Source organism: Paenibacillus sp. Y568, from assembly GCF_059445545.1.
Window position 1 is genome coordinate 115,343 of sequence record NZ_JCAIUM010000005.1, and the last position, 115,343, is coordinate 230,685.

The 115,343-nt window shown below is 40.1% G+C and carries 103 protein-coding genes and 3 pseudogenes (2 of these 106 running past the window's edge); 34 read left to right on the forward strand and 72 right to left on the reverse strand.

Annotation, left to right across the window (positions count from 1 at the left end; translation table 11 throughout):
- From AC1D7X_RS09090 to AC1D7X_RS09100, 3 genes are all read right to left on the reverse strand, one after another.
- On the reverse strand, window positions 1-180 hold the beginning of the coding sequence (locus tag AC1D7X_RS09090) for a GyrI-like domain-containing protein (RefSeq protein WP_495456476.1). Its footprint begins 300 nt before the window's first position; only the first 180 of its 480 coding nucleotides appear in the window; it begins with the start codon at window positions 178-180; its stop codon lies off the left edge, out of view.
- A 64-nt stretch (window positions 181-244) separates the two neighbouring features.
- Window positions 245-1,183, reverse strand: a complete 939-nt coding sequence (locus AC1D7X_RS09095) for a helix-turn-helix transcriptional regulator (protein WP_495475060.1) — start codon at window positions 1,181-1,183, stop codon at window positions 245-247.
- Window positions 1,184-1,351: 168 nt separating this feature from the next.
- Complete coding sequence (locus AC1D7X_RS09100) at window positions 1,352-2,293, reverse strand: aldo/keto reductase (protein ID WP_495475127.1); 942 nt, start codon at window positions 2,291-2,293, stop codon at window positions 1,352-1,354.
- 297 nt (window positions 2,294-2,590) lie between these two features.
- On the opposite strand from AC1D7X_RS09100, the gene AC1D7X_RS09105 reads away from it, so the two are divergent.
- A complete protein-coding gene (locus tag AC1D7X_RS09105) occupies window positions 2,591-3,148 on the forward strand; it encodes a TetR/AcrR family transcriptional regulator (protein WP_495475061.1) in 558 nt (185 codons plus the stop codon).
- Between the two features lie 269 nt (window positions 3,149-3,417).
- Here the strand turns inward: AC1D7X_RS09105 and AC1D7X_RS09110 are convergent, their stop codons facing one another.
- The 4 genes from AC1D7X_RS09110 to AC1D7X_RS09125 all read right to left on the reverse strand — a co-directional run bounded on the left by AC1D7X_RS09110 (window position 3,418) and on the right by AC1D7X_RS09125 (window position 6,709).
- Window positions 3,418-3,852 (reverse strand): MarR family winged helix-turn-helix transcriptional regulator, encoded by a 435-nt coding sequence (locus tag AC1D7X_RS09110; RefSeq protein WP_495456479.1) that lies wholly within the window; start codon window positions 3,850-3,852, stop codon window positions 3,418-3,420.
- Window positions 3,853-3,885: 33 nt separating this feature from the next.
- The gene (locus tag AC1D7X_RS09115) at window positions 3,886-4,641 is read right to left on the reverse strand and encodes an SDR family NAD(P)-dependent oxidoreductase (protein ID WP_495456480.1); all 756 of its coding nucleotides are present in this window, start codon (window positions 4,639-4,641) and stop codon (window positions 3,886-3,888) included.
- 338 nt (window positions 4,642-4,979) lie between these two features.
- Window positions 4,980-5,450, reverse strand: coding sequence for a hypothetical protein (locus AC1D7X_RS09120; RefSeq protein ID WP_495475062.1), 471 nt, complete (start codon window positions 5,448-5,450; stop codon window positions 4,980-4,982).
- Between the two features lie 281 nt (window positions 5,451-5,731).
- On the reverse strand, window positions 5,732-6,709 hold the full coding sequence (locus tag AC1D7X_RS09125) for an NAD(P)H-dependent flavin oxidoreductase (RefSeq protein WP_495475063.1): 978 nt from the start codon (window positions 6,707-6,709) through the stop codon (window positions 5,732-5,734).
- A gap of 233 nt (window positions 6,710-6,942) precedes the next feature.
- Here AC1D7X_RS09125 and AC1D7X_RS09130 point away from each other — a divergent pair, with 233 nt between their 5' ends.
- On the forward strand, window positions 6,943-7,620 hold the full coding sequence (locus AC1D7X_RS09130) for a lysoplasmalogenase (protein WP_495456483.1): 678 nt from the start codon (window positions 6,943-6,945) through the stop codon (window positions 7,618-7,620).
- Between the two features lie 64 nt (window positions 7,621-7,684).
- Here the strand turns inward: AC1D7X_RS09130 and AC1D7X_RS09135 are convergent, their stop codons facing one another.
- The 5 genes from AC1D7X_RS09135 to AC1D7X_RS09155 all read right to left on the reverse strand — a co-directional run bounded on the left by AC1D7X_RS09135 (window position 7,685) and on the right by AC1D7X_RS09155 (window position 14,710).
- The gene (locus AC1D7X_RS09135) at window positions 7,685-8,701 is read right to left on the reverse strand and encodes a DUF2804 domain-containing protein (RefSeq protein WP_495456484.1); all 1,017 of its coding nucleotides are present in this window, start codon (window positions 8,699-8,701) and stop codon (window positions 7,685-7,687) included.
- Between the two features lie 35 nt (window positions 8,702-8,736).
- Window positions 8,737-10,020, reverse strand: a complete 1,284-nt coding sequence (locus AC1D7X_RS09140; protein ID WP_495456485.1) for an MFS transporter — start codon at window positions 10,018-10,020, stop codon at window positions 8,737-8,739.
- Window positions 10,013-11,836 (reverse strand): glycoside hydrolase family 2 protein, encoded by a 1,824-nt coding sequence (locus AC1D7X_RS09145; protein ID WP_495456486.1) that lies wholly within the window; start codon window positions 11,834-11,836, stop codon window positions 10,013-10,015. The genes AC1D7X_RS09140 and AC1D7X_RS09145 overlap by 8 nt, the downstream gene beginning before the upstream one ends.
- Before the next feature lie 131 nt (window positions 11,837-11,967).
- Window positions 11,968-13,155: a nitric oxide synthase oxygenase gene (locus AC1D7X_RS09150; RefSeq protein ID WP_495456487.1), complete on the reverse strand. Its 1,188-nt coding sequence runs from the start codon at window positions 13,153-13,155 to the stop codon at window positions 11,968-11,970.
- A gap of 322 nt (window positions 13,156-13,477) precedes the next feature.
- The gene (locus tag AC1D7X_RS09155; RefSeq protein ID WP_495475064.1) at window positions 13,478-14,710 is read right to left on the reverse strand and encodes a GHKL domain-containing protein; all 1,233 of its coding nucleotides are present in this window, start codon (window positions 14,708-14,710) and stop codon (window positions 13,478-13,480) included.
- Between the two features lie 450 nt (window positions 14,711-15,160).
- On the opposite strand from AC1D7X_RS09155, the gene AC1D7X_RS09160 reads away from it, so the two are divergent.
- Window positions 15,161-16,267: a PdaC/SigV domain-containing protein gene (locus AC1D7X_RS09160; RefSeq protein WP_495475065.1), complete on the forward strand. Its 1,107-nt coding sequence runs from the start codon at window positions 15,161-15,163 to the stop codon at window positions 16,265-16,267.
- Between the two features lie 107 nt (window positions 16,268-16,374).
- Here the strand turns inward: AC1D7X_RS09160 and AC1D7X_RS09165 are convergent, their stop codons facing one another.
- Window positions 16,375-17,883, reverse strand: coding sequence for a DHA2 family efflux MFS transporter permease subunit (locus tag AC1D7X_RS09165; RefSeq protein ID WP_495456490.1), 1,509 nt, complete (start codon window positions 17,881-17,883; stop codon window positions 16,375-16,377).
- A gap of 266 nt (window positions 17,884-18,149) precedes the next feature.
- Between AC1D7X_RS09165 and AC1D7X_RS09170 the strand changes: the two genes are divergently transcribed.
- Window positions 18,150-19,037 (forward strand): TetR/AcrR family transcriptional regulator, encoded by an 888-nt coding sequence (locus AC1D7X_RS09170; protein ID WP_495475066.1) that lies wholly within the window; start codon window positions 18,150-18,152, stop codon window positions 19,035-19,037.
- Between the two features lie 147 nt (window positions 19,038-19,184).
- On the opposite strand, the gene aguB is transcribed toward AC1D7X_RS09170, so the two are convergent.
- Together aguB and AC1D7X_RS09180 are read right to left on the reverse strand one after the other, a co-directional pair.
- Window positions 19,185-20,063 (reverse strand): N-carbamoylputrescine amidase, encoded by an 879-nt coding sequence (aguB, locus tag AC1D7X_RS09175; RefSeq protein ID WP_495475067.1) that lies wholly within the window; start codon window positions 20,061-20,063, stop codon window positions 19,185-19,187.
- Between the two features lie 19 nt (window positions 20,064-20,082).
- The gene (locus AC1D7X_RS09180) at window positions 20,083-21,114 is read right to left on the reverse strand and encodes an agmatine deiminase family protein (RefSeq protein WP_495475068.1); all 1,032 of its coding nucleotides are present in this window, start codon (window positions 21,112-21,114) and stop codon (window positions 20,083-20,085) included.
- A gap of 533 nt (window positions 21,115-21,647) precedes the next feature.
- Between AC1D7X_RS09180 and AC1D7X_RS09185 the strand changes: the two genes are divergently transcribed.
- Complete coding sequence (locus AC1D7X_RS09185) at window positions 21,648-21,998, forward strand: RidA family protein (protein WP_495456494.1); 351 nt, start codon at window positions 21,648-21,650, stop codon at window positions 21,996-21,998.
- Between the two features lie 111 nt (window positions 21,999-22,109).
- Here the strand turns inward: AC1D7X_RS09185 and AC1D7X_RS09190 are convergent, their stop codons facing one another.
- Window positions 22,110-23,051 carry a MerR family transcriptional regulator gene (locus tag AC1D7X_RS09190; protein ID WP_495475069.1) on the reverse strand — a complete coding sequence of 314 codons (942 nt, stop codon included), beginning with the start codon at window positions 23,049-23,051 and terminating at the stop codon, window positions 22,110-22,112.
- A gap of 189 nt (window positions 23,052-23,240) precedes the next feature.
- Here AC1D7X_RS09190 and AC1D7X_RS09195 point away from each other — a divergent pair, with 189 nt between their 5' ends.
- A complete protein-coding gene (locus AC1D7X_RS09195; protein ID WP_495475070.1) occupies window positions 23,241-24,287 on the forward strand; it encodes a bifunctional transcriptional activator/DNA repair enzyme AdaA in 1,047 nt (348 codons plus the stop codon).
- Between the two features lie 101 nt (window positions 24,288-24,388).
- On the opposite strand, the gene AC1D7X_RS09200 is transcribed toward AC1D7X_RS09195, so the two are convergent.
- From AC1D7X_RS09200 to AC1D7X_RS09215, 4 genes are all read right to left on the reverse strand, one after another.
- Window positions 24,389-25,414, reverse strand: coding sequence for an HAAS signaling domain-containing protein (locus tag AC1D7X_RS09200; protein WP_495475071.1), 1,026 nt, complete (start codon window positions 25,412-25,414; stop codon window positions 24,389-24,391).
- A gap of 4 nt (window positions 25,415-25,418) precedes the next feature.
- Window positions 25,419-25,766: a PadR family transcriptional regulator gene (locus AC1D7X_RS09205; protein ID WP_495456498.1), complete on the reverse strand. Its 348-nt coding sequence runs from the start codon at window positions 25,764-25,766 to the stop codon at window positions 25,419-25,421.
- 180 nt (window positions 25,767-25,946) lie between these two features.
- A complete protein-coding gene (locus AC1D7X_RS09210) occupies window positions 25,947-26,450 on the reverse strand; it encodes a DUF2798 domain-containing protein (protein ID WP_495456499.1) in 504 nt (167 codons plus the stop codon).
- A gap of 169 nt (window positions 26,451-26,619) precedes the next feature.
- Window positions 26,620-27,654 carry a C40 family peptidase gene (locus tag AC1D7X_RS09215; RefSeq protein ID WP_495475072.1) on the reverse strand — a complete coding sequence of 345 codons (1,035 nt, stop codon included), beginning with the start codon at window positions 27,652-27,654 and terminating at the stop codon, window positions 26,620-26,622.
- 190 nt (window positions 27,655-27,844) lie between these two features.
- Between AC1D7X_RS09215 and AC1D7X_RS09220 the strand changes: the two genes are divergently transcribed.
- From AC1D7X_RS09220 to AC1D7X_RS09240, 5 genes are all read left to right on the forward strand, one after another.
- Window positions 27,845-28,540, forward strand: coding sequence for a response regulator transcription factor (locus AC1D7X_RS09220; RefSeq protein ID WP_495456500.1), 696 nt, complete (start codon window positions 27,845-27,847; stop codon window positions 28,538-28,540).
- The gene (locus AC1D7X_RS09225; protein WP_495456501.1) at window positions 28,533-29,537 is read left to right on the forward strand and encodes a sensor histidine kinase; all 1,005 of its coding nucleotides are present in this window, start codon (window positions 28,533-28,535) and stop codon (window positions 29,535-29,537) included. The genes AC1D7X_RS09220 and AC1D7X_RS09225 overlap by 8 nt, the downstream gene beginning before the upstream one ends.
- A gap of 100 nt (window positions 29,538-29,637) precedes the next feature.
- Window positions 29,638-30,399, forward strand: a complete 762-nt coding sequence (locus AC1D7X_RS09230) for an ABC transporter ATP-binding protein (RefSeq protein ID WP_495456502.1) — start codon at window positions 29,638-29,640, stop codon at window positions 30,397-30,399.
- On the forward strand, window positions 30,389-32,335 hold the full coding sequence (locus tag AC1D7X_RS09235) for an FtsX-like permease family protein (RefSeq protein ID WP_495456503.1): 1,947 nt from the start codon (window positions 30,389-30,391) through the stop codon (window positions 32,333-32,335). Before AC1D7X_RS09230 ends, AC1D7X_RS09235 begins: the two co-directional genes overlap by 11 nt.
- A gap of 202 nt (window positions 32,336-32,537) precedes the next feature.
- On the forward strand, window positions 32,538-34,931 hold the full coding sequence (locus AC1D7X_RS09240; RefSeq protein WP_495456504.1) for a nitric-oxide reductase large subunit: 2,394 nt from the start codon (window positions 32,538-32,540) through the stop codon (window positions 34,929-34,931).
- Window positions 34,932-35,076: 145 nt separating this feature from the next.
- Here the strand turns inward: AC1D7X_RS09240 and AC1D7X_RS09245 are convergent, their stop codons facing one another.
- A complete protein-coding gene (locus AC1D7X_RS09245; protein WP_495475073.1) occupies window positions 35,077-35,400 on the reverse strand; it encodes an integrase core domain-containing protein in 324 nt (107 codons plus the stop codon).
- A 25-nt stretch (window positions 35,401-35,425) separates the two neighbouring features.
- On the opposite strand from AC1D7X_RS09245, the pseudogene AC1D7X_RS09250 reads away from it, so the two are divergent.
- Window positions 35,426-36,097, forward strand: a pseudogene (locus AC1D7X_RS09250) (bacitracin ABC transporter permease); the annotation flags it as partial.
- Between the two features lie 124 nt (window positions 36,098-36,221).
- On the opposite strand, the gene AC1D7X_RS09255 reads toward AC1D7X_RS09250, so the two are convergent.
- From AC1D7X_RS09255 to AC1D7X_RS09265, 3 genes are read right to left on the reverse strand one after another with little or no spacing between them, the layout of a single operon-like run.
- Window positions 36,222-36,647 carry a hypothetical protein gene (locus AC1D7X_RS09255; protein ID WP_495456506.1) on the reverse strand — a complete coding sequence of 142 codons (426 nt, stop codon included), beginning with the start codon at window positions 36,645-36,647 and terminating at the stop codon, window positions 36,222-36,224.
- A gap of 48 nt (window positions 36,648-36,695) precedes the next feature.
- Complete coding sequence (locus tag AC1D7X_RS09260; protein ID WP_495475074.1) at window positions 36,696-37,412, reverse strand: DUF2705 family protein; 717 nt, start codon at window positions 37,410-37,412, stop codon at window positions 36,696-36,698.
- A 13-nt stretch (window positions 37,413-37,425) separates the two neighbouring features.
- Window positions 37,426-38,364: an ABC transporter ATP-binding protein gene (locus tag AC1D7X_RS09265; RefSeq protein WP_495456508.1), complete on the reverse strand. Its 939-nt coding sequence runs from the start codon at window positions 38,362-38,364 to the stop codon at window positions 37,426-37,428.
- Window positions 38,365-39,031: 667 nt separating this feature from the next.
- Between AC1D7X_RS09265 and AC1D7X_RS09270 the strand changes: the two genes are divergently transcribed.
- Entirely contained in the window at window positions 39,032-39,445 is a 414-nt protein-coding gene (locus AC1D7X_RS09270; protein ID WP_495475075.1) for a metallophosphoesterase, read from the forward strand.
- A 459-nt stretch (window positions 39,446-39,904) separates the two neighbouring features.
- Here the strand turns inward: AC1D7X_RS09270 and AC1D7X_RS09275 are convergent.
- The 8 genes and pseudogenes from AC1D7X_RS09275 to AC1D7X_RS09310 all read right to left on the reverse strand — a co-directional run.
- Window positions 39,905-40,118: pseudogene (locus tag AC1D7X_RS09275) on the reverse strand (NAD(P)H-dependent oxidoreductase); the annotation flags it as partial.
- A 253-nt stretch (window positions 40,119-40,371) separates the two neighbouring features.
- Complete coding sequence (locus tag AC1D7X_RS09280; protein WP_495456510.1) at window positions 40,372-41,388, reverse strand: extracellular solute-binding protein; 1,017 nt, start codon at window positions 41,386-41,388, stop codon at window positions 40,372-40,374.
- A 114-nt stretch (window positions 41,389-41,502) separates the two neighbouring features.
- Window positions 41,503-42,585, reverse strand: coding sequence for an ABC transporter ATP-binding protein (locus AC1D7X_RS09285; RefSeq protein WP_495456511.1), 1,083 nt, complete (start codon window positions 42,583-42,585; stop codon window positions 41,503-41,505).
- 23 nt (window positions 42,586-42,608) lie between these two features.
- Window positions 42,609-44,264 carry an ABC transporter permease gene (locus AC1D7X_RS09290; RefSeq protein ID WP_495456512.1) on the reverse strand — a complete coding sequence of 552 codons (1,656 nt, stop codon included), beginning with the start codon at window positions 44,262-44,264 and terminating at the stop codon, window positions 42,609-42,611.
- An 86-nt stretch (window positions 44,265-44,350) separates the two neighbouring features.
- Window positions 44,351-45,388, reverse strand: a complete 1,038-nt coding sequence (locus AC1D7X_RS09295; protein WP_495456513.1) for an ABC transporter substrate-binding protein — start codon at window positions 45,386-45,388, stop codon at window positions 44,351-44,353.
- Window positions 45,389-45,410: 22 nt separating this feature from the next.
- Window positions 45,411-46,199 (reverse strand): DUF3919 family protein, encoded by a 789-nt coding sequence (locus AC1D7X_RS09300; RefSeq protein ID WP_495456514.1) that lies wholly within the window; start codon window positions 46,197-46,199, stop codon window positions 45,411-45,413.
- Between the two features lie 70 nt (window positions 46,200-46,269).
- The gene (locus AC1D7X_RS09305; protein ID WP_495475076.1) at window positions 46,270-47,676 is read right to left on the reverse strand and encodes a sensor histidine kinase; all 1,407 of its coding nucleotides are present in this window, start codon (window positions 47,674-47,676) and stop codon (window positions 46,270-46,272) included.
- A gap of 2 nt (window positions 47,677-47,678) precedes the next feature.
- Window positions 47,679-48,344 carry a response regulator transcription factor gene (locus AC1D7X_RS09310; RefSeq protein ID WP_495456516.1) on the reverse strand — a complete coding sequence of 222 codons (666 nt, stop codon included), beginning with the start codon at window positions 48,342-48,344 and terminating at the stop codon, window positions 47,679-47,681.
- 275 nt (window positions 48,345-48,619) lie between these two features.
- On the opposite strand from AC1D7X_RS09310, the gene AC1D7X_RS09315 reads away from it, so the two are divergent.
- The gene (locus AC1D7X_RS09315) at window positions 48,620-50,077 is read left to right on the forward strand and encodes a methyl-accepting chemotaxis protein (RefSeq protein WP_495475077.1); all 1,458 of its coding nucleotides are present in this window, start codon (window positions 48,620-48,622) and stop codon (window positions 50,075-50,077) included.
- Between the two features lie 143 nt (window positions 50,078-50,220).
- On the opposite strand, the gene AC1D7X_RS09320 is transcribed toward AC1D7X_RS09315, so the two are convergent.
- From AC1D7X_RS09320 to AC1D7X_RS09350, 7 genes are all read right to left on the reverse strand, one after another.
- The gene (locus AC1D7X_RS09320) at window positions 50,221-52,764 is read right to left on the reverse strand and encodes an ABC transporter permease (RefSeq protein WP_495475078.1); all 2,544 of its coding nucleotides are present in this window, start codon (window positions 52,762-52,764) and stop codon (window positions 50,221-50,223) included.
- A 1-nt stretch (window position 52,765) separates the two neighbouring features.
- A complete protein-coding gene (locus AC1D7X_RS09325) occupies window positions 52,766-53,437 on the reverse strand; it encodes an ABC transporter ATP-binding protein (RefSeq protein ID WP_495456519.1) in 672 nt (223 codons plus the stop codon).
- A 136-nt stretch (window positions 53,438-53,573) separates the two neighbouring features.
- Entirely contained in the window at window positions 53,574-54,497 is a 924-nt protein-coding gene (locus AC1D7X_RS09330) for a sensor histidine kinase (RefSeq protein WP_495475079.1), read from the reverse strand.
- A gap of 40 nt (window positions 54,498-54,537) precedes the next feature.
- Complete coding sequence (locus AC1D7X_RS09335) at window positions 54,538-55,182, reverse strand: response regulator transcription factor (protein ID WP_495475080.1); 645 nt, start codon at window positions 55,180-55,182, stop codon at window positions 54,538-54,540.
- Window positions 55,183-55,394: 212 nt separating this feature from the next.
- Window positions 55,395-56,090: a hypothetical protein gene (locus AC1D7X_RS09340; RefSeq protein WP_495475081.1), complete on the reverse strand. Its 696-nt coding sequence runs from the start codon at window positions 56,088-56,090 to the stop codon at window positions 55,395-55,397.
- Between the two features lie 241 nt (window positions 56,091-56,331).
- Window positions 56,332-58,092 carry a dihydroxyacetone kinase subunit DhaK gene (gene dhaK, locus AC1D7X_RS09345; RefSeq protein ID WP_495475082.1) on the reverse strand — a complete coding sequence of 587 codons (1,761 nt, stop codon included), beginning with the start codon at window positions 58,090-58,092 and terminating at the stop codon, window positions 56,332-56,334.
- A gap of 1 nt (window position 58,093) precedes the next feature.
- Window positions 58,094-59,230, reverse strand: a complete 1,137-nt coding sequence (locus AC1D7X_RS09350; protein ID WP_495456524.1) for a glycerol dehydrogenase — start codon at window positions 59,228-59,230, stop codon at window positions 58,094-58,096.
- Between the two features lie 301 nt (window positions 59,231-59,531).
- Here AC1D7X_RS09350 and AC1D7X_RS09355 point away from each other — a divergent pair, with 301 nt between their 5' ends.
- The 3 genes from AC1D7X_RS09355 (at window position 59,532) to AC1D7X_RS09365 (ending at window position 62,557) form a co-directional block, all read left to right on the forward strand.
- Window positions 59,532-60,572, forward strand: a complete 1,041-nt coding sequence (locus AC1D7X_RS09355; protein ID WP_495475083.1) for a PocR ligand-binding domain-containing protein — start codon at window positions 59,532-59,534, stop codon at window positions 60,570-60,572.
- A 98-nt stretch (window positions 60,573-60,670) separates the two neighbouring features.
- Window positions 60,671-61,192: a DUF1036 domain-containing protein gene (locus tag AC1D7X_RS09360; RefSeq protein ID WP_495456526.1), complete on the forward strand. Its 522-nt coding sequence runs from the start codon at window positions 60,671-60,673 to the stop codon at window positions 61,190-61,192.
- A 180-nt stretch (window positions 61,193-61,372) separates the two neighbouring features.
- Complete coding sequence (locus tag AC1D7X_RS09365) at window positions 61,373-62,557, forward strand: MalY/PatB family protein (RefSeq protein ID WP_495456527.1); 1,185 nt, start codon at window positions 61,373-61,375, stop codon at window positions 62,555-62,557.
- Window positions 62,558-62,633: 76 nt separating this feature from the next.
- Here AC1D7X_RS09365 and AC1D7X_RS09370 read toward each other — a convergent pair whose 3' ends face one another.
- Both AC1D7X_RS09370 and AC1D7X_RS09375 read right to left on the reverse strand, forming a co-directional pair.
- Window positions 62,634-62,975, reverse strand: a complete 342-nt coding sequence (locus AC1D7X_RS09370; RefSeq protein ID WP_495475084.1) for a zinc ribbon domain-containing protein YjdM — start codon at window positions 62,973-62,975, stop codon at window positions 62,634-62,636.
- 76 nt (window positions 62,976-63,051) lie between these two features.
- A complete protein-coding gene (locus tag AC1D7X_RS09375; RefSeq protein ID WP_495475085.1) occupies window positions 63,052-64,113 on the reverse strand; it encodes an endonuclease/exonuclease/phosphatase family protein in 1,062 nt (353 codons plus the stop codon).
- Between the two features lie 242 nt (window positions 64,114-64,355).
- Between AC1D7X_RS09375 and AC1D7X_RS09380 the strand changes: the two genes are divergently transcribed.
- From AC1D7X_RS09380 to AC1D7X_RS09410, 7 genes are all read left to right on the forward strand, one after another.
- The gene (locus tag AC1D7X_RS09380) at window positions 64,356-65,828 is read left to right on the forward strand and encodes an MBOAT family O-acyltransferase (RefSeq protein WP_495475086.1); all 1,473 of its coding nucleotides are present in this window, start codon (window positions 64,356-64,358) and stop codon (window positions 65,826-65,828) included.
- 9 nt (window positions 65,829-65,837) lie between these two features.
- Window positions 65,838-66,926: a hypothetical protein gene (locus tag AC1D7X_RS09385; protein ID WP_495456531.1), complete on the forward strand. Its 1,089-nt coding sequence runs from the start codon at window positions 65,838-65,840 to the stop codon at window positions 66,924-66,926.
- Between the two features lie 250 nt (window positions 66,927-67,176).
- Window positions 67,177-67,515: a DUF4234 domain-containing protein gene (locus AC1D7X_RS09390; protein ID WP_495456532.1), complete on the forward strand. Its 339-nt coding sequence runs from the start codon at window positions 67,177-67,179 to the stop codon at window positions 67,513-67,515.
- On the forward strand, window positions 67,496-67,906 hold the full coding sequence (locus tag AC1D7X_RS09395) for a DUF2752 domain-containing protein (RefSeq protein ID WP_495475128.1): 411 nt from the start codon (window positions 67,496-67,498) through the stop codon (window positions 67,904-67,906). The genes AC1D7X_RS09390 and AC1D7X_RS09395 overlap by 20 nt, the downstream gene beginning before the upstream one ends.
- A gap of 340 nt (window positions 67,907-68,246) precedes the next feature.
- Window positions 68,247-69,140 carry an N-acetylmuramic acid 6-phosphate etherase gene (murQ, locus tag AC1D7X_RS09400; RefSeq protein ID WP_495456534.1) on the forward strand — a complete coding sequence of 298 codons (894 nt, stop codon included), beginning with the start codon at window positions 68,247-68,249 and terminating at the stop codon, window positions 69,138-69,140.
- 37 nt (window positions 69,141-69,177) lie between these two features.
- Window positions 69,178-70,617 carry a PTS transporter subunit EIIC gene (locus AC1D7X_RS09405; RefSeq protein WP_495456535.1) on the forward strand — a complete coding sequence of 480 codons (1,440 nt, stop codon included), beginning with the start codon at window positions 69,178-69,180 and terminating at the stop codon, window positions 70,615-70,617.
- 202 nt (window positions 70,618-70,819) lie between these two features.
- Window positions 70,820-71,665, forward strand: a complete 846-nt coding sequence (locus AC1D7X_RS09410; RefSeq protein WP_495475087.1) for a MurR/RpiR family transcriptional regulator — start codon at window positions 70,820-70,822, stop codon at window positions 71,663-71,665.
- Window positions 71,666-71,697: 32 nt separating this feature from the next.
- On the opposite strand, the gene AC1D7X_RS09415 is transcribed toward AC1D7X_RS09410, so the two are convergent.
- Window positions 71,698-72,252 (reverse strand): hypothetical protein, encoded by a 555-nt coding sequence (locus AC1D7X_RS09415; protein ID WP_495456537.1) that lies wholly within the window; start codon window positions 72,250-72,252, stop codon window positions 71,698-71,700.
- Between the two features lie 97 nt (window positions 72,253-72,349).
- Here AC1D7X_RS09415 and AC1D7X_RS09420 point away from each other — a divergent pair, with 97 nt between their 5' ends.
- The 4 genes from AC1D7X_RS09420 to AC1D7X_RS09435 all read left to right on the forward strand — a co-directional run bounded on the left by AC1D7X_RS09420 (window position 72,350) and on the right by AC1D7X_RS09435 (window position 76,238).
- Window positions 72,350-73,264 (forward strand): phosphatidate cytidylyltransferase, encoded by a 915-nt coding sequence (locus AC1D7X_RS09420; RefSeq protein ID WP_495456538.1) that lies wholly within the window; start codon window positions 72,350-72,352, stop codon window positions 73,262-73,264.
- Between the two features lie 433 nt (window positions 73,265-73,697).
- The gene (locus AC1D7X_RS09425) at window positions 73,698-74,297 is read left to right on the forward strand and encodes a glycosyltransferase family 2 protein (RefSeq protein WP_495456539.1); all 600 of its coding nucleotides are present in this window, start codon (window positions 73,698-73,700) and stop codon (window positions 74,295-74,297) included.
- 64 nt (window positions 74,298-74,361) lie between these two features.
- Window positions 74,362-75,390, forward strand: a complete 1,029-nt coding sequence (locus tag AC1D7X_RS09430) for a polysaccharide biosynthesis protein (RefSeq protein ID WP_495456540.1) — start codon at window positions 74,362-74,364, stop codon at window positions 75,388-75,390.
- Complete coding sequence (locus tag AC1D7X_RS09435) at window positions 75,387-76,238, forward strand: SDR family oxidoreductase (protein WP_495475088.1); 852 nt, start codon at window positions 75,387-75,389, stop codon at window positions 76,236-76,238. The genes AC1D7X_RS09430 and AC1D7X_RS09435 overlap by 4 nt, the downstream gene beginning before the upstream one ends.
- Window positions 76,239-76,338: 100 nt before the next feature.
- On the opposite strand, the gene AC1D7X_RS09440 is transcribed toward AC1D7X_RS09435, so the two are convergent.
- Window positions 76,339-76,869 (reverse strand): class I SAM-dependent methyltransferase, encoded by a 531-nt coding sequence (locus AC1D7X_RS09440; protein ID WP_495475089.1) that lies wholly within the window; start codon window positions 76,867-76,869, stop codon window positions 76,339-76,341.
- Window positions 76,870-77,157: 288 nt separating this feature from the next.
- Here AC1D7X_RS09440 and AC1D7X_RS09445 point away from each other — a divergent pair, with 288 nt between their 5' ends.
- A complete protein-coding gene (locus tag AC1D7X_RS09445) occupies window positions 77,158-77,280 on the forward strand; it encodes a hypothetical protein (protein ID WP_495475129.1) in 123 nt (40 codons plus the stop codon).
- Between the two features lie 298 nt (window positions 77,281-77,578).
- On the opposite strand, the gene AC1D7X_RS09450 is transcribed toward AC1D7X_RS09445, so the two are convergent.
- The 7 genes from AC1D7X_RS09450 to AC1D7X_RS09480 form a co-directional block, all read right to left on the reverse strand.
- Entirely contained in the window at window positions 77,579-78,073 is a 495-nt protein-coding gene (locus tag AC1D7X_RS09450) for a CAP domain-containing protein (RefSeq protein WP_495456543.1), read from the reverse strand.
- Between the two features lie 319 nt (window positions 78,074-78,392).
- Window positions 78,393-79,139, reverse strand: coding sequence for a hypothetical protein (locus AC1D7X_RS09455; RefSeq protein WP_495475090.1), 747 nt, complete (start codon window positions 79,137-79,139; stop codon window positions 78,393-78,395).
- Between the two features lie 64 nt (window positions 79,140-79,203).
- Complete coding sequence (locus AC1D7X_RS09460; protein ID WP_495456545.1) at window positions 79,204-80,052, reverse strand: MBL fold metallo-hydrolase; 849 nt, start codon at window positions 80,050-80,052, stop codon at window positions 79,204-79,206.
- Between the two features lie 168 nt (window positions 80,053-80,220).
- Complete coding sequence (locus tag AC1D7X_RS09465; RefSeq protein WP_495456651.1) at window positions 80,221-81,696, reverse strand: protein adenylyltransferase SelO; 1,476 nt, start codon at window positions 81,694-81,696, stop codon at window positions 80,221-80,223.
- Between the two features lie 181 nt (window positions 81,697-81,877).
- Entirely contained in the window at window positions 81,878-82,996 is a 1,119-nt protein-coding gene (locus AC1D7X_RS09470; protein WP_495475091.1) for an acyltransferase, read from the reverse strand.
- 216 nt (window positions 82,997-83,212) lie between these two features.
- Complete coding sequence (locus AC1D7X_RS09475) at window positions 83,213-85,594, reverse strand: phosphoketolase family protein (protein WP_495456548.1); 2,382 nt, start codon at window positions 85,592-85,594, stop codon at window positions 83,213-83,215.
- Between the two features lie 226 nt (window positions 85,595-85,820).
- On the reverse strand, window positions 85,821-86,546 hold the full coding sequence (locus AC1D7X_RS09480; RefSeq protein WP_495456549.1) for a GntR family transcriptional regulator: 726 nt from the start codon (window positions 86,544-86,546) through the stop codon (window positions 85,821-85,823).
- Window positions 86,547-86,694: 148 nt separating this feature from the next.
- Here AC1D7X_RS09480 and AC1D7X_RS09485 point away from each other — a divergent pair, with 148 nt between their 5' ends.
- Window positions 86,695-87,564, forward strand: coding sequence for an aldose epimerase family protein (locus AC1D7X_RS09485; RefSeq protein ID WP_495456550.1), 870 nt, complete (start codon window positions 86,695-86,697; stop codon window positions 87,562-87,564).
- A 135-nt stretch (window positions 87,565-87,699) separates the two neighbouring features.
- On the opposite strand, the gene AC1D7X_RS09490 is transcribed toward AC1D7X_RS09485, so the two are convergent.
- Window positions 87,700-88,254 carry a TetR/AcrR family transcriptional regulator gene (locus AC1D7X_RS09490; RefSeq protein ID WP_495456551.1) on the reverse strand — a complete coding sequence of 185 codons (555 nt, stop codon included), beginning with the start codon at window positions 88,252-88,254 and terminating at the stop codon, window positions 87,700-87,702.
- A 169-nt stretch (window positions 88,255-88,423) separates the two neighbouring features.
- On the opposite strand from AC1D7X_RS09490, the gene AC1D7X_RS09495 reads away from it, so the two are divergent.
- Complete coding sequence (locus AC1D7X_RS09495; protein ID WP_495456552.1) at window positions 88,424-89,869, forward strand: DHA2 family efflux MFS transporter permease subunit; 1,446 nt, start codon at window positions 88,424-88,426, stop codon at window positions 89,867-89,869.
- A gap of 101 nt (window positions 89,870-89,970) precedes the next feature.
- Here the strand turns inward: AC1D7X_RS09495 and AC1D7X_RS09500 are convergent, their stop codons facing one another.
- The 6 genes and pseudogenes from AC1D7X_RS09500 to AC1D7X_RS09525 form a co-directional block, all read right to left on the reverse strand.
- A complete protein-coding gene (locus AC1D7X_RS09500) occupies window positions 89,971-90,507 on the reverse strand; it encodes a DinB family protein (RefSeq protein ID WP_495456652.1) in 537 nt (178 codons plus the stop codon).
- Between the two features lie 67 nt (window positions 90,508-90,574).
- Window positions 90,575-91,521: pseudogene (locus tag AC1D7X_RS09505) on the reverse strand (helix-turn-helix transcriptional regulator).
- Window positions 91,522-91,662: 141 nt separating this feature from the next.
- Window positions 91,663-92,277 (reverse strand): hypothetical protein, encoded by a 615-nt coding sequence (locus AC1D7X_RS09510; protein ID WP_495456554.1) that lies wholly within the window; start codon window positions 92,275-92,277, stop codon window positions 91,663-91,665.
- Window positions 92,267-94,024, reverse strand: coding sequence for a HAMP domain-containing sensor histidine kinase (locus AC1D7X_RS09515; RefSeq protein WP_495475092.1), 1,758 nt, complete (start codon window positions 94,022-94,024; stop codon window positions 92,267-92,269). Before AC1D7X_RS09515 ends, AC1D7X_RS09510 begins: the two co-directional genes overlap by 11 nt.
- Entirely contained in the window at window positions 94,021-94,701 is a 681-nt protein-coding gene (locus tag AC1D7X_RS09520; protein ID WP_495475093.1) for a response regulator transcription factor, read from the reverse strand. The genes AC1D7X_RS09515 and AC1D7X_RS09520 overlap by 4 nt, the downstream gene beginning before the upstream one ends.
- Before the next feature lie 280 nt (window positions 94,702-94,981).
- Window positions 94,982-96,259, reverse strand: a complete 1,278-nt coding sequence (locus tag AC1D7X_RS09525) for an amidohydrolase family protein (RefSeq protein WP_495475094.1) — start codon at window positions 96,257-96,259, stop codon at window positions 94,982-94,984.
- A gap of 177 nt (window positions 96,260-96,436) precedes the next feature.
- On the opposite strand from AC1D7X_RS09525, the gene AC1D7X_RS09530 reads away from it, so the two are divergent.
- Entirely contained in the window at window positions 96,437-96,868 is a 432-nt protein-coding gene (locus AC1D7X_RS09530; protein ID WP_495456558.1) for a MarR family winged helix-turn-helix transcriptional regulator, read from the forward strand.
- A gap of 68 nt (window positions 96,869-96,936) precedes the next feature.
- Here the strand turns inward: AC1D7X_RS09530 and AC1D7X_RS09535 are convergent, their stop codons facing one another.
- Window positions 96,937-98,562, reverse strand: coding sequence for an MFS transporter (locus AC1D7X_RS09535; RefSeq protein ID WP_495456559.1), 1,626 nt, complete (start codon window positions 98,560-98,562; stop codon window positions 96,937-96,939).
- A gap of 201 nt (window positions 98,563-98,763) precedes the next feature.
- Here AC1D7X_RS09535 and AC1D7X_RS09540 point away from each other — a divergent pair, with 201 nt between their 5' ends.
- Window positions 98,764-99,798 carry a CdaR family transcriptional regulator gene (locus AC1D7X_RS09540; RefSeq protein ID WP_495456560.1) on the forward strand — a complete coding sequence of 345 codons (1,035 nt, stop codon included), beginning with the start codon at window positions 98,764-98,766 and terminating at the stop codon, window positions 99,796-99,798.
- An 88-nt stretch (window positions 99,799-99,886) separates the two neighbouring features.
- Here AC1D7X_RS09540 and AC1D7X_RS09545 read toward each other — a convergent pair whose 3' ends face one another.
- The 12 genes from AC1D7X_RS09545 to AC1D7X_RS09600 all read right to left on the reverse strand — a co-directional run bounded on the left by AC1D7X_RS09545 (window position 99,887) and on the right by AC1D7X_RS09600 (window position 111,850).
- Window positions 99,887-101,026, reverse strand: a complete 1,140-nt coding sequence (locus AC1D7X_RS09545; protein ID WP_495456561.1) for a glycerate kinase family protein — start codon at window positions 101,024-101,026, stop codon at window positions 99,887-99,889.
- An 18-nt stretch (window positions 101,027-101,044) separates the two neighbouring features.
- The gene (locus AC1D7X_RS09550) at window positions 101,045-102,340 is read right to left on the reverse strand and encodes a GntP family permease (protein ID WP_495456562.1); all 1,296 of its coding nucleotides are present in this window, start codon (window positions 102,338-102,340) and stop codon (window positions 101,045-101,047) included.
- Window positions 102,341-102,836: 496 nt separating this feature from the next.
- Window positions 102,837-103,337: a CarD family transcriptional regulator gene (locus AC1D7X_RS09555; RefSeq protein WP_495475095.1), complete on the reverse strand. Its 501-nt coding sequence runs from the start codon at window positions 103,335-103,337 to the stop codon at window positions 102,837-102,839.
- Between the two features lie 73 nt (window positions 103,338-103,410).
- Window positions 103,411-104,502: a GerAB/ArcD/ProY family transporter gene (locus AC1D7X_RS09560; RefSeq protein ID WP_495456564.1), complete on the reverse strand. Its 1,092-nt coding sequence runs from the start codon at window positions 104,500-104,502 to the stop codon at window positions 103,411-103,413.
- Between the two features lie 12 nt (window positions 104,503-104,514).
- Window positions 104,515-104,742, reverse strand: coding sequence for a hypothetical protein (locus AC1D7X_RS09565; RefSeq protein WP_495456565.1), 228 nt, complete (start codon window positions 104,740-104,742; stop codon window positions 104,515-104,517).
- A gap of 6 nt (window positions 104,743-104,748) precedes the next feature.
- Entirely contained in the window at window positions 104,749-105,954 is a 1,206-nt protein-coding gene (locus AC1D7X_RS09570; protein WP_495456566.1) for a Ger(x)C family spore germination protein, read from the reverse strand.
- Window positions 105,955-105,968: 14 nt separating this feature from the next.
- On the reverse strand, window positions 105,969-107,402 hold the full coding sequence (locus AC1D7X_RS09575) for a spore germination protein (RefSeq protein ID WP_495456567.1): 1,434 nt from the start codon (window positions 107,400-107,402) through the stop codon (window positions 105,969-105,971).
- A 298-nt stretch (window positions 107,403-107,700) separates the two neighbouring features.
- On the reverse strand, window positions 107,701-108,066 hold the full coding sequence (locus AC1D7X_RS09580; RefSeq protein WP_495456568.1) for a GntR family transcriptional regulator: 366 nt from the start codon (window positions 108,064-108,066) through the stop codon (window positions 107,701-107,703).
- Window position 108,067: 1 nt separating this feature from the next.
- A complete protein-coding gene (locus AC1D7X_RS09585; RefSeq protein WP_495456569.1) occupies window positions 108,068-108,724 on the reverse strand; it encodes an ABC-2 transporter permease in 657 nt (218 codons plus the stop codon).
- Window positions 108,717-109,571, reverse strand: a complete 855-nt coding sequence (locus AC1D7X_RS09590; protein WP_495456570.1) for an ABC transporter ATP-binding protein — start codon at window positions 109,569-109,571, stop codon at window positions 108,717-108,719. The genes AC1D7X_RS09585 and AC1D7X_RS09590 overlap by 8 nt, the downstream gene beginning before the upstream one ends.
- A gap of 229 nt (window positions 109,572-109,800) precedes the next feature.
- Window positions 109,801-111,201 carry a sensor histidine kinase gene (locus AC1D7X_RS09595; protein ID WP_495475096.1) on the reverse strand — a complete coding sequence of 467 codons (1,401 nt, stop codon included), beginning with the start codon at window positions 111,199-111,201 and terminating at the stop codon, window positions 109,801-109,803.
- A 1-nt stretch (window position 111,202) separates the two neighbouring features.
- Entirely contained in the window at window positions 111,203-111,850 is a 648-nt protein-coding gene (locus tag AC1D7X_RS09600; RefSeq protein WP_495456572.1) for a response regulator transcription factor, read from the reverse strand.
- A gap of 237 nt (window positions 111,851-112,087) precedes the next feature.
- Here AC1D7X_RS09600 and AC1D7X_RS09605 point away from each other — a divergent pair, with 237 nt between their 5' ends.
- Window positions 112,088-112,897, forward strand: a complete 810-nt coding sequence (locus AC1D7X_RS09605; RefSeq protein WP_495456573.1) for a hypothetical protein — start codon at window positions 112,088-112,090, stop codon at window positions 112,895-112,897.
- 444 nt (window positions 112,898-113,341) lie between these two features.
- Here the strand turns inward: AC1D7X_RS09605 and AC1D7X_RS09610 are convergent, their stop codons facing one another.
- Together AC1D7X_RS09610 and AC1D7X_RS09615 are read right to left on the reverse strand one after the other, a co-directional pair.
- Window positions 113,342-114,073: a Crp/Fnr family transcriptional regulator gene (locus AC1D7X_RS09610; RefSeq protein ID WP_495456575.1), complete on the reverse strand. Its 732-nt coding sequence runs from the start codon at window positions 114,071-114,073 to the stop codon at window positions 113,342-113,344.
- Window positions 114,045-115,343: the 3' portion of a heavy metal translocating P-type ATPase gene (locus AC1D7X_RS09615; RefSeq protein WP_495475097.1), read on the reverse strand. Its footprint extends 618 nt past the window's final position; 1,299 of the gene's 1,917 nt are visible here — the last part of the coding sequence; its start codon lies beyond the right edge, outside the window; it ends in the stop codon at window positions 114,045-114,047. The genes AC1D7X_RS09610 and AC1D7X_RS09615 overlap by 29 nt, the downstream gene beginning before the upstream one ends.

Below are 115,343 nucleotides of genomic sequence, written 5' to 3' on the forward strand. Positions count from 1 at the left end.
TGTGTATAAGGCATAGATAAATTGCTTGTTGGTCCCTTTCTCTAACGCCATATCACGCTGAAAATAGCTTTCCCAAAGCTTCGATAATCGCCCATTTGGACCCATTTCTTCGGCATTTGTCGTACGTACGCTAACACCTGTCAGTGTGATTTCTGGTTTTTGAACGGTATAGGTGTTCATGAAAATCCCTCTTTTCCTGTGATATACATTAAGTATACACGGGACAAGTGGACACCTATCTGTCTTAGTTAACATACCGCTCTATAATTTTTTGTGCGCGTCGTACGACTTCCTCCGCCACACTCACTGGCTCCTCCACTTTCACATGCTGCCCATAACTTAAGAGCATCCCATATAACCATTCATCTTCCGTGAAATCTGCCTTCAGTCGCATGTTGCCATCCTCCAACACGGTAACCGACTCAGGATCGAATGAATCTGCGACTCGATGACGAACCTCGCGTTGAAAGGTTAGAATGATCTCGCGCTTGATCTCCTTAGACCACTCGGTGTCCCATTCGTAACGATCTAAGGATGGTTTCTCACGGTGTTCAGCCTGTTCCATCAACGTCTGTAACTCCATGACACGAGATAACCGAAACACCCTCCAATCCTGTCGTAACGTGCAGTAGGCATGAAGATACCATACATATCCTTTAAGGATCAAAGATGATGGCTCAATGACTCGTTCACTTTCTGTGCCATTCATGTTCATATATTCAATTCTCACCTTACGTGTTTCAGCTATCGCCTGCCTTAATCTATTCACTTTATCTCGTGCGGAAGAACTCTGTCCCCAAGGGTTGAAATCAAAGATAATTCCCGTCTTAGATTGATCCACGAGGTTGGTGTCTGCTTTATTAAGTAGTCCCTTCACCTTCTCAAGCAGGGTGGAGAACATACCGTCATCCACTACTGTGTTGATCCCTTTGACTACGGATACCATCGTATTAATTTCGTTAAGCGTCAGAAATTGGCGACCAATCGTGTATTGCTCCATAATCTCAAATCCCCCTGAGGTTCCTTGGTATGCCACAATAGGAATACCCGATTGTCCTAATGTCTCCATATCTCTGTAAATCGTCTTGGTTGAAACCTCAAAACGATCAGCTAACTCCTTGGCACTCACTCGTTCACGATTGAGTAGCAGCAGCGTCATCGCTAACAAGCGATCAATTTTCATAGTTTCTCCCCTAGCTATATATGTAGTGGCTTTATTTCCATTATAACGGTTTTCACGAATGAAAAAGGATATGGCGACTCATCCTGAACGTGTTGGTAATAATCAAAAAAACTCCTATATAGGAGTTTTCTGATAAGCCATGTTAATGTGTGAGTGCTACTGTAAAACTTAGAACCGTCCCCCGGCAGCGAAGCCCTTTGGAGAGATACGTTCAATTTCTTCGAAATCCGCTGGAGTAAGTTGAACCTGCAGAGCGCCAAGATTCTCCTTCACCCGGTCTATTCGCGTTGTACCAGGGATGGGCACAATAAAGTCTCCTTGGGCGAGCAGCCATGCCAATGCAAGTTGAGCAGATGTACACATTTTTTTTGAAGCCATCTCTTCAATCAGCGCTGCGACTTCCACATTTTTAATGAAGTTATCGCCTTGGAACCGTTCATAATTTCGTCTATAATCATCCTCTGCCAAATCCTCGAACTTTTTAATTTGTCCTGTCAGGAATCCCCGTCCCAGCGGACTATAAGGTACAAAACCAATTCCCAATTCTTTGAGAACCGGAAGTACTTCATCTTCCACTTCTCTGCTCCACAAAGAATACTCTGTTTCCACTGCCGTAATGGGATGAACGGCGTGGGCACGACGGATGATATCAGCAGGTGCTTCGGATAGACCGATAAAACGAATTTTCCCCTCTTTGACTAAGTCGGCCATCGTTCCAATGGTTTCTTCAATAGGGGTATTCGGATCGTAACGGTGTTGATAATAAAGGTCAATGTAATCCAATCCGAGATGGTACAGACTAGCATCTACGGATTTTTTGATATACGCCCGATCACCTTTAGGCCCCTGGGTATGCGTTACACCAAATTTCGTGGCAATCACCGCTTTATCCCGTCTAGACTTAAGCGCTCGCCCTACCAACTTCTCGTTTTCTCCAAACCGCGCTTGCGCAAATTCACCATAAATATCCGCTGTATCAAACATCGTGACGCCGATATCCAGCGCCTCATGAATGACGCGAACAGATTCCTCGTTATTTGGCATCAACATAGTTCCAAGTCCTAGTGCTGAAACTTCTAATCCCTCACGTCCAAGGGTTCTTTTAGTTATGTCTTCGGATCTCATTTAATTTTCCTCCTAGAAATAATATTGATGGAACACGACCGGTAAGTTTCTCTGTTGCTTATCCCCTCCATTAGAATATTTATTCTACTTCACTATAGGAATTAAATATAAAAAAGTCAATAAAATCAGAAAATATATTCTAAATTTATATTTTTTGTACGTTAAATAGCTATTATTAAAGAAAAAATCGCTATTAATATGGAATATTCATTCCTTGAATTGACACAGCATTAATCAAATTGTATAATTAATTAGAATAATTATTCCATGACGAGGTGCGAAATGAGTAAACGTGAAGACATTTTGGTTGCAACCCTTGATTTAATTACCGAAGAGGGCTTGCAGTCCGTTACCTTTTCAAAAATTTTTAAGAGGGCAAATGTGGGTTCTAGCACCTTTTATAATTATTATAAAAGCAAAGAGGAATTGGTTAGTGAGCTCTTTATGAATGCTCGTACTCATATGGGAGAAGAAGTTATGATGGGGAATGATCCCAGTCTGACTGTCTATGAAAGAATAAAAGGTATGCTAAAAAGCACGATGGACTATGCACTCAGCTACCCCAAGGAGCTTTCGTTTATTGAGAATTATTGCGAGTCACCCTATATCTCCGAAGAATTGAGGAATAAGCTAGATCCGTCGGCCATTGAAATTTTTTCAATTATTGAACAGGGACAAAAAGAGGGCGTTATTCGGGAAATGGACATCATATTATGTTGCCAACTCTTCACTGGAATGATCAATTCTGTCATAAAAGGTTATTTGGCAGGTAAATATTCTTTAGACGAATATCAGATTCAGCAGACTCTTGAAGCTTGCTGGAAAGCCATTAAGGTTTAGTGAAAGAGCTTGTGACCCCTATTATGCGGAAATTCCAGACCAAGTGGTTCAGCGCCAGATTTTCCTACTGAAAATCACCAGTTGCTTGTCAAGAAAACTGATGCACACAAAAAACAGGTCAAGATGGTTTATCCATGACCTGTTTTTTGTGTGCAATCAGACTTCAATAGACCTAACTTCTTCTACAAAAAAACAAATGGGGTGCCCCCAGTCATTTTCATGACTTATGGGACAGCCCCTTATAGAATTTAGATTCATCCATCCGAAGCCTATTCGTCGGTTTTATCAAAGTTCTTTAATAGCTTTTCATGAATACTTATAAACTGTTGTACTTCTTCTTCACTAAGCACCTTGAACAATTCAATTCGAAGTTCTTTGCCCTTGTTATGGGCTTCCCTCTGAACCTCTAAACCCTTGTCTGTAATTGAAAGGAATACATTCCGCCGGTCATCCTCACTATATTTACGCTCCGCAAGACCTAGCTTAATTAAGCGATTCGCAATATTAGTCATTGCACCAGGGCTATATCCTAGTTTCTTTGCTAACACGGTATGTTTTTGAATCCCTTTATATTTCAATTCAGTCAAGACAAGAATAGGTGAAATCCCTATATTATGTTCAAAGGAATTCATCCATTGAAGAATCACTTCATTTGTGAATAATTCCACCGTGTGTATCAATTTAAAAATATCGGTTTGCTCCAAAATGGTCTCCTTTTTATCGACGGAAAGATTATACTATCTAAGTTTGATGGAACCGCCATCAACCATAATTGTCTGTCCTGTGATATAGTCTGAATCCTCACTAGCTAAGAAGACTGCTACCCGACCGATATCATCTTCAAGTTCTCCAAGGCGTCCTAGTGGAATTTTGGACAACATAGCTTGGTAATATTCAGGTTCTGCCTTCGCCCACTGCTGTACCCCAGGAGAATTCGCAATAGGTGAAATGATGTTGACATTAATCCCAAATGGGCCGAATTCATTCGCCGCAACACGTGTAATCCCACGGATTGCTTCCTTCGCTGCCGCATAAGCACCCTGAGTAGCATCTCCATTTATTCCTGCACCAGAGGCAAAGTTAATAATTTTCCCCTTGGACTCTTTCAAGTAAGGTAACGCTGCTTGCATAAGATAGAGGGTTGGATAGAACCCTGTATTAAATGACAAGTCAAAATCTGCTTGTGTAAGTTGTTCCAATGGTGCTCTGTTTGACGCATGAGCGTTGTTAACTAATATATCTAACTTACCGAACTTTTCGATTACTTTAGTCACAATGGATTGAAGTTTATCGTGCTCTGCAAGGTTTGCTTGAATGAACAAGGAATCTGGTTGAATCTCCTGTAGCTCTTTAACAGTCTGTTGACCTACTTCTTCATTGAGATCGACAATAACCACTTTTGCTCCTTCTTTTACAAAGCTCATAGCCATTCCTTTACCTATACCTGAAGCTCCACCTGTTATAAGTGCAATTTTTCCTTCTAATCGATTCATTCTTAAAAACCTCCTTTTTTTGTAATCATTATTTTAACATTAAACTATTTAATAGTAAAATACCTAGCTTTTTAATATCAAAATATAACGTATCTATTATAATACCACAAATGAAAAAACTCCAACCATACAATATCCGTTCGATTCTTCGCTTATTATTTCAAATTAGAGTGCTTTAATGCATATAAATTGGCCTTAAATCTCGCTTAAAGGGATGTTGTTTGTTGTTTTTTATTTACCGTTTACAATTACATTATTATTTAAGAGACTGTTATCTCAAAAAAAAAACCGCTGCAGCACGCTGCAACGGCAAATATAACTTAAATTATTGTAGACTTTTAATCGTAACCGGGCCTTCTTTCATGAGGTAGGTTACAATTTCCACCTCTTCCGATTGTTGCCCCTCGCCCTGTAGAACGGCTTGATACTTGATAAAAGGATGCCTGATCCCCATTCTTCATTTCATCATACATTCCGTTATCCTGAATCTGTGAAAATTCTATACCTTCGATACCTGTTGCAGATGGTTCATTATGGTCATACTGAATCGTTAGTAATCTTCGTCTATAGTCATCGTCATCTTTCGGATAGCTAAAATTCAGCTTAAGTGTCAAAAATGCCCCGCTCGCCTTAAATGATCCTGGGAGTAGTTGTGGAAATTTCGGTGTAAATCCAATAATCTTCTTCGCGTGCTGTATATCCCCTGTATCGTAAATATTCGCAATCATCATATGGTCATTATTCACATAACGATCTAGTAACCGCTGATTAGGATACCTCATAGAAGCAATCACATCTTGTAATGCCATATCATTTATATTTCCGGTATAGTACTCGTTGATCTGATACCTTATCCCTTTGTCCAGCCAAAGTTAATATTAGCGGTCCTTGTTCCACTTGGAAGTAAGGGTTAGCTTAAGCACATCATGACCATTCAGACGAAGTGATTCTTTCTCGATATGGAAGTTGGCAGGGTCCTCTGTTCTACCTAGGTTTTCCCATACCCTACAAACAAGGAAAAACCAATCATCGGTCTCCCGAGATTGGTTCACACTGATCCTTGAGTCACATTGATCCTTGAATAACTTCGTTACTGTACTTCCTTGCATTCATTCATAAGCTTGTCAATGATTTGTTGAACGGTTCTAATCTCTTTGATCTCATGCACCCTCGAACCAGCAAAAACCAACCCGTTCTGAACGTCTCCTGCAAGGGATTTATTTAGACTTTCCATTGTGCAAAACCGAAACGAGCACACTTTCAGGCACTTATGGCATTTCTCTATGCGTAGTTTCGTATTCTCATTACTTATCAGATCTGTTAATCGATTCTTTATCGCTCTTCCATGTAATCCCACCGTCGTCTTAACCAATATCGTATCACCCTGCTGTGCATCCACATACATCTGTTTGAAAGCTAGTGGAGCATCACATTCATGGCTAGCCACAAACCGCGTTCCAATCTGAACACCAGATGCGCCTAGTTGCATAGCCTTAGCGATATCCCCCCCTGTCATAATGCCTCCAGCTGCAATAACCGGAATTTTGACGGCTTCCACAACTTCTGGAAGGATATCAAATAACGCCCGGTCTGTACCCAAATGGCCTCCCGCTTCATGCCCTTCCACAACCACAGCAGAAGCACCTAATCTCTCAGATAGTCTTGCTACTTTTGCAGATGAAACGATAGAAATGACAGGCGTATTATGCGCTTTACCCCATGCATACATATCTCTTGAAATACCGGCACCAGATATGATGAAATCCACTTTTTCTTCCAAGGCAGCTTGCATTTTTTCCGCGAAATCCTTTACAGCAAATAAGACATTAACTCCGATATATCCCATTCTTTCCTTGGATTCTTCCCGCGCCTTGCGAATATGTAATCTTAATTCTTCTATAGATATGCCTGTTCCTGAAATGGTTCCAATCCCACCTGCATTAGCTACAGCAGCCGCCAGACCACTTAGGGAGATTCCGACTCCCATACCCCCCTGCATAATGGGTACTCTTGATTTAATATGGCCAAATTGTAATATCGGAAGCTCCAATATGAACACCTCTTTCATGATATGTAAACCGGTTCTTGAGATATTTCAATTTTTGTATTACATTTTACAGTACTATATCTGGAAATATGATCATATGATTCAACTCACAGTCTGACGATAGGGTATGGCATGTGATTGTACAATTCCACTTAAATCATATCCTAATCAAAAAAACCTAACTTTAAAAAAAGTTAGATAAATTATGGTATATTTAGTGTTAACCTTCATTTGAACGACAAAGGAGCAATTTCTTGAAGAAATTACGATTACCTGTACTTATTTTACTCATGAGCCTGCTCTACATTTTTCTGATTCCATCTGATCCTCATATCGTCAAAATTCTATTCAAACTCATTCCGATGTGGCTCATTATCGCGTATGCATACGCTCGAATGCCCACCCCTAGAAGGCGTTATCATTGGTTACTGTTAACCGGATTATTCTTTTGTATGATCGGTGATGGTATACTACGTTGGTTTGTCATTGGATTATCTGCATTTCTCATCGGACACCTGTTTTATATGATAGGCTTTCTCAGTAATTGGCGCTTCTCGAAGCTTCGATTCATCTCGATTGTCCCACTTGCCATATATGCCTCAATCATGGGTTGGGAGATTGTTCATGCATTGATACTAGACCATAATGAATCCTTAATCGTGCCTGTTCTTCTCTATATTAGCGTGATTTCATTGATGACATGGTCTGCTATTATGACCGGTCACACATGGGCGATCATCGGAAGTGTATTATTTACGATCTCCGATTCTATTTTATCGTGGAACCTCTTTGTGTCTCCTGTTGCCCACTCCGGTGTGCTCATTATGACAACCTATTATGCCGCTCAATTCTTTATGGCCTACAGTATTCGATCATTTGCAGACCATAAGAATAAAGAGACAGTCATAACTGAAGAGGTGGTCGTGTCCTAAGCATTACGGTTACGGTTACGGTTACGGTTACGGTTACGGTTGCGGTTGCGGTTGCGGTTGCGGGTCACCAATTATTAATGGCATGCTCGGTGAACGCAACCATATCTTTAACTTCAATAACCCTGCCATCATCCAGAATCGCTTGCCCTGTAAACGTCCCAAACACCTGATGACACTTATTATCTACGAACAATATTTTGGTTTGGGTAATCTGATCGTAGATCGGAGTAAATTCCATTTCAAATCTTCCATCATCGCTACTAAATGTCTTCTTCGACATATAGCCACCCGCTGACAAGTCAAAGTACACATGCCCAATCTTATGAGCCGTACCCTCGTAGAACAACATGTTCTCTGTTGCTGATGAGGTGTTCCCGAAACCATGACCAATATTAAACCCGAATCGTTTGCCATCCACGTAAGTGCTACCATTTCCCCAATACCAATTCTGTGAAAAGGGCCATACTCCCCTGCCCCAATCAATCAGACCAAAAGAACTATCCGGTTCAAAGCGATATTCCTGATCTCCAACCCTGGCCACGCCACTTGCTGGCATGCAGTTTATTTTATGATTGTAATAGAAATAAGCAGGATCTTCGTCAAAGGGTGTAGCTATTACCAGTGATGTTAAGTCCGGTTGGGACAATTGGATATCAAGATCTATGGTAGGAGAATTCTTTCCCGAAGCTTTACATATTAGTCTGCGTCCGCCCTCCCACACCTGAAACTGCATAAACATATTTTTATCCTTATACGTCAAATCTCCTTGTTCAGCTGATGCAGGCATATGTAAACGATTGAAGGGCAGAGCCAATATCTTTGAAATTTCATAATGTTTACCTGTCGCGAATTCAAACAACTTAACTGATATATTACCCGCGTAAGATACGTGTCCGATCGTCATCTGCAAGCAATAGTCGTCGTTCGAGACCTGATAGAAGTCCCACTCTTTAATCCGCCAGGGCGGCGCGTTAATATGTTTCCGGTTATACGTTAACTGGGCTTGCGTAGAATATCCCCTCTGTAGAAGAGAGCCATCACTTCCGAGTAGTGGGCCATTAGATTGAATATGATTCTGCATTACTACACCTCCATATGATTGGATTATTTATTGTATTATGCCTTGCGCATACGTTTCTTCGCTTCTTTACTCGCCGGAATGAGTGGCAACAATGTAAAGAGGGTTATAAATGCGGAGACGAGAAAAAGGACTTCGGTTGGTACCATGCCTGCTATCCCATCTATCTCCATATGAACGCCATAATGTTGGATAATAATATTCGAAATCGAAGGTCCAATGACCATCGGTAAGCATACCGCAAACACCATCTTAACGCCCTCGAACTGTCCCCTCTGATCCTCTGGAAATAGATTCTTCACCCATGCGGTGATCGTCTGAATGACCAAAACATACCCAATCCCGGCACAAAAGGTGGCGATCAACAGCATACCTATTTGCGAAGATAAGCTAAAAAGGATGAGACCCAGGAAATTAGCAATGACGGCAAATAAGATAATACGCGCTATCTTTCCTTTATGAATCATTTTGGCTGCGGGTATGGTCAACATAATAGCAGATACAAGTCCAATCGCTTGTATGCCACCCGATAAGGTATAACTCATATTCAAATAGTTATTGAAATAAATCGTGATATACGGAAAGTAAACATTAAATGATATGAAATACACGCAATTGATGACAAACACCCAGAATAGTTCTTTGTTCTTCATCACGGTTCTAACGTGGAATACCTCGGCAAATTGATGCCAATATCCCTCACGATTCCTTCTGGATTTCAGACCGGGATAATCCTTAAGTGAGAATAATGTAAATATACCGGTCAGGGTAACGACGCTACCCATAATAATAAAGAACGGAAAGAAGCCAAGGTGATCCACAATCATACCAGAGACAACCGCACCGAAAATGGTAGCCATCACGGGCATAGCTGCAAATGCAGCGCCGAGTTTCCCACGATTATGTTCGCTCGAGATATCCGTTGTCCACGGATTGTACGCGGCATCATAACCGGTAGAACCGAAGAAACTCATGATGGCATCTGCCGCTACAATGAAGACAATGGCAACGTAAAGGGGATTCTTCGGAAGGAATTCCGTTGCTCCAAAAGCAATGGTGAATACCCCCCAACAGATATAACCGATAGCGATAAATGGTTTTCTCTTACCTACGCGATCACTCCATGTTCCAATCAAGAACGTTGTCATGGTAGATACGATAGCGCTCACCGCTACCATCCACGTAATAATCGAAGGGTCCTTCGCAATTTTGTCATATACAAAGGTGTTAAACCAGGAGTTCTCAATATTCCAACAGATTTGTCCTGCCATTCCGAGAATCCATATGAGTACCCAGTTCTTCCTGGAAATTCGATTATTCATGATTGGCTTTAGCTCCCCAGTCTTTATGTATTTCGTTCAACACATGCTGATCCACTTTTACGATTTCCCTATCATAGGTCATCATCCCATTAATCTCTGTCTCAACATCTGTTAACTGGGTATATACTGCCGCCGACACCCCCTTGGGAATGAGCGGTTTTAACTGGTCATTAATTAACGTACTGTAAGCATCCACCAATCCTTTTCTCGACTTACACTTCTTATATCCGAACTGTTTATTCTCATGCCATACATGCCCCTTCTCAAGTAGGCCATACCCACCGTATTCCGAGATCACGACGGCTCGACTGTTGATTTTCTTCGGCATTTTCAGTTTGCGGAAGTAGATATGGACACTTTTAAGGTCACCCACCTCCTGATCGTGCCAGCCACTAGCGTGATCCACAGGACGAGTAGGGTCATAAGACTTCACCCATGCTGCTGTCTCTGCAGCGTCGAATTGTCCCCATGCCTCATTGAATGGTACCCACATTCCAATACAAGGCGTGTTATATAACGTATCGATCATTTCTTTGAGTTCTTTCTTGTATTGCTCGCGATTGGATTCATCCTCTCGACCTAACGCCTTGTACTTTTTATCATTAACTTTGTATCCGCTTACAAAATTAGGAAGAATAATATGATGGAAATTGTTCCAACCTCCCCCACCGTTAATCATGTCTTGCCAGACGATCAGACCTAACTTATCACAGTGATAGTACCAGCGTGCAGGCTCAACCTTGATGTGTTTCCGATTCATATTAAATCCTAACTTCTTCGTCATGATCACATCATATGCAAGGGCTTCATCCGTTGGAGCCGTGTATAACCCATCGGGCCAGTACCCCTGATCCAGCACACCATGTTGAAATAATGGCTCATGATTTAGACATAACCGCTTCATACCTTTATTGTCTTGCTCAACACTAAATTGTCTCATGCCACAATAACTATCAACGGTATCCACCGATTCCCCATTTTCTATTAATCGGATCTTGATCTCATAGAGGAAGGGTGAGTCTGGGCTCCACAATCTTGGATTGGTAATGTTCAGTTTCAGAACATCTCCATATTTACAAATTCCTGAAGCTATTTCTGTTCCTTCTTCATAGGCTGTCGCCTCAAATGATATCTTCTGATGTCCTTCTGTAGAAGATTGAATATGTACTGTAATGTCATTTGCATCAATGTCAGGTGTTAATCTAAAGGATTGAATATAGGAATGTGGAACAGGCTCGATCCAGACCGTCTGCCATATACCCGATACAGCCGTATAGAATAATCCTTTGGGTGTTAATGTCTGTTTACCTCTCTCTTGTCCATAGGTATTTGTAGGATCCCAAACGATAACAACCATCTCATTATCACCATCGATCAGGTATTCAGAAATATCATACGTAAATGGACAATATCCCCCGATGTGCTCTCCAACCTTATGCTGATTAATCCATACCTCTGTTTTCCAATCTACAGCTCCGAAATGCAATAACAACCTTTGATCCTTCCATGCCTCTGATACGGTAAAAGTCCTTCTATACCACAGTCTCTCATCAGGGAGTAACGGCTTCTGTACACCCGACAATGCCGATTCAATCGCAAATGGTACTAGAATATGACCCTCATATTCGTCAACCTGTAGGGCTTCTAGCGGGCGTATCGCGTACTCCCATAGACCATTAAGATTCATCCATTGATCTCTAACCATCTGGGGTCGAGGATATTCGGGCAGAACCCTTTGTGGATCTACTTCTCTTGCCCATCTTGTCATCAAGCTACCCTCAACAGGTTGCCAGACCTTATCTTGCGTTCTTTCCATGATCAACCTCCTAAGAACATTCGTATTATCGATATGTATCATAGATAAATATATTCTCATTTTAACCTATTTTATGGATTTTTTGTGGTTAAAAGGACACGCCATTTCCACCGCTGGGTCTACAGAGAGTATTATGCTGTCATTATCATCATTAGTAATGGAGGAATGGCCACGAACCCTCCGTTAGGCGCACCATCTAGCGCTTCAAGGAAGTCAGCATAAGCCGCCTTTTGGTACAAATAACGCGGACTAAGGTCAAGCTCCTTCAAGGATTGATCATGCCAGATTGGAGTGGCCGATGGAGACATCGGCGGAATAAGCCACGACCAACGACTGGATACCTCACGTCCTCGTTCCTTCTCTTGTTGTTGAAATTTAACAAATTGATCAGCTGCCGTATGATGATCAACAATACTGACACCTGCCTCCTTGAAGGAGTGAAGCACCGCACGGTTTAATTCAAGAAGTGCTCGGTCTTTCCACAACGTCGTGTTAGTAGAACGATCCAGACCCATCAAGTCTGCAACAGCTGGGAGTAGGTTGTATCGCCCGGTATCACCCAGATTACGTGAACCAATCTCCGTCTCCATATACCAACCATTAAAGGGAGCTGCTGTGTACAGAATTCCACCGATCTCAAGCTGCATGTCTGAAATAATAGGTACGGAATACCAGCGTAATTGAAGATCAGGAAATTGCTCAATTTCGTGATGACTTAGGCGCACTTCCTGAATCAGGTGTTGAGGAATAGGAAACAACCGTGGTTCTGCATCACCAATACCAATAACTAACGGGAGCACATCATAATGTCCACCTGATCCCTGCCAACCTAACTGTTGACATACACGCGTGAACTCATCAGATGCCGGATCACCAGAACGATCATGCCCCTCACTGCCGGGGTAACCAGCATAACGAATTAATTGATGGTTCCATATACGAATGCGCCGATCAGCGTCCACACTACTTCGAAACACCGTGATTATAGGACGAATACGCCCTCCATTATTTGCCCTTTCTATGTGTTGTAACAGAGCCTTTGCAATCTGCTCCCCATTCTCTGCTTGGCGAGCATCAATAACTTCAAGCTTGTGCCAGAACAGGCGACCTATGCAGCGACTATTGTGACGCCATGCCATTCGTGCCCCGTGCATCAGTTCTTCCTCTGTATGAACGTATGTACCCGTTGTATTTATTTCCTCACGCACCGTTAGGAGGCGATTCTCCGTCTCCGCTTCAGACTTGTCCAGTTCTGTATACATCAGACGAATGAATATCTCCGCCTTTTGACTAAGCTCTTTGATGTTCGTGTTATTCACGCTACTCACTCCTTGATCTCGATCCGTCTTACCAGAATTATTTCGTTCATTATACCATTTGAGTTACATTTGCTTCATCTTATAGCCGCTCCATACCCTATCCAATCTGTAAGATGTGTCCATTTAAACAACGTTCACATTCAAAAACACCAAGAAACCCCATTCCATAACGGAATGGGGTTCCCCATGCTGAGTGCATCTTCTACCCTGATGGGTGTCTCTAAACACTAAAAATTCTCACATGATATCTACTAGTTTTTTGGCTTGAGTATCAAGTTGAAGTGCAGCCTGCCCTATGCCTGTAAATTGATCAACCGCCTGTCTATATCGTAATCTGTATAAAGACTTTATCATTTTCATATTCAAAATAAATATCACCCTTATATATTTCTACCGTTCTTTTAATAATTTTCAACCCATTACCACTAAGTTCATCACCATTTTCCTTTGTTGTGTACCCATTTTGAAATAGACTCTTTTCTTGTTTAGCAGTAAGTCTAGCCGTGTTCTCCACGGTGAAAATATACTTCTCGCCAATCGTTTTACATGTAACATTGATCTGTTTAGTCTGGTCACCCATGTAAGCTTCTGTTGCTTCTATCGCATTATCCAATAGATTAGAATAAATTCTTGCCAGATCCATCGAATTCAATCTACAATACTCATTCCGATCCGTATCAAAATACATCTGTATATTTTTAGATTGGGCAAACTCCCATTTACTTTGAAATATAATCATAAGAATTGGGTTTTTAATCAGTAATGACATTTCTACTATTTTGGATTCCACGCTCATCTGTTTGAGATAATCGTTCGCTTTATCATACAACTGCATATCCATTAGACCGACGAGAACCTGAAGATGATTAAGCATGTCATGTCTGCTCGACTTAATGGCATCGATGACTCTTCTAAGTTCTGAGATATACATATCCTCCGACTCTTTCAAATCTTGTTTTAGCCCATTTTTGTACCACTGGTTTAAGCTAAAAGCAACAACCAATAATATAACAGCAAACAAAATATCAATCAAAAAGATAAAAATACTACTTTTAAGAACTTGGTCACTTACCTTCGTCAGTTCATCCGCATCAATATCAATAGCTATAACACCAAGTATCTCTCCATGATTATCGTAAAAGGGGACCCCAACAGATAAATAAGATCCGTTATGTCTATCCTTTATAATATCCGTATAGTAGTTTTGGCCATCTTTTGCTTGCTTTATTTGATGAGCTGGAACGGTGCAAGGTTCTCCTATGGCGAAATCTTTTGTTCCTGAGGGAACAGCAGACACCATCACCTTAGATACATCCGTTTCATCCAGCATTAAAACATATATATATAACGCTTTTATTCGACTGTAATATTGTTCTAGATAATTTTTTATTTGTTTACGATTCTCATCATCCTTTGAGGTTGATAGAAACTGTTGATATACCTCTTTATCTAATCCTGCTGCAATATCTTTAGCTATTTCTATATACTGCTTCGCTATAGTGACTTCCGCTGATTTACCAATTGAATAATAAGATATAAACAGTTTAGCTCCCATAAGGATACTCAGCACTATGCAAGAAACAACAATAAAAGATATGATTTTCTTTTTAGAATATATGTTTTTGAACATTATTATTTAGTCCTTTGGTTATATTGTGACGTGATCTTAGTACATTATGACTACTACAAATGCGACATTTCATTTAGTTACCCATCGCAACACAAGCCACTAGGTTCACACCAAATAGTACAACTTGATGCACCCTTTTACAATGGATATTCCAATATTCCAGCCTTATATCACATCATATTTCGCTAAAATAACAAATTACCGGATGACTCACTCCGATGAGCCACATCTCGAATGATCCATTATGCAACAATACTGTAACCACATTTGTAAACAAATCCACAATCCACTCCATGTAATATAGGTAGTAGAGTTATTTCGGTAAAGTATCTCATCATATCCATATGTGACCACCCGCGAGAGGAGAAATTTAATATGAATAAAGGTATGAAATGGAGCGTAGCCCTATTGTCTGCTGGAATAGTACTAGGAGGTTCCATGCTGACGGGAGAGGCTTCTGTAAGTGCCGCTAGCACTAACAATCAGGTTATTAACAAAAGCGTACAGAAGACCCATGTTGTACTTAAATATAATAGTGAGGTGTCAACACAACAGGGGAAATCTATAAACGGGAATACCATGATTCCATTAACATTTCTACGTGATGCTCTTGGGCTTCCGCTAAGCTATACACCAAGCACAAAAACTTCAACCGTAGATATTGGATCTAAAAAGCTTAATATGGAAACCTCGGAATATGGTGTTTATACGAACCTCAACGGATACTATATTTACAGTTATACTAATAAATATGAAGTGAAAAATGTGGACGGACACTTGTATGTTCCATTCAAGTTATTAAGTGATTACTTAGGTTTCCAAGGGGAGTATAACCCTTCCTTGAAATCACTAGATATCAGTAAGCGAGTGATGAACGATATCAGTATTTCATCTGAGACATTAGATAAAAGTAATAAGAATGCAGCTATTCAAATTCAATATCCACAAATCAGTGGGCTGACAGACGAAGCTCAACAAGCGATCAATACCGTGTTCATGCAGAAGACTGACGCTTTCGTAACGGCAAGTGAACAACAGGCAAGTATAAGAGACGGCTCTATCGAACGTAAATATGAATTCATTCAAAACTTTATAGTGTCCTTCAATCGTGAGGATGTGCTCAGTATTATTGTCGATCAAAGCTCTTACTTAGGTGGAGCCCATGGAAGCACTATACGTGAAGGTCTTACCTTCTCACTTAATACTGGGAAACAGCTGGAACTAGGTGACCTCATGAAGGCAGCTCCAGATTACAAACAAAACCTAGACAAGATGCTGAAGGAAAGAACAAAGGAGGTGTCCTTCGCAGACGTGTCGCCTGGATTGAATGCTAAGCCTGAATTCTACGTTAAAGAAGGTGGAATTGCTATCCTATATCAACAATACGAAATTGCTCCTTATGCTGCTGGCATACCTACGTACGAGTTTAATTATTCGGAATTACTTCCAAAGGGTACAGACCCTTTTGCTTCTTTTAAGTAAGCCATAGAATAGTATTCTGTAAAATAATAATATTTAAAAAGGCATATAAAAAAGGCACTCCATCCTTAGGATGGAGTGCCTTTTTGAACATTCCTTCTAATAAAGTTTTATTGAGTTGCTTCTTTCTTCATAGCTGCTTCATTTCTTTTGGGATCCTCCGCAGGTCTTGTTCTTCTAATAAAGAATGCCAGAATTAATGCAATTGCAGCAATTCCTGCGGACACTAAGAATGCATCATTTATGCCTTCAATGGTAGCCTTCGAAATAAACTGTTGTTGTATTTCTAATAAGGTGCTCTCTGAAGGTGGCGTAGTTAGCTTACTAACAGCCGCCCCCACCATTTCTCTCACATGTGTTGTTGTCCGAGTCGACATGATGGTGACAAGTAATGCTCCACCAATAGCTCCGGATACTTGTTGAATCGTACTATTCATAGCTGTACCATGTGGCGTATATCTTGCCGGTAACTGGTTTAGTCCGTTGGTCATGACAGGCATCATAACCATAGCAATACCGAACATTCTCATCGTGTACATCATCATCAAGGTCCTATATTCTGTAGTATCTGTCAACTGACTGAAGAAGTACGTCGTCACAATCACGATAGCTAGACCAATAATGGCTAATACTTTTGCTCCAAATTTATCAAATATTTTACCTGTGATCGGAGACATGACTGCCATGGCTAGAGCTCCAGGTAACATGAGTAATCCAGAGTCTAGAGGTGAAATACCTCTTATATTCTGTAGATAGATTGGCATCAACATCATAGCAGAGAACATCGCCATATTTAATGTAATTGAAATCGCAGAAGATAAAGCGAACATGGGGAACTTATATACTCTGAAGTCAAGCATAGGTTGCTTCATCTTCAATTGTTGTACAATAAACGTCGTTAAAGAAATGACCCCAATAATGAGTGAGGATACCACAATCGGAGAATCCCATCCTTTATTTCCAGCAGAACTAAAACCGTATAATATTCCACCGAACCCAATAGCGGATAGAACAATAGAAGGAACATTAATCTTAAGATCAATTTTTTCCTTGGTATCATGTAATTTAATGAAGGCTAGGATGAACACCAAGATGGCGATAGGTGCAATGATAAAGAATAGTACTGGCCATTCATAATGCTGAATAATCCAACCAGACAATGTAGGTCCAATCGCAGGTGCAAAGATCATGACTAATCCGAACATGCCCATAGCTGACCCACGCTTCTCAGGTGGAAATGTGGTAAATAATACATTCATTAATAATGGCATGATAATCGCTGCCCCAGAAGCTTGGACCATTCGAGCTATCAATAACACACTGAAACTTGGTGCGAATCCCCCAATTAATGTACCTATAGAGAACAAGGCCATAGCGATTAGAAACAACCGTCTCGCCGTAAACTTTTGAATCAAAAAGGCCGTGGATGGAATCATAATCCCATTGACCAACATATACCCCGTAGATAGCCACTGTACCGTTGAGGCCGTGATATCGAAATCCCTCATAATCGATGGTAATGCTATATTAAGTAATGTATTACTCAGCAGAGCCACAAACGCACCAATCATAAGAATGGCTAGAATGCCGAATGACGCCTTATTTTCTTTTGCTTTCATTACGAAATTCTCTCCTTCTCTTCATTTAAAGTAACTGTATGATTGTATAAGCAACATCAAATAATACCGACAGTCCAATTTTGAACTTATGTTACAATGTATCATATACTACTCCTTTATTATTCCTTTTTCAAGTTGGCGTTCATTCAAATATCCAGATTTACCCTACCCCATTTTCTTTCTCAGCAATCCATTTGATTCAATTGTAATATGCATTAAAATGAGCTAGTCTATTCTAGAACAAGTCCAGTTAAAGGGGCATCGCTATGAATAAACGTAAAGAACATGTCGTCCATAAGGCACATGAGCTATTTATTGAAAAGGGATATCATGCTACATCTATTCAGGATATTTTGAATCACAGTGGTATTTCAAAAGGATCCTTTTATAATTATTTCGCCTCTAAGGGGGAGCTATTTAAAGCTGTATTCACGTCCATTCAGAGCCAGCTTGAGGAAGAGCGAAATGCCTTGCTCATTGGGGAAGACCTCGATGATATACATATATTCTCCCAACAAATTCTTCTGAGCATGACGCTAAACAGAAAGAATAAAATGTTACAGCTCATAGAAGATGCACTGGTCTCAGACGATACCGAATTAATCCTATTTATCAAGCAGTCTAGATTTTTATTTTTAAAATGGATCCATGACCGTTTCGTAAATATATTCTCTGAGGATAAGAGACCTTATCTTTTTGATTGTGCCATCGTATTTACAGGACTCCTTCAAAATATGCTTCAAACATCTACTGCCATGAATGAGACAGTTACTTTAAAAGAACTTATTGATTATTGCATGGACCGCATCCAAATCATGATAGAAGATGTAAGTAGCAAAAAAATTCAAATTTTCTCACCTGACAAAATACATATTCTATTGCCTAACTCAGACAACATCGACTTTTTTAATAATGAATTTTCTTTTGCAACACTCAGTTTAAAAAAAATGATTGAAAAAGTATTCGCAACGGATGATATCAACCGATCTACCTATCATAAATTGTTGTGTTTTATCCAAGAGGAATTCATGAACCCTAAAGAACCGAGAGTGTTCTTAATTGAAAGTGCTTTGTTGTCTTTGAAGATGTGTCCTCAAATTCATGAAACAAAAGTATTCGAACATTATTATAAAATAGTACACAAGATGATTTGAAATCCCGTATTACAACAATGAAATAAGGAATAAAAGTATCCAGTGAAAATCATTAAGAATGCAAAAAAAGGTCACTTCGTGGAAGTGACCTTTTTTGCTTATTCATATTCATATTCATAGTAGAACCTAAGCAGCATTCTATTAGCATTAGTCTACACGTAGTTCGCCATCAGAGGACGTGATGATTCGGTAAAGTTCCGGACGGCGATCGCGGAATATCCCCCACTCAAGACGTTGAGCTTCCAGCTGATCTAGATCAAATTCGGCTATCAGTACTGCTTCCTCTGTTCGGTTAGCTTCCACAATTTTGTTGCCTTGTGGTCCTGCGATGAATGAAGCACCGTAGAATGTAATACTAGAATCGTCATCTGACTCCAAGCCTATCCGATTGGAGGCAATGACCGGAACGAGATTCGAGGCCGCATGCCCCAACATGCAAGTCTGCCAATGGTCCTTAGAATCAATGGATCCATCCTGCGGCTCTGAACCAATTGCCGTCGGGTAGAACAGTATCTCCGCACCCATCAATGCCATGCAACGTGCTGCTTCAGGGAACCATTGATCCCAGCATATACCGACCCCAATCTTAGCATAACGCGTCTTCCAAACCTTGAAGCCTGTATCTCCTGGATTGAAGTAAAATTTCTCTTCGTACCCTGGACCATCCGGGATATGGCTCTTTCGGTACTTGCCGAGCACTTCACCATCCGCATCAATGATGGCAACCGAATTATAGAGGGCATTGTTCCGTTTCTCATAGAAACTGATCGGTAGTACAACCTCTAGCTCCTTAGCGATCTTCTGGAAATGTCTGATCGCATCGTTCTCCGCAAGCTCCGTCGCGTAGCTATAATAATCAGCCTTTTCCTTTTGACAGAAATACGGCGTTTCAAATAACTCCTGTAGCAGGATAATCTGCGCTCCTTGCTGCGCCGCTTCTCTCACCAGCACTTCCGCGTTGCGGATATTCACTTCTTTATTGCTTGAGCAGCTCATCTGTGTGGCTGCCACCTTCACGTTTCTCATATGTCTAACCTCCTCTATATTACGACTGCCCTACAGCCATTTGTTGCGTTGTACAGTGGACATTACCACCCTCGCGGATGATTGCCATACCATTCACAGTGCGAATTCTGCGCTCTGGGAACGTCTCGCTCAGCACTTGCTGTGCCTTACGGTCCGTTTCCTCCGCATCGCCACCAAATACCGGTAAAATAATACCCCCATTTACGAAATAAAAGTTCAAGTAACTTAAGGTTAGCCGTTGATCCTCAAAGAAAGCTTGTGGTGGTTGCTGAATCTGAATAATCTCAAGCTTTCGACCTTGGGCATCCACCACTTCATGTAATGTTTTAAGATTCTCTTGCGTAATTGCATAATTCTCATCTTCTGGATCATCGCATACCTGAATAATCACCTTACCAGGAGCCGCGAAGCAGGCAATGTTATCTACATGACCGTCTGTCTCGTCACCGCTTAGTCCTCTTTTTAACCAGATAATCTGATCTACATTGACGAAGTTCTTCACGTGCGCTTCGATCTCATCCTTGCTCATATGTGCGTTACGATTCTTGTTCAATAGGCATTCTTCCGTTGTCAGCAACGTACCCTCACCGTCCGTGTGAACAGAACCACCTTCCATTACAAGGGGTGCGTCAAACTGCTTCACACCAACATGCTTCAGGATTTGTGGAGCTACCTCATTATCTAGATCCCACGGTGAATACTTGCCACCCCAAGCGTTAAATCCCCAGTTCACACCCGCTAACTCCCCTTTATCATTAACCACAAAGGTCGGTCCGTTATCTCGAAGCCATGCATCATTATGCTCGATAGGTAAACATTCAATCCGATCATTAATAAATAAACCACTTACTTTCTCCAGGTCATCTGGATTGACGACAACCGTAATCGGTTCGAATTCAGCTATGGCTGTAATAATATCAGCATACCCTCGACATACGTCTTCATATTGATCTGGGTAGCACATGGAATCCTGAACAGGCCAGGAGATAAAAGTTCGTGTGTGTTGCGCCCATTCCGCAGGCATTCTATAGTTTAAGTCTTTAGGATTCATAATTCCCTCCATATCGCCATCATTGGTTTAATTTAGGCATATAAGCATCTTTTTATCATCCTATCATATAACAAAAAATAATAGGTCACAATGGAAGTCACATGCAAGAAATAGGATGCTAAAAGAGTGCCGTTATGGGAACTCCCTCATCATATGAATCTATTAATTTATTAATTTATCTTAATTCTCCGTTACTGATTTCTATATATCAGACTTCTCTAGTGGATGATATATTAAATATCGACACTCCAAGGGAAGCCAAGAAAATAAAGATTTCCATAACTAAATCACACCTTCTAATTAAATTAAGATGAATTATAATATGTAAATTAATGTATTTTATATAATGCATACTATATCACAATTACTAGGAGGATTTATACAAGATGGGCTTAATTCTTGCCGTCTTCCCCACACCCAGCATTCCATATTTATTTCCGTTGGAAAAAACTTGTATATAAAGAACGTATGTTCTATAATTTACTTGTTACAGGGGATACCCTTGTAAAACTAAATGACAAGGAGCGGATTAAATGGTACATAGAATTACAACCCCATTCAGCTATTCTTCGGCAGTTGTAGCAGGGGATTATGTATTTATCGGTTTGCATCGGGGACATGGAGAAAGTTTCACTCAGCAGATACACGAAACCTTTGCACATTTAAAAGAGACACTTCAACAATGCAATACCACATTGGATAAAGTCGTTAAAGTGAATGTATATCTTAAACATATTGAGCACTTACCTGAAATGGAAAAAGTATTCCTAGATTACTTTGAAACAGATCAATTTCCTGCAAGAATGACATCAACAACTGAATTTATTGATTCAGATTGCCTAATGATGATCGATGGAGTCGCATACAACCCAACCTCTCTTTAGAACCAGCAATAACTCATACTTAATTCTACTTACAGATATCAATAGGCCCACGATTTCACCGACACCAAGTTAAAAAGGTCATCTATTATGGATGACCTTTCCTTTGAATGCTTAGCTTGAGATGGGATGGTATAAGTCCAGTTGGAATGTCTCGTTAACAAACATCTCTCCATTGAATAGGAAATGTTCCTCCAGGCATTGATGCGAACCCGAGTTGTATTGACTCTTGTGGATCCATTCATTTAATCTGTTCCAAGCGATGGGAATATCATATCCCAATAGACTTGATACGGCGTATAAACCTCCACTTACTTGTTTTATTCCGATTTTGCCCGATGGTTCAACATCATCCGATACTGTGGCCCACATCTCATACCCATGCTCTCTGTTCTGCCCTAATGAATCGAAGCCGAAATACCGGGTGGTGGATCGTTGTTCTAATCCTTGCGCCTTGACCCAAGCATATAACACCTGCCAAGCATCATCTTCCGGTTGACCAAGACTGCTCGTTGAGTGATAATATGCGACCTTCATAGGTTTTAACTCAATAAAACGCACCTCATGATCCTGAAGCCTTGAGGGTTCTTGATTCCCTTTAAAGTCATCCTCCATAGGGTCCTTCACCTGTCCTTTATCCAATATAATAGGAGTATCCAATTCGGAAATATTCAATAACTGCTGAATGATATTGTTCTTCGAATACCCTCTCGTTTGCAGAAAAGACAACATATGCTCAACTCTATTTTTCACCATCATCATGTCAGTCATATCTTTATTGATTTCGCTAAGCTTGTTACTGAAGACTTCTACGACAGTTCGTAGATCATCTGACGATAATACAATGGAGATATCCTTAACAGAGAACTGATGTTTCTTCAACAACAAAATCAGCTCCAACCTTAATAACATCTCTGGACTATAATAGCGCTTGGAATAATTCGTCTCCCTCACACTTGCTAACAATCCAATTTCTTCATAATACCTAAGTGTTCGACTTGAAATTCCATACCGTGAAGATATATCCCCAATATGACTCAGCTGAGTTTTGATCATTGTCCCTCCCTCTTATATATTTAATGAAGACTTCATAAATCAATCGTATCGGTTTACGTGCACGTTAAGTCAATATGTATTTCAGATATTTTCTCATAAAAATAAAAAAATAGATGCCTGATTTTCGGCTACGCCTTCCTGCGAGAGGGCCTATAATAAGGTCATAATCCAAGTTTAGGGGCCACGAGAATGATACCTACCGAACGTTACGAAGAATATTACACCGCTTTATTAGAAAAAAGAACGGAATATGAAGGTGTGTTTTATGTAGGTGTTAAGACAACGGGTGTATTCTGCCGCCCGACTTGCCCTGCACGAAAGCCAAAGTTTGAAAATTGCGAATTTTACGAGAATGCACAGCAAGCGCTACTCGCTTCTTTTCGTCCATGTCAACGATGTCGCCCCTTATCTCATCCGAATCATGTCTCAGATATTGTTCGTGTACTTGTGGAGGCCGTGGAGAACAACCCTGAGAAACGGTGGAAAGAACAGGACTTCAAGGATCTCTCAGTAGATGAATCAACAGCACGCCGTCAATTCAAAAAACGATTCGGTATGACATTTGTTGAATACGCACGAGCACGTCGTATGGGACTTGCCATGAAGAATATTAGATCTGGACGAACCATCATTGATACGCAACTATCGACTGGGTATGAATCCAGTAGTGGGTTCAGAGATGCATTTTCTCGAATCATGGGTGCTGCGCCTACTTTGTTAGACAATAGTAAGGTGCTGAAATCGTCTTGGATTGATACACCCCTGGGACCCATGATTGCCATTGGGGATGAGCATGCGATTTATCTCTTAGAATTTGTTGATCGACGAGGACTAGAACGCGAGGTAGAACGGCTTAGACAAAAGACGAAATCAGCGATTATCCCTGGTGTTACGGAATCGATTCGATCGATTGAAGGCGAATTGACTGAATATTTCGAGGGTAAACTGACTACATTTACAACCCCCATATCCTTACTGGGTTCTCCTTTTCAAAAAAGCGTATGGGAGCAGTTAATGGCAATTCCACCTGGTGAGACTCGCTCCTATTCCGACATTGCCGTGTCATTAGGTAAACCAACCGCCTTTCGTGCGGTGGCTCAAGCCAATGGCGCTAACCAGCTTGCCATAATGATTCCTTGTCACCGCGTCATTAATTCGAATGGCGATTTAGGCGGCTACGGCGGGGGTCTATCACGTAAAGCATGGCTATTACGTCATGAAAAGGCAGGAGTATAAAATCATATCTCGTCTTAAATTAAAAGAAGTCGCTGTATAGGCGACTTTCTTCAACGAAGATTTCAATAACTCTTCTATTTATTCTTATATTTTTTACTTGCTCATACAGAGGTTTTTGCACGATACAACTTATACGCTTCGGATACGATGTCGATTAATGCGACCAATGCAATGATACTAATGAACCCAGAAGACAATCGATTCCATATCGATACAACGGTGTCATATCCTTCTCCACCTACAGTTATGAGTCCTGCTGATTCCACCTGTGTGATGAAATGAGGATTCCATATGGCTGTATTGGCAAAGATGGCGCACACTAATATGGTGGATGCCACCGATATAATGATGTGAAACGTTAGCATTTTACCTGTTCTCTCGCGCATGATGATTCTGATACTTTCTTTTAAGATGCCAAGTGCAGCAATAATCCATATCATCGGTAAATAGTTGTGGAATACGTCTGGATTCAAAAATGGAATCGATATTCGCTCTCCGTCATTTAACCTCCATATGCCGAGCAGATCACTGAAGTTTACACATAACACTGTAAACAATACAGTAAAGATGATGCCTGTAATCGGTTCTGACATTTTAATTTGTTTCCTAATATCAGGTATTTGTGGTAAATCAGATGGGTTCCATGTGTCCCACCCTTTACTGTTGTTGTTTGGAACAGCGGCATTCTTCTGGTGGTGGTTATCAATCAATGCGAATATAATGGTGACCCAGAAGAAACCTTGGGCCACTATCATGAACAGTGATTCCAGATAACTTGTGAAATGTGCAACAATTCCTAGAGGTTCCATGATCATATCAATCCCAAACAAGGCTGTCATAGAAATAACTATTGAGATAAGGGAGATCTTGAGCGTTGTCATATATGGAGAGAACAACATCGGACCGATCAAGTACTGATCATATCCACGATACTTTGCAGCTAGTGCATTTGGGGGACCAAGTTCAAGTAGTACACTTTCTACATCCTTTTGCGACGCTTCACTAGCCAGACTCCGTTCCTCCAACATATCTTCGATCAACCCAAGCAGTTCTTGTTTAATATCCGCCCTCTGCTGTTCAGGTAAGCGTTGCGTTACCGCATAAATATAACGATCAATCATCTCCATCTTCTTATCCCCCTTTATTGTCACCAATGATGTCTTCCATGCTGATTATTAATTTACGCCATTCCCGACATAGTCCATCATAAACTTCTCTTCCAAAAGAGCTAAGTAAGTAATATTTCCGTGGGCGTGCCTCATTCGTGTCCCATTTGCTCTCTAACAGTCCCTGCTTCTCCAACCTTCTTAGCAATGGATACAACGTGCTAGGATCAACAGGTATCCCTTTCTCCGCTAATACCGGAACAAGAGAGTATCCATACTGGGGTTGGGATAATTGACTGAGCACACTGATGACAATTGTTCCGCGCCTCAATTCGCTTAACAACCCGTTAATTGCTTCATTTACATCAGTCATTTGATCAACTCCTGTTTTTATTATACTGTACGTCACACACTATTGTGAATATAATATTAATAAATATTTACAATTATATTTCTTTTTGAGTCGGGTACGTATCCTCCGAATGTGCAAAAAAGGAACGCCCGCTATGGACGTCCCTTAAATTATTTTATTACTTTACAGCGTTCCGGTTAGTTACGCATTCACAGTTTCTGTTTTACGATCCTGTCTTGCATGTAATGTTTTCATTACAAATCTTGCGATTGGCTGCGCAACCAACAATTCAATCCAAAATGCTATACCAAAGTTCCTTGGCCAGATGTGGAGGTAGTTTTTAAATGGTTCTAGGCTTACTTCCTTCGTTCCAACCCAAGTACCGATAATCGACAATAAAATAGATAATACTGTGACATTCAATAATGTGTTCAATAGAACCCTAGCATTAAATCCATCGGTTTTCCCCACGAATTTCGGCATTACTTTCCCAACAAGCGGTCCTGCAACTAATTTCACCAATAAAACTACGATGATCCACATGAACGGAATAATCTTTAGTGTATCTAAGTACACTTCCTTACTGAAGCCACGTTCCAATCCTACTATAATAGGTGCGATCGTGTTTACTGAAATGATTGAAATAATCAGTAAAAATAATAACCCTTCTTTTGCGTTTCTAGGCAGTCTTGTTTCTCCGTGCATGTTTGTCATCTCTCCGTAAATCATATTTCAGATGGCAGACGTATCAAAGAGACATATATTTTTGGTTCATAAGCGGACCAATATCTCTACACACTGATCTATTCATTATAGCATTTCATTCAAATGAATGTCAGTGTTGTAGGTAAAATTTGTTAACTATCGTGCCAACTTAAAATAGTCTACGAGCCGTTACAAATCGCTTCATCCACTTGGCATCTAAAGTCTCAACATGAACGCCAAGTTCCTTCGAATACGTATGTAATATTCGATTGTTACCCGCATAGATGGCCACATGACCGATATCGAGCCCTCGAGCGCTAAAGAACAACAAATCTCCCTTACGCAGATCATTAATCCCAACTTCCTTACCTTCTTTGGCTTGATTGTAAGATACACGTGGGAGATCAATCGACAGCTTGTCCTTAAAGAGATGTGCAACGAAAGAAGAACAGTCAAACGTAAGCGTCTGATCCGTTGAAGCACCGAATTCATATGTTGTGCCTAGATACTTCTCTCCATATGCAAGTAGCTCATCCGCTTGCCGTTCAACGAGAGACGCACTGGTATAATTACTATACTTAGGTTTAGCCGAGATGTATCCCTTCTTGTTGTCCTTAGTCAGCACTTCCAGCCAGGAAGCGCCGACTTCCTGAATGACATGAACTTTCTCGCCTGTAGGTAGCATTTCACGAATCACGGAATCCTTTGTGGAATCGGGCAAGCTTCGCAAGTTAACACCATAAAGAACCGTTGTGTCGTAATTGATCGCGGAAGAGATCCGGACCGTACGAGTGTTAGCATCCCACTTCACATTACTTCCCAGTGCTTCACTGACGAATCGTAGCGGCATCATCGTATACCCAGCACTAATTTGACCCGGTACGTTCAAGCTGAGCGATTGGCCATTCTTAGAAGCTGTGCGATCCCCAATATGATAGGTTAGTACCATATCCCCCTTGGTTGCCTTCACTGTTCGGGTACCGCTATTCCAGGATATCTTAGCTCCTTGAGCTTCAAATAACTTACGCATGGGAATAAGCACTGTATTGTTTACCAGCATTGGTTGAACTTTAAGTTGAAGCTCACTGTCGTCCAGATAGATAGCCTTAACCGGAGTTGATGGCGTCGTTGCCGCATGAACTGGAGCTGAATAGAGCATAGATGTAAGTAGTAACAGAAGCATAGCATTCCCTTTTATCGTCATGATGTCGTCCTCTCGTTGATTGATATGTTCCATGTATTGGTACGAAATCATGGTTGATTAGTTTTGTTTCAATTATTGGATTATTTGTAAATAAGCAAGAGGAAGTCCTGACAATGACCTCTCTATGGCATCCACACAGGTTTTCCTATACAATCATTTGTAAAAGAACTTAAAAGTGTGGTGAGCTCATTTGTTTAAACTCTTATTGATTGAAGATGACGCAACGTTATTTCATGAGGTCAAAGATAGATTGTCGCAATGGTCCTATGATGTGTATGGGATTACCGATTTCAGTAAAGTGCTTCAGGAATTCACGGATATCAAACCTGACTTAGTCGTGATTGACATTCAATTGCCTAAATTCGATGGGTTTCATTGGTGCAGAATGATTCGAGCCCACTCTAACATTCCGATCATATTCCTATCCTCTCGCGATCACCCAACGGATATTGTCATGGCTATGCAGCTTGGAGCGGATGATTATATTCAGAAGCCCTTTCATTTCGATGTGCTGATTGCCAAAGTTCAGGCGATTCTTCGACGTGTATATAACTACAATACAGACATTATCGAACTCAAAACATGGTGTGGAGCAACGGTGGACTATGAGAGAAATACCGTTACCCATGATGCAGGATCGATTGAACTGACCAAGAATGAAATATATATATTAAAAATGCTCATCGAGCAGAAGAATAAGATCGTAACCCGAGAGCAATTGATAAATAGCTTATGGGATGACAAGCGTTTTATTAGTGATAATACCCTCACAGTCAACGTCAATCGTCTACGAAAAAGGCTAGAAGAGATTGGTCTGGGTACCTTTATTGAAACAAAAGTCGGACAAGGTTATATGGCTGTGGAAGAGACTGCTCTATATGATTAGAAAATATATCATTGAACGTCGCAGCTGGATCATGTTATTTATGCTTCAGCAACTACTGATCATCTTTGTCGCTTTTATTGACTCAGCAATCCCACTCCAATCGATCCTCTATCTTGTGTTTTTATCGATGATCCTTTTTACGATCTTCTTGGTCTTTCGCTACAATAAGGAGACTCGATTCTACAAAAGCTTAGAAGAACGGGACGATAATCTGGATTTAACGAGTATGTCCAGTTCAGAAAGTCCTTTTGAAGTGATTATCGAGAACAGTATGACCAATCAAACGGAACGGCTCAAAAACACAGCATCGATTAATCTGATAAACCTGGAGCAAGAGAAAGATGACTTACTATCTTGGATTCATGAAGTGAAAACACCGCTAACAGCGATGCATTTAATGATCGACCGTATAGAGGATGAAGCTATGAAGACTCATTTAACCTATGAATGGCTGCGAATTCATCTCTTACTCGATCAACAACTGCATCAACGGCGTATCCCGTTTATTGAGAATGATCTATATATTAAGGAATCGGATATAGAAACGATTATTTTTGATGAGATCAAAACCTTAAAGTCCTGGTGTATTCAAAAGGGTATTGGCTTTGACATCAATCTAGAAGTGGCCGAGGTCTTAAGTGATGCCAAATGGCTTGCCTTTATCCTTAGACAACTCTTAACCAACGCCGTGAAATATAGCCAAACTTCTGACATCATGATTAGCAGTTATCAGTCAGCTGAACACACCATTCTTGAGGTGAAGGATAGTGGGCGTGGCATTGACCCCAGAGATCTCCCTCGCATATTTGACAAAGGTTTCACATCCACGACCATGCATCAGGATAATGCTGCCACTGGCATGGGGTTATATTTAGCCAAAAAAGCAGCGAAGTCATTACTCATCCAAATCCATGTGACATCAGCCATTGGCATCGGTACGACCGTTACGTTAACTTTTCCACAAAAAAATGAATTCGTACGGATCACAAGCGTGTGACAACAATGTCACATGCTTTATTCATTTGTTCGGCTAATCGAAGGATAAGAAAGTTAAACCCTTTTATACTAAAGATATTGAGAAAAGGGAGTGTGTTGATATGGTTATATTAGAAGCAACAAAAATTCATAAGAGTTATGGTAGTAAATTTAACAAACAATCCGTGTTAAGTGGTCTAGATATTAGCATTGAACAAGGGGAATTCGTAAGTATTATGGGTGCGTCCGGTTCAGGAAAGACGACGTTGCTCAACGTGCTCTCATCTATTGATAAGATCAGCAACGGCACCATTAAGATTGAGGGAACCGAAATTTCAGGTATGAAGGAAAAACAGTTAGCTGAATTCCGAAAAAATCATTTAGGGTTTATTTTTCAGGAATACAATCTATTAGATACGCTGACTGTGAAAGAAAACATTCTATTACCGCTATCCATTACAAAAACTCCGAAAAAAGAGGCTGAACAACGATTCCAAGCACTTGCAACGCAACTAGGGATTGCTGATCTGAAGAATAAGTATCCAAATGAAATTTCAGGGGGTCAAAAACAACGTACCTCTGCAGCTAGAGCTTTCATTCATGAACCAAGTATTATTTTTGCGGATGAGCCCACTGGTGCACTTGATTCCAAATCGGCGTCAGACCTCCTAAACAAGTTGAGTGAACTTAATCAGAAGCGAAAAGCAACGATCATTATGGTTACTCACGATCCCGTAGCGGCAAGTTATTGTAGTCGAGTGATCTTCATAAAAGATGGGCAAATCTATACACAGTTAAATAAAGGGGAAGAAACAAGACAAACCTTCTTTAAGGACATCATGCAAACCCAAAGTGTGTTAGGCGGGGTGCAGAATGAGTATTAATCAACTCATGTTTCGCAATTTGCGGAAAAATCTCAAGAATTATTACCTTTATGTCTTTGCCTTAATCTTTAGCGCCGCCCTTTACTTTGCATTTGTCACGCTACAATATGACCCAGCCTTGGATGCGACATCAGGGTCTGTCAAAGGGGTCGCAGCGATTAAAGCCGCATCCGTTCTCCTTGTGGCTATTGTGTCCATTTTTCTGTTGTACGCGAATACCATCTTTATTAAACGACGCAGTAAAGAAATTGGTCTATTTCAACTCATAGGCATGACCAAAAACAGAATATTCCGTATCCTTACAGCTGAGAACTTAATCCTTTATTTCGGATCACTAGTGCTAGGGATCTTTGTCGGATTTGCCGTTTCCAAACTGATTATTATGGTTCTATTTAAAACGATCGGTGTTGATGCGATAGCAACGCTACATTTTTCTTATAAGGCGCTCATCCAGACACTGATTGTATTCTTCGTGATCTATCTCTTGATCATGATGATGAATTATTTGTTTATCAAAAGACAGAGTATTCTATCCTTGTTTAGAGTGACGTCCATGACTGAAGGCAAAGTGAAGAAAGTGTCCTTCCTTGAAATGATCATTGGGATCATTGGAGTGATATTCATCGCTCTTGGCTACTATATTTCATCCAAATTATTCACTGGAGACTTCGCCACAGTAAATGAACTTTTCACTGCGATGGTCGTTATTCTAGCATCTGTCATCATCGGGACATATTTATTTTATAAAGGATCTGTCCGTTTCATATTTAATATCATTCGAAAAAAGAAAAATGGCTACCTCAATATTAATGAAGTATTGTCGCTGTCATCCATTATGTTTCGAATGAAATCGAATGCCGTATTGTTAACCATTATTACGGCGGTATCTGGACTTGCGATTGGTTTATTATCCTTAAGTTATATCTCATACTACTCCGCGGAAAAGACTGCCGAGAACTATGTCCCGCAAGACTTTTCAATTACGGATATCCAGGATGCAGAGCAATTTAAAGCGGCATTAACCGCGAACAACATATCGTATATGGATAGAACCATGGATGTCATTCAGGTAAATGTGAATGTAGAGAACATCATGGATGCCAATACAGAAGGATTGGACTTTGACACGAGTCTTATGACTATGCCTGTGATTAGTGAGCAAGCCATCAAAGATATCCATTTATCCGCAGACGAGACCCTTTTTACCGGATCTAGTGGAATACTACAGAAATTTATGTCGATGAAAAAGACCGGACCTATTGATTTGAAGGGTCTCCATGACGTTATTCCGCAACAGTATAAAGGAATAGATATGAACTCACCCGTTTCAGGATTTTTCACTAGTGGTGGTCTGCCTGTTGCTATCGTAGACGAAACGATATTTAATCGCTTGAAAAAAGACATAGACCCAGATATTCAGAAAAAGTCTTCTGTCTATATCGGCATTGATATCAATGAGCAAGGTCAACTTAAAGAGGCTAATGACGTCTTTAAGGAACTTGGATTCGGCGATACACTTGCATACGATTCACAACTAGAAATGAGTAACAACCAGAAACGGAGTATGGGACTCATCATGTTTATCGTGGGATTCCTAGGTCTAACCTTTCTGATCACATCCGGATGTATTCTTTATTTTAAACAAATGGATGAGAGTGAAGATGAAAAGGCCAGTTATACCATTCTAAGAAAACTAGGATTCACACAAGGAGATTTGTTAAAAGGAATTCAAAGGAAGCAACTCTTTAATTTTGGTATCCCTTTAGTCGTTGGTCTACTCCATAGTTATTTTGCAGTCCAATCCGGTTGGTTCTTATTTGGAACAGAGCTGTGGGCACCAATGGTCATTGTGATGGTATTATACACCGCTCTATATTCCGTATTCGGCATTCTATCCGTGTTCCATTATAAGAAAGTAATTAAAGAATCTCTTTAATTAGATAATTCGACAGCTCCAGGCTACCCATGCTCTGGAGCTGTATTTTTTAAGAGTACTTTGTGAAAAATTTCTTGTTTATCTCTAAATTACAGAAAAATTGATCTAAATCAATTTTCATTGATAATCATTACCATATAATGGAGATGAAATAAAGAGATGATCCGGTTTGAGATATAAAAATTTGAAGGGAGTGTTTGAAGTGAAATTTAAGAAGTCTGGTAGTAACCAAGTGGATAAGCCAGTAAAGACAGCCTACAGTCTTATTAAATCGATTTGTATTGCTACCATAATAGTCGTCTTCACCGTTCTATTAGTTGGAGGGTATTGGATATTTAAAACAGAAGCACCGCGACCTGTTGTAACCGATACTGCTGGTAAAGTTATTATGACAAAGGATACCATTCAAGGGGGGCAAGCCGTTTTCCAAAAATATGCCTTAATGGATTACGGAACAGTACTAGGGAACGGCTCGTATATGGGCCCAGACTATACTGCTGAAGCCTTGAAAGTCTACACTGAGGGAATGCAAGAATTCTATGCTATGCAAGAAGGAATGAACTCATTTGCTGAACTAACTGTAGACAAACAAGCAGTCATTCGTGATAAGGTAACCACTGAGTTGCGAGAGAATCGCTATAATGATGATAAAGACACCCTCGTCTTAACCGATGCTCAAGTGTATGGTGTCGAACAAGTTAGAGCCTTTTATCGAATCGTATTTACGGAGGGTGATGGCTGGGCACTACCCGCCAACCTTATTCAAGAAGATCATATGCCTGAAACTGATCGTAAATGGGTAGCTGAAGGCGATCAAATTACTCAAATATCTGATTTCTTCTTCTGGACAGCTTGGTTATCAAGTACCGAACGTCCGGGTGAAACATTCTCATACACGAATAACTGGCCTTACTATGAAGATGCTGGTAACGTGATGACTTACTCCTCTGTTCTTTGGAGTGGTGTTAGTATTACATTGTTATCTTTGGTTATGGCAATAGTATTCTTTTTATTTCGTAAGTATCATTTGGAGATGAAAGAGTCTTATACAGCTGATAATTTCCCGAGGATTAATTTGAATGCTATACCTGTCACGACATCGCAGGTAAAATCAGTGAAGTTTTTCGTAGTCGTAGCGCTACTATTCTTTATTCAAGTAATGTTCGGAGCATTTTTAGCTCATTATTATACCGAACCAACTAGCTTCTTCGGAATGGAATGGATTGTTGATTTATTACCATTTAGCTTCGCTAAGGGTGCCCATCTTCAATTGGCCATCTTCTGGATTGCGACCGCTTGGTTAGGTGTCGGTATCTATATCACTCCAATCGCTGGTGGACGTGAGCCTAAACACCAAGGACGTCTAGTTGACATTCTATTCTGGGCATTAGTAGTCGTTGTGTTCGGAAGTCTGATCGGTGAATGGTTGGGTATCAACGGTTATTTAGGAAACCTCTGGTTCCTACTTGGTCACCAAGGATGGGAATACCTAGAATTAGGACGCTTCTGGCAGTATTTACTTGCCGCTGGTATGCTACTTTGGTTATTCATTATCTTCAGAGGAATTAAGAGTTCGTTGAAACGTGAACCCGATCGGGGTGGACTTATTCACCTTGTATTCTATGCTGCAATTGGTGTTCCGTTATTCTACTTCGCCGCTTTCTTTATTAATCCCGGTTCTAGCTACACAATGGCGGATTACTGGCGTTGGTGGATTGTCCATCTATGGGTTGAAGGTATTTTCGAAGTATTCGCGGTTGTCTTGATTGGTTTCTTATTAGTACAAATGAAACTTGTAACGAAGTCTTCAACGATTAAAGCGCTGTACTTCCAAATTATCCTTATATTAGGTGCGGGTGTACTCGGAATTGGACATCATTATTACTATAATGGTTCTGCAGAAGTATGGATTGCTCTCGGTGCTGTCTTCTCAGCCCTAGAAATTATACCGTTAACTTTATTGATTCTTGATGCGTATCAACAATATAAAATGTTACGCGATGGTGGTGTTGACTTCCCATACAAATCAACCTTCTGGTTCCTTATTTCTACTGCACTTTGGAATCTAGTGGGTGCCGGTGTATTAGGATTCTTAATCAACCTGCCTGCGGTCAACTATTTCGAACATGGTCAGCAGTTAACACCTGCACACGCGCATGCTGCCATGATGGGTGTATATGGAATGTTCGCGATTGCTTTACTTCTATACGCCTTAAGAAATGTCGTTAATCCAAAAGCTTGGAGTGATAAGCTCCTGAAATTTATATGTTGGATGTTAAATATAGGATTAGCCGGAATGGTATTCATTACTTTGTTACCTATAGGATTCATCCAATTCAAAATGGCATATGATGATGGTTATTGGTCATCACGTGATCCACTAACATATTTCAATAATGAGACAGTTCACAATTTCTTATTATTCCGATCCATTCCAGATACCATCTTCTTAATTGGTGTTGTCGCATTCGTATTCTTCATCGTTAAAGTATTCTTCAATCTACGGAAGCCAACACATGGCGAGAATGAGCCCTTACCTGTTGAGGATTTAACATTAGATGATGAGAATGAAGTGAATCTTCCTTCACATGAATAGTCAATTAAGCTTGATATATTAGGTTATTCAATAATATTAAAGAAGCCTTAGTCCTATATAGTGAACTGTGACCGTATTTGTGGAAAGTTTGAAAAAGATGACCTTTAAGAGGCAGTTAATAGGTGACTCCTAAATTCATCGGGAGTCATTTTTTTAATGCCCATTGATATCGTTCGGAGTTATAGTAGGCGATATAATCGCCAACCCTTGTTCGCAACTCAATGAGGTTCATACATGACTTGTACTCCAAATCATCCTTCATATGGCCAAAAAAACTCTCCATGGAGGCATTATCCCAGCAGTTTCCTTTCCGTGACATGGACTGGATAAACCCAGCTTTGTGTACGAGAAGTCGGAATTTAGGATGAGTATAGTGCATTCCTTGATCCGAGTGCAAAAGCGCCTCTGGATGAATATTACCGTCCAGTCGCTCGAGTAGTTTCTCCAGTGTTCGTTCTACAATTGGCATTGCCAATGATGAAGAGAGGTGGTGATTGAAGGGTCTCCATGACGTTATTCCGCAACAATATAAAGGAATAGATATGAACTCGCCCGTTTCAGGATTCTTCACAAGTGGTGGTCTGCCTGTTGCTATCGTAGACGAAACGGTATTTGATCGCTTGAAAAAAGGCATAGACCCAGCTATCCAGAAAAAGTCTTCCGTATATATCGGCATTGCTATCAATGATCACGATCATCTTAAAGAAGCTAATGACATCTTTAAGGAACTCGGATTTGGCGATACACTTGCATACGATTCACAACTAGGAATGAGTAACAACCAGAAACAAACTATGGGACTCATCGTGTTTATCGTGGGATTCCTAGGTCTAACTTTTCTGATTACATCCGGATGTATTCTTTATTTCAAACAAATGGATGAGAGTGAAGATGAAAAGGCCAGTTATACCATTCTAAGAAAGCTCGGATTCACACAAGGAGATTTGTTAACAGGAATTCAAAGAAAACAACTCTTTAATTTCGGAATCCCCTTAATCGTAGGTTTACTCCATAGCTATTTTGCAGTCCAATCAGGCTGGTTCTTATTTGGAACAGAGCTGTGGACACCGATGATTATGGTCATGTTACTTTATACAGCATTGTATTCAATTTTCGGAATCCTCTCCGTATTTTATTACAAGAAGGTCATTAAAGAGGCGCTATGATAGATTAAGTGAGCACAAGCTCCAGTACTCAGAGGTACTGGAGCTTGTGCTTACTTATTTATGACTCTGACTGGCTACTGCATAATAGACTGATTAATGCAGAAAGGATTCATTCTGTACCATTTTAAGCCACCTTATTCTTCCTTAACCCAACATTTGCAATCACATAGTGTGAGACGATAGTCATTACTAATAGTATAACTAAGCCAAACCAAGGGGAATTACTTACTGAAACATTCAATTGGTCAGATTGATATCTTTGACTCGAAGCAAAAATTCCATCTATGTTTTCACTGATCAAATAAGAGGAAATCGACAGGTAAACTATATTTGGAATGCTATATATCAGACCCCTATTTTTAACATGAGTAGGATCCTTCTTCTTGTCTATTTGCTGTCCCCACAAACAAATAACTAAACTAACAAGTGAAGGAATAAGAATAAACCCAAAAACCCAAAAAACGTCAACACGATCTTCTAGAAGAATTATTAGAATTAACGCTACTATATGTACTATACAGGAAGTAAGAAATATCCCTTTACTCTTCAAAATAATAACCCCCTCATAAATTCATTACGTTGTAACTAGGTTTCAATACTACAGATCTCTCCTTTCAAATCTTTTAATTCCAACAAAATTACAAAGAATGAAGTATATTAAAGAAACTCCTACATTAATAGAGAAAATTGTAAATATTTTAGATGTATCAGATAAATCTATAGTACTAAGTTGTTCCGTGTAATACTGGAGCGAAATATACTTGATTCCAGGGAATTTGGAGATAAAAATAAATACAATAAACAAGATACTAAAAATAATCACAGAAGTATTTGTCTTGAAAAAGGTACTAAGCATAACACTCAAATTAATCGTAAATATATATACCAATACAATAGATATGAAAAATAAAATCATACCAACAATTTCTTCCTTCTTGATAAATTGGCTTGAAATAATATCTTCACGTTGAACTGCAAAAATATAAAACATTACCATTGTTACTAAGAAAAATATAATGCATATCAAACTAACCATAGCGATTAAAGACCAGACCTTTGCTTGATATATCTTCCGCCGATTATTGATTCTTTGCGTATATAATAAGATGCTTTTATTCTCAATTTCCCCACCCAGTGATCTAGAAGCAATTAAAGATAGTATGAAAAAGTAGATGAAAATGGAGTCAACGAAAAAAAACATGTTTAAAAAGAAACCCATAGCATATTCTTTACCTTCTCCGTTGAAGACGATAGCAGAGGAATTAAGAAATACTCCAATACTATAAAGTGCTGGGATTCCAAACATTGTGAGCATAATCCACATATCCTTACGATGTAAGAGTTTCCTGAATTCGATGTTCCATATTGCCTTGTTGCTCAACATTGTTAATATCTCCTTTAAACAACCTAATAAGTGACCCTTCCATAATTTCAAAATCCGTAATAGCAATTTCCTGATAGACGAGTACTTTTAGAATCTTATTCAAATCATTTAGTTTCTGCATAGTAATGACATTATTATGGATGACCAAATCGTTGTTACATGCAGCGAATATGATGGATTTGAAATTCTCACTTATTCTATCTACAGTGATAACATATTTTCTAGCATCATCAAAAACTCCGTCATACATTTTAACTCCATCTTCGATATATATAATTCGATCGCATACATCCTTAACCTCAGTTAAGTTATGATCAGAAAAAATAATAGCCTTTCCTTCTTTTTTAGCTTTGTCTACAATAATTTTCTTTACAAATTCCCTTCCCATCACATCTAGACCCACTAAAGGTTCATCTAAGATAAGTAATTCTTTGTTATTCAAAAGAGCTTGAGCTAAACCGAGTCTTTGTTTCATCCCAAAAGAATAAGTCTTTACATATTCTTTTTTTCTCTCGTGCAGTCCCACTAATTCTAATACTTCAAGTAACTCCTTATGAATTGAACTGATATTTGTAACACCGTCAGCCATCATAAGTAATTTCAAATTATCATACGCATTTAAATAGTCTAAAAAACTACTTTCAATCAAAACACCAAAATCGGAAATTAAATGCTTATTTTGGAGAAGGTTCTCATCATTTATAAAAATCTCTCCGGAAGAGATATGAATATGATTAACAATGCAGTTTAACAGTGTCGTTTTACCCGAGCCATTCTTCCCAATTAAACCGATCACCTCGCCTGAATTTATCGTCATTGAAAAGTCACTTAGTGCCAAGTGGTTTCCATAATACTTCGTAATATTTCTTACTTCTAGTTTCATGTGATTTCTCCTAATACAAATTTAAAAGGGTAGCGTTGAAATACTCTCACAATGCTACCCACTCCTAACTACCAGCTCTTAGCATAACTCACACATAAAAAAGTACGTATAAGTTCGGTGTCTCTTAATCGTTCAACAAGGTTTCGTCCCTTATCATCTAATCCAATAATAGAGCCATTGCTTAAATTCCCAATCATATCTAACCCTTCTATTTCGAAATGCCTGACTCGATTATGTAAATTAAACTTTTTCCATTTATCAAATTCATATATATCCTCCTCATCAATTCTTAAAATTTACTAAACCATTATAGAAGTGAAATCGAGTTGTCAGAATACTATTGAGCAAATAGTATAGTATTTTACATAAGAAGAAACATTTAACACTAGTATATTTTATTACTTTTTTATTAAATATAAACATAATAAACATTTTTTCCTAATACCTATAATATTTCATTTAGTAGGGTTTAAAATATGATTACTATCACTTTAAATCATTTTTTATATTAGTCTATTATTATTTATTAAGGAATAATAGTAAGAAAAACGAACTCCAGACTATAAGGTCTGGAGTTCGTTCATTTCTTTCCACCCAAGAGACTCCACTCCATTCTGAATATACATATAGGTATATCAGTTAATGAGGATGGAAAGGGTGACCTCTATTGAAATTGAAGTTAAAGAAGAAGATAACCACAACGATACGCAAGTCGGCTACGCAGAGGGTCAACTTTGCAGTTATGGGTGATAGTCATGTTGGTTACTTGAATAGTCTGAACATATTTAGAGGCCTTCTACCTAAAGCCGTCGCATCGGGTAACAAGAAGTTTGTTATCCTCGGAGGGGATAATAAGCACGGATTTGTGGGGACTGTAGCGGAAGCCGATTATAAAGCATTCAAAGATACCGTCACAAGAAATTTGGGACCCAAAAACATCCCCTATAAAGCATCTATAGGGAATTGGGAAGATAACACTAGAGTCTTATTCAACAAATATTTGGGGGCTGTTTATGGACAAATGAACTTCCCAGGTACAAAGGGTAAGGTGAAATATGTTTGGTTTGATAGATTGAACTAAAGGCGAACCGCAAACTTTAGTTCATTCTATCTTGATAATGCACCAGGGAAATTTAGCTATGATAGTATAAGTCTGCTCAAAACGTTGAGCCCTAATTATTACTACATTATCGATTGCCATTGGCCACTGCGGGTTAGTGGAATTACAGTAGACCCCTCCCACGTCCTAAGTCAGCAAGAAACGGATCATTTCTTTAGAGCGATCCCTTCCAATGTGAGGAACAAGATCCTCGGTATTTTCTAGCATCATTCCCATACGTTTTATGAAAATCTAAACAATATTTATCCTGGTTTTACGAAGACCAAATTTTATGTATGCGGATGCTCAGGTGCTTACAAATGTAAATGTAATTCCGCTAGTTGTGGTCGGGGTTACTATGATGCAACCTTGACCATCAACAATAATCAAGTCGATCTTGCGGTCAAGACAGTAAAATCTTAAAAAGTTGACTCTTATCTTTTTCATGCTGGAGATACAAATCACTGACTTCCCTTTTAACAGTCCCTCCGGCAAAACTTTACCTGTATCCTTATACGCGCATCCCGATGCAAATATCTGGTCGATATAGCCCATAACATAGCTGGAGGACGTCCCCACCAAATCGGATATATCAAACTGCCCACATCAGCTGATCCCTGTATAGAGCTAAATCTGGATCGGAATGCAATTCTTGAATACATTGCTGTCAGTCAGCCAGTTACGCTAAGTGAAATCAGCGAATGAATGCAGAAGTCCATGCGAACACGAGCCGCGAACTCAGAAAACTAACTGAAGGACAATTATGTGAAAAGATAACCGATGACGAAGACCGGCGTAATAGCGTATCAAGTGAATCCATTTCGGGTCAAGTTTTTCAGTATTTCTCCTTACTTACCATTCGAGCCTCTATATTCAATCATTCTAGTGTTTACATGTACAATTGAACTCTAATGTTCACCCACCACACGCCATCTTAAGAGTAGGGATTCCCGGTGCTCCGCAGCAATGTCGAAACGATATGTCGTCAGCAACTTTCCTAACTTAACAGAAGATAGTAACGGATGGACCTTAATGTCCGGAAGTACAGGTAAAGAGAAAGCTGAATTCATGTAATCTGTCTGTGCGTCGCTCGATAGTACGAAATCTATGAATTGCTTCGCAGCGGTCTTATTATTTCCACTCTTCAAAATGGATACCGCCCCAATCTCCCATCCTGCCTGCGGAGGAATAGAGGAAGAAATAGCATATCCTGAGTTTGTGAAGCGAAGCTGATCCCCCATGAAGCTAACGACTGCGGCAACATCTCCTACAGCAAGTCGCTGTGCAGAGCTAATTCCGGAGAATGTCGTCGAAGAACTTTGCATCTTCAGTGCATTCATAAGTTCCACTGCCTTCTTCTCACCACGTTCCTGTGCAAGCGAAGCCAGTAATGTATATCCCGTTCCAGATGTTTCAGGATCAGGAATTTCTATTTTCCCTTTAAGCTCTGGCCTTAGTAAATCTTCATATCGTTCTGGGAGCGCTAAATCCGCAAGCAGTGGATCCTGCTTCCATACTTGCTCATTCACGCCAATAGCCAAGGCACCCATATACATCCCGGTCCAGAAACCGTCCTTATCTTTGTATATTTCGGGTATCTTATCAACCATACGTGACGTATAACGAATTAATTTGCCATTCTTCTTAAGCTGTTCATGAAGATCAGCCGGTCCCCCAAGGACGACATCAATACCCGTCTTGTTCATCTGTAACAGATGATAACTTGCCTCTCCACTGGACATCCGAATGACTTCATAAGACTGACCCGTCTCCTTCTTGAACTTTTCCAGCAGAATACGTGCCTCATCCTCCTGAAAAATCACATATACCTTGAGTGGCTGCTTACTTTGCTTACCGGGATAGAACAATATAAGGACAAGCACGGCTGCCACAACCATCGTTATAATAATGCTTCTACTTTTCAATTACATCTCTCCTCCCGTTTAGTAAGCCTGCCTATATCCGCCCTCTTTAGCTTCCTCACATATACGCCAAAAAAGGAAAACGATTGTTCTCCTTTTTTGAGCTACGATATCAATTTATGATTTAATCTTTTTAATAATATGGATTCTATCAGCCGCTGCGCTCATTTGGACTTGACCTTCAAAGGTCTTCTGACCAATATCATACGCATCCACAATCCATTCTTTACCAGACTGACCAGTTAAGAAGTAACGCTCTTTCTCTCCTAGGAACATCGACGATTTAACGACTCCGAAGACGTTAAACTCTCCCACTTCAGGCTGATTAAGACGTAATGACTCTGGGCGAATACTCAGAAGAACTTCCTCACCCTCCGTCAGCTTCTCATCCGTGGCAATCGTAACGCTATCTCCCGCTTGACCGTAGCGAACCGTGGCCTTACCCTCTCTATTTTGTATAACTGTTGCCTCTATAAAATTGGTAGTTCCAATAAAGTCAGCTACATATTGCGTACGGGGTTCATAGTATATCTCGTGGGGTGTACCGTACTGGTCTATCGCTCCTTTATTAAAAACAACGATCTGATCCGACATCGACAAGGCTTCCAATTGATCATGTGTTACATAGATGACGGTGAGTCCAAGCTCCTGCTGAATGGCCCGTAGTTCAACCCGTACCTCTTCACGTAATTTAGCATCGAGATTACTGAGCGGCTCATCCAGAAGAATAATGGGTGAGTTCATAACGAGGGCGCGGGCCATCGCTACACGCTGTTGTTGACCGCCTGACATTTCATGAGGATAACGCTCTTCCAGCCCGGTTAATTTCACCTGTGCCATAACATCCTTAACGCGTTGTTGCACTTCGTCTTCAGGCCGCTTCTTAATATCTAACCCATAGGCAATATTATCAAATACTGTCATATGTGGGAACAGTGCGTATTCCTGAAATACCATCGGAGTACCCCGTTTGTAAGGAGGTAAATCATTGACTAGCTTCCCATCAATCCATACCTCACCCTCGTCGACCGTGTAAAAACCTGCGATAGATCGCAGTAATGTCGTCTTGCCGCATCCGCTCGGGCCTAGGAAGGTGATGAACTTCCCTCGTTCAATCTGTAAGTTTATATTTTTCAGGACGTGGTTATTGCCAAACACTTTATTCACATTTTTTAGATCTAGTAGTATGTTGGATTCCATCGTGCCCACTCCCTTCTCTGTCATTAGAAATCAAATATTTTTACTTTAGACCGGAAGATCAACTTAATCACGCCAAGCGTAGCTAGTGTTGTTCCCATCAACCCAACGGCTACAGCGGCTGCCCAATAGTAGGTTCCTGTTTCGGCGTAGTTAAAGATCGCCACAGCTGCAACAACCCATTTTGGGGTGATTAAGAAAATAATTGTGCTCAATGTATTCATATTTTTCATAAACGCATAGACAAAGTTCGCTACGACGGTTTTTTGCAGCATTGGAAATACAATCGTTGTCAGCGTCTTACGACTATTCGCACCCAGATTGTTGGCTGCCTCTTCGATCGATTTATCCACTTGTTTAAAGGATGCTGTTAATCCACGATACCCAACAGGCATCTGTTTGAGTAACATCGCAATGACAATTAGCGCCGCAGATCCTTGTAAGACAATCGGCCCATTACTAAAAGCCACGATCAGAGCAAGACCCACAAATGTTCCTGGAAGTGCAATCGGTAGAACCGCGCTGAAATCGAGTAATCTTTTACCTGGAAAAGGTTTACGGACAACAATATAAGCAAGAACTAGGGCAAATGCCACTGCCAGAATAGCACTAATTAACGATAATACTAAACTGTTCAGTACGGCTGGACTGGATGAACTAAATACAACCTTCATAATGTGATCCAGTGTGAACGTGTTATCTCGGCCGAAGTTTTTCGTAAAGGCAAATAGAATCGTAATCGCAAACATCGAAATAATGAACAATGAAATCAAGCTGTTAAATGTAAAGAGTAACGCATCGGTTTTCTTAGATGTTGTGATCCGTTTCAATCCAGATACTGGCTTACCTGTAATCGTAGAGTAGGAGCCTTTGGATAACACCTTATTTTGAACCCAGAATACAATCAGTGCAGGAATTACTAGGATAATCCCCATAACAGAAGCAAGTCCTGCCTCGTTATTGATTATTTCCCCGTAAATTTCAACAGCAAGGAGTGAATAGTTACCACCAATTAGCTTCGGGTTCCCAAAGTCAGCGAAACAGTTAATCGCTACCAGCAAGAACGCATTAATGACACCTGGAAATGCAAGCTTGAGTGTGATGGTACGAAATAATTTAAAACCTCTCGCTCCAAGATTCTGTGCTGCAATCTCCAGATTTGGAGATATGGCTCGCAACACACCCGTTATAGTCATATAGGCCAGCGGGAAATAAGAAATGGTCTGAACAATCCATAGACCCGGAAGTCCATACAGATCAAGTTCAAAATTGAAATTAGTATTTAACCACTGAGAGATCATACCGCCACGCCCGAAAAGTAACAGGAATGCTAATCCACTCATGACCGAAGGGGCTAATAACGGAATAAAGGCAATAAAGCGGAAGAATTTCTTTCCCCGGATGTTACTGTAATTAATAGCATACGCATATATAAATCCGAATATGGTTGCTGTAAGTGCAGAGAGCGATGAGCTGACCACGGTATTTAATAACGCTTTACCATAACGTGGCTTACTAAAGAATGTTGCCCAATTGTCAAAGCCCGATGTACACACAACGTATACGAGCGGATAAACGACAAATAGAATGAGGAATGCAAAACTGGTCAGTACGAGTACGAGTGACGATGGATCTTTGAAGAGCCTCTTGACCGACTCCCCAACGCCTTTTTTTTCTTTCATAGGGGGCGACTCCCACCTTTCTGCTATCCATTAAGGGGCGTTACACTGACCATTACAGCCATGTATAACACCCCATTGGCTCTCTTTTATTTCAAATTCTTCAGTGCACTTTGTAATTCTTTACGTTGGGAAGCTGCTTTCAACAAATCATAAGCATCATTATATTTTGTTGTCTTAATATCGATTCCACCCTCTGGAATCGGTACAGATGCTTTAACGGACACGGCATAAGCTGATTGTGTATACAACTCACCTGGTTCATTCGTAAGCATATAATCCATTAATTTCTTTGCAGCTTCTGTGTTAGGGCCATTCTTAACAATGGATAATGCCCCAACTTCATAGCCTGCAGCTTCTGGTACGACACTTACAATTGGATTACCTTGGTGTTTAATTTTCAATTGGTCACCTAAGAATGTCACACCAATGGTGTATTCGCCTTTAGCAGCTTTCTGAATTGGCTCAATACCGGATTTCGGTCTTTCCTTCAGGTTCGGTAGCAATTGCTCAATATAATTCAACATTTCTTCCTCACCCCATACTTGGGCTAGTGAAGCTACTGCTGTATAAGCTGTGCCTGATGTTGCTGGATCAGACATACCGATTTCGCCTTTAAATTTAGGATCTAGTAGGTCCTTAAAGGACTCAGGATATGGGTCACTGCCGTACTTATCCTTCCAACGTTCCTCATTAATACCTATCGCAATCGGGTTAAGATAGAATCCTGTCCAGAACCCCTCTTTGTCCTTCATATTGTCAGGAATATCAGATGCGTTCGGAGAAGTATATGCTTCTAGTGATCCCGCTTCTTTCAACACTTGGTGGGAATCTGCTGGTCCACCCATCAGAAAGTCAGCTTGTGGATTACCCATCTCGTTCTGTACACGGGATACGGCTTCACCACTTGGTAAGCGTAGAATGTCATAATCAATACCGGTTTCAGCTTTGAATTTATCGAGTAATTTACGTGCTTCTTCTTCTTGGAAGATGGAATATACGGTGATCTTCTGTTTTTCTTTTCCACCGAATATGCCAGATTTAAACATAAAGAACCCCGCTACTAATACAATCACTATGACCGACAATATAATGACCGAACTGTTACTCTTTTTATTTCTTGCCATAGATTAAACCATCCCTTCAATTTCAATATGAGGTATCGTTTAACTTGAAATAGGCCCTTTGATTCGTCTCATCCAGAAGGTCATACACCACGATATAAGCACTGTCATATCGATCCAAATGAATCCAGTGCTTTTTCGCTCGATAGTCACTCGTGAGTTGAATGACAAAGTGTGCGTCTGGTGGTTGTTGCAAGTCATTAAAATGGCTGAAATCGATGATACGCGCTGCTTCCTTAATCTGTAATGTTAATTCCTGTCTCTCATGTTGTGAGAGAGCCGTAAGTACACCCTGTTGAAGTGAGAACACGTCATTATTCTTGTTCTCCACTGCAGATCCAATCGTTCTTGTCGTTAGGATTTTATCAATGAGTGTACTTTGCAACTTACGGATGTTAGCACTCACATTAAGCGAATTGACCAATCCATCGCCGAATTGAAACGCATTCGTCTCCACTTGAAATGGAATATCTTCTTGATCCAAATAAGCTATAGTCCCTGTTAATAGAAGCCTTGGTACCTGCTTCTGTTCACGCTGAGTACCCAAGGATAATAACCTAGAGAAAGAAGATTTCAAATTCAACAGTTCCTTCGGATCATCAATGGAGATAGTCCCTAGCCCTGGATATGTAATATCCACGCGCATAGGAACACCTGCAACACGATCGAGGCTATCCTGCTGAGGAGGTACGATATGCACAACGTCGACAGGTGTACGAAAAGCGTAAGAACAAATAGCGATTAATAGACCACCTATTATGACTTGTAGCAAGATGAGGCGAAACCATGAAAGCCCTTTCATGTCCTCTGGCATTTACTTTAACCTCCACATGTATCAAAAAAATTTTAGATTTGTATCACTTTTGTAACAACGCTTACATTTTTCAATTTATCGGAAATTGTAGCTGGACTTCTGTCCCTTGCCCCTCTGCGCTGTGGATGACAATACTTCCTCCCTGCAGTTCCATAAACTGCTTGCAGATCGGTAATCCTAAGCCGTGTGTCTCCTTCGTAATGACGCGGTCCTGCTTCTCAGCCGAGGGTAGAAACAATATCTGTTGATCCTGTTGCGATATTCCCTTCCCATTATCCACAATTCGAACCAGACCATGGTGTTCATGCTCTGTCAGTTCAATATGTAGCTGTGTACATTCGCTATGCTTAATAGCATTATCAATCACGTTAAATAGTACCTGTTGGGTTCGTTTTGGATCTAAATATATGTTACAAGGTGAGATCTCCACCGTGGTAGATATCGTTGATTTCTTAAGTGTCGGCTGGAGGATCCGGAGACTGTCCGTAATAAGAACCCCCAAATCAGCCTGTTCAAGTATGATGCGCCAGGCTTCATCCCCTTTGAGCGATGTATATAGGAGTTCATCAACCATCGTTAATAACCGTGTGCTCTCTTTACGGATGTAGATATTACACTCTTGTATTTCTTCCGTCCGGTTCATTCTTGCAATCAAATCAGAGAAACCAATAATGGAAGTGAGCGGTGTCTTTAACTCGTGGGTGATATTATCATAAAAGGCCTTCTGTTTCCCTTGTTCATAATGTAGCATTTCGATGTGATGTTGCAGGGCATCCGACATGTGATTGAAATCCTTAGCCAATTCGCCTATTTCGTCCTGACTGCTCACCTGTATCTTTCTGCTGAAGTCACCGACAGATACGGACTTAAGTGCCTGTTGTAGCGCATGCAAGGGTTTCATTAGAAAAGATGAAAAGGAATAGCTACCCAGTAACGAGAAAATTAAGCAACCTAACGCCGCTCCTATAAACCAGCTCCGCATCTGGTGAAGTGTCTCACTATTCTCGTGGAGATCCAATAAATAACGAAATCCACCTACCATCTTTCCTTCATACCAGAAAGGTACAGAATAGATGAGATATTGTGTGCCTTCGCCTGCGGTAATGACCGTCGTTGTATTTCCCGATAATGCTATCTTAATGTCATCGCGTTTGAGCAAATTCTCCTTATCACTACTGCTACCGACGATGGTCTCATCTAGAGCGAATAGTTGTACTTGAAAGTTGCTATTCGAAGCTAGATGTGAGGCGATAAGGGGAGCGTATGCACCCGAGAATAACTGTTCTATGTTGATTTTCTTATCGCTTACGATCTTCAAGGCTTCAATCCGATGCAGAGCAGAATACTGGTTTAACGTCTGGGTGTCACGTTCGATCATGCTCTTATTAAGCGTATAGTTAACGATGAAATACATCGCTGTAAGCAGCATGATAATCGTAACGGCATGCTGTATAAACATTTTATTACGTAACCCCATACCTATACCTCCAGCTTATAGCCCAAGCCATGTACGGTCGCAACCAAGTGCTCATTGGGTCTCATTTTCTCCCGAAGACGATTCACCATCATGTCCACGGAGCGTGTATGACCATAATAATCGTAACCCCAGACCTGATCTAACAGATCCTCACGGGTGAACACCTTCTTCGGATTCGTACATAACAACCACATGAAATCAAACTCTTTACTAGTCATTTTAAGGAGTTGGCCGGCAATCTTACAGGAATGCTCCCGCTTGTCAATCTCAATAGGCCCAATCTGAATGACTTCAGTTGCCACGATCACCTTCATCCGTCGCATAACTGCCTTAATACGTTCAATGAGTTCACGTGTCTCAAAGGGCTTCGTCAGATAATCATCTGCTCCAAGCTGAAATCCTAATATTTTATCGTTCATTTCATTCTTAGCGGTGAGGACAATGACGGGTACTGTCTTATACTGACGTTGAAGTATCTGAAGAAGTTCAAATCCGGAACGGTCAGGCAACATAAGATCAAGTAGAATGATATCTGTATGCTCGGACTCAAGCTCTGTTAATCCTGCAGCTACAGAGCCTACAGCCTTCGGGTGGTATCCTTCAACTTCCAAGCTTAATTTAAGCAACATTTGGATACTGGGATCGTCTTCAATGATGAGAATATTCATAAGTTACCCCCTCTTCATGTAATACCAATTCTTACTCTTGTTCGTTACAATCTATCATATGTCATTCATATCCCCCTTATAATAACGGATACTTCTCGTGATGCACACATATTCTATTCGTTTGTATCTTTTGCTAATTAAATATGCCCCTTTGTTCAGCCTTTGGAATGATGTTCATTCACCATAAATATCGCTACTCTATTAATGATAGACAACATATAATTGATCCCTTAAACTTAACAAATCGCGAATAAATTACAAGATGGAGTGAATTTATGGTTTCGAATCAATTATCAGAGTTGCATCAGCGTAATAAATTAATTGTTTGGTTGTTGTGGGGCTGTTTATTACTTGGTATAGGTGCAAATTACAATTATCCTAACACCATCATTACCCTTCTCTCAGCGGGTCTCCCCCTTGCCTTGTTGTGCACAGTACTTGTGTGGAGACGATTGGCACCAGCCTATATGATGTACGTAACTTCCCTTGGCTTCAATGTCATTGCATTCTTCTTCATTCATACAACGAGCAACATTATCAACATGCTCATTATATATTTAGGGCTAGGAATCGTATCGCTATACCATAACTATCGTCCTTTAGTTGTTAATGGTGTCATATCTGCCATTATGATCAACTACTTCTTGATGACGAAGGAATCCTATGCTTCAGTAGTTCCCATCGGAGTTAATGCTTTCCTCATTCTCATGGTCTTAGTACTCGTGTTCCAGAGTCGAATCGGTTCGAGAATGATAGGAAATATGTCAAAGAGTAACAGTGAATCAGAACGTGCTAAGTCGGAGATGGAGGAGGTAATTACGAGTGTTACTGAATCTGTGGGTGTTCTGAGTCGTTCTAGCAACCTTATCCAGGATAATGCGCTAACAACATACCGTGTTTCCAAGGAGGTCGTGAGTGCCTTCAAAGAAATTGCTATAGGTGTCGAATCACAAGCATCTAGTGTTACTGACATTTCCCATGCAATGCAACAATTGAACGAAACGGTGATGCAGGCAAATGAAGCATCCATCACGATGAGTGGCAAGAGTCGTGACACCGACCAGTTCACACAAGAAGGCCAAGAAAAGATTATTCGCCTAACTGACAATATGTCAGAGGTGACATATATCGTAACGAGAACATCTGACATTATGAAACACATGAATGAGCAAAACCAAAAAATAGAGACGATAGTTGCCACTATCGTTGGGATTGCCCAGCAGACTAATCTCTTGTCATTAAATGCTTCCATTGAAGCCGCGAGAGCAGGTGAACACGGCAAGGGATTCGCAGTTGTTTCTCATGAAATTCGTAAATTAGCACAGAACTCTCACGAAGCATCAGCAGACATTGCAGGAATTCTTGGAACTGTTCAGAAGAATATCGAGCAGGCAACCGACATGGTAAGTAACGGTCTGCTCGCTGTTGAATCAGGGAGAACATCCGTAGATGAGATTTCTCGCTTGTTCGGTGGCATTCGTGATAATACACAAGGCGTTCTAGAGCAGGCTGAAAGCCTGAAGACCATGAATGGACACATCCATCATTCCTCTAATGTTGTATTAGGTGAACTACATTCTGTCGCGGCAATTACTGAAGAAAATTCAGCATCCATTGAGCAGGTCTTGGCAAGCGTCGAAGTCCAGCAACAACTTGTATCCGAGACAGTAACCAACATTGGCCATTTGAATCAATTGGCAGGAACTTTAGAAAGCTTGACGAAAAAACCATAGATTCGATACATGTTGATCTAGACGTTCACTTCCAAGTTTCCCATTATTCTTGAGAGAAATAGACATACCAAAGCCCCTAACTCATATTTTAGAATAGGGGCTTTGGTATGTCTTAATTCTTCTTTTCTAGTCTATATTTGCATCTATACCATATCTCTCAATCTCTCCACAACACTTTGTTTACTAAGGCTACGGAAAGCAACATACGGAATAATAACAGATAGTACAAGTAATGCAGGATATGCTACAACCAATGGAGTAATGGTGAACTTATAGCTGAAGAACCACAGGTTTCCAACTACACCTCCAATAACCACATAGGAAAAGATAATACCGAGTGCCAATGAAGCAATGATTGTCGCAATGGCATAATACAGCCCTTCAAAGATAACCATCCGACGTAATTGTCCATCGGTCATACCAATGCTTTGCATAATGGCAAACTCTTGCCGACGGGATATAAGGCTGGTTAGCATCGAATTGACGAAGTTCAAGATACCAATTAACCCGATGATCAAGCATAACATCCCACCGACATTCATAAGCATATTTTTCATTCCCTTAAAGGTATCCATCATCGTCATCTTCGAATCATAGTTCATGACCGGTTCGATTTCCTTCGTATAGCTATTCAAAAAGGCATCCATAGATTGCTCATAGCTATTCTCAACGTTAAAGGCATAACTCATGACCACAGGTCGTGTAACTACCTTTAGATACTCTTCAGCAGGTAGGTACATCATAAAGCTGCCCATCAATCGACTGGTATTCGTATAGCAATCTGTTTTTGCTTTTGCCAACACTTCATATTCATGCATCTGACCATCTACAGTAATCTGTATCTTGTCTCCAATCTTATATCGATCAACATCCCACTGGACCTTCCCATGATCATCTGCAGGCAGACCTTCAATGATATATTTACCTGTTGCGAGCTTGTCTATATCCAGCTCACCTTCGACAATATCCAATCTTGATAATGGCAGATGCTCTAGACCATATAAGTCAAGGAGCTGATCATCACCCTCTGGCAAGTTCACATTCTTACCCGTATAGGCTACTCTATTGTGGCCTGTATAGTGGATTTTACTCTGACCCAAGAAGACGTTGTAATATAACCTGCCGCCTTCCTCAAATCCTGGCTGTCCCTCGACTGTTTGAATAAAGCTTTCAGATAACTCATCTTCTTCAAAACGGAAGTAATTATGGTTGAAATAATTCGCGTGTCCAATTAAGAAGTCTGTATCCATGAATGCAGAGAGATATTTGTCCATGTCCATTCCCTTAGATAGCGTAAAGACTGAATTCAGCAACACTAGACTCAAGGAAAGTGACACTACGACTAACAACGTTCGTTTTTTATTACGGCCTAGATTAGATCGTGCCATTTTGTGCAACTTACCACCATCGGTACTCTTTTTATTCTTACGTTTGATATCATCAGAAACACCGCTATAACGGATTGCCTCTATGGGAGACACGCTACCTGCCATCTTGCCAGGTTTACGTGAACTGATAAATACCGTGATTAGTGCAAATAATGCTGCCCCAATAAATATAATTGGATTCAAGGATACTACAGCATCGACACCACTAGAATCAGTGATTCCCATAATGAGTGGCAAGCATGCCTTACCTATAATGAACCCAATCACTAATCCAAATGGAATACCAATCACCGATAGTAGAAGTGCTTGCTTGGTAAGCATTTTTTTGATCTGCTTGGAGGTTGTCCCGATCGTTTTCAATAGCCCATAGAATTTAATATCCCGAATCACAGAAATTTGAAATATATTAAAGATAATCAAATAACCTGTGAAAATAATAAGTATTAATGCCGCCGTAACGGATAGAAGGGTAGTCGGGTCAGCGCTGAAGTTTGAAGACAAATACGCCCAGTTCACATTACCTTCAATATCCGTTGAGCGCGGGTCACCCTTGCTGTCATCCCCGCGATAGGTATAACCACTGTCCGTGATAACCTGTTCCAACTTTTGTGCCATGTTCTTACTATTGCTGAACATGATATCCGCATTAATTGCACCTGTCATATCATTGTCGGTCTTATAAGTGAATGGCATATTAGCCATATCTGTATCCACGAAGGCCTTTGAGACCAACACGATACCTACATTAATGGCTGCATCACTATTCCAATAACCACTCAACGTAAACTCCTTGGTATAAGACTTCCCTTTCAGAGTATAGGACAAAGGCACTTTTTGACGTATTTCATGAGGGATTCCGAGTAGATCCAGGGTCATCGTATCCGTAATGATCTCATCTTCCTGCTGTGGCATATCACCTGTTGTTGGTGTATTGAATCGGAGCTTTGCCCCTATTGTATCCTCATACCACATCTCTACATGGCGTTTCAGAAACTCCGGATTATCGGCCGTGCTAATCATTTGGTTGTAGCCAATCTCTTTAATCAACGGATGGTCCTTCATGGTATTGAACTGTTCATCGGTAATATATTTGGCTACCGCATGTGCACTGCCCCCCGATAGACGCATCGTTTGGTTCTGAAAGCTCTCCATTGTCCCCATACCGATCGTGAACAGCGTGGTGAATAGGATTGTAGTTAGTGCAATAGCGATAATAGCGATCAGATTGCGTGTCTTATTGGCTTTAAAATTGGCAAAAGCGAGCCGAGATACTATTTTTCGATTCGAAACTTTTATCATGTTACTCACCACCTACAATTGTGCCGTCCTCGATACGAATTACACGATCCGCCAATTGCGCAATCTCTTCGTTATGAGTAATCATGACAATCGTCTGATTGAACTGCTTACTGGTCACCTTCAGCAATCCCAGGACATCCATGCTCGTCTTACTGTCTAAATTACCCGTAGGTTCATCAGCAAGAATGATAGCCGGCTTAGTCGCAAGGGCTCTCGCAATGGCTACACGTTGCTGTTGTCCACCGGAAAGATTGTTGGGCAGGCTATACAGTTTGCTCGCCAATCCCAACGTTGCTGCAATTTCCGCAACAAAGGCTTGATCCACCTTGTTACCATCCAATTCTATTGGCAAGGTAATATTCTCATAGACATTCAATATGGGTACTAAATTATAGTTCTGAAAAATAAATCCAATCTTTCGACGACGAAAAATAGTTAGCGTGTCATCCTTCAACGCAAATATATCCTTGCCATCGATCAATACCTTACCGCTTGTTGGACGATCAAGCCCTCCCAACATATGCAGCAATGTGGATTTCCCACTGCCTGAAGTTCCAACGATGGCCACAAACTCACCATGTTCAACCGTTAGATTAACCCCATCCAAAGCACGTACCTTATTCGCTTCCCCACCGTAATATTTCTTTAAGTTATTGGTCTCTAATATATTCATTCGATCGTGAGCCTCCATATCAAAAAATCTATACTGTAAATGCCTTTCCGCATCCTACGATATAGACTATAACATCCAATTCTTTCAGGCTTCTGTCTGAAATCTTTCAGTATTGAAATGTTTCAGTCCGGCCAATTCATTTTGGAAGAAAGATAGAAAACGTGCTGCCCTCTTGAGGCGCTGAGTTTACTTTAATATACCCCTTTTGCATCGAAATAATTTCTCTTGCCAAGTATAGACCTATGCCCACACCTTCCACCAGACCGACTTGAGGAGAGCGATAGAACCTTTTAAAAATTTGATTGATCTCATGCTCATCAATACCAATACCCGTATCCTTGATGTCAATCCGAGTGAATAGTTCATACGTTGTGGTAGAGATCGTAACGATTCCATGCTCAGGTGTGTATTTAATGCTGTTATCCAGAATGTTAAAAAGGGCCTCCTCCGTCCACTTGGGATCACATAAAGCCATCGTGTCATCTTCAATACAATGATGAAGATCAATAGATTTCAACTGAGCTTGTTCTTCCACTTGCGCAACTGCACGATGTATAACATCCTTCAATCGATTGGCCTGAGGATGAACATCAATCATTCCTGCTTCCATTCGCGATGTTTTAATTAATGATTGAATCAGGAAATTCAGCTTCTCCGATTGTTGTGCAATCTGATCTGTCAGCCCTATCGTAGGCCCACCCTCTTGCTCTTGCTCTTGCTCCTGCAAGAGCTGAGCATACAGCAGAATATTGGCAATGGGAGTCTTCGTCTGATGGGAAATATCGGAGATCAGCATATTAATCCGATCCTTCTCCCTGCTCATATCACGTTCGCCAATAGTGGAGGCGTTCACGAATCGATACAACTTCGTCTCAATTTGTGATAGCCGCGTCTCATCATAGTAGGTTTCCTTAAAGGATGTATTCATGGCCGCACCAAGCATCATGTTTAATCGGTCTAACATCACCTTACTTTTACGATGATAGATAACCATTAACAATCCACCCGTGATCATGGCACCTACTACAGCAGCCAGTACATACAAATACACATTCCCCATGTTATTTCACCGCCCACCTATATCCGATTCCATAAACCGTTTAAATATAATCTGGTCGAGCAGGAGCCTCCTCTAATTTATTCCGTAATCGACTAATCGTAACGGACAAAGCGTTCTCATCGACATACTCACTACCGTCCGCCCAGATCTTATCAATGAGTGTAGCGCGAGGAATAGTTATCCCTTTATTCAAAATGAGAATACGCAACAGCCTCTGCTCCGTCTTACTTAGAATCACTGGCTGTCCCTTGCGCTTGAACTCCATTTTATCGAAGTCAAAAATAAAATCATCCAATTGTATAACGGACGAAGCATGCTTGTCCGAAGTTGTTCTTCGCAACTGTGCAGCCACCCGTGCTCGCAGAATCATGAGACTAAATGGCTTCGTCATATAATCATCAGCACCCAACTCAAGCCCCGTCACCACATCAATCTCCATATCGTTCGCAGTTAACATTAAGATAGGTACAGATGAATTCTTACGAATCTCTTGGCACCATTCAAACCCATTACCATCAGGAAGGTTAATATCCAAAATAATTAAATCAACCTCATGACTGTTTAGCAATAGTCTGGCCTGTTTGATCGTAAAGGCTTGTAGAAAGACCCGTGAATCATCTCTTAAAGAAAGAACGATACCATTATTTAACGCTATGTCATCTTCTACGACTAATATAGTCGGCATAAGCTCAATTCCCTTCCATACCCTGCTTATATGAATCCAATAGGTTTCCCCCTCTATATTAGCATTCTCATATTAAGAATTGTATGTACGTTCGATCAACCTCATAGCAAGGCATTCCTTTGAGCTCACATGTAAGGTATTTGCCTCATACGATTTCAAAATAAAAGACGGCAGCAATCACCCTCAGGTGTTGCTGCCGTCTTCATTCTTTCTTATGGTGTCCATTGATCGTGGATGATGCCCACAAGTGCATGGTCTTCCCCGATCTTCTCGAAGACAAGACGCAGGCTACGCCAATCCTTCCCTTCAACAGATGGATCGATGCCGTCTATGTGGTATTCAACGAAGTCATAGCTTTCTTTAGGATATACTTCGTTTAAATTGTTAACATTCGCGCCTTCTCCTAGTCCCTCGTTCACTGCGACCTTTGCATCCTTAATAAAGTCCGCATCGTAGACAAATCGCTTATAGTATTCTGCAAATGTCATCTTGATCTGCTCACCTGAGCCAGGGAACGTCCGCCACTCACGTTCTGTGATATCTTCCATCGCCCGCTCTAGCTCGCCTCTTGTAATTACGACATCTTTCTTCGTATCAACGTAAGCGTATGGTGAGAAGCGCAGCCCTTTCTCTGGGTGCACCCAAGCTGCAAGTGTACTCATATCACTGTTCTTTATTGCATTCATAACCGTTGTGGCTGCTTCCATTGCCGTCGGTGGAAGCCCCTCCTGCAGCTCTGCCTGCTCCTCCGTTGGTTGTTCTTGTGGTTGTTCCTGTGGTGTCTCTGGTGGATTCTCTTGTACTTGCTCCTGAGGATCCGATACCACATTCGATGTCCCGCTGCAGGCAGCAAGCAACAACATGACCGCTCCCGCAACCATCCATCCTATATTTCTTATTCTATACATGATCTCTCTCCTTTTTTTTCCTTTACACTCTCTGACGTATATTAACTGGAGAAGTTGCAGACAAGCATAAACGGCTTCGCCGTCCTTTAGCGGCGATGAATCGTTTAGCGTTGAAATATAATCCTATTTATAAGCAGAAATTCTTATATTTTAAAAAGGACGACTAAAGCCAATAATGGCTTTAATCGTCCTGAACACAGCAATCTCATGTGTTTTATTTAGATACATGGTTACGTACCTTTTACTTAATCACCTGTGAAAGCTCCGTAAAGATAACCCCTAATGCGTATGCTCCCGCATCCGGATAACCGATACTTCTCTCACCCACAGTACCGGCTCTGCCCATACGGGCCACGATTGTCTCGGTATGTTTCGCTCCTTCTACTGCAGCATCTGCTGCCTTTTTAGAAGCTACCTTAATGTCGTCACCACTTATCACACTACTTGCCCAAGACTCAGCATAAGGAACAAGCGCATCAATCAATGTTTTGTCCCCAACAACAGCCCCACGGCCAAATGCTCTTTCTCCTGTATCTTGTATTCCTTTAACAACAGCAGCCATCATCTGAGCGAACTCATCCATCGATAACTCTTGTTTATTTCCAACATTTTTGCTAGCTGCTCGAAATGCGGATCCCCAAATCGGACCGGAAGCTCCACCGCAATGCTCCATAATAATAAGAGAACAAGCATCTAAGAAACTTCCCACATCCGTTGCATGATTCGTAACAATGTCATGCCACTCTGTCTTTAGTTGCTTAAATCCCTTAGCCACGCTCATACCGAAATCGCCGTCACCCGCATGAGCATCTAGTTCACAGAAAGGTACTTCTTTCTCAATGATAATTTCACTCATCTTATCGATGAGGTATATAACATTGTTTAAAGAGAATGAGTTATGATCAACTTTTGCGAAGTCTGGATCTGTCTCACACGTGTAGGATACAGACGTATTCTCAGCTTCCGCTAAAACAACCTCAGTATAGTTCACTTCTTCAAAAGGTTCATGAACTACAAGCGCAGGTGTCTCACATGCTGCACTTAACAGTTGCTTCAACGAATCGTCCAGCGCCATGATTGAAACCGAAGCCCCAGCCATATCAATGCTCGTCATATAATTTCCAACAAATACTTTATAGACTTTCTTATTTCTAGATGCCAATTCGCGCATCACGGAATTATTCAATAGATATAATTCTTGTAACGGTGTTCCACCGAATCCATTAATCAACACGGCAACTTCCTGCTCGTCACTCTGATCAATCTTCAGATTCTCCAACAATGCGCTCACCATTCTGTTGGCTAATTCATCGGCAGACACTAATTCTTCTCTACGAATTCCAGGTTCTCCATGGATCCCAACACCATACTCCATTTCATTATCCTTAAGTGTGAAGGTTGGCGATCCTTTGGCAGGAACCGTACAAGAAGTAAAGGCAAATCCGATACTTCTTGTATGATCTATCGCCTTTTGAGCGGCTTCCTTTACTTCGCTTAAGGACAATCCTTGTTCTGCTGCTGCACCGGCTATTTTATGAACAAAAACAGTGCCCGCAACGCCCCTCTTCCCAACCGTATAGAGACTATCCTCCACTGCGATGTCATCATCCACTTTAACGAAATCCACTTCAATGCCGTCTTCACTGGCAAGATGAGCCGCATTCTTGAAATTCATAATATCTCCGCTGTAATTTTTTATAATTAACAACGTTCCCTTGTCAGATACAGCAGATCGGATGCCTTGGTACACTTGAATCTGGGAAGGAGAAGCAAATACATCACCACACACAGCAACATCTAACATTCCCTTTCCAATAAATCCAGCATGCGCGGGTTCGTGCCCACTGCCTCCACCACTGATCAGTGTTACTTTATCTTTATTGATTTCCTTTTTCTTAATAATCTTATATTTATTAATAAACTCTAAATCGGGATGTGCCATAACTAAGCCATTACACATCTCTCTTACTAGTGTTTCTGGTTGATTCATTATTTTCTTCATGTTATTCATCCTTACTTAATTTGTATTTCCGACCAAGTTGATCTGCTACGATAATGGCTGATGCGACAGCTTCCTCCGTGATAGGGAATGGCATGGAATGAATAGATTCTTCTGGAAGACAAGCTTTGCGGGCTACTGCCAACGCTTCTTCATATGAAATGCTATTTACGCCAATGTCTGCTAGACAGATGGGAAGACCCACCGCTGTACAAAAAGCCATCACTTCATTCAATTCATCTTTATCTGCATTCTCCAGAACTAATTGAGCTATTGTACTGAAGGCTACTTTTTCACCATGGAAATAATGATGTGTGCCCTCCAGTGAAGTTAAGCCATTATGAATGGCATGAGCAGCAGCTAAACCTCCACTTTCAAAACCAAGCCCTGATAAAAGAATGTTGGCTTCTATAATATTCTCCAATGCAGGAGTAACTAAATTGCAATCAGAAGCTACTTTTGCCTGAATACCATCTTTTAATAAAGTTTCATAACAAAATTTAGCCAGTACTAATGCTGTATTGGTGCCCTTAGCAGGGCCACACGTCCCTTCACGAACTCCACAAGGTAAGCCTGCATTGACGTTAGAGTATGACTGAGAGGTTGCTCTAGCTTCAAAGTAAGTAGAGAGCGCATCCCCCATACCAGACACAAGAAATCTTGTAGGCGCATTTGCAATAACTGTCGTATCAATCATAACCACACTAGGGCTTTGTTTAAAATACGCGTAGTCATCGAATTGACCGTCTGATGTATATAGAACAGCCGAATGACTTGTTGGTGCATCGGTCGCTGCGATCGTTGGAACTATAATCAAGGCTTCCCCTTCTGCTACACATTTAGCCGTATCTATAGCCTTTCCGCCACCTAATCCGATGGTACAAGAGCAAGCATGTTTTTGAGCTAATTCCTGTAATCTCTTTACTTCTTCACGAGTGCACTCCCCTTGGAAATGGCTCTCAACTAATGTGATATTATATTTATTTTTAGTGGATTCTAGTTTCTCTTTTACCCGATTCACATCATCTGGATGAGCAATTAGTAACGCTGAATCACCGAATGTTTGTACAAAATACCCCAAATTAAGTAGTTCGTCTTCCCCCTGAACATATTTCGTTGGGCTAATAAAAGCTTTTCTCATCATAATTCCTCCCCTTTACCTCATTATGTTTCTATTATAGTCTTACTACAAATCGTAAACATTGAACTAAAACCGCCACTTTAAGCGCTTTCAGATAGTGTTTTCTTGTCATATTTCACTCTAATCGTATAATTATGTTCATTTTCATATTGTATTCCTGATTTTCACTTCTATTCACAGGCTATTCACTTCGAATTGTGTTTCTATGTCATTATCTATTAAATGGTATAATCTTGTCTTGTTATCAACGTAATATAGTATAATTAGGATGTATTCAATTCGGTATTAGGAGCATGCACTGATGAATCATTCGTTGTTTAACTTAGATAAAATCATTGATCTAGAGAAATGGCATACGCTGCAGGATTCTCTTGCGCTAGTCACCAAAATGGCGATCATTACAGTGGATTACAAAGGTATTCCCGTTACGAAACATAGTTACTGTCAACCTTTCTGCCAGGGTGTACGGAAGGATTCCGTACTATCTCCTTATTGTCAGAAATGTGATGCACGGGGCGGACTCGAAGCTGTACGATTGAATAAACCCTACATCTATATGTGCCATTTCAATATTATTGATATTGCCATTCCAATTATTATTAATAATCAATATATTGGGGCTATCATGGCTGGACAAGTTAAACTTAAAGACATAGATCAACCACTCGAACAAATTGTATCTCGACCGATTAACGAAGAGACAACTACCAAGTTCAAGAATCTAGAAGAAGATTATCTTGCATTACCGACCTTATCTTACGAAGAAGTATCGACTATCGCTGATATGTTATTTCAATTGAGCAACTACATCGTGGAAGAAGCGATCACGAAGACAGCAACGATAGATATGTATAAGAAGGCTTTATCCATGGAACAAGCTAACGACTCTATAGATACCCTTAACTCATCTGAGCGCAATTATCGAAATATTCAAGCGATTCAGAATGAACTATCCAGTACGCTTATTGATAACCAGATCAAAAAGTTTACATCGAATGAAATTCACTCTTTGAATCTACTACTTCAGCCTGCATTTGATTATATCTATCAACATAAAAATGAAAATGTGACATTAAGTGAACTAGCTAAACTATGCCACATCAGCCCAAGTTATTTTAGCCGCATATTTATGAAAGAAACTGGAGAGAAATTCTCCGTCTTTACTCCCCGTTTAAAAATTGAGTGGGCTAAGCAACTCCTAGAGACAACAGATCAATCCATTAATCAAATTAGTGATGAATTAGGATTCTGCGATGCTGGATACTTCATTAAAACATTCAAAAAGTTCGAAACGCTAACGCCAGCTGTGTACCGCAATATGTATCCGAGGCAACCCTATTAGAAATATATAATATTATTTGAGAGTCAACGATTGTCCATTTCCTTTTTGATAAATCTTCATATTATACATCGTAAGATTATTAAAAAGGAGTGAGTGCAATGAGTCTTAATTTTCGCAACAACACGAGTTCACCTGTATATATTGCCTACGCATACCAAGACCCCAATTGTAGACCTGTCACCTATACAAAGATTGGCTGGTACCGCGTGGACCCTGGACAGACGAGAGCAGTGTGGTTCGGATACGTCGGGGGACGTACGTTCTATTTCTATGCTGAGGATGCATACAATAACGTGTGGTCGGGTTCCTACTATACCCAAGTCCCTAATTCGGCATTCCAATGGTGCTGGGATACGGGTTGTACCACCTGCAGAAGAGTAGGATTTAGGAGAATCGATATCAGCTTCATCTATGCGAACTACACAGTCAATCTCATATCAAGTACTAGCCAAGGGCAATCTGAATCGGGTAATACCCTTAATCTATTACCTACAAGATTAAAAGGTGGAGAAACTCTACTGCCTAAAACCCCTAAGGCAATATCAAAAAAATTGAAAGCGGGAAGACCCATTGTCATTAACCGCACAGCATTACCTAAAAGACTAACAATAAAAAAATAATTTACAAAACATTAACTAAAGGAGTGACCTATACCAATTAGGTTATCTCCTTTTTTGTATATCTAATGGGTTATCAAAGAATCCCTAGTTTCTTTGATTCATTCTAATATTAAGTTTATACTGATACATATTTATAGTCGAAAGTGCAAGTATAATCTAATTGGGAGGATGACTCATAACATGAATTACGATTTTGACAAAGTGATTGCGAGAGAGAACACCAACTCTATCAAATGGGATCCTGCTATTTTTAATGAAATTATAGGCTTTGAAAGTGAAGGCGTTCTTCCCCTATGGGTTGCAGATATGGATTTCCGTGTACCGGAAGTTGTCATTGATGCCCTATCCAAACGAGTTGAACATGGCGTTTTTGGTTACAGCTCACCTTTAGACGAGTACTTCAAGGCACTCACTTGGTGGCAGAAATCAAGACATGATTGGGATATTAAAAAGGAGTGGGTTACAACAACTCCAGGAATTGTTCCTGCCTTAAACTTCTTCATTAGAGCCTTGTCTGCCGAAGGGGATAAGATCATTATCCAGGAGCCTGTGTATTATCCTTTTAGAAATACGATTGAGGCTAATGATAGAATTGTAGCCAATAACCCGCTGAAGCTAGAGAACGGGAAATATAAGATGGATTACGAGCATTTAGAGGAATTGGCTAAGGATCCTCAAGCGAAGATGATCATCCTGTGTAGTCCTCATAACCCATTGGGACTTGTATGGAGCCACGAAGAACTTCGGCAATTAGGGGAAATATGCAACAAGCACAATGTCATTGTCATCGCAGATGAAATCCATAACGATTTGATTCTACCGGGGAATAAACATGTGACTTATGCTCTATTAGGCGAGGAGTTTGCTTCGAATGCTGTCATCTGCACAGCCCCTAGCAAAACCTTCAATCTAGCGGGACTGCAAACTTCAAATATTATTATCCCTAACCCTCATATAAAGGAAAAAATTGATTTAGAATTGAAAAAGTCATCCATTGGTAGCCTCAATCTATTCGGAATTGTAGCAACTACTGCTGCATATACGGAGGAAGGTGCTGAATGGCTCGATCAATTGTTAGCATACTTAGATGCCAATGTAGATTTCATGGACAATTTCGTAAAGACACGGATGCCTAATGTTACATTGATTAAACCTCAAGGCACTTACTTAGCATGGCTTGATTTCAAAGAAACGGGTATACATGAGGAGGACCTCGAGAAAAAACTACACGAAGAAGCGAAGGTGCTGTTAGATGGAGGCTCTTGGTTCGGTATAGGTGGCGAGGGTTATATGCGTATTAACTTCGCTTGTCCAAGATCCATTCTAGAAGAGGCATTAGAACGAATCACCAAATTGTTTAAATAAAGAGTACCCTATCCATTCTGTATATAAAAAAACGTCCGATGCTGAACAAGCACTGGACGTTTTTTTTATTCTAACATTAGATCCTTTTAACAAATTCGGACTTTAATTTCATGGCTCCGAAACCATCGATTTTGCAATCAATATCATGATCACCATCAACCAACCGTATACTTTTTACTTTTGTTCCTATTTTCAATACGGATGAACTGCCTTTTACTTTAAGATCTTTAAGAATGGTGACAGAATCACCATCCTGTAAGACGTTTCCATTCGCATCTTTAACGACCTTCTGTTCTTCATTACTTCCGTTCTCTACTTCTAAAGTCCACTCATGAGCACATTCCGGGCATATAAGAAGAATTCCATCTTCGTAAGTGTATTCTGAATGACATTTCGGGCAATTTGGTAAATTAGACATGATTTAAATGCTCTCCATTCGTTGTTGTTACCTATGATTTATTATACTGATATACAACCCTTTTACCTCTTTAGTTCTATTTTAGAATAAAGTTTCCTGTGACCGGATTATGATCACTATGATTAAAGCGTAGATCGTGCCCGCTCACCTTTACAATCTCGATATTAGGTGAGACAAGGAATCCATCAATGACAGCAGTGAAATTGGTACCTTTTATATAAGGTATGTCGAGTGTCCGTACGCTTGGTGTAGTTGGATCATTGGCCCATTGGTAGCCCTCTGCACGGAACGTCTCGGGAAAAGATTGTAGCCATTCCGGCCACTCTTGCTGTGTAGCGAAATTCTTCGGATCTGTTCCCGGCAGGGAATGGTTCCAGTCACCACCCAAGATCAGATAGTTCCCCTTCCCCGTCTCCTGTCTGATGTAACTCTCTAGGAATTCGATTTGTTGCTTGCGTATTACACCACCCTTATCAAAAGCTGATAAATGCAGATTAATCAGTACAAGTTCCTTCCCGTTATCTACTGGGAATCGGCTTGCCATAAGTGCACGATCTAACTCCATCTGCTGCACTGGCCAGCTTTCTTTGCCAGGCAGATCAAAACGCGTATGAGATGTACTATGTACATTGGACAACGTTAGTAACCCACTATGCACCGACCCCATTGGATGCATTAAAGGAATGGGAACCCACGGCACCTTATAATTGATGGCAAACGTGCTACTGTATTCTGGAAGAAGACTACTTAATTCTGAGCGTTCATTGATGTGATAACTGCGCGAGGAATTTACATCGACTTCCTGCAATAGATATAAATCTGAGCGGGTATCTTTTAAAAACTCTGCTATCGATGATAAATTGACTTCTGTCTGCTTCTTGCTACTCGAGCGTGACCTGGTTCCACCATCCATGAAGAAGTCCTGTTCCTGATCGAGTCCAGCATAACCAATATTAAATGTAGTCACGGTGAATGGTTCACCTTGTTTTAGCTCTTCACCCTGATTATGATCCGTGTGTAGCTGAATTTCTGCGGCAGGCTTGTAATCATCTACTGTAACATAGATAAGAAATATTACAATAATAGTCACTAGAATAAGCACAATCCAACTTAACCATTTTAAAGCTCTCTTGATCATAATTGTTCCCTTGCCCCCTTATTCACTAACCTTCCGTATGACACTATTTAAAATGTACCATAAACTGGGTAGATAGTTCATTACTAGAATATAGATTTTGTCATATGACAAAATAATGACAGCAGTCACTATCCCTTAAGTGATTCTCCAATTATAATATTTTAGTTACCTTGAAATATCTGTTGTCCGAACAGTAACCACAAGTTGCTCCATATATAACTTACATAATAGGAAGTGTACTTATGCTTTTCAATTCTCCGCAGTTCATCTTTTTCTTTTTACCTATTGTGTTTGTGATTTACTTTTATCTTAACTCTATTGCTCCTCTTTATATTGCAAGAGCATGGTTAGCCTTAAGTTCTCTATTCTTTTATGGTTGGTGGAATCCGCAGTATTTGTTACTCATTTTTCTTTCTATAACTATTAATTTTATCATCGGTAAATCTCTCATTTTTCACAAGAAAAAATGGGTCCTTATCGTTGGAATTGTATTCAATTTAGGCTTTTTAGGATACTTCAAATATTTTGACTTTTTCCTAACTAATCTCAATGCACTGTTAGCAACACATATCTCTTTGTTGAATCTCACCTTACCATTAGCCATCAGTTTCTTTACATTCCAACAAATAACTTACATAGTAGATTGCTATAAAGGTAAAGTAGAAAACTACAACATAATTAATTACACTTTATTTATTACCTTTTTTCCCCATCTAATTGCTGGGCCTATTGTGCATCACAGATTCATGATGCCTCAATTTCAAAGTTCTAAGAATCTAAAAATAAATTTTGAGAATATCGCATTAGGGATTTTCGCGTTTTCTATTGGTTTATTTAAAAAGGTCATACTTGCTGATCATTTTTCAACCACCGTATTAGATGGTACTCAATATTTGGATACTATTACTTTCTTCGATGCATGGATTGTCATACTTTCATATACTTTTCAATTATACTTTGACTTCTCCGGTTATTCAGATATGGCTATTGGATTAGCATTGTTATTTAACATAAAACTACCTATTAATTTTAACTCGCCATATAAATCCACCAATTTTCAGGAAATGACTTCACGGTGGCACATGACATTAACCCGTTTTCTATATGAATATGTATACTTTCCAATGAATCGCTTCCTATCAAAGAAAGTATTTTCTTTCTTACCCTTTAAACCTAGTACAAATGCTAAAACCAATGTTACTCTACTTCTACTATTTACTTTGAGTGGAATCTGGCATGGTGCAGGTTGGAATTTTATTATCTGGGGATTCCTCGCTGGAGTTGGTATCATTATCTGTCGGATGTGGAGTAAATTGAACATAAAGCTTCCTATAATCTTATCTTGGATACTTACATTCGGCTATCTAAACATAACTCTCGTCTTCTTCAAACTAAGTGAACTCAATAAAGCTACCTTACTAATTAAGGCGATGCTTGGATTTAACGGATTTATTTTACCTGAACAGTTGTCTCAAGCTTTACGTCCTCTTACAATAGTTGGGGTCGTCTTTGCTAGTACACCTCTAATGGATAAGTATCAGGCTGTTGGATTAATCTTACTGGGGCTCCTCATAGTATTATTATTTAAAAATACCTCTGAAAAAATGAAATCGTTTAGACCTACATTTATTAATGCTATTATCACCATCATAATCGTTATCTACTCCGTATTAAGTTTAACTAAAGTATCTGAATTCTTATATTTCAAATTCTAAGGTGAGATCATGACAACATATAAAAAGTGGACGCTATTTACCCTATCTTTAACAGTCTTTGTTTTATTTATAATTGCAGCCGTGAATTACGTTATTGATCCCTACGGATTTTATCACTTTTCAGGTAAACGCTATAATTATCAAAAAAGTACAACGAGTGATCCCTATCAATTTAAGGCTTACCAAAGTAAGAAGTACCATCCTGAAACCATTGTGCTGGGAACTTCAAGAGCTATGAGGCTAAATCCTCCGGAAATTAAATCTTTAACTGGCGAAAATGCCTATAACTTAGGACTTCCAGCGGCTACTCCTTATATTGATCTAAAATATTTAGAATACATGATAAAAGTTAATAAGAACTTACACACTGTTTTCCTGGGATTAGATTTTGAAGTTTTCGACAAAAATTACCTCAACCATGCAAGTTTTGATGAAAAAAGATTGAATTCCTCTTTTTACACACAAGATATATTTGCAACTTTACTGTCGAAAAAAACTCTAAACGATAGCCGAAAGGTTATTATTGATAACCTCAATAAAACGACTACATATACAGAAAATAGATATTTAGGCGATGGTAGCTTTGATGAAACTCTAGTCTACCCTCCTAATATCAATGAAAATACATTACAATCGTATCCCACTACATCTCAGTTATCATTAGATAGTATGTTATACATTAAAAAGATTAAAGATCTATGTGAACATAATAATCTTGAATTATATATATATATTAGCCCTATTCATGCAATATTATTGGAGACATTCTGGCAAAACAACTTATGGAACAATTTTGAGGAATGGAAGAGGAAATTAGTAGCAATTACACCAGTTTGGGATTTTTCAGGCTATCATGATATATCGATGAGTTCATTGAATCGTGAAGAATATTATAATGATCTTTCACACTTTTCAAAAAGTACCGGCAATCTCATGCTCTACCGAATGCTACATAAAGAGATTACCAAAGTCCCTTCTTACTTTGGTGTATATATGACTTCAAAAAATATAGAACAGCATCTTGATGATTTACGGTTGGACAGAGAAGATTGGGAAGAGAAGAACAAGAATATGTTCAAAATTGTATTCAACTACTAACTAGAATGGTGAACCTACTTATTCACTAAAATAACATATGTATAGAGTCGATAGTCCTATTCAATATTTTTATCTTGTATATATATCCATATTTTATTATAATATTGTTGTCGATTTTTTTCTTTTTATGTAAGATACTGACACTGAATTATATCCGAATAACTTCGACCTGTGACCTGTTAATCTACTCGTGAGTTCGATTCCAGGCCATCTTGTTCTACAAATACATATTTCATAAGGATGGTGTACAATGGTTACCCAAAGGGGTGTAGTAGGCGCAATTATTTTGTCTTTGATTACTTGTGGAATTTATGGCATCTATTGGTTTATTGTTCTAACTAACGATGTCGGCAGGCTAAGTAGAGATCCATCATTTACAGGAGGTAAGCATCTCCTTCTAACATTAATTACATGTGGTGTATGGAGCTTCATTTGGTCCTATCAGATAGGCCAGCATGTTGCAGAAGCACAAAGACAACGCGGTATGTCTGAAACAGATAATTCTGTTATTTATCTTATTCTCAATCTCTTCGGTATGAGTATCGTAACGCATGCTTTGGTTCAAGCAGATGTCAATAAACTTGCATAACTTAACTATTCTTAGAAAGAGACACCCGCTATTATTCCGGGGTGTCTCACTTGGCGTTATTGGGATTATATATTTAAAAGTATGGTTGCCTTTGACAAATATCACTGTTCCTTGTGTGTTTCATGAATTTACTGGACTTTATTGCCCTGGATGTGGCACCACAAGGCTTATCCTTTCCTTGTTCAGATTTGATTCTGTTCAAGCCTTTAGATATAACCCCTTGGTGTTCATTTTACTTCCGTTATCCCTGATGTACTTCATTGTACACAAGAAGAACATGCGAATTCTTACCCATATCATTATGGGTGTTATGTTAATCTTAACTCTAGCATTTGGACTATTAAGAAATATCCCGACGTTTGATTGGTTAGCTCCAACGACCATTCGTTAGGAGAGACCAGTTCCCTTGCCTGTCATCATGAGGAAACATAAATAACCTCCTTGGATCGCCAAAGAGGTTATTTAAGCGTTTTCTGTTAATACATATATTAGAGCTAAAAACCAAGAAAATATACCTTATTTCCTTCCTCCAGAGCCACGGCAGAGAAGTTGGAATAACACGAGGGTAAAAGGATTCCCATACCGATTAGGTCGAATACTGACACCATAAGTGATATATTATTTTATATATTTTAAATATATATTGAAATTTTATATTGAAATTTCATGTTGGAAGCGCTACAATAAAACGTATCAAGAATTGATTTTATACAACAAGGGAGTTTTTAGATATGTTAGAAAACCTGACAACTGAGACAAGAAATCAACGCACGATGCATTTGGATCAAATGAGTGTTACTGAGCTGCTAACGGTTATGAATGAAGAAGATGCTAAAGTAGCAAATGCAGTTAAAGAACAAATTCCTAATATTGCACAGGCAGTTACGGCGATTACGGAGTCGCTACGTCGTGGAGGACGCCTTATTTATATGGGAGCTGGAACTAGTGGTCGCATTGGTCTTCTAGATGCTGTTGAATGTCCCCCTACCTTTGGAACATCTCCAGAAATGGTTGTGGGTCTTATTGCCGGCGGTAGCAATGCCTTCATTAAAGCTGTAGAAGGTGCAGAGGATCGGGAAGAATTCGGAGTTGCAGATTTACAGAGCTTAAATCTTACAGCAGAAGATGCTGTAGTCGGAATCGCTGCTAGCGGAAGAACACCTTATGTAATTGGTGGTCTGGAGTATGCGAGAAGCGTGGGAGCTGTGACAATCAGCGTTAGCTGTAATAAAGATGCAGCCATTAGCCAATATGCTGACATTACCATTGAAGTAGAGAATGGCCCTGAAGTTCTGACTGGATCAACCCGTTTGAAGGCTGGTACATCGCAAAAATTAGTGTGTAACATGCTATCTACGGCCTCTATGATCGGACTAGGTAAGGTCTACGGAAATCTAATGGTTGATGTCCAACTCTCTAACGAGAAATTGGTAGAACGTGCTAAACGCATTATTATGGAAGCAACTTCTTGTGATCTTCCAACAGCAGAGAAAACACTTGAATTGGCAGAGCGCAAGCCAAAACTAGCCATTTTGATGATTCTGACAGGCTGTACGTATGTAGAAGCTTGCGAAAAGTTAGAACGATCCCAGGGTTTTATCGCACCTGCGGTAAGTGAACTTTAAATAAATTTGTAACACATGAGCATAGGAGGCTAAGCAGATGAGCAAGTATGGAGAAACGGCAAAAGGGATCTTGAATACGATTGGTGGAAGCGGTAACGTTGGCGATTTCACGAATTGTATGACCAGATTGCGTATTTCGATTAAAGACCACAGTCAGATCAATGAAGCTGAGTTGAAGAAGGTAGATGGTGTACTCGGTGTTGTAGATGATGAGGATTATCAGATCATTCTCGGACCGGGTGTTGTAAACAAGGTAACAGAGGAGTTCGGAAAGTTGATCCAATCGGCGTCTACGAGCGGTTCTAGTGAAGGGACGAAGGTTCAGGAGAGTACTGATATCAAGGCTAACCTAAAGAAGAAGAACAACACACCTTTTAAAAACTTTTTACGTAAAATCGGTAATATCTTTATTCCACTTATTCCGGCCCTTGTAGGTGCAGGTATCATTAATGGGATCGCAGGTCTACTAAACAATCTGATTACTTCAGGGAATGACGCTTCATGGTTATTGACTCTGCAACCAATTCTAGGGGTTATCGGTTCTGCCTTCTTTGGTTATCTGACGATCTTTGCGGGTATAAATGCTGCCAAGGAATTTGGAGGAACACCGGCGCTCGGTGGGGCAGTCGCTGCTATCATTGTAGCCCCTGCTGTTGCTAATATTTCTTATGTATATCCCTTATTCGGTGAGATCAAGCTAAACGCAGGGCAAGGCGGGATAATCGGTGCGATCTTGGCTGCGGGACTTATTTCAGTCCTAGAGAAATTCCTTCGTAAACGGGTACCGACTGCTATCGACATTATTGTTACACCAACACTTTCACTTCTTATCGTGGGTCTAGTGACGGTATTCTTCTTAATGCCTGTAAGCGGTATTATATCTCAAGGTATCGGTGACATTACGATCTGGTTGCTAGCACATGGTGGACCTTTTGCAGGATTCTTGCTAGCTACTCTATTCCTACCACTGGTTATGTTCGGTCTGCATCAGGCGCTCATTCCAATTCATGCGGAATTAATTACTCAAGTTGGATATACGGCGCTACTTCCTATTCTAGCTATGGCTGGAGCAGGTCAGGTCGGATCGGCTATTGCCATCTATATTAAGCTAAATAAAAACTCAAGATTACGTAATTTGATTAAAGGAGCACTACCGGTTGGTTTCCTTGGAATCGGTGAACCTCTAATATATGGCGTAAGTCTTCCCCTCGGACGACCGTTTATCACTGCATGTCTGGGTGGTGGATTCGGTGGAGCTTTACTAGGACTGTTCGCTATGACGGATCGTTTTGTCGGTACTGTGGCGATAGGACCATCGGGTCTAGTCTTGATTCCTCTTCTTAAGGGTCAAATGGGATTTGGTGCTACCGTGTTAGTGTACTTATTGGGGTTAATTATTTCTTATGTCGCTGGATTCTTGTTAACTTACTTCTTTGGTTTTACAAAACAGATGCTTGTAGAGCATAATAAAGATTAGAAACTGCTAATGATTAGGCGGTTAGATACGCCTCCAAATCTTATTAGTAGAACCGGCGGGGTATGACTGAACCGCCGGTTTTTTCAAATTATAAGAATTATAAATATTTCTGCTTACAAATAGGCTTATATTTCAACGCTAAACGTTTCTTCACCGCTAAATGACGGCGAGGCCGTTTATGCTTGTGGAGAGGGGATTTAAAGTGTCGGGAAGCATTGTGTTGCAAATGGAGACTATGCTCGAGCAACTACCGGAATCAGAGCGTAAGGCGGCCAGATATATGTTGGACCATCCTGAGGAAATCTCTAAGCTAAGCATTCATATGCTTGCAGAGAAAGCGGGGACAAGTGCTGCTGCCATTACCCGGCTGTGCCGTTCGCTCGGTTTAAGGGGCTTTCCGGATTTAAAGGTCCGCCTATCCGTCGATAATGCTAAGCCTCAAAAGCCAGGTTATTACGATATCGAAAATAATGAATCGGTACATAATGTCATTCGCAAAACCGTATCCAATAGCATTCAAGCGATTCAGGATACCATGTTGCATGTACATCCTGAGATGATTGATCAAGTAGTAAGAAGCTTTGGTGAAGCGTCCGTGATTTATATGTATGGTGTCGGAGCTTCTGCAATCGTGGCAGCCGATGCTGCACAGAAGTGGCTTCGCCTCGGTAAGCCAGCCTTCGCTCTACAGGACGAGCATCTCATCGCCGCCGCGCTGGCAAGTGCTCCACCTCAGGCCTTATTTATGGGTATCTCTTACAGCGGCAATACCAGAGAGGTAGTTCAACTCTTTCAGGTTGCAAAGCAATATGGCGTCCGTTCCATTGGTCTGTCCCGGTTTGGTAACCACAAGATATCCGAATTGGCAGATATGATGCTATATACACCGGTAGCACCAGAAGCTACGCTACGAAGTGGGGCAACCAGTTCTCGTTTGGCACAGTTGGTTGTTATTGATATCTTATTTTTTGCTTATGCTTCTATGCAATATGAAGAGACACTTACTAAGCTGGAGCACACTCATCAAGCGATTTTATTCCTGAAATAAACCTGCATAGCTAATATCGCAGTCCTCGGTGTTCAACACGGGGGCTGTTTTAATTGCTCGTACTCGCTTAACTTCCCTTCATAGATCAAATGTAGCCGATTGCTTTTCCGGAAATCATCTGGGGTTACAAGCGCAGGTAACTTACTCCATATCTTTATTCCGGAACGTTCCAGAATTTCTGCGACGAATTGTGAGCAAAAGTAGGAGTTGCTGAATTCAATGGGTTCTTTCAGTGCAATGCCAATAACACCTAGAAAATTATAGAGATACTTTTGGTGTTTTTGGATAAAGACCTGTAGGACTCGCCTCATCTTCTCAATTTCACGTTCGGATACTTGAAGCTCATAGATCACGCATGTGGTATTCGGATACTTACTGTACGTGCCCGTCTTAATATCTTCCTTCACGAAACCACCATTCAGAGGGTTATTTGGATGCTTTCTCCCAAAGCTATACAACTCCGAAAGTTCACGATCAAAGGAGATCGAGGCATGATTATAAGGTGCCTTTGTATAGGTCTTAATGACTCTCGTAAAAATGGTTCCGGTATTTGTAAGTAAAATAAAGACCGAGCGATCAGCTTCCATTTAGAAAATTTCCCCTTATCAATTGCAAGCATTTCCTTCATAATAACATATGATCCCTTTATTGGAATCCTATCATGTCATAAGTTGGTGATCCGCAATGGACAGTTCGCTATTAACGTTAGTGCTTATTTTTGCAGCCTTATCGGTCATCCAATTGATTTATTTTCTGATAGGCAGAATACTACCGAATAAAGACTATACGCCCATTGGCTCTCGAATTAAGACCTGGTGGGGCATGCTCTTCATCTTTTGCTTGGCAACCCTTTTCAACCCGGTCGTTTCACTGCTAACCCTAATGGTACTCACCTTTTTAGCTCTGAAAGAGTATTTCTCCATGATCAAGTCGAGAAAAGCCGACCGCCGACTCTTTCTGTGGGCGTACTTATCCATTCCCCTACAGTTCTATTGGATTTATATTGAGTGGTACGGAATGTTTATTGTCTTTATCCCTGTCTATGTATTCTTGCTCCTACCGCTCCCGCGATTGATAAACAAAGGAACGTTAGGCTTTCTGCACGGCGTCAGCTCGACCCAATGGGGACTTATGCTGATGGTCTTCGGACTTAGTCACTTGGCCTATTTCCAATTTGCTACACCGCAGTATGGGGCATCGCTAGTACTGTTTCTAGTCGTATTAACGCAGCTTAATGATGTAATACACCATCTGGCATCGCTCTATTTCGGCAAGCGAAAGATAGTCCCAACGGCCAATCCCAATTTGACTTGGGAAGGCTTCGCATTCGCCTTTATCGTAACGACAGGGGTCTCGTATCTGATCTACCCTTACCTGACACCGCTTAATCCGACTTTCGGGCTCTTATCCGGCATGCTAATTAGCATGAGCGGTTTCTTCGGCAGCTTAACGGTTTCCGTTCTGAAGCGAGATTTGTTAATCGGCGATGGCGATAAGTTCGATGCTTTGAAAAAAAGCTACTTAAGTCGGGTCGATAGCTTGACCTACACCTCACCAGTCTTTTTCCACGTGATCCGTTATTTTTTCGATTTCATGTAGTGAAAGGGCACCTTATTCGGTGTCCTTTCATTAATCATTATTATTCTTTAATCGTAGGTAGGGGGCAGGCCATCGTGCCCTTAATTCCGTCTCTTCCCTGTTGAAAAGGATCTGTTATGTTCTAATCCTTAAGATTCACTTAACTTTCTCATGGTGCGGTTCACCGTATCACTCAAACGGCAAATAAGAATAGTCATCCAATTTATTCGGAAATATTAGACGATAACTGGCATATAGTATTAAGGAAAAGGCCTAGTTTTAATCCTAATTACTCATACAAGAATGGTTCTGGATGAGGCAACTGATTTATTCACGATGCTTACATAGACGATGTGTCGTATTTAACTTTTCCCGTGGGTTACAACCCTAAGCATTTGTAAAGTGAATATGCAATACCCTGGCATTACAAACAATTAGAGAATTGAGGTATTTTATGAACATTAGTTTTTTAACTCCGGCTTATAATAGTGCAAGATGGATTGAGACCATGTTAGATAGTATTCCCAAAGAATATGCTTATGAAATTTTAGTATGTGATGATGGTTCAACTGATAATACATTAGAAATATTAGAAGATTATAAAAAGGGCTGTCCACAATTAAAAATATTAGTGAATGAAAAAAATATCGGTGCCAGTAATTCATACAATAGATGTATCGCTGAGGCAACGGGTGATTATGTAGCAATCATTGATAGTGATGATCATTACTTACCTGCTATTAGAGAAGTATTAGCACAAGTTGACGGAGATTATGACATGTATTATTACAATATGATAACTAAGGATGGAAACATGTTATTTAAATCCCCAACTGATGGTTATCAGTGGTGTGGGCAATTTAAAATTATTAGAAGAAGTTTTATAGGTGAGGCAAGATTCACAAATAGAAGGGATATTGCGGGTGATTGGGATTTTAATAGAGCGTTAGTTGATATGAATCCCAAATCTAAATACACTGGGATATTAGCCTATTGGTACAACTTTTATAGAGAAGATTCTGAATCCAACTTGCATTTAAAAGGACTCAAATAATACAATATGCGTTGTCATATTTCTGGAACGACCCTCATAGAAGGGAGGATGAAGATATCATTCTATGTTTAAAAATCAAACATTACTCATCACTGGTGGTACTGGTTCATTTGGAAATGTGGTATTAGAACGCTTTTTAAATACGGATATCAAGGAAATCAGAATATTTTCAAGAGATGAAAAAAAACAAGATGATATGCGAATTTTATATAACAATAATAAGATTAAATTTTTTATTGGGGATGTACGTGATATTAGTAGTTTAAATAATGCTATGTATGGTGTGGACTTTATTTTTCATGCTGCGGCCCTAAAACAAGTCCCATCTTGCGAGTTTTTTCCTGTAGAAGCCGTAAAGACAAATATACTTGGAACAGAGAATGTATTAACTGCAGCGATAAACGCAGGTGTAAAGAAGGTTATTTGTCTATCTACAGATAAAGCAGCATACCCTGTAAATGCCATGGGGATCTCAAAAGCTATGATGGAGAAGGTATTCATTGCCAAGTCTAGATTAGTCACTCCTGACAAAACATTAATTTGTGGAACTAGATACGGAAACGTTATGGCATCCCGTGGATCGGTCATACCATTGTTCATAGAACAAATTAAGACTGGGAGACCATTGACGGTTACTGATCCCCAAATGACCCGCTTTATTATGAGCCTTGAAGAAGCGGTAGAGTTAGTTCTATATGCGTTTAACAATGCAGATAATGGTGATATCATGGTTCAGAAATCTCCAGCTTCTTACTTATCAGATTTAGCACAAGCACTGATAGAATTATTTGACGCGGATAATGAAATTGAAATTATTGGTACTCGTCACGGCGAAAAAATTTACGAGGTACTTCTTACTAGAGAAGAAGCAGCAAAGGCAATGGATATGGGAGACTTTTATAAAATCCCAGCAGATAACCGAGATCTAAATTATGGAAAATACCTTGAAGAAGGCTCCCCTAAAATTACTTTAACGGCTGAATATAACTCGAATAATACAACAATACTTTCGGTAGAGGAAATAAAAGAGAGGTTGTTACAGCTTACATTTGTTAAAGATGAACTCCTCAAATGGAATGGAGGATTACAATGAAATTCCTAATCCTCGGGGCAGCTGGAATGGCTGGTCACACCATCTCATTATATTTATATGAACAGGGTCACGAAGTCACTACCTTTTCGCGAACATCCTTCCCTTATTGCGAGAATATCAATGGTGAAATTACAGAACATTTCTCATTGCATTCGGTCCTACTTAAAGAGGATTATGATGTGATCATAAATGGCATAGGGGTTTTAAACCAAGCTTGTGATTTAGATCCATCACAAGCTATCTATCTAAACAGTTACTTACCACACGCCATTATTGATATATTGAAAGACACCAATACTAGACTCATCCATATGAGTACAGATTGTGTTTTCTCTGGAAAGTCAGCACCATACTTTGAAAATAGTAATTATGATGGTGAAACTTTGTATGATCGAACAAAAGCTTTGGGCGAAGTGAATGATCATAAGAATTTAACCTTCAGAAATTCTATTATTGGTCCAGATATGAAAAAAGATGGCATTGGCCTACTTAATTGGTTTATGCAACAAGAAGGAGCCATTAACGGATTTACAGGAGCTATTTGGACTGGTGTGACTACTTTAACTTTAGCCAAAGCTATGGAAAGAGCAGCCATTGAAGAAGTAACGGGAATATATCATCTTGTTAATAACATAAGTATCAATAAATTCGATTTATTACAACTATTTAATACAAACTTTAAGGCTAATAAACTACGTATTGTGCCCTGTAATTCAGTTAATGCTAACAAAACATTAATAAATACCCGAAGGGACTTTTCATTCGAAGTACCTAATTATGAACAAATGATATTAGAGATGAAAGAGTGGATCTGGACACACCAAAACTTATATCCACATTATTTCTAATTCATCGTAGCTCCTCAGCCGAACAAATGGCTGGAGGGGCTTTCCCTTGTTATAGGAAAGCCCCTCCACGTAGATCTATTCCAACCATTTAGATCCTCATTTACTTTTCCTTCCACGATAATTGCATCTGACGTTTTCTACAAATCGTTAATCCTGGCGAAATCGGGATCGTCATCATTTCATACAATTCTGTTTCCTTAGATAATTCTTCAACTGCTTGATAGGCAGTCTCACACAAAGATGGGTGCATCATATGCTCATTTTCAGGATGCGTATCATGCAATAAGATTAATCCATGTGGTACAACAAATGGGAAGAAGGCCCTGAAGTCTTGTAACACTGCTTCTTTTGAATGATCTGCATCGATGAATAACATATCAATTTGCAAAGGGTTAACCTCTAATTCCTTAGCAAATTCCTGTGTGGCACCATTAAAAAATTGAACATTGTTTGACTTTCCCATATAATTACCTGAATCTGGGGTAACATCCACTCCTATCAAGCGTTCAGCCAGAGGAATTATTCGATTAAAAAGCCTACATTGCTGTATTCCTAGTTCCACATATACCTTTGGACGGACAAGACTTGCCAGATTAAAAATAAAATCTTCATGCCAGTTTAATCCCATCATACTCAACTCTTTTCGTTATTTGTTAAATAATCGCCAATTTATCTACCCTATTCAGAATTTAAATACCAGGCAACCGTATTCTCCATAATACTCACAAACATCTTATATTATGACTACTTCGAAGCCTACTTTTAGAGCTTGTTCAAAAAGTCATCTGCGGATCACGAAGGTTTCTAAGAATCCGATCCCAATCATCACTTTCCTTTTCGCTGCGCAAGAATTTGTGGAATATGTAGGCCTCATGAACTGAATGAAGCTGCTCGAGTAGATGGTAATAGCGAGTGGACTATCTTCTGGAGAATCGTTATGCCATTATCCGCAGCAGGCTTATCTACCTTTGCTAATTTTACATTTACATTTATGTGGAATGATTATTTAGCACCTTTGATTTATTTGATGACGATACGTTAAAGACGCTGGCACTATGGGAATTGTATATCCTCAGAAGAAACGCCTTGGCGCCAATTAACCGAAGAGATCAAACAAGTATGGAATCAGCATAAGGAGCAGGAGAAGGGCGAAACATATAGCGTAGTATATTCTGATAGCGCATCCTGAGCCAGTTCGACTGCTTCAGATGGATTTCAATAAGTAATATCTATGGAATGTATCTTAATGAACAGTGGTGATACATCCTTCGAGGCAAGCTCAGACACTCAAAAGGCATACTGAATACAACTATTCAGTATGCCTTTTTTATTTTTTTGGATTACGGTTTCTGAATAAACAATTGTGTCCAATACGTTCGATATCGACTTGTTTCAGTTCCTGCTACGTACCCAACTCCAATATCCGTAAAGCGAGGATCCAGAATATTGGCTCTATGACCTGTACTATTCATCCATACTCTCATCACATCTTCAGGTGTTGCTTGACCTGCTGCAATATTTTCTCCATAAGCGCGATTATTGACCCCAAAACGATCTAACATTTCCCCCGGAGTTCCATAGGTTGGAGAAGTATGACCGAAATAATTGTTGTCTCTCATATCTCTTGATTTCAAAATCGCTAGATCTGTTAGCGTTGAATTAAGAGTTAGTGCAGCAATACCCCGACTTGTTCGTTCTTCATTTACCAATCTAAATACTTGTAATTCGTACGCATTTGCTTGTCTGATACGAATTCTTTTTGGCTTTCTTACCTTTTTCGTTATTTTGCTAGGATTACGTTTAATTCTTTTCATTGATGAAATTCTCTTTCTCATGTGATCAACCTCCAACAATATTTACATACAACATATATATATTGCTGAAGAAGCAATAACGCTTGTATCTTAGTCTATGATTCTACTAATTGATGTAAATGGATAGATTAACCATAGAAAATCTATCAGTAGAAATAGACCTCCAAGTGTATGTAAAAAAACCTACCTAATAATACGGTTCAACGTATCATAAGTAGGGCGATCGATCTTATATCTTTGCTTTACGCCAAAAGTACAGTCGGTGTATCTACCACATTTTACGTTCATCCCGATATTTTTTTATGTCATCCATTATTTCTTTGATTTCATATGAATGAGCTCAGTTGTTCCATAAATGATCTTGCAGCGTCTTTGTCAAGTCGTCTTGATGGCTGGAAAACTGCTTAAATCGGTGTCCGTTTGCTCCAGATGGATGAGGAAATCCCCATAAACAGCGCCGTGGATCTAGCCTGCCCTCAGACACCAAAAGCTGAAGCATTCCTTCCACTGTTTTTCCTAGAGGAATAATTAAAGCTTGGCTCAGGAACCCTAGCTCCTCCTCTAAAGACGTTAGCCCATATTCTCTAAGTAACGAGTTGGAGAGTAAATTGGGATGAGCTCCGCTATAATTTTTCTTACCTACAAATACGGGAAACCGTAATAAAGAGGTGGTATGCAGTATAGCTTGCTCCTCCTGAAACAATTCAGCACTTGAGGACAGATTCAAATATTGATGGAGTTTTAGTGTATCTAGCATATGAATTAACGTATTCCGCATGGAACCCGCGAATCTCGCCACTTCTTTAGCTTTTTTGCAGACCTCTTCATCTGAAAGACCCGCTTTGAGGCCTATAATCGCTTCTTGTATAGCAATCCTCATTTGTGTAAAACCAGGGGTTAACCCTAAAATGATTACCTTTGCAAAAGGATTCATGTACTCATTATGTGGTGCATAGTACATCTCAATTTCACCGCTACGCTTCATTAGAAGCTTATCCACCTGCAGATCCTCCCTAGTTAACGAGGAATCCTTCGGTAGCGAGAGTATTGTCGATTTATATTGTTCTAGGTGGTTAGAAATGAGCATGTCCATGCACCTCCCATATCACGATTAGTTAGTATTTGATCCTCAAATGACGGTGTGGAAAAATTTAAACTAGTTTGCGATTACCACTTACAAAGTTTTCAATATACTCGAGTTGTTCTTTATTGGGTGCTGTCTTTCGTACTTCGTTAAATCTAGTAACAGCTTTCTCAAGGTCTATTTCTTTACCCGCAATTTCTCCGATCCTAGTTAACTCATCCAAAAACGTCCACATTTCTACGTACGTCTTTGGATCTTGATGCCCTGTCACATAATAATTTACTTCGTACTTTTTTATTTTATCTAATAGGATGTAAAGTTCATCTTTGTTGTAGCTCCATGCTCCGCTGTAAAAGTCCTGATATATACAATCACCTAGAAACATAACTTTCTCTTCAGGAATATAAATAATGCATGAATCCTCTGCGTGAACCCCACCAACATGCTCAACTACACAGGACACGCCACCCAAATCAACCTCGATCTTATTATTAAAGGATAAATCTGGCGCCTTCAATTTCAAATCATCTCGTGTAGGCATTTCACGTTTTATCATATCTCTACAAAACTCAATTTCTTCACCCGTTCCAACGCGCGAGTCTAGTGAAGTGTCATCCCATTTTAGAGTTTTCAAATTATTTATCTTTTTCTTCGTTTCTTCATAACTAATTGTTAATAATCCCATCGTATGAATACCAAATATATGGTCCCAATGCCAATGTGTAATGACTAGAAAATTTACAGGTGCGATATCCATTTTTTTGACTTCATTGAGGAAATCCATTGCATGTGCAGGTGAATTCCCTGAATCAACGATCAAGCTGAAGGTATCCCCACAAATTAACCCCAATGTGGGACGGTCAGTTTCTGAATAATGGGGCATATAGTACACTCTATTTGCGAGTTTTTTTAACATTTAAATACCTTCTCTACTGTTATTTTTTAGGCTAATGATCAAATGCTCCCCGCGCTGGGAATATACCGAGAATTTAGCATTTCAGAAAAAAGTCCGCCTTCATAATGACAGGCAGCCCATCATACAATTGTATCCGATTGTTAGAAGTTATATAAATCCAGTAACTTATCATGTTCCACAATAAGTTCTATAAGGACGATTAGACTCCACCGGTAACGTAGCGTAAACAGCCTGTTCTGGTGTGTGTGCATAGGGATTATCAAGTGCCTCTAATAATTGTTCCATGACACTGTAATCTCCACAATTCACTGCAGCTTCTAATGCCTCTTCTACGCGATGATTGCGAGGAATAATCGCTGGGTTGCTGTTTCTCATCAACTCATGTGCTTCATCCTTCAATTCCTGTTGCCGCTCAAGTCTCTCCTGCCACAACGTATACCACTGAGTAAACTCTGGCGTGCCAGACAGAACTGTTTCCTTCGCCGTATCAAAGGTTAAAGCAAGAAAAGTATTCGTATAGTCCGCTTGATATTTTTTCATCATATCGAGGAGATCTTTAATAAAATTCTCATCCTGTTCTTCGACTTTAAATATGCCAAGCTTGGATCCCATTCCAGCAAGCCAGGTATCATAATACAACGTTGCATATTCTGCTAACGCATTCTCAGCCAATTCGATAGCTTCAGATTGATCATCATGAAGTAAGGGTACAAGGGCTTCTGCAAATCTTGTAAGATTCCAACCCCCAATATTCGGCTGGTTGCCAAAGGCGTAACGACCTTGTCTATCAATGGAGCTAAACACAGTGGCAGGATCAAAGGTATCCATAAATGCACACGGACCATAATCAATCGTTTCTCCACTAATCGCCATATTATCTGTATTCATTACCCCATGAATAAAGCCTACCAACTGCCACTTGGCAATCAACTTCGCCTGACGTTTGATGACTTCTTGAAGTAAATGGAGATAGCGATTGTTGTCCTCTTTTATAGATGAAAAATGCCTTTGTAATGTATAATCGGCAAGAACTCTAATATCTTCAACATCCCCCCATTGGGATACATATTCAAAAGTACCTACGCGCAAATGACTAGCAGCGATGCGAGTAAGAATGGCACTCGGCAAATCTTGTTCACGGATGACGGATTCACCCGTCGCCACTACCGCTAAGCTCCGAGTTGTAGGAATACCTAGCCCATGCATGGCTTCACTAATGATGTACTCGCGTAGCATCGGTCCAAGTGAAGCTCGACCATCCCCTCCGCGGGAGTATGGTGTTCGCCCTGCTCCCTTTAGTTGGATGTCCAAGCGATCTCCTTCTGGCGTTATCTGCTCACCAAGTAGAACAGCCCGTCCATCGCCTAACATCGTGAAGTTCCCAAATTGATGCCCTGCGTAAGCTTGAGCAATGGGCTCCGCACCTTCCGGTATGCTGTTTCCAGCAAGCACCGCTACGCCTTCTTCACTTTGTAATGCCTTGATGCTTAACCCTAAGGATGTTGCCAACTTCTCATTGAGAATAACTAACTGTGGCGATTTCACTGGCGTTGGGTTAGTGTGGCTAGCAAATAATTGTGGCAGACGAGTATAACTATTTTCAAAATTCCAACTTGCTTCTAATCTTTCATCTATCTTTGTCATCGCCATAACCTTCTCTTCGTTATTTTTCAGATCCATAACTATTGTACTCCTATGCATTGTAATAATTGTGTGGCATATAGACAAGCCTGTTCCTTATGTCTAACCCTACCCCATTATTTTTAACAATAATCTCAATATTTATCTTTTTTTTTTTGGAGAAAAAAGCACCTGATGCGTGTCATCAGGTGCTTTTGGTCGTGTCCGTTTGGATCGCCGGTGATCGTCTGCGAACGTCAGATTTGCCAACAATGTATATTCCAAGGCTTGTTTTCTGAATAACCATGGTAATGAGCCATGAAAGCGTCAATGCGACTAATCCACCTGCTATTGTTAACAGATGATAGGATATCACTCCATGAGTCATCACTTTTTGCCGCCATAAAAGCAAGAAGAACGGATGGATGAAGTAAATACCGAACGAGCACGTTCCAATGGAGAATAGGGCTTTGCGTAAAAAATGAAGATGTCCCCCCTCAAGTAGTAACGCGACCTGCATCAGCACTAAGCAGCAAATTGCAACATAGGTGTAGTCGGACACAAAGTTAAGATAAGAAAGATAAGGTTGCGGGATCCAGTGCGGATTCGTTCTCAGTAGCCACATTTGGCCTACATAGACAATGCCGGAGATAACGAATCCGAAATAAAGGGAACGTTGCCGCCAGAGTTTACCCCCTGCTTTGAATTTCCCGGCCGCATAAGCACCCAAGAATAAATAGAGCAGGTACGATCCGATAAATGTACCAACCTTGCTCATATGGAAAATGTAATGGTTCAATATATAAAAGGCAATTTGGAATATGGCGCCGCATAACAGCGGATGACTCTTGACGAACCTATTCCGAAGTAATATATGAAAGAGCGGAAACAGTAAGTAAAATTGGGCAATGATAACGATGAAGTACAGATGGGCGTAGTTGTCACCGATTAGCAGCCCCTTTACATAACGCCATAGACCCTCTCCCACAGACATTTGCTGAATATGCATAACAATAACTAAATAAAAAAAGGACCAGAGTAAGTAGGGAACGATGATTGTCTTCAGGCGCTTCCGGTAAAAAACGAGCCAATTTTGCTTTGTACCGTCGTCGTAGTGATAGAAAAGCAGAAGTGCGCTCAAGAAAAGAAAAGCGGGCACGGCAAAATGAGAAGCAGTGTTAATAATGTGATAAAAGGGATAAAGGAATGAATCCTTCGATAGCTCCATGATTGCATATGACGTCGAATGGATCGCCAATACCGCCAGCATTGTGATACCCCTTAATAGTTCAAGATAAGTAAATCTTTCTCTTTTTTCCACCATGCACCCTCCAAGATCATGTTATTGCATACTAATGACGGTGTTTGTCCGAAATAGGTTTCTGCATAATATTCTGTAATATTTTCCTGAAATAAACCAATAATCTCATTATACTCGGATATCGTCATGAACATGTTCATAATAAATACAAAAGAAGGACCCGCCCCTCAGCGGATCCTTCTACATGCTCTCAAATTACATGAATTAGATAAAGAAATATTATTTCAATTCTTTCCATACCCAGTTTTCTACTTCCGGCAAATCAGTACCTTCTTCACGGATGTATTCATGATGTTTCTTAATCGTAGCATCCATTTCATTCGCAATTGCTGTATATTGGTCTGCATCTGACAAGCTCAACACTGCTTCCTTCACTAAGTCAAAACGGTCCATTTGATTCAATACCCGCATATCAAATGGGGTCGTGATATCGCCATTCTCGCGGTATCCATGGACATGAAGATTATGGTTGTGACGATCAAAGAACAGGTCCTTAATGAGTCCTTCATAACCGTGGAAAGCGAAGATCACAGGTTTATCTTGTGTGAAATAGTGATCGAACTCCTTGTCAGATAGACCACGTGGGTCAAGCTTCTGACTTCTCAGCTTCAACAAGTCAACCACGTTAATATAACGAATCTTCAGTTGTGGTAATTTCTCATGCAGAATGGAGATGGCAGCCAAGCTCTCCATCGTTGGCTCGGTTCCTGCGGAAGCAAATACTACATCAGGCTCTCCATCATGATCCGTACTTGCCCAGTCAATGATCTTCAAGCCTTTATCCACCAATATCTTCGCTTCATCTGCACTAAACCATTGTGGACGTGGATGTTTGGAAGATACGATAAGGTTAATCTTCTGGCGGTCGTTCAAGATCGTATCAAATACAGCTAGCAAGGAGTTCGCATCCGACGGTAAATATTCACGGATAAATTCTGGCTTCTTGTCTGCCAAATGGCCGAGTAACCCCGGATCTTGGTGAGTATATCCGTTATGATCCTGTTGGAACACCGTAGAAGTTGCTACGATATTTAACGATGGGATATCCGTACGCCATTCTTGGTCCGTTGCCTTACGCAACCACTTAAAGTGTTGTGTAATCATCGAGTCAACTACCCGCAAGAAGGCTTCATAACTTGCAAAGAAACCATGACGTCCCGTTAACACGTAACCTTCGAGTAAACCTTCTGCCTGATGTTCGGATAATTGCGAATCAATTATGCGGCCATAAGGAGCAAGGAACTCATCGTTAGGTTCGATAATTTGGTCCATCCATTGACGTTTTGTAACTTCAAATACAGGTGCCAAACGGTTAGACATCGTTTCATCTGGTCCGAAGATTCTGAAATTACGGTTATCTTCATTTAGACTGACTACATCTCTAACGTATTTTCCTAAGACAGCCATATCTTGCGCAATCACTTTGCCTGGAGTGGAGTTATCAAGGACATAATCCCGGAAATCCGGTAACCGCAAATCTTTAATAAGGTTACCCGCGTTAGACACGGGATTCATTCCCATGCGTCTGTCACCCTTAGGCATGATTTCAGCAATTTCAGGTTTTAGACGACCATTGTCATCGAAACATTCTTCTGGCTTATAGCTTTTCAACCATTCTATTAAGGCAGGTGCATGCTTCATATTTTTTTGGTCAACTGGAATAGGAACCTGATGGGCGCGGAATGAACCTTCATTTGGTACTTGATCCCACTCTTTTGGACCTGTCCAACCTTTAGGAGAACGGAAGACGAGCATTGGCCATACAGGGCGGGTAAGGTCATTATTTTCACGTGCATTGTTTTGAATGGCTGCGATTTTCTCGACGATGGTATCAAGAACCTTCGCCATTTCTGGATGCATTAAATCCGGATCTGATCCTTCCACAAAGAACGGTTCCCAGCCCATTCCCTTGAAGTAAGAAGTTATTTCTTCGTTCGACTGACGGGATAGAATCGTTGGGTTACTGATCTTGAATCCATTAAGATGGAGGATCGGCAACACAGCACCATCTGTCACTGGGTTAATGAATCTGTTGGAGAACCATGAAGCTGCTAATGGCCCCGTTTCTGCTTCGCCATCTCCTACAACAACCGCAGAGATTAGATCTGGATGATCCAATATCGCCCCTGCACCGTGGGAGAGCGAATATCCTAACTCGCCGCCTTCATGAATGGATCCCGGTGTTTCAGGAGCAGCATGGGAAGCAATACCGCCAGGGAAAGAGAACTGTTTGAACAACTTCTTCATGCCCGGAATATCTTGTGTGATTTGCGGGTATATTTCAGTATAGCTTCCATCAAGATACGAATTTGAAACCATAACTTGACCCCCATGTCCAGGTCCTTCAATATAGAGCATGTTCAAATCATATTTGTTAATCACGCGATTTAGATGCGCATATATAAAGTTCTGACCCGGAATTGTCCCCCAGTGTCCAATAGGCTTAATCTTAACATCCGACTCTTGTAATGGTGCTTGTAACAACGGATTGTCCTTCAAATATAACTGACCTACTGAGAGGTAGTTGGTTGCGCGCCAATAAGCATCGACCTTAGCTAAATATGTTTTAGATGAGTAATCCAATTGTGTTGTTAGTCCCATTTCTTCCACTCTCCATCTATTTTTATATACGTTCAATTGTGAAACATTTCACGTTGTTATATTTATATCATAACGTTTTTTCAGGAAATTGATACGGTCCAATTATGTGAAATATTGAACATAGTATGAATAATGGATAAAAACAATTCATATTTCTACTAATTTAAGGTTCTTTTATGAATAAATCACAGTAAATTATGCCAAAAAAAGAAGACCGAAGCATTCTTCAGTCTTTCACCGAGACAAACGTATTGAATTTCATATATTTGTAGTGGAATCGCATATGGGAAAACTCGAATGGAGTACCATTATCCAAGAAAAAAATCCCCTCCATGATCCCGACGGGTTCATTTTCTTTCAGACGCAGAAGTTCTTGATCCGTAGCGGTGGAAGGCTCTGCAAATATAGATAAAAACGACTTGGTGACAGCCAGATTATGGGCTTCCTCCAAGTAATTGAATATGGACCCTTCGATAATGGTCTGGTTCAGATTTTGAACAATTTTGATCGGAATGTAGCCTGTTTCAATCATAAAGGGTTCTTCATCAAACAACCGCAAGCGAATGATCTTATAAACAAAATCATGGGGCTCTAGGAACAAATCACGCTGTAACTCCTCCGTTGGTGGAATAACCTCGAAATTGAGTACCTTGGTTGTAGGTTTGATCCCGTGCATATGGAAATTGTCGGTGACGCCTAAATTTGACCCTTCGTAATTGAAGATCGATTCATTCTTTATATATAAAGGGTTAATGAATGTTCCCGACCCTTGCTTTTTAAAAATAATTCCATCATGCTCCATCTTAGTCAGCGCACGCTTCACGGAACTACGGCTAACCTGGTAAGCTTCACTAAGGCTGCGCTCATCGGGCAATCTCATGTTGGCAAATTGTCCGGCAAAGATTTTTGTCTTGAGGTCATCAATAATTTGCTTATAGACGAATTCCGCCATATCGTACTCCTTTTCAGTTCCTGTTCTACTCCTATTCTACCATTAATCAAATGTGAGGTGTGGTAATTTAATGTATAATATGTTTATGATTTATGAACCTATTAGGTCGTCATTGCTCTTAATATAATTACCGTTGAGGAGGAAGATTATGTTTACTTATTACACGAAGCAAGACCATTTTGAGACCTATGTTCTATCCAATGAGGAGCGTAACATTTATGTTGAAGTGGTCCCTGAACGGGGAGCTATTATTAGTAAATATGTACATAATAATGAACCCATTTTTTATCTGGAACAAGAAACATTAGAGGATACCTCAAAGAATATACGCGGTGGTAATCCTATTTTGTTTCCTATTAGTAGCTACTTAGAGGATGAGACTTACACGTACAATGACACCGCCTATCATCTAAAACAACACGGATTCGCGCGTAATCTACCAGCTAAGGTCATCCATACGTCTACTGATGAACACAGTGCTTCAGTCACTCTAGAAATCGTAGGTAATGAAGAAACCTATGAGAGATACCCTTTCCATTTCAGACTGGTCATGCAATATACACTTACTAAGGATGGACTAGACATACAAGCTACCATTCATAATCTGGATCATAAAGTGATGCCCTTCTATTTAGGTTACCACCCTTATTTCTATGTAGCAGATAAAGATCGTCTCGAATTAAACATTCCTTCATCTCATTGCAATGAAATGATACCCCATAGTATGGCGCAGGGTAAGTTTAACTTTAATCAACCCGAGTCTAATGTCATTTATGATCAACTACAATCGAATCAATGTGAGATGATTGATCATGCCAGACAGCTGAAAGTGACAATCACCTCTGAGGATGTATATCAGTATATGGTGTTATGGGCATTGCAAGGAAAATCCTTTGTATGTATTGAACCTTGGATGGCTCCAGTAAATGGGTTGAACATTGGACAAGGTATCCAATTACTTGAAGCTAGCCAAGTACATACATCCACCATCCAAATAAAAGCAGAATCGCTTATATAACTTTCAAAAAGAGATGTTATCTATCTCCGATATGATACCGCGATCGACAAAAACCATGTTGGGTAAATACACCCGACATGGTTTTTAGCTTTTCAGATTTCATCATATACATCTTATTTAAAGACAATAAGTTCCTTACATATGCCTCTTGTTGTACATCAAGGTAATCTGACCTGCGATGTATTCTGAGCTAAATTGAGTACCATCCTTAATCCACCACATAATAATACCCAAGAGTGAAGATGCTATAATATCAACCGAAACCTCTTCCTTCGTAAGTTTAATATTTCTCATTTTTCTACGCCTTTCTATCGTGCTTTTTATTAAATTAAACAAGTTGTTTTTGAATCCTTTGTTCTCAATCAATACCCCAAACACTTTTCGATATTCATAAATACAATCCAAAAAGGTTACTAACTGGTCCTGTTGGGTGCTACTCTTCACTTGTAATAATGGTTCCATTTTCATAGATAGATCATCAAAGATTTCATGTACAATCTGGCGTAATAAGTCATTAATATCCTCGTAATGCAAATAAAACGTGGCACGATTTAGTTCTGCACAGTTCGCAATCTTCTGAACGGTCAACTGAGAGATTTCAATATTATCCGCTAATAAGGAAAAAACCGCATTTTTTAGCATCTTTTTTGAACGAATGGTACGTGGATCTTCTTTTTTATGGGTAGACATTTCATCCCTCTATTATCGATTATTGTTTACTTCATTGACAAATCAATTGATTCTGTCGATTAGTCAACACTTTTAAATAAATTGTAAATAGGCAATTTTCTTAAATACTGATATGATCTATTTTATTGACACTATGTCGAAAAAGCAATGAAGAGAGGTTTTCACATCTATGCAAGAAGACGATAAAAAAATAAATAAAAAGATATTAATAACCATTTTTATCATTGGTTGCTTCTTATCCACTTTGAATCAAACGCTATTAAATGTCGCATTAAGTAATTTAATGGACGTATTTCAAGTATCGGCAACAACCGTACAATGGATTTCAACGGGCTTTATGCTTGTCAACGGAATAATGATTCCTACTACAGCCTATTTAATGAAACGTTTTACAACGCGTCAATTATTCATAAGCTCCATGCTATTTCTATTAGTGGGTTCTATTGTTTGTGCAGCGGCACCCAACTTTAGTATGCTACTAGCTGGACGTATGATTCAAGCTGCGGGTGCAGGGATTATCATGCCACTCATGATGAGTGTAGTTCTTGCGATTTTCCCAGTTGAAAAACGTGGTAGTGCCATGGGACTCCTTGGTCTGGCGATGATATTTGCTCCTGCTATTGGACCAACCCTTGCGGGATTTGTCATCGAATATCACTCTTGGCGCTGGTTATTTATCGGCATAATACCATTTGTCATCATTATCATTTTGCTGGCAATGAAATATTTAGTGAATGTATCCGAAACGTCGAAAGCGAAGCTTGATGTGTTTAGTGTTCTTTTATCAACTATCGGATTTGGCCTCATTCTATACGGATTCAGTAGTGCGGGTAGTAAAGGTTGGGACAATATCATTGTGATACTGTCATTAGTGATTGGGATCATTGTAACGGGTATCTTCTGTATTCGACAAATTAAGTCCAATGATCCACTGTTAAACCTATCTGTATTTAAAAATAAAATCTTTACGATGACATCTCTTATAAATGTATTAGTCACCATGATGATGTACGCAGATATGATCTTATTACCTATTTATCTACAACAAGGTCGCGGATTCACAGCTTTTGATGCAGGACTTTTATTACTACCAGGTGCACTTGTGAATGCGTTTATGTCACCTGTCACTGGTAAACTATACGATCGCTTTGGTGCGAAACCACTCTTTATTATTGGGTTAATCTTTATTATCCCATCGATGTGGGCCGTAACAGATTTATCTGAATCGACAACGTATATGTATTTAATGATTCGTACGATCGGTCTTCGGATTGGGTTAAGCTTCATCACTATGCCACTCAATACGGCGGGACTCAACGCATTACCCAAACAACTTGGTACGCACGGTACAGCAGTGAATAATACCGTTCGCCAAATTGCTGGAGCGATTGGTACGGCTGTCGTAATCACCATTTACACAGTGCAGTCAACAAGCCATGCAGCAACAGTGATGCAGGATAACCCTTCAACTGCTACTGAGCTACTTAAATCCCTTTCATCCATTTTAGGGGCAAGTGATGCCTATTACTTCATGACGATTCTAGCCATCGTCGCGTTTATCATCACATTGTTTATGCCCTTGAAAGCGAAGAAAACGGTTGAAGAAAAAGCATAAGCAGTACAAGAAAATGAATCAATTTTAAGGTATATAAATTAAAAGACGAAGCCATCGATTACGTTGGCTTCGTCTTTTGTTGTGCATGAACTTTATGTGGTCTAACTCACGCTGAGCATTTGTTTTAAACGGTCCAGCTGCAGAAGATGATGACGGTAATGCATTTCAACAAGCAGAAACCATTCCTCCGCACACAGTCCACCAAATGACGGATGGGGTATTGTATGTTCTTTGGACACTTGTACAAGGGTTGGTTCAATCTCTTTCATTCTCTGGAGGACCGTGTATAACCCTTGAATTAGTTGCTCTTTGTTCTCAGGCTGTTCAGGTGTATACTGCGCAGAAGGCGGAACCTGAATACGAATGGGTGGGAAACTTCCTTGAGCAAATACAGCCACACCTCTCTCCGTTTTTCCCGCTTGAGGCACGGGTTGATCTTGACTTGGTACTAAACATTGCTCTAGGTTACGAAGTTGCATATACAGTGCTGAGTTAATAAGATGTTGTACCATCTGCCCGATGGACCACTCATTGTCACTTGGCCTTTGCTTCAGTTGCTCCAGATTAATTGGATCCAGCTCATGAATATAATGTGTCACCGTATCCTCAAAACGTTGTAATGCATCCTTTGTTGTAATCATAATGCTTTGTCTCCTTAGTCATCTTTTTATCTAAGTATACAAAAACGCTACTGACACCTTTATGTCAGTAGCGTTTCAACATGTTCTCCAGTTCATTTCTAACTCGATGTCGGAAGGATTCCGGCTCCAGCACCTCCACGCCACTTCCCCAACTGAACACCCAATGCAGTAATTCCTCAGGCTGTCGAACACGAAGGGTCATCAACAGCCCATCCTTATGTTCCTCTATGGCTTCTGTATAGAAGTTGTTCGATTCCTTTACCTTATCGGCAATGTCAGGTTGGACATGGATGCGAACACGAATGTTGCGATCATCTGTTGGCCGGTATACATTCAAATCAAAATCTGATGACAACTTAAATCCAGCTTCCAATACACGAAGATCCGTCATTCGAGACAACCGGAAATGCCGAATGCCTTCACGCAATTCGCACCATGCGATAAGTACCCATGCCCCTAGATGAAGCACAATACCATATGGTGCAACTGTACGAACACTTTGACGGTTCCCGTCAGCCTCAGCAGTACTTTTAGAATAGTGGAATCTTATTTTTTTTCCTCCAGCATCGCTCCGCGGATCGCTTCCAAGTATGCCTTTGCTTGTATTCGAGATACATCTTCAGGGGATGAAAACAAACGAAAGCCCTTACGAATCCGGGATGCCTCTTTGCGGATCGGTTCCGGCAAGATGGCTTCGATCTTCGCTCTCGAATTTCGAGACTTACTGACATAATGGGCATCAAATGACTGCTCGATAAAATCTATCCCAATGAGTAACGTCACAGCTTCATCCACTGTGAAACTAACGGGCGGTAGGAAATACCCCTCCAGTAAGGAGTATCCCTGCCCTGGCGCCCCTATCACGGATACACCGGCTTCACTTAAAGCCTGAATATCCCTATAGATTGTTCTCACGCTTGTTTCAAATATAGCGGCCAAATCCTCGGCTCGTAACACTTCATTACGCTGCAGCTCAAGCACTATGGCTAACAAACGATCCATTTTGTTCATGCACTGCACCCCTTTCCGAGAGACTTCTTGTATACCAGAGTTGCTACCTATGAACTAATCCTGATTGGCCATTATCTAATTATACTCCGTAACCTTATCTTACCAATTATGATCAAATAATCCAGTCACATTCCATCCCTATTAAATCAATGTTAGTTTCTTTTTCCAAGTTAATTCCTTGCCTTGATCATTCTTGAATAGAAAAATGATTTGACCTTCCTCACCTTTCATCGAATCTGGATAGAAGAACCCAGTATATTGTCCGTTACCACTAATGTAGAATCCATCTCCACCGTTCGCTCCATTTTCAATCGCTTCTTGGATAGAATTTATAATCGTATTATCCTTAGAAATCCACTGTAATTCAGCTAGAGCATATCCTTCCGGAATCTGTTTCACACCAAAATCAAAACTATTTCCCTCAATTGGCTTGGGAGTCTGATCGATAATAACTAATATTTCTTTATCGGATTCTACCGAATTGTCCTTTTGAGGCTTGGTATTCTCTTGTTTACTTTCAGTTGGTTTGACTGGTTCCGATTGTTTAATTGGTTCAGTTGGCTCGGTTTGTTTTGTTGGTTCATTTTGTTCAGATGGTTTAGTTTCTATGTTGTCCGATGGTTCGGAAGGCTGCGTCGTTACGGTCCCCGTTGTTGATCCATTGTTAGATCCTTTGTCGGATTCTGTGCTACAAGCACTGGTCAGAAGTAGCGCACATAGCGCACATATAACATACATCATTTTTTTATTGTTCATTGATTTCTCTCCTGCTTTCATTTAATTTAAAAGAAAATTCGACGCCTGAATTCGTATTTACCACACCGAACTCACTCTCATGAAGTTCCAGAATATGTTTAACGATCGTGAGCCCTAGACCTGTTCCTCCCGATCTACGATCCCGTGAACGTTCAACGCGATAGAACTGATCCCATATTCGACTCAGGTCCTCCTTGGCAATGTGCGGTCCGATGTTCTCAATCACTGTGTTTACTTTTCCAGCAATGGTCCTTCTGATGCAGATTGTAATGACGCTATTCTCCACTGCATACCGTATAGCATTACTTAATAAATTCAGAACAACCTGTTCGAGCCTTCTAGGATCGGCCTCAACGAATAGTTCTTCCTCTTCGAGGTTTACCTTAATCTGAAGGTGCTTACTCTCCAACTGTTGAGAGAAGGAATCGACCATATTCTGAATAAGGTTTGTCATAGATATACTTCTAGGATGCAACCGAACAGCTTTAACTTCAAATTTGGAGAGCTCTAACATATCCATAATTAATGCATTCATACGATCCGTTTCATTCACAATCATGGCAAGGTACCGGTCTCTTTTATCGGTCGCAACACCATCCTGTAGCCCTTCAGCGAAGCCTTTAACAATGCCTAAAGGAGTTTTCAACTCATGGGAGATGTTCGCGATCAGTTCTTTACGAAGCTGTTCGGATCGCTGTTTTTCTTCCATATCCTCCTGTAACTTTATATTGGCATCGGTGAGATCCTTCAAGGCTGCATCTAAATTGTGCGATAACGCAATCATATTACGCGATAACTCCCCAAATTCATCCTTTGAATCGATTTGTGGCTGTACCGTAAAGTCTAGATTAGCTAGTCGCACAGCTGAGCGGCTTAACATTACTAACGGACGTGAGACAATTTTGGAATAAATAAAGGATAGAATAATCACGAGTATAAGAATAATAGGTGCCATATAAACAAAATATTGCTTGAGTATCCCGACAGCTTCCCCGACCGGCTGCAGAGAGGTCATGACCATTAAATAACCACTCCCATTCTTACCTTCAGATAATGATCGGATTAGAACAATGTATTGGACACCACTCCATTTATCACTCCAATTCATCTGAACAAGAGAACCGTTCTTTAAGGTAGAAAGAGATTGTTCTGCTTCTGACTTTAGATCCAGCAAAGCATCATCTATAAGGGTATCCTGATAAAGAGGATTGTACGATCGCCGATCAGGCAACATCAAATTCGTTATCTTCCCTTCCACTCGTTGCAAGCCCTCTTCAAGATCCGAATCTATCTGCTGTACGACCACAGGATGCATAATGGTATCCTTCTCATCCATGAAGATCCCATCTACCACCAGATTATCGCCAATTTCAATTCCTTGCGGAATAGTATCCATTGTCAGTCCATTTGTTGGAATAAGAATAGTAATGGACTTAGTGTCATCTTGAATCTCCAAGAAATAAGGATTTAGGGTTGTTCGTTCCCACTGATTATTCAAGATGGCAGTACTCACATCATTGTGATTCATAAATGTACCGAACAGCGGGGAAATTGATCGTTCTTTGGACTCAGATTGGTTGAATTGATCCACGAATTGATTGATATTTTGCTCTAATGTTTGGATCTTAGACGTACGATAAAATCGCTCAAAGAACAATCCCTCTGCAAGTAGCACTAACGAAAAAACAACCAAAATCATAACCGACGTTACAATGAAAAGTTTTAGAACTACACCGTGTCTTCTCATACTTCTAACTCAAACTTATACCCTGCACGAATGACAGTGCGTATATATCGACCTTCATCTCCGAGCTTGGCTCTTAGTTTTTTGATATGGGTGTCTACTGTACGTAAATCTCCCACATAATCGTAGCCCCAAACTGTGTCGAGAATATATTCTCGTGACAAGACCTTATCATAGTGCTTGGTGAGAAAGAGAAGTAAGTCATACTCTTTGGGTGATAAATTAACTGTCATTCCCGTTACCGATACCGTATGTGCCATTCTATTCACGACTAAGTCACCATAGCTAAAGATATCGCCTTCATTTCCGATAGTCCCTTCTGCTCTTTTCATTAGTGCCGTAGCGCGGGCTACCAATACCCTTGGACTTAAGGGCTTCGTCACATATTCATCAGCACCCAGCTCGAATCCTAACATTTGATCATCGTCTTCTGACCTTGCGGTAATAATAATAATCGGTACGTCTGACTTCTTGCGAATGCTTCTACATACGGACCATCCATCCATTTCTGGCATCATAATATCTAGAACAATCAGATCCACAGAAGTCTGTTCGAAAATCTCAAGTGCGATTCTTCCGTTCTCCGCTTCATACACTTTCCAGTGTTCCTTTTCGAAATAATCCGTTATAAATTCTCGCATAAGCATATCATCTTCAACTAACAATATACTTCGTTCCATTACTGTACACTCCACATCTATCCGCATTTTTGTTACATAACGTAAGCTTAGGGGAATCTTATTAATACTTATACCCATATGTGAATCACATGTATACGATATCCCCATTTGTTCTTACAAGACTCAGTATAAAGTAATCCTGTGTACATCGTGTGTACTTTCAAGAATTCCCTTAAATCTCTTACCAGAAATAAAACTAAGAGCGCTACCTATTAGGTACGCGCTCTTAGTTTTCAGTTGATTTTATTTAAAGAGACTTGCGGTAATATAGCTCATGATATTACTCTCCTATTTGCCGAGAACCACGTAACCATACTTCACGGATCGATAACGTATCCGAGATATTAATTGTTGGGTCACCATCAACCAATACTAAGTCCGCTCTTGCCCCTTCTACAATACGTCCGCGGTCATCCAAGCTGAACCGACGGGCCGTTTTTGAAGTAGCGGACTGAAGGGCTTCTACAGCTGTGAATCCCGCTTCCACCAACAACTCCATTTCGTGGTGTACGCTAACTCCATGGGCAAGTCCGCCCAACGTTGGAACCGGTACAGAAACATCCGTACCCACCAAGATATCAACACCTGCACGGTGTAGATCCATTACATTCCGATAATTATCTTCCATACTTCCTTGCGGATAGGTATTAAAGCTGGAATTCAACGTATCAATCCATTCTGGACTGAGCTTGGACCTCACACGTGGATCAATCGCCATTTCCGATGCTGGTTTACCGATAATTGAAGAGTTCAAGACGAGACATGGTGTAACAAAAGCTCCAGCCTCCGCGATCATTTTCACTAAATCCGGAGTCGTTTCAGGACGGTCGATGAATAAGTGCGCGAGTCCTTCTACTCCAACTTCTATGGCTTGCCGGGAAGATTCTACAGTTAATACATGAGCAATCGCAATCTTGTGATGACGATGTGCTTCTTCTACAGCCGCGCTTAGAATATCTTGGCTCAAGACAGGTAATCCGGGCGCTGCTAATACTGTCCCTTCTTCGATCATAATCTTGATATAGTCAGCTCCGTCTCTAACTTGTTCTTCCACGAATGCTATTGCTTCTTCTCGGGTTGATACCGTAGGAGCTTCTCCATGATCATGTGCGTGAGCGGCCAGCATGGCGTTACGATCTTCCTCGCTCATTTTCTCTGATTCTTTTAGAACAAAGTCTGGGATTTCCCCATCTCCTGGCATTAGTTCATCAGGATGTCCCCCAGGAGGTGTAACGCCCATTCCGGCAGATCGTACATCAGCAATATCTTCTATCCCTTTCAATTGTGTCGCACGGCCTTTTTTCGTGAACCCGCCCATCATTTCCAGTTCCGTTGTAACTCCAAATTTCAGTGCGTCTCGTAGACCATCTACAGATGTGTGAACATGAGCATCGATTAGACCTGGAAGCAGCGTCCCACCATCCGCATCTATAATGGTCGCATACTCTGGTATTTCCCCTCCAACCGATATAACTTTGTCTCCTTCAATCAGAACTGTATTGGCTTGGATCACTTTCTCCCCATCAAAAATACGCGCATTCGTAATTGCAGTAATCATTGTATTTTCCTCCTGTAATGAATATACTTTTTATAAATTGAAATATAACAGTTAGATTTCTAACTGTCAACAGTCTAATTAAGTAGGTTGTCGCTATTACATTTGACAGTCACTCCCCTAACTATTAATATTACGTATAATTAGAAATCTAACTATACGAAGGGAGTCGGCTGTAGAATGACAGAACAAACCTTTCATACCCCCTATTCAGATGTGATTGTAACGATCGGAATGAAAATTAGAAGCATGGCTAATATCCGATTGTCAGAATTGGATCTGAACGCTCAGCAAGGGCAGATGATGGGATATATCTTTGAGAATCAGGACAAAGGTGTCATCCAGAAAGATTTAGCAGTCCATTTTAACCGTAAAGGAGCCACCATTACCAGCATGCTTCAAGGACTGGAGAAAAAGGGCTATATCAAGCGGGTCATCCCTGAAGATAACGAGCGACAAAAAAAAATATACTTATTGGAAAAAGGGAGCAATCTCGTTGAAGAATTCAACAAAATATTTATGGAAGTAGAACAGAGTATTACTCATGGTCTGTCTGAAGAAGAGAGTGAGATCTTCATGAAATTATTACTCAAAGTTAAAGCGACTTTATAGAGGTTAGAAGATCATGAGATACACAAAAAGTCAGTTCCCAAGGAACTGACTTTTCATACTTTTATCTCCTACTCCCCGCGAGACACAGTACCTTTCTCACGTAATGGTATTAATATTAAAGAAGCCACAATGATGAGTACACCTAAAATAGCTGCTGACCAGTATAACCCACCGTACCCATTCTGTGCTGCCATTTTGGTGATTTCAGAAACACTGTTTAGGATCACTTCTTTTAATGCTGGATCTTGGATTGAACCGACGATTTCATTCATTTGATTTGAATCGAACGAACCCGAGCCGGAAGCCATCTGCTGACCAATCTGTGCTAATTCACCTAGTGCATCCGGTGATAAAGAGGCCTGTGCAATGTTGTTCTGTAATACATCCTGGAAATCATTCTTAAAAAGATTACCCATATTGTTATAGCCACGTGCAATAAAGCCTGCATAAATGGTTGGAGCGATGGTCATCCCAATTTGGCGGAGTAAGGATAAAGAAGCAAGAGCAGTACCCTTATCAGATTTCAACCCTTCTGTGGCAAGAATATTTAACGGTGCACCTAAAATAACACCAATGCCGACACCTGCAATCATACTTGAGACAACAAATTGCCATTCCGATTCAATCCATAACGGGAATAAGGCAAATCCGATGGCTGCAATCAACCCAGACATAATCACTGTAAATACTGGGCCACGCTTACTAACAAGTACACCACCTAATCCAGCACCAACCCCTGCTGCTAATGCAAGTGGTGTCATCCAATAACCTGATTTCTCAGCCGTAATCCCCAGTACATTTTCTGTGAAGGCTGGGATGAAAATCATACCCGCTAAAATCCCACCTGATAAAGCACCAATTAGAAGCACCATTAAGAAACGAGGCTGCTTAATTAAGTGTATAGGTAGAATAGGGTCACCCTTTTCTTTTCGTTCTAATCTAGATTCATAAATTACTAACAGGATAAATAACACAATTCCTGCTCCAATAAATCCTGACACGTTAAGCTTCGTAAAGCTTGCCAAGAAATCAATATCAATGTTTGTTAATCCGTACATAATCGAAAGAATAGCGAATGATAAAATAATGGTTCCCATTAAATCTAAACGACCCGGACTTGGATCTGCCGATTCTTTTAGCTTCATAAAGGCAAGAATAAACAACACAATGGCAATAGGCACGTTAATTAAAAATAAAATATGCCAATTTCCCGTTAAATCAAGTAAGAATGAACCAACGTTTGGTCCTAATACTGCCGCTACCCCGTTCATTGCACCTAAAAGTCCTAAATATTTGGCCTGCTTGCTTGGCTCAACAGTACTTAAAATATGGGAGTTCCCGATAATGAAAATACCCCCGCCACCCAGTGCTTGAATGAAGCGCGCAGCTAAATAAAATCCAAATGATGGGCTAAGGGCTACTAATGATGAACCAATTCCAAATAAAATAATTTCAATAATAAATAACTTCTTCCTTCCGTACCTGTCGGAGAGTTTACCTACAATCGGTAAGCTAATCGCTAAACCTAATGTATAAATGGTTATCCCCCATGCGCCCCAGTTATCCGTCACATCAAAAGAACGATTAATGGTTGTGAGCGCTGAACTAATGATTCCGTTATCCAGCTGCGCCATAAATACGCCAATTGAGAATAAAAGCAAGGCCCAGAATTGAGATGATTTTTTAGCCAACATGATTCACCCCTTACAATCTGATATTTTCACCTTCATATAATACACTTTAAAATAATATTATTCAAAGCCCTATCTTATAGCCATACTTCTATATAAGACCATTAATCATTGGTATAATTTCATAAGAAACTTGACCTTGCACACTAATGGTTACACGAGAATGGTTGTTTCGTACTTATACTTTAGGAAGGAGATGCAGCTATGTATGAGTTGGAGCATCATCAGGCCCAGATCATTGTTGATAGAATGATGAAGGATATTCCCTATAACATTAATATTATGGATCATACGGGCATGATCATTGGAAGCGGAAATAAAGAAAGAATTGGTACACTGCATCATGGTGCATTGGAAGCTATAAACCAGAGAACCATTGTGGAGATTCATACAGATGAGCAATTTGTAAAGAAGGGTATTAACTTACCGATTGAATTGAATGGCCATATTGTCGGAGTGGTAGGAATTAGTGGTGAAGTACAAGAAACGCGACCCTTCGGAAACCTCTTAAAATCTGCTGTCATTTTATTGATCAATCAAAGCATCACATTAGAAAAGGAGAACTTAAAGAATAACCTAAAGCAGGAATTTTTCAGTTTGATTATTAACTCAGACACCACTTACACCAAAGAAATAATGAACCAAGCATTAATCTATGGCCTACAGTTAACAAAACCTACCCAAATTCTATATATAGAGTCACCTAATGAGGTTAATGAAGATATCAATATAAGCTTATCCTCCTTTAAAATGTCTAAACATACGCTTTGCTTACTCATTCAGGAAGCAGATAAGTGTGAATCTCTGCACCAAATCATGAGAAATCAGCATCCGAATGCTCTCATTTCAATTAGTAAAATGAACGACACTATTTCTGATGGATTTCAACAAGCCAAATCTGCTATGCGTGTTCTGAAGGGTATCTATTTCAACGAGAAAACGATTATGTATTCCCAATGTGAATTCATAGCCGATATGGCGAAGCTACAAAAGAATGATCCAAAGGCAGAACGGCTGACCCATTTACTCGAAAATAATGATGAATTAATCAAAACACTTCAAGTTTATCTCAACTGCAATCTTAACGCCAATGAAACCGCCAGCAGACTCATGATCCACAGGAATACATTGAACTATAGATTAAATAAGATCTATACTATTACAGGTAAAGATCCCAAAAATATTTTGGAACTCGTGGAACTCATTTTTATGCTGATTAACCGTGTCCAACAAGCATAAACAGCCTCGCCGTCCTTTAGCGGCGAAGAATCGTTTAGCGTTAAAAAGAGGATGTCCCATGTTGCTTTTGGGACATCCTCTTACATTCTTATTTCAACAATCTGGCAATGCTCTCAGATGTACGAGCAACATTTTCCTTACCTTTTGCCAATAAGGTACTAATATCTGCGGCTCCATGTACAATTCCAAAGATGGAGTCAAATCCTTCATCATACAAGACCTCTACATCTTGGCCCACATATCCTGCCAAGGCGATCACCTTGATATCACTGTTAACGCTTTTAGCTGCCTTAGCTACGCCGTAAGGTGCTTTACCGAATTTCGTCTGAAAATCGATACCGCCTTCTCCTGTGAAGCAGTAATCTATATTTTGCAGCTTCTCTTTCAATCCTGTATATTCGATTACAATTTCAATTCCCTTTTTCATTGTAGCGTTGGTGAAAGCAATCAGGCCACCGCCAAGACCACCTGCACCGCCTGCACCTGGTACATCGACAATATCTTTTCCAAGTTGCTGTTTAATTACGTTGCTATAATGTCTTAGATTCTCATCCAATACTGCAACCATTTCAGGAGTGGCACCCTTTTGTGGACCAAAGACAACCGATGCACCTCGTTCTCCGCACAAAGGATTAGTTACATCTGAAGCTACCAAGATGTTAATATTTTTTAATTGCGGAAGCACATTAGTTGTATCGATCGAGTCCAACCCAGATAGACTTCCTCCACCAAGCAACTGTAGCTCGTTTCCTTGTTTGTCTAGGAATTTATAACCCAGAGCTTTAGCCATTCCGGCCCCTCCATCATTCGTAGCACTTCCCCCAATGCCTAGGATGATATCCGTAATACCCTTTTCAATACAATCCTTAATTAATTCACCCGTTCCTAAGGTTGTCGTAACTAATGGGTTTTTGGTTTCCTGCGTAACATGATGAATGCCACTAGCAGATGCCATTTCAATCACGCCTGTTTTGCCGTCTCCCAAAATGCCATAATGAGCAAGAACCGGTATACCAAGAGGACCTGTCACTTCTTTTTGTATCAAGGTGCCGCCTGTTGCATCTACTAATGATTGGACTGTACCTTCACCGCCATCAGCCATAGGAACATGAATACATGTTGCGTCTGGAATAGCTCTTTTTATACCTATCTCCATAGCTTCACATACTTCTTTTGCTGTCATACTTTCTTTAAACGAATCAGGAGCTAACAGAAATACTTTACTCATGATGATTCCCCATTTCCTTTATAAGATAAATCCGAAAAGAACAATTGCTATTATTGTCATCGTTATACCGACCATACCTTCATACAGGACAACCTTCATTCGGTCCTTCATACTCATGCCCATCGCATTACGTGTTACGTGGAAGTAAGTTCCATGTGGTAAACTGTCAATTACCGTAGCACCCGCATGGGTCATAACTGCAGCTGATAGAGGCGCAACCCCTGTATTTAATATCGCAGTTGAGAATGAGCCTGTAGCCAAGATCACACCTGTTGAAGTGGATGCTGTTGCTCCTGCCATCAATATACCTGCTATAGGTGCAAGGAAGACACCGGAAATACCTGTTGCTTCTACAAGAGCAACAACTTCTGCTGGAAGGGTTGACGCTGTAATCAATCCGCCAATGGCACCTGCACCAATAATGATCAGAATCGTTGGTGTCATTCGATGTAATCCTGCCGAACAATAATTCACTATTTCTTTGGTCTTACCTAATGCCACGGAGCCAACTATACCGGCAAAGGGTAGAATAAACAAAGAGTCTATTTTTAAATCTGCGAGGAAACCAACGCCTAATATCGATCCAACCGGACTAATCATCAAAAGAACAATAGCAATTACAGGAGCTACTAGAGCTTTAGATAAAGGTGGTAGATTCGTGTTACTGCTCTTTTCCAATTCCGCAGCTTCAAGCTCTGTTACTTTAGTGCCTTTAAATTTAATTAATGATGCAATAATAACCGCAACTACTAATCCGCAAATAGCTGGGACTAGTCCACCAATCATTACTTGGTTAACATCGAGTTGAAATCCACCTGCCGCTGCAATGGTATTCGGGTTAGGAGAAATGATGTTACCCGCTTTACCACCACCAGATAAAGCCACTAGCAAGGCGATCTTGGAATATCCCATTTTATGACCTACGGACAATGCGATTGGTGCAACAATCAATACAGCTACTGGAATAAATACCCCTACAGCCGTAATAACCATAGTAGCCAATGCAAGCGACAGCATGGCTTTCGTTCCACCGAGTTTATCAACAATAAATTTCGCGATGGTTCCCGCTGATCCAGATTCCATCATTACACCCGCAAATACGCCGGCTGCGATAATCCGTATAACGGTACCTTGTACACTTTGTGTTCCAGAAATGAGGATACTAATGACCTCTGAGAAATTAGCCCCTCCAATAAATCCACCAACAATAGCTCCTAGAATCAACGCATACGTCGGTGCCAGTTTAAACAAAATTAATACGATAGCTAATGCTAGTCCAGCTAAAGCGCCAATCCAGCTAATTTCCAATGCCATCTTAACTCCTCCTTAGGGTAATCATGATTTTGAATTGTTTTGTAACCCCATTGAGCCAATATGAGTAATCACCACAGACATTGTAAGTTTATTCACAATGTAGGTCTTATTCATCCACATTTACTTACATGTGTTGTAGTGAGTAGTTCTATTACCCCTTTAGGGCTTCTGTTTACTATCTTGAATACGTTTTCATTATATTTCTATTACTGACCTTAAACAATTGATATTCCAATGAATATTATTGTGCATATGCACAATATAGTATAAATTTAACAATGTCAAAGAAGAAAACATAGTTACAGCAAGTGATAGGTTGAACGAACTGCGCTTTAGGATTTCGGATCACATATGCTTAATTGTTGTATTTTGTGACAATCCTTTGATTTTTTCTTTAGAAACGCTAAAAAAGCGTTAATCCTAAGGTTAACGCTTGAATCAATTCAAATGTTAGCTTAGATGCCATGTAAGAGAATCCTATGATTGTCCTTAAAGTTTACTGATTCTCCATAATGATATGATTAACCTGTTCTGATATGGATTCGAAAGTTGTTTCCAATGAGATAGCCATCTCTTTAAACAATATACTCTCGATAGAAGTTAACAAAACTTGGTCATATGTACCAAACTTTTTATTGTTCAATTCTACTTGATGCTTTTTACGGAGTAATGTATTAGCAACTTTAGCAATCTCTTTTCGATTTCCTTTTGATACGATATTGGCATACGTTTGATGTCGTTCGTTATTTTTATCGATCCACTGTATACCCGGCAATCGAAAGGATTCAATAATTTTCTCCGCTTCGTTCCTTTCAATGAGATCTAGCATAAGGACGGATTTACTATCTACTGGAATACTGATTTTTAACTTTGCCCCGTTAAGTGGATGTAATTCGTAATAGTGCTTTGATTCACCCTCTATGGTTTTTACGCTTATGTTATCTATTCGGCAAACGCCATGTCCTGAATATATAATCAAATCACCCACATCAAACATTGTTGAATTCACCCCTCATGTCGTCAAGTTGACTGTATTAAGATTATGTCCAATTTTGAAGAGCTTATGATGGTTACGTTTTTCCTAACTGACCTCTTAACTTGCCAACCAGCCATAGTACTATAGGAAAGACGATACCGAACATCATCGCATAAAAAGGCCATACGGAATTAAACTCACTTATATATGAGATGTTAGGCCAAATATAATGGGCCATGGCCAACGCGATTAGTATTAGAGGAATTAAAAGACTGTTCGACTGTCGAAGATGGAAGGCATCTGCAAGTCCTTGTGCTGAAATGTATAGTAGGAAGGCAAGGCGAAAAAAGATGGTAACAAACCAGAATACGGCAACGCCAATTTCAAACCGTTGAAGAAACTCCCCGATACTGATTGTTCGGTCAATAAAATAAGTGGGATACGTTAAATTTGCCACAACTCCTTCACTCATCACTGCAATCATTTGCAGAACCATGAGAAAGTACATGCTAGCGCTAATCAAAGCACTTGTTATTACTGACTTTCTCCACTTTTTCGGATCAGGGATGTGCTGAACAAAAAAGAGAAACAAAATCGCTTCTAAAAAGGGAAAGGCAAACAAATAAAATGATGCATTAAAGATAGGTTTAAAACCATACTCAAACATAGGGAGCAAATTATGTAGCTCTGTTTCAGGAATAAGAGTTACCCTCACGAATATATACAGAATCAAAAGCAAAAAAAACAATATTTCTGCACACCGACCAATCACAACAGGACCCGAACGTACGGCGTAAAAAATCACGATAAGCATGATGACATATATGGCTTCATAGGGAGTCTCCGGCATAATAGATGTGGTGATAAAGTCACCTAGATTTCGAAGCGTCATGATGAACTCAAGAAAGGGAAATAAAAAAATAAAAAGGGTAGCTATCATTGTTCCGCCCAAGGATCCGAAGAGACCACGGAGATATCCCACGAAAGATTTTCCATTCATTTGCCTAGCGATGGTTGTATATAAAGGTATCAATAACAGATGAAATCCTAGGGAGAGTGGAATCGAAATCCAAGCATCCTGTTTAGCCGCAGTGGTAATTATAGACGGCAACACTAGATATGAGCTTCCTATTTGATACAGTGCAAACCACGTAATGGCTTGCCGAAAAGTTAAGTTGGTATTCATTCCAAATCTCCCTTACATATTATATTTATACAATAACTCACTTATGGGTTGGAACAGGAACTGGATAACCATTAGTGGACTTGGGAGCTCAATGTTGAAGATATGCAGTAAGGTCAATATTGAACCTATAGTCAATAATACTAAGCTAATCACCACTTCACGTACGTAATGTTGATCCTTCAATTTTTTTAGCTCGTATAATGATGCTAGGATGGAGACTGCAAGAATCACATATAGCATTTACATTCACTCCTGATTGTGTTCCGTATCCATCGGACTCATGATTTTCCCGACACGGTTTAGACGATATTGGATATGGACATCCACCTCGATTTTTTGAAATCTCTTCCCCCAGTCATCTTTCCATGTATGCCATTCACGAGGGAACTTCCGATGAAAGGCTTCTCCAAACCCGAATATATCGGAACCCATTTGTTGTGCATTCCGAACGCCTTCCTTCAAGATCTGTTCCTGCTGCTCTCTAACTGCATCTTGAAAATCTTTAAATACCCTACCATCCTTCAAGTTCGCATTGCAGGCAACCTCTCCGATATTGGATTCCATATTTACAAATAGGGAAATATGAGGTTCATGATCTATTACTTCTGGATGTATCTTTACCTTAGAATTGATTACTTCAACGGCAAATTTCCCCTTGGAATCCGGACAATCGATCGAGCCTACTGTACTAGAGACACGGTTCGTTATATAGGTGAACGCCTTACTTTTGGATTCATCCATCCAACCGATAAGTCGATCCTTCTGAAAGACACCAATACCGGTAAATTCGTAACTTGTATGTTTAGGTGAACTTTTCACATTCTCAATACTTAGACCTTTCTCCAGATTTCTCAGTCGTATGCCGGTTAGAACAGGTTCAATGCCTTCTTTGGCGAACCGCTGCAACAAATCCTTCACATTGACGGCGGAGGTGGGTGCCCATGCCTTTTCGGACACTTTTAATGCCTTATACATATCCATTGCAGGCAAAACCTCGGTTGGAGCAACAAAAGTAACAGCGTCCTTAGCCGAATTGCCTCTGACAACAGCCAAATAGAAATCAGGGCGTACTTCAGGGTCACGAAACAGGAAGTCCAAAGATTCTTTAATACCCTTTCTTGCAGTTTCCTCATCGAAGATCACAAACTTTAAGTGAGACATATACATTTTCCTGGATGATTCGGTTGTAAATTTTCGAACAGCTTCAAATATGGTATCGGCACGTTTTGAAAACACAATCGTTGGTGAGCGTTCCATGGTTCGGTTCATTGACATTTGCGATGGATCGACCACTTGTACACTAATCTCATATTGATCACCAACGGTATCGATGCCGAGAGCCACGACGACCGACAATTCGTTCAATTCTTTACTATTCCAGCACCCGGTAAGAACAGCCAATAGGAAAGAGGAAATAAGCACGGATATAATGGTAGATCGGTGCAGATTCATTATGCCTTACTCCTTTATTTTTTACTTTTGGCTCTTTTATTTCCAAATGGAAAACGTAATATAGCATCTCTTTGCTTCGACGAATTGTAATTAGCTAAGGGACTCAAGTAAGGTACACCGAATGAATCTATCCCATTTAAATGGACTAAGAGCATAATGATCCCAACAGTCAATCCATATACTCCGAACATAGCTGCCAACCCCATGAACCCAAATCGCAATAGTCTGATTGGAAGGGCCATGGTGTATGAAGGGATAACAAAGCTGGAAATAGCAGTTATTGCAACAACAATGACCATAACAGCTGAGACGATGTTTGCTTCGACGGCTGCCTGTCCAATAACAATTGAGCCAACGATGGAAACCGCCTGACCAACCGTTCTCGGCATGCGAAGACCTGCTTCTCTAAGAATTTCAAAAATGACTTCCATGATCATCGCCTCAACAAATGCCGGAAATGGGACCCCTTCTCGTTGCGCAGATAAGCTTAATAACAGGACCGTTGGAATCATATCTTGATGGAACGTCGTTAATGCAATATATATGGACGGTGCCAACATACATATAAATAGTGAAAAATACCTTAATATGCGAATGATACTGCTATAAATAAAAGATTGATAATAATCTTCTGCGGATTGTATGAAATCCACAAACACTGCAGGCGCAAGAAGAACGAAGGGCGTTCCATCAACAAATATCGCGATTTTCCCCTCCATAATACCTGCAGCAATAGAGTCAGGACGATCAGAGTTATAGAAGGTTGGGAAGATGGAGAGTTGTTTCCTACCACGGAGGCATTCCTCTAGATATTCACTCTCAAGCACGCCTTCTATAAGCATGTTCTTTATTCTGGATATCATATTCTGCACCATATCCAGATCAGCGATCTCATGTATATACATGACCGATATGTCGGTCTTTGTCTTTTCCCCAACTTTAAGTGTACATACTCGTACTCTTGTATCCTTCACCTTGCGGCGAACCATTGTCGTATTCGTACTCAAAGTTTCCGTAAACGACTCTTGTGGACCTCTGACAACAGGCTGCGTCTTCGATTCTGTAATGCTACGTTCTTCCCATCCAGGTAAGGGAATGCCCAATCCATCATCTATACCGTCCAATAACAGGAGGAGGCTTCCAGAGAGGATCTGATCCAACGCATCTTCAAAGCTCTGAACGAAGTTTGCTTCTCCGACGTCCAGAATATCATCCTTTAAAAATGTTAAGGTCATCATCTCATCTGAAGAGGTACGGTCATGCAGCGGCCGAATCACATTATCCTGTATCTTCTGCATGTCCGTCATTCCGTCTAAGTAAAAAAGAGCAGCATGTTTATTACCGATTGTCATTTTACGAACAATAAAATCCGAACTGCTTCCCATGAAATCACAAATGAGATCGATATTCTGACTTAATGACTTGGAGAATTTAGTTTGTACCTTCATTTTTCAATAATCCTCCCTCCGATCTGTACGATTTGGACAAAGACCTGGAATGGTAAATATGATCTTTCTGTACTTTATGGTTATTGAAATCCGCCCTCTAAGGCAATTTTTTGTAGTATGTGTAATTATTTATGTAGTATCCTGAAACATCATAAAAAACCAAGTAATTCATTGCGCTCTTTATTTCGCTACACAAAAAATCCCCTCCAAGTACCATCGTATCCACATGCTAATACATGAGGTTTTCTACGAATGATTACTTGAAGGGGACGAAGACTTATCGTCAACAACTCCGGTATTAATAAATCTTCTTCAACAGCTCAATAACTTCATCCAGGGTGAGGCCAAAGGATTTGTAGTAGGATGTGTCGCTTTCCATTTGCTTTAAGATCATTTCGTTCCGGATTCGCAGCATCTCCTCGGGAGAGAACTCGGCTACAAAACACCCTTTACCTGTTACGGTATTAATCAATCCACTCCGTTCGAGCTCTTCCCAAGCTTTCTTTACAGTGATGACGCTAACGCGAAGCTCTTGGGCTGCTTGTCGAATGGGTGGCAGACAATAGGCGCTTTCTAATTTGCCTTTCAGGATCTGGGCGCTGATCTGTTCGAAAAGCTGTTGATAAATTGGTTTCTCAGATGTATTCGAGATAGATACGTTCATTTTATAGAATCTCCACTTTTAGGAATCGTTTAACCGCCATCCGATAGGCAATCATGATCAATGCAATAAATATCACGATTCCTCCGATCAGAATAGAGATTTGAAGTCCTGTATTATTGGCCCCGGAACCATTGAACATATCGGACACAACATGACTTTGGACTCCAATCCATTGGGCAACTCCGGCGAACAGCATAGCGGCTGTTATGGATACAATCGCTGGGATGCCATATTTATATGCCGTCTTGTAATACATCGGGATAAAGATTACGTTGAAGATCGCAAGCATGATGAAACATAACCCCCAGAATCCCAAGTGCGGTGCGAAAAAAATATTGTCCAGATTCGGATATAAGCGGAGGTTAATCATGCCAAATATCATAGCCATAACGATATGCAATAATTCCAAGATGACGATAACAAACACCCTTGCTTTCACGATGTCTTTTTTGGTGACGGGCATCATCGAGGTAAACATCAAATCATTCTGCGCTCTAAATTGGCCAAATATATTCGGTATCGTGATCCAGCAGAAATATAGAATGACAATGAAATACAACCATCCGGGAATAAGCATTAAGGACCCTAAAATAGCAGGTGTGATCAGGAATATAGAACTTATCCCTATTTTTAAATCCTTCATCACTAAATTATACATACGTATCCTCCCTTTTCGCAAAATAAATCATGATTTCCTCAAGACTCGGCGTGGTTGCTCTAATATCGGAAGAAGAATCAAAGTCTCCGGAATGAATCAATCCAGTAAATCCAAAAGAGTTAACTTTATAGGAAATCATCTTTGCTTTCACCTGGTCTAGTTGGTTTTCGTTGCCACTCAGTAAGCGATAGGACTCCATAAGTTCGTTTTTCTCTGAACTGGCGATGACTTGCCCATTATTGATAAAAGTTATGAAATCCGCGCATTTCTCTAAATCCGATGTAATGTGAGTAGAGAAAAGAATGCTTATTTCGCCATCGATAACGAGTTCTTGAAAAATATCCAACAGATCGTCTCTTGCAGCTGGATCGAGCCCGCTTGTCGGTTCATCGAGGATGAGAAGCTTTGCGCCGTGGGATAAGGCAATGGCCAAACTGTACTTTACCCTCATTCCCGTCGACAGTTCAGCCACTTTTTTGTTTTCATCCAATTTGAATCTTCTCAGATAGTTATAATAAGTTTCATCATTCCAATTCTTGTAGAACTTCTTGATGATATCAGTCAATATTTTTATCTTGCTGCGAGGATAGAAGTCAGTACCACCAAAGGCGCATCCAATCTCCTGTTTTAATTCGATTTCATGTTCGGCGATATCCTTTCCCAAAATACGTACTTCACCGCTGTCGATATGAATCATATTCAGAATTGATTTGATGGTGGTCGTTTTTCCCGCGCCATTGGCACCGATGAAACCCATAATATAGCCCTTCTCTAGTTGAAACGTTATATCCTTTAACTCAAAGTTCGGGTATTTCTTGTTTAAGTTCCGAATATTTAATGCCAGCATGTCATACCTCCTCATAAAAATTGTGTATATTGTGTATACACAATATATCACGGAGGATTGTTGAAGTCAATTGGGACATTACCTAATTTTAGAATATTTATTGAGTAAATGTTAGTGACGTGCTAGACCATTAATCACAAGAAGGGAGCTTTCCCCGAAAGTAGATTTTTCTACCTAAGGGCAAGCTCCATTTTCAAAATAGCCGATATTTGTTCTTAACCTCTTTAAGTTAACCTTCTTGAAAAGTGACCTTTGCTATTGTATTCTCATTAGGCTTTGAAGAAAAGGATAACTCTGCATGATGCTTCTTAGCAATCTGCGCACATAATGCGAGTCCCAATCCATTTCCCCCTTCTTTTCTACTTCTTGCCTTATCTACTCTATAAAATGCTTCTGTCACCTGAAGGAGCTGATTCTCTGTCATTCCCTTTCCGTTATCTTCTACTTCAATAATTTTTTTCCCTTTTTCAAAATAAGCTCTCATCGTAATCTTACCTTGTGTGCTACATGCCTTTATTGCATTATCTACTAAGTTCAGAACCATACTTTCTATTAAGTCTTTATTTCCCTTTAAATCTTTTAACTCACTGTAATAGACTAATTCTATTTCTTTTTCTTTAAGCTTAATATTTTCGGTTTGATGAATTTTTCCAAACAACTGTTCTATATCAATGGATACCATTACTATTTCTTTTTCTTCACGTATGATTACCAGTTCCAATAAACTTTCCGAAATATTCTTTAACCGTGTACTCTCTGATAAAATATAATTGGTTGCAGCATACTTATCTTCCTCACTTAAATGCGCCTTCTGCATATATTCAGCATATCCATAGATCGCAGTTAATGGCGTTCTCAATTCATGCGCCAAATCATCGATCAATCGCTGCTTTTCTCTCGCATGGTTCTCAAGCTCTTCCATCTGATATTGAATTTTATCCGCCATCGTATTGAAACTTTGTACAACCTCTGCGATTTCTTTGCCACCCTTAATCTCTAGCTTTTCTTTATATTCTCCATTTGCAATCTTATTTGAAATACTTGAGATTCTTTCTAGCGGTTCAAAAAGATACTCTAATAAAATATACAAGCATATACTTAAAACTCCGGAGAATAGGATACTTGCAATAAATAAAGAGATATTCATCTTCTCCCATTTATTCACTATATCTGTTATGTCTGCATAGTAGACTAACGTATATTGGCTATACTGTTCTGGTAAATTCCCCGATACTTGTATGTATTTCCTTCCATTTTGTGTCTCAACATTGATCTCCGTTATATCTTTTTCTTTAATTATATCTTTATTAGTTAATGTTACTTCTATAGGTAAACTGGAATACATACTCACCTTATCTTTATAAATCTGTAAATATATTTTTTGAATTTCATATTGCATTTTATACGAATCATAAGAACGAGCGATAGCTTCATCTGTTTCATACCCTCTATTGTTCATAGCCATTATGTCTTTAGTCATACTATTCACTAAAAAATAATGCTCTCTTAGATAGCTCTCCTTAATACCTGAAAGGTTATGTTTTGTATTGATAATACTAAATAACATAATCCCAACATTAATAAACAACAGAAATAATACCAAGGTCCATATATAGGTTTTATTTTTCATACTACACCTCTAACCGATAACCTAGTTTATACACGGTTACAATTCTCTTCTCCAACCCCAACTTTTTTCTAAGCTTCTGAATATGAACATCCACCGTTCTTGTTTCTCCTATGTATTCATATCCCCATACTAACTCTAAAAGCTTCTCTCGTGATAAAGCAATGTTTCTATTTTTTATGAGTACCTCTAATAGCTCAAATTCCTTAGGTGTATATTCAACTACCTCCTCCTTCAAAAAAAGCCTTCTACTATGAAATTCAACCCTAACATTATCTAATACAAATGTATCTTCATCCTTCTTGGTTCGCCTTAATATAGCTTCTACTCTTGCAAAAAGTTCTAACATTTCAAAGGGTTTTGTCAGATAATCATCTGCTCCCATGACAAGCCCCTTTACCCGATCCTCTACGCTTCTTCTGGCCGTTAAAAGAATAATAGGAATGCCTTTTACTTGTTCCAAAACCTCAAACCCATCCATTTTAGGTAACATAATGTCTAATACAATTAAATCAAAACTTTTATTTTTTATCATTTCTACGGCTGTCTCACCGTCCATAGCCGAATAGCAGGTATGCCCTACCAAACTTAGGTTTCTCCTTATTAATTCATTAATTGCCTCTTCATCTTCTACTATTAGAATATCTGCCATGCTTTTCACCCCATCCTATTAAACAACTAATATCCTTTTACACTTGAAATATGTACTTAGAGATACTATTCTATTTAAAAATGTATTAATATTTCGCCTTATTATCTCACATTAAAACTTAAATGTTGCCATTCTTCATTTTTTTTACAACTCTATTACAACTTAATAATACTACCTATATATTCTTTTGTTATTTTTAAATTGTCATTAAATAAGAATAACAAGGAGGACAATACAATGTCTCGAAAATCATTACTTCCAAGAAATCTTGCAAAAGACAGCTTCAAAGGTGTTAAAATTATTACTTTTATAGGTGTCGCTTCCCTGATCTTCACACAAGCCATAATAGCTAGTGATCTGGAAACTACCACTAAAGTCCCTACTACTTACAATGTCTCTGAACTTTCTGACTTAGTGAATAGGCAAATTCCTGATGGGTATGTAAAAGCTAATTATGAGGCTATCTATTCCGCTGATACTCACAGTAAAACACCTAGTTCTAAAGATTTATCTTTACAAGAAGCTGCTGAAATAGCTGCCCAAGAAATATTTAAATTTTCCGGCGAAAAACTTAATAACCAAACGCTCCAAATGTCCTATTTCCCTCAAACTGGTGGACCTAATTCTACGTGGGAGGCCCATGTAAACATTACACCTTCCTACCGATTTTTAGCTGAAATAGATGGAAGTACGGGTGAACTCATTCGCAGCAAATGCATTGGTGGTCCTGATATAGACAACAATTTCGACATTGATGCACCTTCAACCAGAATACTCTCATCTCAACGACTGGATTCTGCTCCCAAACAATTTGCTGAACAATTTACTCTTGATGACTCCTATGCAAAAGTCCAGAATCTTATCACAGAAAAAGGTTATATAGCTGAACCTATTAAATCCATAACCTATAAGTATATCTCTACCGATGCATTCGCAGTAGCTTCACATACCTTTGAGGTCACAACGGCTTCTAATAAACTCTATTATGTTGCACTCTCGGAGGATCTTACTCAACTGAGAGACTATGTTGTTTTAGGAACGAAATAATATTACTGATATAGAGCTCCTGGAGATATGAGAGTTACGCCGGAACAGCTGTATACCTAAAGGGTATACAGCTGTTTTATTTTAAAATTCACTTATGATACTTTTCACCTCAACGGTGTGCCCCAAAGTTCAGCGAGCTACAAAACCCTTTTGAGAAATACCTTATACCGATATACCCGAGTGTGTGTCTATCCGCTTGAGTTGAAAGAACGGCTTGCCCTTTGACCAATGGATAAATGGCTGCTCTATGACATAATAAGAGATCATCGCCGCAATATACGAGATTGCGACAACGGACACACTGATGCCTAACCATTGCCACACGTCATCAATACCGGAATTACGATAATCCTTTAAAACGTACATTTCGATTAACGTAGATATTGTCCGCTTAATTTTATTTGATATAATCCGTTGCGTTCTTTGTTTGCTTGATTAGATGTTCTATTCATTCAATTGTTTAAGACTCTCATGGTCTACTATGTTGATTTGGCGTTGACCTACGAGCTTAATCCACCCTTGTTCCTGGAACAAGGCAAGCTTGCGACTTAGGCTTTCCTGCGTTGTTCCGATCATCACTGCTAAGTCTTTCTTACTTACGGGCAGTATTAGCACGTTATCCTCGAGGTGATCATTCTGTTGATCGTGCAACATTACCAGTAAAGTCTTTGCGATTCGTTGCTCAACATCATATAGAGTAAGCTGCTCTAATTTATCTTCTGCCATTTCAATGCGTTCTGTATACCTCTCAAGGAACTTGATAGCAATCTGAGGTGTTCTCAACATTAAATCATTGATGACTTTGCCTTGAATTAGACAAATTTCTGTAGGTTCCAATGCTTCGGCGGTGTTAGTTAATACCGTATGACTGAATAAAGACAACTCCCCAGTGAAATCACCGGGGCTAAGAATACGTACAATCTGCTCCTTACCCGAAGGGGAGTAGCGAGATATCTTCACACTGCCCCGATGGACTATCCATAAATTCGCTGAGGAATGACCAGGAGAGAAAATAACTTCACCCTTTATATATTGTTTGCTAACAGAGACGTTCATGACCTCTATCTTCTCATCAGGCGATAAAACATCCAAAATAGGTACATTGTTGATACATAGTGCTGGGGATTGCTGACCCGCAACATACAATTTACTTGCTTGATGATGATTGCATTCCATTACGAATCCCTCTATTCTTGTTCGATAATATAGGTCGGCTAGTCTTTACGCCTTGGTAGCGTGTTAGACGAATCGCATTAATGATTACTAGCAATACACTTAATTCATGTACGAGCATCCCGGAAGCCATAAATACATTTCTAGTTAACACACCGATTAATAGAGTCATGACGATGACTACAGCGAAGTAAATATTTTGCCTCATATTGTTCATTGTAGCATGGCTAAGTCCCAAGGCGTATGGAAGGTTCACTAGACGATCTGACATAAGTACAACATCGGCTGTCTCGATCGCGACATCAGTTCCTGACCCGCCCATAGCAATTCCTACATCGGCAATGGCTAGAGCGGGAGCATCATTCACGCCATCACCAATCATTGCAACGATAAATTCCTTCTGCAGCTCTTGTAATATCTTGACCTTATCGTCAGGTAACAGTTCCGCGTAATATTGATCAATTCCAAGTTCATGCGAGACCGCAGCTGCGGTCCGTTCGTTATCACCCGTTAACATGACTACCTTTTTAACACCAGACTTTTTCAAGTTATGAACAAGTTCAAAGGCATCATCCCGTAATACATCTGCAATAGAGATTAGCCCTAACACCCGTTTATCATCCGCGACAAAGACGACCGTCTGTGCCCTATTCTCCTCTTGAGATACGTAATTGGCTACTTCCTGATCATAATGAATGTTGTGGTCCGCCATTAACCTTCGATTTCCGATAAATAGATTCATTCCTTCAACCGTGGCAGCTACCCCTTTGCCGGGCAACGCCTCGAACTGTTCTGCGGGTATAATCTTAGAAGCGAATCTCGATGAAGCCTCCGCAACGATGGCTCTAGCCAAATGGTGCTCGGATGCATATTCTGCACGGGCTATCATCTGCAGGAGCTCATCCTCGTTCATGTGAAACATCTTGAGTCGCGTGACCTGGGGTTTACCAATGGTGAGTGTACCTGTTTTGTCAAAAGCGACCACTTGAACTTTCCCCGCCGTTTCTAACGTCTCACCACCTTTAAACAGAATACCGTTCTTTGCACCGTTCCCGATTCCAGCTACGATAGAGACCGGAGCAGAGATAACCATGGCACCCGGGCAAGCAATAACTAACAATGTCAGTGTTAATTCAATATCTCTAGTAAAGGCATACACGATAATAGCTAATATAAAAATAGCAGGAGTATAGTAACGAGCGAATTTCTCAATGAATTTCTGCGTTGGTGCTTTCGATTCCTGTGCTTCCTCAACCATATTTAGAATACGAGC

Coding starts and splice junctions, on each gene's coding strand:
- AC1D7X_RS09095 (WP_495475060.1), bottom strand. CDS start 1,183: ATGAAAATTGATCGCTTGTTAGCGATGACGCTGCTGCTACTCAATCGT.
- AC1D7X_RS09105 (WP_495475061.1), top strand. CDS start 2,591: ATGAGTAAACGTGAAGACATTTTGGTTGCAACCCTTGATTTAATTACC.
- AC1D7X_RS09115 (WP_495456480.1), bottom strand. CDS start 4,641: ATGAATCGATTAGAAGGAAAAATTGCACTTATAACAGGTGGAGCTTCA.
- AC1D7X_RS09120 (WP_495475062.1), bottom strand. CDS start 5,450: ATGGCATTACAAGATGTGATTGCTTCTATGAGGTATCCTAATCAGCGG.
- AC1D7X_RS09125 (WP_495475063.1), bottom strand. CDS start 6,709: ATGAAAGAGGTGTTCATATTGGAGCTTCCGATATTACAATTTGGCCAT.
- AC1D7X_RS09135 (WP_495456484.1), bottom strand. CDS start 8,701: ATGCAGAATCATATTCAATCTAATGGCCCACTACTCGGAAGTGATGGC.
- AC1D7X_RS09140 (WP_495456485.1), bottom strand. CDS start 10,020: ATGAATAATCGAATTTCCAGGAAGAACTGGGTACTCATATGGATTCTC.
- AC1D7X_RS09145 (WP_495456486.1), bottom strand. CDS start 11,836: ATGGAAAGAACGCAAGATAAGGTCTGGCAACCTGTTGAGGGTAGCTTG.
- AC1D7X_RS09155 (WP_495475064.1), bottom strand. CDS start 14,710: ATGGGAGCTAAACTGTTTATATCTTATTATTCAATTGGTAAATCAGCG.
- AC1D7X_RS09160 (WP_495475065.1), top strand. CDS start 15,161: ATGAATAAAGGTATGAAATGGAGCGTAGCCCTATTGTCTGCTGGAATA.
- AC1D7X_RS09165 (WP_495456490.1), bottom strand. CDS start 17,883: ATGAAAGCAAAAGAAAATAAGGCGTCATTCGGCATTCTAGCCATTCTT.
- AC1D7X_RS09170 (WP_495475066.1), top strand. CDS start 18,150: ATGAATAAACGTAAAGAACATGTCGTCCATAAGGCACATGAGCTATTT.
- aguB (WP_495475067.1), bottom strand. CDS start 20,063: ATGAGAAACGTGAAGGTGGCAGCCACACAGATGAGCTGCTCAAGCAAT.
- AC1D7X_RS09180 (WP_495475068.1), bottom strand. CDS start 21,114: ATGAATCCTAAAGACTTAAACTATAGAATGCCTGCGGAATGGGCGCAA.
- AC1D7X_RS09185 (WP_495456494.1), top strand. CDS start 21,648: ATGGTACATAGAATTACAACCCCATTCAGCTATTCTTCGGCAGTTGTA.
- AC1D7X_RS09190 (WP_495475069.1), bottom strand. CDS start 23,051: ATGATCAAAACTCAGCTGAGTCATATTGGGGATATATCTTCACGGTAT.
- AC1D7X_RS09195 (WP_495475070.1), top strand. CDS start 23,241: ATGATACCTACCGAACGTTACGAAGAATATTACACCGCTTTATTAGAA.
- AC1D7X_RS09200 (WP_495475071.1), bottom strand. CDS start 25,414: ATGGAGATGATTGATCGTTATATTTATGCGGTAACGCAACGCTTACCT.
- AC1D7X_RS09205 (WP_495456498.1), bottom strand. CDS start 25,766: ATGACTGATGTAAATGAAGCAATTAACGGGTTGTTAAGCGAATTGAGG.
- AC1D7X_RS09210 (WP_495456499.1), bottom strand. CDS start 26,450: ATGCACGGAGAAACAAGACTGCCTAGAAACGCAAAAGAAGGGTTATTA.
- AC1D7X_RS09215 (WP_495475072.1), bottom strand. CDS start 27,654: ATGACGATAAAAGGGAATGCTATGCTTCTGTTACTACTTACATCTATG.
- AC1D7X_RS09225 (WP_495456501.1), top strand. CDS start 28,533: ATGATTAGAAAATATATCATTGAACGTCGCAGCTGGATCATGTTATTT.
- AC1D7X_RS09230 (WP_495456502.1), top strand. CDS start 29,638: ATGGTTATATTAGAAGCAACAAAAATTCATAAGAGTTATGGTAGTAAA.
- AC1D7X_RS09235 (WP_495456503.1), top strand. CDS start 30,389: ATGAGTATTAATCAACTCATGTTTCGCAATTTGCGGAAAAATCTCAAG.
- AC1D7X_RS09245 (WP_495475073.1), bottom strand. CDS start 35,400: ATGCCAATTGTAGAACGAACACTGGAGAAACTACTCGAGCGACTGGAC.
- AC1D7X_RS09260 (WP_495475074.1), bottom strand. CDS start 37,412: ATGCTCACAATGTTTGGAATCCCAGCACTTTATAGTATTGGAGTATTT.
- AC1D7X_RS09265 (WP_495456508.1), bottom strand. CDS start 38,364: ATGAAACTAGAAGTAAGAAATATTACGAAGTATTATGGAAACCACTTG.
- AC1D7X_RS09285 (WP_495456511.1), bottom strand. CDS start 42,585: ATGGAATCCAACATACTACTAGATCTAAAAAATGTGAATAAAGTGTTT.
- AC1D7X_RS09290 (WP_495456512.1), bottom strand. CDS start 44,264: ATGAAAGAAAAAAAAGGCGTTGGGGAGTCGGTCAAGAGGCTCTTCAAA.
- AC1D7X_RS09295 (WP_495456513.1), bottom strand. CDS start 45,388: ATGGCAAGAAATAAAAAGAGTAACAGTTCGGTCATTATATTGTCGGTC.
- AC1D7X_RS09300 (WP_495456514.1), bottom strand. CDS start 46,199: ATGCCAGAGGACATGAAAGGGCTTTCATGGTTTCGCCTCATCTTGCTA.
- AC1D7X_RS09305 (WP_495475076.1), bottom strand. CDS start 47,676: ATGGGGTTACGTAATAAAATGTTTATACAGCATGCCGTTACGATTATC.
- AC1D7X_RS09310 (WP_495456516.1), bottom strand. CDS start 48,344: ATGAATATTCTCATCATTGAAGACGATCCCAGTATCCAAATGTTGCTT.
- AC1D7X_RS09315 (WP_495475077.1), top strand. CDS start 48,620: ATGGTTTCGAATCAATTATCAGAGTTGCATCAGCGTAATAAATTAATT.
- AC1D7X_RS09320 (WP_495475078.1), bottom strand. CDS start 52,764: ATGATAAAAGTTTCGAATCGAAAAATAGTATCTCGGCTCGCTTTTGCC.
- AC1D7X_RS09325 (WP_495456519.1), bottom strand. CDS start 53,437: ATGAATATATTAGAGACCAATAACTTAAAGAAATATTACGGTGGGGAA.
- AC1D7X_RS09330 (WP_495475079.1), bottom strand. CDS start 54,497: ATGGGGAATGTGTATTTGTATGTACTGGCTGCTGTAGTAGGTGCCATG.
- AC1D7X_RS09335 (WP_495475080.1), bottom strand. CDS start 55,182: ATGCCGACTATATTAGTCGTAGAAGATGACATAGCGTTAAATAATGGT.
- AC1D7X_RS09340 (WP_495475081.1), bottom strand. CDS start 56,090: ATGTATAGAATAAGAAATATAGGATGGATGGTTGCGGGAGCGGTCATG.
- dhaK (WP_495475082.1), bottom strand. CDS start 58,092: ATGAAGAAAATAATGAATCAACCAGAAACACTAGTAAGAGAGATGTGT.
- AC1D7X_RS09350 (WP_495456524.1), bottom strand. CDS start 59,230: ATGAGAAAAGCTTTTATTAGCCCAACGAAATATGTTCAGGGGGAAGAC.
- AC1D7X_RS09355 (WP_495475083.1), top strand. CDS start 59,532: ATGAATCATTCGTTGTTTAACTTAGATAAAATCATTGATCTAGAGAAA.
- AC1D7X_RS09360 (WP_495456526.1), top strand. CDS start 60,671: ATGAGTCTTAATTTTCGCAACAACACGAGTTCACCTGTATATATTGCC.
- AC1D7X_RS09365 (WP_495456527.1), top strand. CDS start 61,373: ATGAATTACGATTTTGACAAAGTGATTGCGAGAGAGAACACCAACTCT.
- AC1D7X_RS09370 (WP_495475084.1), bottom strand. CDS start 62,975: ATGTCTAATTTACCAAATTGCCCGAAATGTCATTCAGAATACACTTAC.
- AC1D7X_RS09375 (WP_495475085.1), bottom strand. CDS start 64,113: ATGATCAAGAGAGCTTTAAAATGGTTAAGTTGGATTGTGCTTATTCTA.
- AC1D7X_RS09380 (WP_495475086.1), top strand. CDS start 64,356: ATGCTTTTCAATTCTCCGCAGTTCATCTTTTTCTTTTTACCTATTGTG.
- AC1D7X_RS09385 (WP_495456531.1), top strand. CDS start 65,838: ATGACAACATATAAAAAGTGGACGCTATTTACCCTATCTTTAACAGTC.
- AC1D7X_RS09390 (WP_495456532.1), top strand. CDS start 67,177: ATGGTTACCCAAAGGGGTGTAGTAGGCGCAATTATTTTGTCTTTGATT.
- AC1D7X_RS09395 (WP_495475128.1), top strand. CDS start 67,496: ATGTCAATAAACTTGCATAACTTAACTATTCTTAGAAAGAGACACCCG.
- murQ (WP_495456534.1), top strand. CDS start 68,247: ATGTTAGAAAACCTGACAACTGAGACAAGAAATCAACGCACGATGCAT.
- AC1D7X_RS09405 (WP_495456535.1), top strand. CDS start 69,178: ATGAGCAAGTATGGAGAAACGGCAAAAGGGATCTTGAATACGATTGGT.
- AC1D7X_RS09415 (WP_495456537.1), bottom strand. CDS start 72,252: ATGGAAGCTGATCGCTCGGTCTTTATTTTACTTACAAATACCGGAACC.
- AC1D7X_RS09420 (WP_495456538.1), top strand. CDS start 72,350: ATGGACAGTTCGCTATTAACGTTAGTGCTTATTTTTGCAGCCTTATCG.
- AC1D7X_RS09425 (WP_495456539.1), top strand. CDS start 73,698: ATGAACATTAGTTTTTTAACTCCGGCTTATAATAGTGCAAGATGGATT.
- AC1D7X_RS09430 (WP_495456540.1), top strand. CDS start 74,362: ATGTTTAAAAATCAAACATTACTCATCACTGGTGGTACTGGTTCATTT.
- AC1D7X_RS09435 (WP_495475088.1), top strand. CDS start 75,387: ATGAAATTCCTAATCCTCGGGGCAGCTGGAATGGCTGGTCACACCATC.
- AC1D7X_RS09440 (WP_495475089.1), bottom strand. CDS start 76,869: ATGATGGGATTAAACTGGCATGAAGATTTTATTTTTAATCTGGCAAGT.
- AC1D7X_RS09450 (WP_495456543.1), bottom strand. CDS start 78,073: ATGAGAAAGAGAATTTCATCAATGAAAAGAATTAAACGTAATCCTAGC.
- AC1D7X_RS09455 (WP_495475090.1), bottom strand. CDS start 79,139: ATGCTCATTTCTAACCACCTAGAACAATATAAATCGACAATACTCTCG.
- AC1D7X_RS09460 (WP_495456545.1), bottom strand. CDS start 80,052: ATGTTAAAAAAACTCGCAAATAGAGTGTACTATATGCCCCATTATTCA.
- AC1D7X_RS09465 (WP_495456651.1), bottom strand. CDS start 81,696: ATGACAAAGATAGATGAAAGATTAGAAGCAAGTTGGAATTTTGAAAAT.
- AC1D7X_RS09470 (WP_495475091.1), bottom strand. CDS start 82,996: ATGGTGGAAAAAAGAGAAAGATTTACTTATCTTGAACTATTAAGGGGT.
- AC1D7X_RS09475 (WP_495456548.1), bottom strand. CDS start 85,594: ATGGGACTAACAACACAATTGGATTACTCATCTAAAACATATTTAGCT.
- AC1D7X_RS09480 (WP_495456549.1), bottom strand. CDS start 86,546: ATGGCGGAATTCGTCTATAAGCAAATTATTGATGACCTCAAGACAAAA.
- AC1D7X_RS09485 (WP_495456550.1), top strand. CDS start 86,695: ATGTTTACTTATTACACGAAGCAAGACCATTTTGAGACCTATGTTCTA.
- AC1D7X_RS09490 (WP_495456551.1), bottom strand. CDS start 88,254: ATGTCTACCCATAAAAAAGAAGATCCACGTACCATTCGTTCAAAAAAG.
- AC1D7X_RS09495 (WP_495456552.1), top strand. CDS start 88,424: ATGCAAGAAGACGATAAAAAAATAAATAAAAAGATATTAATAACCATT.
- AC1D7X_RS09510 (WP_495456554.1), bottom strand. CDS start 92,277: ATGAACAATAAAAAAATGATGTATGTTATATGTGCGCTATGTGCGCTA.
- AC1D7X_RS09515 (WP_495475092.1), bottom strand. CDS start 94,024: ATGAGAAGACACGGTGTAGTTCTAAAACTTTTCATTGTAACGTCGGTT.
- AC1D7X_RS09520 (WP_495475093.1), bottom strand. CDS start 94,701: ATGGAACGAAGTATATTGTTAGTTGAAGATGATATGCTTATGCGAGAA.
- AC1D7X_RS09525 (WP_495475094.1), bottom strand. CDS start 96,259: ATGATTACTGCAATTACGAATGCGCGTATTTTTGATGGGGAGAAAGTG.
- AC1D7X_RS09530 (WP_495456558.1), top strand. CDS start 96,437: ATGACAGAACAAACCTTTCATACCCCCTATTCAGATGTGATTGTAACG.
- AC1D7X_RS09535 (WP_495456559.1), bottom strand. CDS start 98,562: ATGTTGGCTAAAAAATCATCTCAATTCTGGGCCTTGCTTTTATTCTCA.
- AC1D7X_RS09540 (WP_495456560.1), top strand. CDS start 98,764: ATGTATGAGTTGGAGCATCATCAGGCCCAGATCATTGTTGATAGAATG.
- AC1D7X_RS09545 (WP_495456561.1), bottom strand. CDS start 101,026: ATGAGTAAAGTATTTCTGTTAGCTCCTGATTCGTTTAAAGAAAGTATG.
- AC1D7X_RS09550 (WP_495456562.1), bottom strand. CDS start 102,340: ATGGCATTGGAAATTAGCTGGATTGGCGCTTTAGCTGGACTAGCATTA.
- AC1D7X_RS09555 (WP_495475095.1), bottom strand. CDS start 103,337: ATGTTTGATGTGGGTGATTTGATTATATATTCAGGACATGGCGTTTGC.
- AC1D7X_RS09560 (WP_495456564.1), bottom strand. CDS start 104,502: ATGAATACCAACTTAACTTTTCGGCAAGCCATTACGTGGTTTGCACTG.
- AC1D7X_RS09565 (WP_495456565.1), bottom strand. CDS start 104,742: ATGCTATATGTGATTCTTGCAGTCTCCATCCTAGCATCATTATACGAG.
- AC1D7X_RS09570 (WP_495456566.1), bottom strand. CDS start 105,954: ATGAATCTGCACCGATCTACCATTATATCCGTGCTTATTTCCTCTTTC.
- AC1D7X_RS09575 (WP_495456567.1), bottom strand. CDS start 107,402: ATGAAGGTACAAACTAAATTCTCCAAGTCATTAAGTCAGAATATCGAT.
- AC1D7X_RS09580 (WP_495456568.1), bottom strand. CDS start 108,066: ATGAACGTATCTATCTCGAATACATCTGAGAAACCAATTTATCAACAG.
- AC1D7X_RS09585 (WP_495456569.1), bottom strand. CDS start 108,724: ATGTATAATTTAGTGATGAAGGATTTAAAAATAGGGATAAGTTCTATA.
- AC1D7X_RS09590 (WP_495456570.1), bottom strand. CDS start 109,571: ATGCTGGCATTAAATATTCGGAACTTAAACAAGAAATACCCGAACTTT.
- AC1D7X_RS09595 (WP_495475096.1), bottom strand. CDS start 111,201: ATGAAAAATAAAACCTATATATGGACCTTGGTATTATTTCTGTTGTTT.
- AC1D7X_RS09600 (WP_495456572.1), bottom strand. CDS start 111,850: ATGGCAGATATTCTAATAGTAGAAGATGAAGAGGCAATTAATGAATTA.
- AC1D7X_RS09605 (WP_495456573.1), top strand. CDS start 112,088: ATGTCTCGAAAATCATTACTTCCAAGAAATCTTGCAAAAGACAGCTTC.
- AC1D7X_RS09610 (WP_495456575.1), bottom strand. CDS start 114,073: ATGGAATGCAATCATCATCAAGCAAGTAAATTGTATGTTGCGGGTCAG.